Origin of the sequence: Undibacterium umbellatum, from assembly GCF_014284125.1 — a bacterium.
Lineage (GTDB): Bacteria > Pseudomonadota > Gammaproteobacteria > Burkholderiales > Burkholderiaceae_D > Undibacterium > Undibacterium umbellatum.
In genome coordinates this window covers 687346-802688 of sequence record NZ_JACOFX010000001.1, presented here as the reverse complement: position 1 = coordinate 802688, position 115343 = coordinate 687346, and the positions used below count along the sequence as shown (strand labels likewise).

General features: G+C 49.9%; 105 protein-coding genes, 7 tRNA genes and 1 riboswitch (2 of these 113 only partly in view). Of the genes, 70 read left to right on the top strand and 42 right to left on the bottom strand.

Features of this window, described 5'->3' with window-relative positions; translation table 11 throughout:
• On the bottom strand, positions 1 to 494 hold the 5' portion of the coding sequence (locus H8L47_RS03745; protein ID WP_186951853.1) for an NAD(P)-dependent oxidoreductase. Its footprint begins 145 nt before the window's first position; the window shows 494 of its 639 coding nt (coding positions 1-494); the start codon lies at positions 492 to 494; the stop codon falls past the left edge of the window.
• Between the two features lie 157 nt (positions 495 to 651).
• On the opposite strand from H8L47_RS03745, the gene H8L47_RS03740 reads away from it, so the two are divergent.
• Positions 652 to 1557 (top strand): LysR family transcriptional regulator, encoded by a 906-nt coding sequence (locus H8L47_RS03740; RefSeq protein WP_186951852.1) that lies wholly within the window; start codon positions 652 to 654, stop codon positions 1555 to 1557.
• A 19-nt stretch (positions 1558 to 1576) separates the two neighbouring features.
• Here the strand turns inward: H8L47_RS03740 and H8L47_RS03735 are convergent, their stop codons facing one another.
• The 6 genes from H8L47_RS03735 to H8L47_RS03710 all read right to left on the bottom strand — a co-directional run bounded on the left by H8L47_RS03735 (position 1577) and on the right by H8L47_RS03710 (position 7783).
• The gene (locus H8L47_RS03735) at positions 1577 to 2818 is read right to left on the bottom strand and encodes an erythromycin esterase family protein (RefSeq protein WP_186951851.1); all 1242 of its coding nucleotides are present in this window, start codon (positions 2816 to 2818) and stop codon (positions 1577 to 1579) included.
• A 27-nt stretch (positions 2819 to 2845) separates the two neighbouring features.
• Positions 2846 to 3397, bottom strand: coding sequence for a cytochrome b (locus H8L47_RS03730; protein ID WP_230413561.1), 552 nt, complete (start codon positions 3395 to 3397; stop codon positions 2846 to 2848).
• A gap of 93 nt (positions 3398 to 3490) precedes the next feature.
• On the bottom strand, positions 3491 to 4660 hold the full coding sequence (locus H8L47_RS03725) for an ABC transporter permease (protein ID WP_186951850.1): 1170 nt from the start codon (positions 4658 to 4660) through the stop codon (positions 3491 to 3493).
• Positions 4657 to 5814 carry an ABC transporter permease gene (locus H8L47_RS03720; RefSeq protein ID WP_186951849.1) on the bottom strand — a complete coding sequence of 386 codons (1158 nt, stop codon included), beginning with the start codon at positions 5812 to 5814 and terminating at the stop codon, positions 4657 to 4659. Before H8L47_RS03720 ends, H8L47_RS03725 begins: the two co-directional genes overlap by 4 nt.
• Before the next feature lie 23 nt (positions 5815 to 5837).
• Positions 5838 to 6566, bottom strand: coding sequence for an ABC transporter ATP-binding protein (locus H8L47_RS03715; RefSeq protein WP_186951848.1), 729 nt, complete (start codon positions 6564 to 6566; stop codon positions 5838 to 5840).
• Entirely contained in the window at positions 6563 to 7783 is a 1221-nt protein-coding gene (locus H8L47_RS03710) for an efflux RND transporter periplasmic adaptor subunit (protein WP_186951847.1), read from the bottom strand. Before H8L47_RS03710 ends, H8L47_RS03715 begins: the two co-directional genes overlap by 4 nt.
• A 109-nt stretch (positions 7784 to 7892) precedes the next feature.
• Between H8L47_RS03710 and H8L47_RS03705 the strand changes: the two genes are divergently transcribed.
• From H8L47_RS03705 to H8L47_RS03665, 9 genes are all read left to right on the top strand, one after another.
• Entirely contained in the window at positions 7893 to 8861 is a 969-nt protein-coding gene (locus H8L47_RS03705) for a cell envelope integrity protein TolA (RefSeq protein WP_230413560.1), read from the top strand.
• Positions 8862 to 8876: 15 nt separating this feature from the next.
• Positions 8877 to 10154: a Tol-Pal system beta propeller repeat protein TolB gene (tolB, locus tag H8L47_RS03700; protein WP_186951846.1), complete on the top strand. Its 1278-nt coding sequence runs from the start codon at positions 8877 to 8879 to the stop codon at positions 10152 to 10154.
• A gap of 44 nt (positions 10155 to 10198) precedes the next feature.
• Positions 10199 to 10726, top strand: a complete 528-nt coding sequence (pal, locus tag H8L47_RS03695) for a peptidoglycan-associated lipoprotein Pal (protein WP_186951845.1) — start codon at positions 10199 to 10201, stop codon at positions 10724 to 10726.
• Between the two features lie 95 nt (positions 10727 to 10821).
• On the top strand, positions 10822 to 11583 hold the full coding sequence (ybgF, locus tag H8L47_RS03690; RefSeq protein ID WP_186951844.1) for a tol-pal system protein YbgF: 762 nt from the start codon (positions 10822 to 10824) through the stop codon (positions 11581 to 11583).
• 69 nt (positions 11584 to 11652) lie between these two features.
• Positions 11653 to 11728, top strand: a tRNA-Lys gene (locus H8L47_RS03685).
• Between the two features lie 65 nt (positions 11729 to 11793).
• Positions 11794 to 11869, top strand: a tRNA-Lys gene (locus H8L47_RS03680).
• 148 nt (positions 11870 to 12017) lie between these two features.
• Positions 12018 to 13541 carry an amidohydrolase family protein gene (locus H8L47_RS03675; protein WP_186951843.1) on the top strand — a complete coding sequence of 508 codons (1524 nt, stop codon included), beginning with the start codon at positions 12018 to 12020 and terminating at the stop codon, positions 13539 to 13541.
• 160 nt (positions 13542 to 13701) lie between these two features.
• A complete protein-coding gene (locus H8L47_RS03670) occupies positions 13702 to 14583 on the top strand; it encodes a class I SAM-dependent methyltransferase (protein ID WP_186951842.1) in 882 nt (293 codons plus the stop codon).
• Between the two features lie 152 nt (positions 14584 to 14735).
• Positions 14736 to 16193 carry a Ppx/GppA phosphatase family protein gene (locus tag H8L47_RS03665; RefSeq protein WP_186951841.1) on the top strand — a complete coding sequence of 486 codons (1458 nt, stop codon included), beginning with the start codon at positions 14736 to 14738 and terminating at the stop codon, positions 16191 to 16193.
• Between the two features lie 63 nt (positions 16194 to 16256).
• Here the strand turns inward: H8L47_RS03665 and H8L47_RS03660 are convergent, their stop codons facing one another.
• The 14 genes from H8L47_RS03660 to H8L47_RS03595 all read right to left on the bottom strand — a co-directional run bounded on the left by H8L47_RS03660 (position 16257) and on the right by H8L47_RS03595 (position 27112).
• Positions 16257 to 16838, bottom strand: a complete 582-nt coding sequence (locus H8L47_RS03660) for a hypothetical protein (protein WP_186951840.1) — start codon at positions 16836 to 16838, stop codon at positions 16257 to 16259.
• 96 nt (positions 16839 to 16934) lie between these two features.
• On the bottom strand, positions 16935 to 19067 hold the full coding sequence (locus H8L47_RS03655) for a TonB-dependent siderophore receptor (protein WP_186951839.1): 2133 nt from the start codon (positions 19065 to 19067) through the stop codon (positions 16935 to 16937).
• Between the two features lie 57 nt (positions 19068 to 19124).
• Positions 19125 to 19223: riboswitch (TPP riboswitch) on the bottom strand.
• A 49-nt stretch (positions 19224 to 19272) separates the two neighbouring features.
• Positions 19273 to 20169 carry an EamA family transporter RarD gene (rarD, locus tag H8L47_RS03650; RefSeq protein ID WP_186951838.1) on the bottom strand — a complete coding sequence of 299 codons (897 nt, stop codon included), beginning with the start codon at positions 20167 to 20169 and terminating at the stop codon, positions 19273 to 19275.
• Positions 20170 to 20247: 78 nt separating this feature from the next.
• Positions 20248 to 21147: a cobalamin-binding protein gene (locus tag H8L47_RS03645; protein ID WP_186951837.1), complete on the bottom strand. Its 900-nt coding sequence runs from the start codon at positions 21145 to 21147 to the stop codon at positions 20248 to 20250.
• On the bottom strand, positions 21147 to 21986 hold the full coding sequence (gene panC / locus H8L47_RS03640) for a pantoate--beta-alanine ligase (protein ID WP_186951836.1): 840 nt from the start codon (positions 21984 to 21986) through the stop codon (positions 21147 to 21149). Before panC ends, H8L47_RS03645 begins: the two co-directional genes overlap by 1 nt.
• 39 nt (positions 21987 to 22025) lie before the next feature.
• Entirely contained in the window at positions 22026 to 22883 is an 858-nt protein-coding gene (locus H8L47_RS03635) for a segregation and condensation protein A (protein WP_305262729.1), read from the bottom strand.
• A 42-nt stretch (positions 22884 to 22925) separates the two neighbouring features.
• The gene (locus H8L47_RS03630) at positions 22926 to 23135 is read right to left on the bottom strand and encodes a DUF3460 family protein (RefSeq protein ID WP_110253987.1); all 210 of its coding nucleotides are present in this window, start codon (positions 23133 to 23135) and stop codon (positions 22926 to 22928) included.
• Between the two features lie 105 nt (positions 23136 to 23240).
• Positions 23241 to 23822 carry an LOG family protein gene (locus H8L47_RS03625; protein WP_186951835.1) on the bottom strand — a complete coding sequence of 194 codons (582 nt, stop codon included), beginning with the start codon at positions 23820 to 23822 and terminating at the stop codon, positions 23241 to 23243.
• Complete coding sequence (locus H8L47_RS03620; protein ID WP_186951834.1) at positions 23819 to 24490, bottom strand: TetR/AcrR family transcriptional regulator; 672 nt, start codon at positions 24488 to 24490, stop codon at positions 23819 to 23821. The genes H8L47_RS03625 and H8L47_RS03620 overlap by 4 nt, the downstream gene beginning before the upstream one ends.
• Positions 24491 to 24552: 62 nt before the next feature.
• On the bottom strand, positions 24553 to 25071 hold the full coding sequence (locus H8L47_RS03615) for an RDD family protein (protein ID WP_305262735.1): 519 nt from the start codon (positions 25069 to 25071) through the stop codon (positions 24553 to 24555).
• Between the two features lie 4 nt (positions 25072 to 25075).
• Entirely contained in the window at positions 25076 to 25780 is a 705-nt protein-coding gene (locus tag H8L47_RS03610; protein WP_305262737.1) for a DUF3106 domain-containing protein, read from the bottom strand.
• 2 nt (positions 25781 to 25782) lie between these two features.
• Complete coding sequence (locus tag H8L47_RS03605; RefSeq protein WP_186951832.1) at positions 25783 to 26199, bottom strand: DUF3619 family protein; 417 nt, start codon at positions 26197 to 26199, stop codon at positions 25783 to 25785.
• Positions 26196 to 26768 (bottom strand): RNA polymerase sigma factor, encoded by a 573-nt coding sequence (locus H8L47_RS03600; protein ID WP_186951831.1) that lies wholly within the window; start codon positions 26766 to 26768, stop codon positions 26196 to 26198. Before H8L47_RS03600 ends, H8L47_RS03605 begins: the two co-directional genes overlap by 4 nt.
• A 44-nt stretch (positions 26769 to 26812) precedes the next feature.
• On the bottom strand, positions 26813 to 27112 hold the full coding sequence (locus H8L47_RS03595) for a hypothetical protein (protein ID WP_186951830.1): 300 nt from the start codon (positions 27110 to 27112) through the stop codon (positions 26813 to 26815).
• A 207-nt stretch (positions 27113 to 27319) separates the two neighbouring features.
• Between H8L47_RS03595 and H8L47_RS03590 the strand changes: the two genes are divergently transcribed.
• The 27 genes from H8L47_RS03590 (at position 27320) to H8L47_RS03455 (ending at position 54850) form a co-directional block, all read left to right on the top strand.
• Positions 27320 to 29035 carry an acetolactate synthase 3 catalytic subunit gene (locus tag H8L47_RS03590; RefSeq protein WP_186951829.1) on the top strand — a complete coding sequence of 572 codons (1716 nt, stop codon included), beginning with the start codon at positions 27320 to 27322 and terminating at the stop codon, positions 29033 to 29035.
• Positions 29035 to 29526 (top strand): acetolactate synthase small subunit, encoded by a 492-nt coding sequence (gene ilvN / locus H8L47_RS03585; protein WP_110253980.1) that lies wholly within the window; start codon positions 29035 to 29037, stop codon positions 29524 to 29526. The genes H8L47_RS03590 and ilvN overlap by 1 nt, the downstream gene beginning before the upstream one ends.
• Before the next feature lie 57 nt (positions 29527 to 29583).
• The gene (gene ilvC, locus H8L47_RS03580) at positions 29584 to 30600 is read left to right on the top strand and encodes a ketol-acid reductoisomerase (protein WP_110253979.1); all 1017 of its coding nucleotides are present in this window, start codon (positions 29584 to 29586) and stop codon (positions 30598 to 30600) included.
• Between the two features lie 242 nt (positions 30601 to 30842).
• Positions 30843 to 31706, top strand: coding sequence for a CDP-diacylglycerol--serine O-phosphatidyltransferase (gene pssA / locus H8L47_RS03575; RefSeq protein ID WP_186951828.1), 864 nt, complete (start codon positions 30843 to 30845; stop codon positions 31704 to 31706).
• A 396-nt stretch (positions 31707 to 32102) separates the two neighbouring features.
• On the top strand, positions 32103 to 33641 hold the full coding sequence (locus H8L47_RS03570; protein ID WP_186951827.1) for a 2-isopropylmalate synthase: 1539 nt from the start codon (positions 32103 to 32105) through the stop codon (positions 33639 to 33641).
• Between the two features lie 141 nt (positions 33642 to 33782).
• The gene (rpsO, locus tag H8L47_RS03565) at positions 33783 to 34052 is read left to right on the top strand and encodes a 30S ribosomal protein S15 (RefSeq protein WP_110253976.1); all 270 of its coding nucleotides are present in this window, start codon (positions 33783 to 33785) and stop codon (positions 34050 to 34052) included.
• Positions 34053 to 34267: 215 nt separating this feature from the next.
• Entirely contained in the window at positions 34268 to 36406 is a 2139-nt protein-coding gene (gene pnp / locus H8L47_RS03560; RefSeq protein WP_186951826.1) for a polyribonucleotide nucleotidyltransferase, read from the top strand.
• A gap of 125 nt (positions 36407 to 36531) precedes the next feature.
• Positions 36532 to 37512, top strand: coding sequence for an NAD(P)H-quinone oxidoreductase (locus tag H8L47_RS03555; RefSeq protein WP_186951825.1), 981 nt, complete (start codon positions 36532 to 36534; stop codon positions 37510 to 37512).
• 190 nt (positions 37513 to 37702) lie between these two features.
• Positions 37703 to 38446: a triose-phosphate isomerase gene (tpiA, locus tag H8L47_RS03550; RefSeq protein WP_186951824.1), complete on the top strand. Its 744-nt coding sequence runs from the start codon at positions 37703 to 37705 to the stop codon at positions 38444 to 38446.
• Positions 38447 to 38487: 41 nt separating this feature from the next.
• Positions 38488 to 38889, top strand: coding sequence for a preprotein translocase subunit SecG (gene secG, locus H8L47_RS03545; RefSeq protein WP_186951823.1), 402 nt, complete (start codon positions 38488 to 38490; stop codon positions 38887 to 38889).
• 85 nt (positions 38890 to 38974) lie between these two features.
• Positions 38975 to 39059: transfer RNA gene (locus tag H8L47_RS03540), tRNA-Leu, on the top strand.
• A gap of 114 nt (positions 39060 to 39173) precedes the next feature.
• Positions 39174 to 39533, top strand: a complete 360-nt coding sequence (locus H8L47_RS03535) for an NADH-quinone oxidoreductase subunit A (RefSeq protein WP_186951822.1) — start codon at positions 39174 to 39176, stop codon at positions 39531 to 39533.
• Positions 39534 to 39539: 6 nt separating this feature from the next.
• Positions 39540 to 40016 carry a NuoB/complex I 20 kDa subunit family protein gene (locus H8L47_RS03530; protein ID WP_110253970.1) on the top strand — a complete coding sequence of 159 codons (477 nt, stop codon included), beginning with the start codon at positions 39540 to 39542 and terminating at the stop codon, positions 40014 to 40016.
• A gap of 29 nt (positions 40017 to 40045) precedes the next feature.
• Positions 40046 to 40642, top strand: coding sequence for an NADH-quinone oxidoreductase subunit C (locus tag H8L47_RS03525; RefSeq protein WP_186951821.1), 597 nt, complete (start codon positions 40046 to 40048; stop codon positions 40640 to 40642).
• Complete coding sequence (locus H8L47_RS03520) at positions 40642 to 41895, top strand: NADH-quinone oxidoreductase subunit D (protein WP_110253968.1); 1254 nt, start codon at positions 40642 to 40644, stop codon at positions 41893 to 41895. Before H8L47_RS03525 ends, H8L47_RS03520 begins: the two co-directional genes overlap by 1 nt.
• Before the next feature lie 37 nt (positions 41896 to 41932).
• Complete coding sequence (gene nuoE, locus H8L47_RS03515) at positions 41933 to 42418, top strand: NADH-quinone oxidoreductase subunit NuoE (protein ID WP_162041813.1); 486 nt, start codon at positions 41933 to 41935, stop codon at positions 42416 to 42418.
• Positions 42418 to 43713 carry an NADH-quinone oxidoreductase subunit NuoF gene (gene nuoF / locus H8L47_RS03510; RefSeq protein WP_186951820.1) on the top strand — a complete coding sequence of 432 codons (1296 nt, stop codon included), beginning with the start codon at positions 42418 to 42420 and terminating at the stop codon, positions 43711 to 43713. The genes nuoE and nuoF overlap by 1 nt, the downstream gene beginning before the upstream one ends.
• A 32-nt stretch (positions 43714 to 43745) precedes the next feature.
• On the top strand, positions 43746 to 46052 hold the full coding sequence (nuoG, locus tag H8L47_RS03505; RefSeq protein ID WP_186951819.1) for an NADH-quinone oxidoreductase subunit NuoG: 2307 nt from the start codon (positions 43746 to 43748) through the stop codon (positions 46050 to 46052).
• A complete protein-coding gene (nuoH, locus tag H8L47_RS03500; protein ID WP_186951818.1) occupies positions 46052 to 47116 on the top strand; it encodes an NADH-quinone oxidoreductase subunit NuoH in 1065 nt (354 codons plus the stop codon). Before nuoG ends, nuoH begins: the two co-directional genes overlap by 1 nt.
• A gap of 12 nt (positions 47117 to 47128) precedes the next feature.
• Positions 47129 to 47617 (top strand): NADH-quinone oxidoreductase subunit NuoI, encoded by a 489-nt coding sequence (gene nuoI / locus H8L47_RS03495; protein ID WP_186951817.1) that lies wholly within the window; start codon positions 47129 to 47131, stop codon positions 47615 to 47617.
• Positions 47618 to 47633: 16 nt separating this feature from the next.
• The gene (locus H8L47_RS03490; RefSeq protein WP_186952023.1) at positions 47634 to 48284 is read left to right on the top strand and encodes an NADH-quinone oxidoreductase subunit J; all 651 of its coding nucleotides are present in this window, start codon (positions 47634 to 47636) and stop codon (positions 48282 to 48284) included.
• Complete coding sequence (gene nuoK, locus H8L47_RS03485) at positions 48285 to 48599, top strand: NADH-quinone oxidoreductase subunit NuoK (protein ID WP_186951816.1); 315 nt, start codon at positions 48285 to 48287, stop codon at positions 48597 to 48599.
• An 89-nt stretch (positions 48600 to 48688) separates the two neighbouring features.
• Positions 48689 to 50734, top strand: coding sequence for an NADH-quinone oxidoreductase subunit L (gene nuoL, locus H8L47_RS03480; RefSeq protein ID WP_186951815.1), 2046 nt, complete (start codon positions 48689 to 48691; stop codon positions 50732 to 50734).
• 26 nt (positions 50735 to 50760) lie between these two features.
• Positions 50761 to 52254 carry an NADH-quinone oxidoreductase subunit M gene (locus H8L47_RS03475; protein WP_186952022.1) on the top strand — a complete coding sequence of 498 codons (1494 nt, stop codon included), beginning with the start codon at positions 50761 to 50763 and terminating at the stop codon, positions 52252 to 52254.
• 73 nt (positions 52255 to 52327) lie between these two features.
• Positions 52328 to 53812: an NADH-quinone oxidoreductase subunit NuoN gene (gene nuoN, locus H8L47_RS03470; RefSeq protein ID WP_186951814.1), complete on the top strand. Its 1485-nt coding sequence runs from the start codon at positions 52328 to 52330 to the stop codon at positions 53810 to 53812.
• Between the two features lie 11 nt (positions 53813 to 53823).
• On the top strand, positions 53824 to 54291 hold the full coding sequence (locus tag H8L47_RS30425) for a DUF2818 family protein (RefSeq protein ID WP_408057682.1): 468 nt from the start codon (positions 53824 to 53826) through the stop codon (positions 54289 to 54291).
• Positions 54284 to 54850 (top strand): NUDIX domain-containing protein, encoded by a 567-nt coding sequence (locus tag H8L47_RS03455; RefSeq protein ID WP_186951813.1) that lies wholly within the window; start codon positions 54284 to 54286, stop codon positions 54848 to 54850. The genes H8L47_RS30425 and H8L47_RS03455 overlap by 8 nt, the downstream gene beginning before the upstream one ends.
• Before the next feature lie 247 nt (positions 54851 to 55097).
• On the opposite strand, the gene H8L47_RS03450 is transcribed toward H8L47_RS03455, so the two are convergent.
• On the bottom strand, positions 55098 to 56720 hold the full coding sequence (locus H8L47_RS03450; RefSeq protein ID WP_186952020.1) for an electron transfer flavoprotein-ubiquinone oxidoreductase: 1623 nt from the start codon (positions 56718 to 56720) through the stop codon (positions 55098 to 55100).
• Between the two features lie 342 nt (positions 56721 to 57062).
• On the opposite strand from H8L47_RS03450, the gene H8L47_RS03445 reads away from it, so the two are divergent.
• Together H8L47_RS03445 and H8L47_RS03440 are read left to right on the top strand one after the other, a co-directional pair.
• Positions 57063 to 57839, top strand: coding sequence for an SDR family oxidoreductase (locus H8L47_RS03445; RefSeq protein ID WP_162041802.1), 777 nt, complete (start codon positions 57063 to 57065; stop codon positions 57837 to 57839).
• A complete protein-coding gene (locus tag H8L47_RS03440; RefSeq protein ID WP_186951812.1) occupies positions 57836 to 58297 on the top strand; it encodes an acyl-CoA thioesterase in 462 nt (153 codons plus the stop codon). The genes H8L47_RS03445 and H8L47_RS03440 overlap by 4 nt, the downstream gene beginning before the upstream one ends.
• Positions 58298 to 58367: 70 nt before the next feature.
• Here the strand turns inward: H8L47_RS03440 and H8L47_RS03435 are convergent, their stop codons facing one another.
• Positions 58368 to 58928: a LuxR C-terminal-related transcriptional regulator gene (locus H8L47_RS03435; protein WP_186951811.1), complete on the bottom strand. Its 561-nt coding sequence runs from the start codon at positions 58926 to 58928 to the stop codon at positions 58368 to 58370.
• 179 nt (positions 58929 to 59107) lie between these two features.
• Here H8L47_RS03435 and H8L47_RS03430 point away from each other — a divergent pair, with 179 nt between their 5' ends.
• Complete coding sequence (locus tag H8L47_RS03430) at positions 59108 to 59809, top strand: CoA transferase subunit A (protein WP_186951810.1); 702 nt, start codon at positions 59108 to 59110, stop codon at positions 59807 to 59809.
• 18 nt (positions 59810 to 59827) lie between these two features.
• Entirely contained in the window at positions 59828 to 60469 is a 642-nt protein-coding gene (locus H8L47_RS03425; protein ID WP_186951809.1) for a CoA transferase subunit B, read from the top strand.
• A gap of 73 nt (positions 60470 to 60542) precedes the next feature.
• Here H8L47_RS03425 and H8L47_RS03420 read toward each other — a convergent pair whose 3' ends face one another.
• Both H8L47_RS03420 and H8L47_RS03415 read right to left on the bottom strand, forming a co-directional pair.
• Positions 60543 to 61067: a DUF3617 domain-containing protein gene (locus H8L47_RS03420; protein ID WP_186951808.1), complete on the bottom strand. Its 525-nt coding sequence runs from the start codon at positions 61065 to 61067 to the stop codon at positions 60543 to 60545.
• A gap of 125 nt (positions 61068 to 61192) precedes the next feature.
• Positions 61193 to 61987 carry a 3-hydroxybutyrate dehydrogenase gene (locus H8L47_RS03415; protein ID WP_186951807.1) on the bottom strand — a complete coding sequence of 265 codons (795 nt, stop codon included), beginning with the start codon at positions 61985 to 61987 and terminating at the stop codon, positions 61193 to 61195.
• A gap of 205 nt (positions 61988 to 62192) precedes the next feature.
• Between H8L47_RS03415 and H8L47_RS03410 the strand changes: the two genes are divergently transcribed.
• Genes H8L47_RS03410 through H8L47_RS03395 form a run of 4 tightly spaced genes read left to right on the top strand, consistent with a single transcriptional unit; the run spans position 62193 to position 66578 of the window.
• The gene (locus H8L47_RS03410) at positions 62193 to 63062 is read left to right on the top strand and encodes an alpha/beta fold hydrolase (protein ID WP_230413558.1); all 870 of its coding nucleotides are present in this window, start codon (positions 62193 to 62195) and stop codon (positions 63060 to 63062) included.
• Between the two features lie 7 nt (positions 63063 to 63069).
• Positions 63070 to 63420 carry a RidA family protein gene (locus tag H8L47_RS03405; RefSeq protein WP_186951806.1) on the top strand — a complete coding sequence of 117 codons (351 nt, stop codon included), beginning with the start codon at positions 63070 to 63072 and terminating at the stop codon, positions 63418 to 63420.
• Positions 63421 to 63425: 5 nt separating this feature from the next.
• Positions 63426 to 65663: a RelA/SpoT family protein gene (locus H8L47_RS03400; RefSeq protein ID WP_186951805.1), complete on the top strand. Its 2238-nt coding sequence runs from the start codon at positions 63426 to 63428 to the stop codon at positions 65661 to 65663.
• A 48-nt stretch (positions 65664 to 65711) separates the two neighbouring features.
• Positions 65712 to 66578: an ADP-ribosylglycohydrolase family protein gene (locus H8L47_RS03395; protein WP_186951804.1), complete on the top strand. Its 867-nt coding sequence runs from the start codon at positions 65712 to 65714 to the stop codon at positions 66576 to 66578.
• Positions 66579 to 66601: 23 nt separating this feature from the next.
• On the opposite strand, the gene H8L47_RS03390 is transcribed toward H8L47_RS03395, so the two are convergent.
• Positions 66602 to 67528, bottom strand: a complete 927-nt coding sequence (locus H8L47_RS03390) for a cation diffusion facilitator family transporter (protein ID WP_186951803.1) — start codon at positions 67526 to 67528, stop codon at positions 66602 to 66604.
• Positions 67529 to 67733: 205 nt separating this feature from the next.
• Between H8L47_RS03390 and H8L47_RS03385 the strand changes: the two genes are divergently transcribed.
• The 9 genes from H8L47_RS03385 to H8L47_RS03345 all read left to right on the top strand — a co-directional run bounded on the left by H8L47_RS03385 (position 67734) and on the right by H8L47_RS03345 (position 75821).
• Positions 67734 to 67810, top strand: a tRNA-Val gene (locus H8L47_RS03385).
• A gap of 227 nt (positions 67811 to 68037) precedes the next feature.
• On the top strand, positions 68038 to 69945 hold the full coding sequence (thrS, locus tag H8L47_RS03380; protein WP_186951802.1) for a threonine--tRNA ligase: 1908 nt from the start codon (positions 68038 to 68040) through the stop codon (positions 69943 to 69945).
• 19 nt (positions 69946 to 69964) lie between these two features.
• The gene (gene infC / locus H8L47_RS03375; protein ID WP_230413557.1) at positions 69965 to 70537 is read left to right on the top strand and encodes a translation initiation factor IF-3; all 573 of its coding nucleotides are present in this window, start codon (positions 69965 to 69967) and stop codon (positions 70535 to 70537) included.
• Positions 70538 to 70738: 201 nt separating this feature from the next.
• Entirely contained in the window at positions 70739 to 70936 is a 198-nt protein-coding gene (rpmI, locus tag H8L47_RS03370; protein ID WP_110253942.1) for a 50S ribosomal protein L35, read from the top strand.
• A 28-nt stretch (positions 70937 to 70964) separates the two neighbouring features.
• Positions 70965 to 71324: a 50S ribosomal protein L20 gene (rplT, locus tag H8L47_RS03365; RefSeq protein WP_110253941.1), complete on the top strand. Its 360-nt coding sequence runs from the start codon at positions 70965 to 70967 to the stop codon at positions 71322 to 71324.
• 140 nt (positions 71325 to 71464) lie between these two features.
• Positions 71465 to 72481, top strand: coding sequence for a phenylalanine--tRNA ligase subunit alpha (gene pheS, locus H8L47_RS03360; protein WP_186951801.1), 1017 nt, complete (start codon positions 71465 to 71467; stop codon positions 72479 to 72481).
• Between the two features lie 74 nt (positions 72482 to 72555).
• Complete coding sequence (gene pheT, locus H8L47_RS03355; RefSeq protein WP_186951800.1) at positions 72556 to 74982, top strand: phenylalanine--tRNA ligase subunit beta; 2427 nt, start codon at positions 72556 to 72558, stop codon at positions 74980 to 74982.
• A gap of 102 nt (positions 74983 to 75084) precedes the next feature.
• Entirely contained in the window at positions 75085 to 75438 is a 354-nt protein-coding gene (locus H8L47_RS03350; protein WP_456243381.1) for an integration host factor subunit alpha, read from the top strand.
• Between the two features lie 8 nt (positions 75439 to 75446).
• On the top strand, positions 75447 to 75821 hold the full coding sequence (locus H8L47_RS03345; RefSeq protein WP_186951799.1) for a MerR family transcriptional regulator: 375 nt from the start codon (positions 75447 to 75449) through the stop codon (positions 75819 to 75821).
• A gap of 75 nt (positions 75822 to 75896) precedes the next feature.
• Here H8L47_RS03345 and H8L47_RS30190 read toward each other — a convergent pair whose 3' ends face one another.
• On the bottom strand, positions 75897 to 77885 hold the full coding sequence (locus H8L47_RS30190) for a methyl-accepting chemotaxis protein (protein WP_186951798.1): 1989 nt from the start codon (positions 77883 to 77885) through the stop codon (positions 75897 to 75899).
• 199 nt (positions 77886 to 78084) lie between these two features.
• Between H8L47_RS30190 and H8L47_RS03335 the strand changes: the two genes are divergently transcribed.
• From H8L47_RS03335 to H8L47_RS03320, 4 genes are read left to right on the top strand one after another with little or no spacing between them, the layout of a single operon-like run.
• Entirely contained in the window at positions 78085 to 78810 is a 726-nt protein-coding gene (locus H8L47_RS03335) for a TetR/AcrR family transcriptional regulator (protein WP_186951797.1), read from the top strand.
• A 19-nt stretch (positions 78811 to 78829) separates the two neighbouring features.
• Positions 78830 to 80248, top strand: a complete 1419-nt coding sequence (locus tag H8L47_RS03330) for an efflux transporter outer membrane subunit (protein ID WP_186951796.1) — start codon at positions 78830 to 78832, stop codon at positions 80246 to 80248.
• A gap of 29 nt (positions 80249 to 80277) precedes the next feature.
• A complete protein-coding gene (locus tag H8L47_RS03325) occupies positions 80278 to 81495 on the top strand; it encodes an efflux RND transporter periplasmic adaptor subunit (RefSeq protein ID WP_186951795.1) in 1218 nt (405 codons plus the stop codon).
• Between the two features lie 9 nt (positions 81496 to 81504).
• Positions 81505 to 84657 (top strand): efflux RND transporter permease subunit, encoded by a 3153-nt coding sequence (locus H8L47_RS03320; RefSeq protein ID WP_186951794.1) that lies wholly within the window; start codon positions 81505 to 81507, stop codon positions 84655 to 84657.
• 517 nt (positions 84658 to 85174) lie between these two features.
• Here H8L47_RS03320 and H8L47_RS03315 read toward each other — a convergent pair.
• The 4 genes from H8L47_RS03315 to H8L47_RS03300 all read right to left on the bottom strand — a co-directional run bounded on the left by H8L47_RS03315 (position 85175) and on the right by H8L47_RS03300 (position 86958).
• Positions 85175 to 85250, bottom strand: a tRNA-Asn gene (locus H8L47_RS03315).
• A gap of 182 nt (positions 85251 to 85432) precedes the next feature.
• Positions 85433 to 85508 (bottom strand) — tRNA-Asn (locus H8L47_RS03310).
• A 100-nt stretch (positions 85509 to 85608) separates the two neighbouring features.
• A tRNA-Asn gene (locus tag H8L47_RS03305) sits at positions 85609 to 85684 on the bottom strand.
• A gap of 59 nt (positions 85685 to 85743) precedes the next feature.
• Positions 85744 to 86958 (bottom strand): amino acid aminotransferase, encoded by a 1215-nt coding sequence (locus H8L47_RS03300; RefSeq protein WP_186951793.1) that lies wholly within the window; start codon positions 86956 to 86958, stop codon positions 85744 to 85746.
• Between the two features lie 98 nt (positions 86959 to 87056).
• Here H8L47_RS03300 and uvrB point away from each other — a divergent pair, with 98 nt between their 5' ends.
• Positions 87057 to 89147, top strand: coding sequence for an excinuclease ABC subunit UvrB (gene uvrB, locus H8L47_RS03295; protein ID WP_186951792.1), 2091 nt, complete (start codon positions 87057 to 87059; stop codon positions 89145 to 89147).
• A gap of 475 nt (positions 89148 to 89622) precedes the next feature.
• Here the strand turns inward: uvrB and H8L47_RS03290 are convergent, their stop codons facing one another.
• Positions 89623 to 90936, bottom strand: coding sequence for a GGDEF domain-containing protein (locus H8L47_RS03290; protein ID WP_186951791.1), 1314 nt, complete (start codon positions 90934 to 90936; stop codon positions 89623 to 89625).
• 239 nt (positions 90937 to 91175) lie between these two features.
• Between H8L47_RS03290 and H8L47_RS03285 the strand changes: the two genes are divergently transcribed.
• From H8L47_RS03285 to H8L47_RS03270, 4 genes are all read left to right on the top strand, one after another.
• Complete coding sequence (locus tag H8L47_RS03285; RefSeq protein WP_186951790.1) at positions 91176 to 91757, top strand: DJ-1/PfpI family protein; 582 nt, start codon at positions 91176 to 91178, stop codon at positions 91755 to 91757.
• A 72-nt stretch (positions 91758 to 91829) separates the two neighbouring features.
• Entirely contained in the window at positions 91830 to 92174 is a 345-nt protein-coding gene (locus H8L47_RS03280) for a ribbon-helix-helix domain-containing protein (protein WP_186951789.1), read from the top strand.
• Between the two features lie 153 nt (positions 92175 to 92327).
• Positions 92328 to 92912, top strand: coding sequence for a TetR/AcrR family transcriptional regulator (locus tag H8L47_RS03275; protein ID WP_186951788.1), 585 nt, complete (start codon positions 92328 to 92330; stop codon positions 92910 to 92912).
• 63 nt (positions 92913 to 92975) lie between these two features.
• On the top strand, positions 92976 to 93752 hold the full coding sequence (locus H8L47_RS03270; protein ID WP_186951787.1) for an SDR family NAD(P)-dependent oxidoreductase: 777 nt from the start codon (positions 92976 to 92978) through the stop codon (positions 93750 to 93752).
• Between the two features lie 83 nt (positions 93753 to 93835).
• On the opposite strand, the gene cphA is transcribed toward H8L47_RS03270, so the two are convergent.
• Positions 93836 to 96406, bottom strand: coding sequence for a cyanophycin synthetase (cphA, locus tag H8L47_RS03265; protein WP_186951786.1), 2571 nt, complete (start codon positions 96404 to 96406; stop codon positions 93836 to 93838).
• A gap of 179 nt (positions 96407 to 96585) precedes the next feature.
• Positions 96586 to 98763 carry a cyanophycin synthetase gene (locus H8L47_RS03260; RefSeq protein ID WP_186951785.1) on the bottom strand — a complete coding sequence of 726 codons (2178 nt, stop codon included), beginning with the start codon at positions 98761 to 98763 and terminating at the stop codon, positions 96586 to 96588.
• A gap of 395 nt (positions 98764 to 99158) precedes the next feature.
• On the opposite strand from H8L47_RS03260, the gene H8L47_RS03255 reads away from it, so the two are divergent.
• Both H8L47_RS03255 and H8L47_RS03250 read left to right on the top strand, forming a co-directional pair.
• Complete coding sequence (locus tag H8L47_RS03255) at positions 99159 to 101414, top strand: cyanophycin metabolism-associated ABC transporter (protein WP_186951784.1); 2256 nt, start codon at positions 99159 to 99161, stop codon at positions 101412 to 101414.
• A 6-nt stretch (positions 101415 to 101420) separates the two neighbouring features.
• Positions 101421 to 101891 carry a cyanophycin metabolism-associated DUF1854 family protein gene (locus tag H8L47_RS03250; RefSeq protein WP_186951783.1) on the top strand — a complete coding sequence of 157 codons (471 nt, stop codon included), beginning with the start codon at positions 101421 to 101423 and terminating at the stop codon, positions 101889 to 101891.
• 30 nt (positions 101892 to 101921) lie between these two features.
• On the opposite strand, the gene H8L47_RS03245 is transcribed toward H8L47_RS03250, so the two are convergent.
• A complete protein-coding gene (locus H8L47_RS03245; protein WP_186951782.1) occupies positions 101922 to 102431 on the bottom strand; it encodes a GNAT family N-acetyltransferase in 510 nt (169 codons plus the stop codon).
• 351 nt (positions 102432 to 102782) lie between these two features.
• Here H8L47_RS03245 and H8L47_RS30185 point away from each other — a divergent pair, with 351 nt between their 5' ends.
• Positions 102783 to 104663, top strand: a complete 1881-nt coding sequence (locus H8L47_RS30185) for a methyl-accepting chemotaxis protein (protein ID WP_186951781.1) — start codon at positions 102783 to 102785, stop codon at positions 104661 to 104663.
• A 15-nt stretch (positions 104664 to 104678) separates the two neighbouring features.
• Here H8L47_RS30185 and xth read toward each other — a convergent pair whose 3' ends face one another.
• The 3 genes from xth to H8L47_RS03225 form a co-directional block, all read right to left on the bottom strand.
• Positions 104679 to 105443, bottom strand: coding sequence for an exodeoxyribonuclease III (gene xth / locus H8L47_RS03235; RefSeq protein WP_186951780.1), 765 nt, complete (start codon positions 105441 to 105443; stop codon positions 104679 to 104681).
• Positions 105444 to 105654: 211 nt separating this feature from the next.
• A complete protein-coding gene (locus tag H8L47_RS03230) occupies positions 105655 to 106524 on the bottom strand; it encodes an SRPBCC family protein (protein WP_186951779.1) in 870 nt (289 codons plus the stop codon).
• A gap of 307 nt (positions 106525 to 106831) precedes the next feature.
• Complete coding sequence (locus tag H8L47_RS03225; protein ID WP_186951778.1) at positions 106832 to 108340, bottom strand: leucyl aminopeptidase; 1509 nt, start codon at positions 108338 to 108340, stop codon at positions 106832 to 106834.
• A 50-nt stretch (positions 108341 to 108390) separates the two neighbouring features.
• On the opposite strand from H8L47_RS03225, the gene lptF reads away from it, so the two are divergent.
• The 4 genes from lptF to H8L47_RS03205 all read left to right on the top strand — a co-directional run bounded on the left by lptF (position 108391) and on the right by H8L47_RS03205 (position 111872).
• Positions 108391 to 109524 (top strand): LPS export ABC transporter permease LptF, encoded by a 1134-nt coding sequence (lptF, locus tag H8L47_RS03220; protein WP_186951777.1) that lies wholly within the window; start codon positions 108391 to 108393, stop codon positions 109522 to 109524.
• Positions 109521 to 110654 (top strand): LPS export ABC transporter permease LptG, encoded by a 1134-nt coding sequence (gene lptG / locus H8L47_RS03215; protein WP_186951776.1) that lies wholly within the window; start codon positions 109521 to 109523, stop codon positions 110652 to 110654. Before lptF ends, lptG begins: the two co-directional genes overlap by 4 nt.
• Positions 110654 to 111025: a sirohydrochlorin chelatase gene (locus H8L47_RS03210; protein ID WP_186951775.1), complete on the top strand. Its 372-nt coding sequence runs from the start codon at positions 110654 to 110656 to the stop codon at positions 111023 to 111025. Before lptG ends, H8L47_RS03210 begins: the two co-directional genes overlap by 1 nt.
• A 79-nt stretch (positions 111026 to 111104) precedes the next feature.
• Complete coding sequence (locus H8L47_RS03205; protein WP_186951774.1) at positions 111105 to 111872, top strand: substrate-binding periplasmic protein; 768 nt, start codon at positions 111105 to 111107, stop codon at positions 111870 to 111872.
• A gap of 18 nt (positions 111873 to 111890) precedes the next feature.
• Here H8L47_RS03205 and cobA read toward each other — a convergent pair whose 3' ends face one another.
• The 4 genes in view from cobA to H8L47_RS03185 are tightly spaced (at most 12 nt apart) and all read right to left on the bottom strand, a layout consistent with a single transcriptional unit that may run on beyond the window.
• The gene (gene cobA, locus H8L47_RS03200; RefSeq protein WP_186951773.1) at positions 111891 to 112613 is read right to left on the bottom strand and encodes a uroporphyrinogen-III C-methyltransferase; all 723 of its coding nucleotides are present in this window, start codon (positions 112611 to 112613) and stop codon (positions 111891 to 111893) included.
• A gap of 3 nt (positions 112614 to 112616) precedes the next feature.
• On the bottom strand, positions 112617 to 113933 hold the full coding sequence (locus H8L47_RS03195) for a sulfate adenylyltransferase subunit 1 (protein ID WP_186951772.1): 1317 nt from the start codon (positions 113931 to 113933) through the stop codon (positions 112617 to 112619).
• Positions 113933 to 114868 (bottom strand): sulfate adenylyltransferase subunit CysD, encoded by a 936-nt coding sequence (gene cysD, locus H8L47_RS03190; protein WP_186951771.1) that lies wholly within the window; start codon positions 114866 to 114868, stop codon positions 113933 to 113935. The genes H8L47_RS03195 and cysD overlap by 1 nt, the downstream gene beginning before the upstream one ends.
• A gap of 12 nt (positions 114869 to 114880) precedes the next feature.
• Positions 114881 to 115343 carry the 3' portion of a phosphoadenylyl-sulfate reductase gene (locus tag H8L47_RS03185; RefSeq protein WP_186951770.1) on the bottom strand. It continues 251 nt past the right edge of the window, so 463 of the gene's 714 nt are visible here — the last part of the coding sequence; its start codon lies off the right edge, out of view; the stop codon is at positions 114881 to 114883.

Below are 115343 nucleotides of genomic sequence, written 5' to 3'. Positions count from 1 at the left end.
GTGCGCTGACCAGGCGCAATCATGGCTGAGGGGCTGAGCATGGTCCAGTTGAGCGTTGTTTCCTGACGCAGCAGTTGCAATGCAGTGCGCGCACCTTCAGCCGATGCCCGGTACGCTTCAGGGAAGTCAGGCGTATCGAGTACCTGTACGCCAGGTGCAACTTCCAGTGAGCCCGCGCCGCCAACCACCAGCAGGCGCGGTGTTTGCACAAGCTTGGCAGCCTGAATAATTTTGCTGATGCCGCTGACGTAATATTCCAGAGTGTCAGCATTTGCATGACCGCTGAAAGCGCTGATGATGGCATCAAATCCAGTCAATTGCTTACTCAAGGTTTGCAGATCTTGCACATCAGTGGCAATCACTTGCAATTGATTAGTTGCTGCCAATTTCTCAGGGTGGGCAACAAAGGCTGTGACTTTGTGCTGGCGTGACAATGCTTCTGTCAAAATTGCGGATCCTATAAAACCACTGGCACCGATAATGGCGATATTCATTTGCTTCTCCTTGATGAATGTGTTGATGACGCGCAGTCTGACAGTTTTTATTGACTAGATAAATGTGATAATCAATAATTCATTGTTCTAAATTTGTTATCAATTAAAGTTGTGGATGTAAAGCTCATCGGGCAATTGACGCAATATAAGGATGAACATGGCAGCACTGGATCAAATAGATTTGAATAGCCTGACCATTTTTGATGCTGTCGTTGAGGCAGGAAGTTTTACGGCAGCAGCAGACAGGTTGGATGTGGCGAAAGCCAAGATCAGCGTACAAATAAACCGGCTGGAACGCCAATTGGGCGCAGCCTTGTTCACCCGCACCACGCGCCAGATGGCTCTGACCGATGCCGGGAGAAATCTGCATGAACAGTGCCAGCCCTTGCTGGCGGGCTTGCGTGATGCATTGACGCAAGTGGGTAGTGAGCAGGGGGAGTTGACAGGTTTGCTGCGCTTGTCTGCCAGCGTCAGTCATGCGACTTTGTCTATCGCGCCAGCCGTGGCCGAGTTTTCCCGGTTGCATCCGCACTTGCGTATAGACTTGCGGACGGGTGACCGCATATCTGATCTGGTCGCAGATGGCATAGATCTGTCTTTTCGTATGGGCTGGTTGCGCGATTCATCGCAAAGGGCCATCAAGCTCGGTGAATTTCAGCAATTCATCGTGGCCGCGCCAGCTTACCTAAAAAAGCATGGCATACCCAAAGTACCAGAGGATTTAAGCGAGCATCAATGGATTGCGCTGTCCCTGTTGCCTGCGCCATTGACCTGGAAAATTGCAGATGCCTCAGGTAGTGTACAAACCATACACATGAAATCGCGCATGCAGGTTGATTCGCCAAATGCCTTGCTGGCCTTGCTGCAAGCTGGTGCGGGTATTTCTGCCATGGAGGAATTGAGTTCAGCCATGGCGATCAAGGCTGGCAAGTTGCAACGTTTGCTGCCTGACTACGAGTTGCCCAAGGGCGGCATATATGCCGTACTGCCACCAGGGCGGCATATGCCTGGCAAGGTCAGGGCTTTCGTTGATTTTTACAAGACGTTTATCAACACGATATAAGCAGCATTGCTCAACAAGTTCATGGTTTTGTGCTTGTGATCTTGTTCAGGTAAAAAGTTCCATCTACACGTTCATGCCAATGTGCTCCAGCTTCAGGTAATTCAAACAAGCCTTGAGGAATGTAAGAGCTGAGCGCAGCTTGCATACTCACATCCTGTTTCAGATGTGGTGGTAGTTTGCGCCAGTCAGTAAAGTTATAAGGGCCTGGCTGGCGTTCTAGATGATTTTCTATGGTCTTGGCAGGGAAGCTCAGGACTGGGGTATTCTGATCATTGAAAAAATTGTAGTAGCTCCCCTTATTGCCTGTGAAATGGACAACATAGGCCTTGTCCTTAAACCGATCGCTGACCAGGTGACCAAGATTGCCATGGCGCGGTAACCCGCTACGATTCAGGTGCACGAAATGCCCCCAGACGATGATTTTTTGATTAGCATAGCGATGCTGCAGCAGGGAAAGCAAATTCTCGCCCATGACCGCACTGCGGTGTTCATGTCTGTTTCCCCAGTAACGCCTCGCCTGATCCTCGATACTGGCAACAATGCGTTGCCAGAAATACTGCTCACTTGAAGGGAAAGCAGCTTTTAATTGTTGCATGAATTGAAAATATTGTTCCTGGGTCTTGGTATCGGGTGCTGTGCGGTCCATGTTGAACAAGGCCAGGCTGAGTTCGGCAAATTTACTCCAGAAAATATTGTTGCCCAACTTGGTATTGCCTGTCTTGTTAAGTTGATTCTTCAGGTCATTCAACAGGTATTGTCTGGCATAGGTGCCAGTATGCTGACTATCCATGCCCGATAGTATCAGGGGAGCATTTCCCTGTTTTTGAGTTTGGAGATATTCGAATAGCCCTTGCATTGCAGGGCTGTTTGCATACAGGTAAAACACATTGCCTGGTGCTTGTGAGCGTATGGTGTTGGCTGTCTCGGTAGTTCGCCAGATGTGCTCAACATCATATAGACCACTTTCCAGCACCAACACCTGGTAACCATGTTTCTCATGCAGATATCTCACTAGCCTGGCTTTCAATGCAAAGACATTTTCTTCTCCATGGCTTTGCTCATCCAGCAGGATGATGCGGCTATCTTTGATGGCTGCACCAAAAGCAGCAAGGTCGGCGTAGTCATCGCTGGCATTTTTATCTGTGATCGCGCAAGTGTTTTTTGTTAGCCATGTATCCCATTCGGGTGATCTGGTTTGTGCGATTGCTGCGGGCAGGGCAAGAGCGAACAATAGTCCGCTTATCCAGGTTATTTGCATCATAGATAGGCGCTTTTAAAATGGCAGGATTTACTTGTTCAGCATGCGGTTTAGAGTCGCATCCTTGTCGATAAAGTGGTGTTTGCCTGCGCCCGCCACATGCAGGAGGATGGCCGCAATCAGGATATACGCTGTCGCCTGGTGTATGCTGGCACCAGCTCTTGCCCAGAATTCACTATAAGCCAACACTTCTGCGGGGTTGCCAGGCATATGCTGAGCAGGAACCAGTACCAGGCTGAATATGCCAAAGCCGTGGCCGCTGGCTCCAGAAAACAACATGCCACTGACGGGTAAAGCTATTGTGCCAATGATCAATACCCATTTGACGACTTTTGCTGCTAAATGTTCGAGTCGGGAATAATCCGCTACTGGTGCAGGCCAGCCATTTTTAATGCGCCATAGTACACGCAGTAGGGCAGCAGAAAGCACCAGCACGCCCAGGGACTTATGAATGGGGTACAAGTCCCAGGCTTCTGCCCTGGTCATATACACACCTGCTGCACATAGACCCATGATAAGGATGCCGATGATCCAGTGCAGAGAAATAGTCAGCATGCTGAGCTTGTTGGGTTTGTCCATCATTTGTACTCATCCTGATTAAAGAATGATGGACTGCACAAAGCCATGAAAGTTTCAAAAAAATCCCGACTTGGTGTAGCTATTTTTGCGCCTGGATTAACTGGCGCGCAAACAATCAACGATCTTCATTCGGGCTGCCTGCCATGACGGAATGAAGCCACCGACAAAACCCATAAACAAAGAAAACACGATAGTCTGGACCGCGATCTCGGGCGTCAGTTTAAATTGGAAGGCTAACTCACTAAAGGTCTGAAAATTGGTCGTTGAGATATCGACTGCTTGCATCCATGAAGCGGCAAACAAGCCTATACAGCCGCCCACCAGAGAGAGCAAGAGTGACTCAAATAGAAAAGCAATCAATACAGCGCTGCGCCTGAAACCCAGGGCGCGCAACGTACCAATTTCCCCGACGCGCTGGGCGACGGCGGCGAACATGGTGATCATGGCCCCAACAATGGCACCGATGGAAAAGATGATGGAAAGGCTCAAGCCAAGGATGCGGATGAAGGTGGCAAGCGCTTCACTTTGCTCTGCATAGAATTGAATCTCCGGTTTGGCTTCAATTTGCAGGCGTTGGTCAGTGTCAATGGCAGTTTTTGTTTTTTCAAAAGCCGACTTGTCAGCCAGGCGAAACACCATGGTCGAATAGGCATTGCGGCGAAAGGCTGCCATCATTTGCTCAGCATTGCCCCAGATTTCGCTGTCAAAGCCAGTCTTGCCAGAATCGAATACACCGACGACCACCCAGTCTCTTTGGGCAAAGTGCAAAGTTTCGCCAAGATCAGTGCCACGGAAACCGCTTGCGATGGATTTGCCAGTGATGATTTCTGAGGTGCCGGGCCGGAACATGCGGCCCTGCACCAGCTTGACCTGTGGCCGCAATTCCAGTCCCAGCGCAGATGTGCCGCGCACGGTGACATTACTGGGCTTGCCATTGCTGCGTTTGGGCAGATTATTCAATACCACTGGTTCCTTGCTGACCAGCCGCTCACCCTTGCCATTAGTGGCAATGCCTGGCAGGCTTTCGACGATGGCAGCCTGCTCGCGCGAAATACCACTATTAATTTCCGCGCCTGCGCCTTTACGCAAGACCAGTACATTGTCAGGCTGCCCTGTTGCGACCAGCGTGGCGCGTATGCCTTCACTCATCATCAGCACGGTGGCAAAGACAAATACCACCAGCGCCATGCCACCCGCAGTCAGCAGCGTGGTGACGCGCCTGACCCACAGGTTGCGGGCGATATAAGAGAATGGAATCGCTTTCATGCGACATGCCTCAGACCGTTGACGATATCTATCCGGCTCATCTTCCATGCAGGCCAGGCTGCTGCAACGACGCCTACGACCACACTTGCCAGCAATTGCAGCAGCATGGTGAGATCAGACACCATGAATACGGGAAACAGTGTGCCCACGGCCTTGGCAAAGGTATTGGCAATGGGGATAGTCAATAGCAAGCCTAGCCCACCTCCCAGCAGGGCGATCACCAGGCTTTCACCAAACAAGAGTTTGACGACAAAGCTGGGCGAAAATCCCAGTGCTTTAAGTGTCGCGTACTCAGCCAACCGCTCACGTGCCGTCATGGTCATAGTGTTTGCCATCACGGCCATAATGATGACGACAATCACGATGCTGACGGCGTTGACTGCAACCAGGATGGCTTCGCTCATGGAGACAAAACCCAGTTGAAATGCTTTCTCGGTTTCCGTCAGTGTCTCTGCCAGTGAATTTTTAAACTGGGCGTCTATGCGTTCTGAAATAATCGGTGCATTGTTGGGTTCGTTAATGCGTACCACATACACACCGACATAGTCTGCCCCTTTGGCAGCCCGCTTGCGCACTGATTCCGCCAAAAATTGCCAGTGAAACAGCAGTTGTGATTCATCTGTCTTGGCATCAATGCCGTCCCAGATGCCACGCAAGGTAAAGTTCCAGGTGCCGGGGAAGATAGTGCCACGTATCGGTATCTGGTCACCTATTTTCCAGCCATATTGATTGGCCAGCTTGCGTCCAACCACAGCACCCTGCCTGTCAAGCAGGAAAGCTTTTTTCTCTTCGTCTTTCAATACATATTCAGGATAGAGCGCCAGATAGCTGGCGGGCTCCACTGCAAACTGTGGGAAGAAGTTTCTTTCGGTGATATAGATGCCGCCGAACCAGTTCGACCAACTGATGCCTGTTACACCATCCACCGTTTTCAATCTTTCGGCATAATTTAATGGCAGAGGGAAGGTGAGTGATATCGCATTGCGGGTGATGAGACGGGTGCTGGAGGTACCTTCTACGCCTGCGTACCAGGCATCGATAATTGTACGTAGCAAGCCAAAAGCGCAAATTGCCACGACCAGGCCAACCATGGTCAGCAAGGTGCGCAGCTTGTGGCGAAATGCATTTTTCAGTAAAAGGCGAAAGATGAACATAATGGCGGGTGTTCTTTATATCTTCAATGTGCAGTCAAGTGCGCAGCAGCGTCCATGACTTCATCTGGCACCAATACACCTTTTTCCAGATGCACCAGGCGTTTGGCGCGCATTGCAGCTTTCGGGTCATGGGTCACCATGACGATGGTTTTGCCCAACTCGCTATGCAATTCTTCCAGCAAATCCAGCACCTCACCAGCAGTCACTCTGTCGAGATCGCCGGTAGGTTCATCAGCGACTATCAGGGTAGGGTCAGTCACTAGCGCCCTGGCAATGGCAACACGCTGCTGCTGCCCACCAGACAACTCATTCGGATAATGATCCATTCGGTCTGTCAGGCGCACCATGCCCAGTGCCGCTTCGACATGGGCTTTGCGCTGGCTGCGCGACAATCTCGTCAGCAATAGCGGCAACTCTACATTTTCAAACGCTGTCAGCACCGGCATGAGATTGTAGAACTGAAAAATAAAGCCGACATTGGCAGCGCGCCAGTCGGCCAGTTCAGACTCGCTGAGCCTGGCGATATCGATACCGCCAATTTCTATACTGCCACTGGTGGGTTTGTCTATGCCAGCAATCAAATTGAGCAAGGTGCTTTTGCCTGAGCCACTGGGTCCCATCAAGGCAACAAATTCACCAGCATGCACGTCCAGGTCGACACCTTCAAGCACGGGTATATGTTGCCCGCCGCGTTCATAGGATTTGCCCAGTTGTTGTATGCGTATCAGCACTTCTTCATTGTTTGCGGTCATTTTGTCGCCACCACTACTTGCGCACCAGGCTTTATTTTTTCAGAGGGTGACAACACCAGTCTGTCACCTGACTTCAATGCACTGCTGACTTCGACGTTATCACCTATCTTGCGGCCCAGCGTGACAGGTATCAATTCCACAGTATCGTCCTTGAGGCGGTAAACTTGCTTTTTACCCTCATGGTCGACGACGGCCTTGGGGTTGACAGCGAGCAAGGGTTTTTGATCCGCATCTGTGATTGTTTGTGACAGGATAGTCACCTTGGCACTCATTTCAGGCAGGATGCGTGGGTCCAGTTTCTCAAAACGTATCTTGGTCATGACCGTGGCCTTGGCCCTGTCTACGGTAGGCACGATGCCGACGATGCTGCCTTTGAAGCGGCTGTCGGGCAAGGCATCCAGCGTGATTTCAACTGGAGAACCTATTTTGGCCTTGGCCAGATTGCTTTCTGATACATCTGCTTCAACCTCCAGCGTCGTCATGTCTGCCATGGTGACTACCGCACCCTGGCTGCCCGCGGCATTTGAAAAGGGGGTGATGATGTCGCCGACATTGGCATTCTTGACCAATACCACGCCATCAAAAGGCGCGCGGATTTCCGTAAAGTCCTGGCTTACCTGCTGTACTTTAAATTGTGCTTGAGCAACGCCAACGGCTGCCTGCGCCGACCTGATGACGGCTTTTGCCATATTCACGCGATTAGTCGCTGTGTCCAGCGCTTGTGGAGATAAAAATCCTTGCGTGCGCAGGCCCTGGCTGCGTTTCAGTTCGGATTCGGCATTCAGCAGTTCTACATTGGCCTGGGCAACGCTGGCTTCAGCTTGCCGTATGCCAGCCTGGGCCTGGGCTTTGGCGGCCAGGATGTCGCTGGCATCAAGTTTGGCCAGCAAATCCCCTTGTTTTACCTGGCTGCCTTCACGTACATTCAGTTGTATCAGGCGGCCAGTGGCCTTGCTGGCTACTGCGGCACGCCTTTGCGCGACGACATAGCCTGAGGCTGTCAGTTGCGCATATTGCTGGGAAGGGTAGGTTGTGATGACAGAAGTGACTTGCACCTCGATTTTGCCGGGTTTCAGGGCAAAGCCAATTGCTCCGGCAAGGATAACGAAGCCAGTAATCCAGCGGCCCCAGCGTATTTTTTTGCCTGGCGCACTGCTGCCACGTTCAATTTTCAACTGCTTTAATGCGGAAGGAGGGGTAGATGAAGGTGTATTCATGTTGTCTTCTTCAAAAGTGGGCGCAAATTGCCTGTAAATTTTACACGGATTAGCTTTTTGTTATGCGCTAAGATAGGCAATAGGTAGTAACTCTGGGGTAAAAAGCCGAATGCGGTTTATAATTTCAGCTGTTACAACAGCTAATGCGCATTTTTTGTCACTGACGTGGTCATCATTTCCGGAACCAAGTCGGGCAAATAAAGTCTTAAGGACTATGAATCAGGTTTCCAATCAAGCACATCCGGATTTTCATCAACATCAGACAGGACACTGGCGAGCCATCGCACTGGCTGCTGTTGTTCATGCTGTTTTGTTAAGTTTTTTGTGGGTGGGAGTGAGTTGGCAAAATAAGGCTAGTAATGAAACAGTGGCAGAAATTTGGGACTTAACGAACCGTGAAGCTGCCCCGAAACCTGTCCCCGTACCCGAACCTATTGTGGAAGAAAAGCCAAAAGAGCCTGTCCCGGTCAAGGAAGAAGTGCGTCAGGAAGACCCAGAAATAGCTCTGGCGCAGGAAAAAAAGCGTAAATTGCTCGAAAAGAAAAAGGAAGAAGAGCTCCAGCGAGAATTGGCTGAGAAAAAACGCAAGGAAGAACAGCAAGAAAAACTTGCCGAGCAAAAACGCAAGGAAGAAAAGCTGGCCCAGGAAGCCGCAGAGAAAAAGAAATTGGCCGCCAAAGAAAAAGAAAAGACGGACAAGCTGTTTAAAGATGAACTCGCGCGTGTCACCAAACAGGCGGCGAATACAGGTAGTGGTGGCTCAGGGACCAGTGAAAAATCCACCGGGAACACCCGCGGTGATCCAAGTTATATCGCAAAAATTGCCGCCAAGGTCAGGTCCAACACGAATTTCAGCGGAATTGACAGTACTGCGGGTAATCCTACCGTGGAATACAGCATTAACCTATTGCCAGATGGATCACTCCGTGGTGGAATACGCAAAGTTAAATCCTCAGGGATTGCCAGTTTTGACGATGCGGTGGCTGCAGGAATAGAAAAGTCTGCTCCTTTCCCGCGTGACAAGAGTGGTCAAGTCCCGTCCAGCCTGACGCTGGTTTATCGTATGAAGGAAGAATAAAACCCGATGATGTCCATGTTGAAAAAAATTGCAGTGACGGCAGTGATCGCTGCTGTCGCTAATTTATCTGGTCTTGCCCCTGCTTACTCCCAGATCAGGGTCGAAGTATCTGGCGTAGGTTCCAACCAGATACCTATCGCTATTGCTGGATTCACAGATGAGGCCCTTACTCCTCAACAAGTGACCAGCATCATCAAGGATGATTTGACACGCAGTGGCTATTTCAAGATTATTGATGCCAATGTTGTCCTGAACGAAAATGCCGTTGTCAATTTTGGCGACTGGAAAGCCAAGGGTGCAGATGCACTGGTAGTAGGTAGTGTGCAAAGCCTGGCCGATGGCCGCTTCGATGTGCGTTACAAATTGCTTGATACGGTCAAATCCAGCACTTTGTCCGGTTTTTCTGTGACCGCGCCACCAGCCAATGTACGCCTGACGGCTCACCGCATTGCGGATGATATCTATGAAAAACTGACTGGCGTACGTGGCATATTTTCAACTCGTATCGCCTATGTGACCAAGGCTGGTTCTGAATATCGCCTGGAAGTGGCAGACGCCGATGGCGAAGGCACCAAAATCGCCTTGCGTTCTTCTGAGCCCATCATTTCGCCAGCGTGGTCACCAGATGGTACCAAGGTCGCCTATGTGTCCTTTGAAAAGCGCAAGCCCGTAATCCTGGTGCAAAACCTGGTCACAGGTGAAAGAACTGAAATCGCCAATTTCAAGGGTAATAATTCCGCACCAGCATGGTCGCCAGATGGCAGCAAGCTGGCCGTGGCATTGTCGCGCGATGGCCAGACCCAGATTTTTACGGTGAATGCCAATGGCGGCAATCTGCAAAAACTGACTTCCAGTTCTGCTATCGATACTGAACCACAATTTGCTGCTGATGGCCAGTCGATTTATTTCCTCAGCGACCGCGGTGGCAACCCGCAAATCTATAAAATGAGTGCAGGTGGGGGCGAGGCCAAGCGTGTTACTTTTGGCGGCACCTACAATATCACTCCAAGAATATCCCCCGACGGTAAGACTTTGGCTTATATTTCACGTCGCGACGGTAAATTCCAGTTATATGTACTGGATTTAGCCAGCGGCCAGGAATTAAGGCTGTCTGACACTACCAAGGACGAGTCACCGAGCTTTTCACCAAATGGACGTTACATTATGTATGCAACCGAGTCAGGCCGCCGCGGCTCGCTCGCGGTAGTGTCTATTGATGGCAAGGTGAAGCAAAAATTGACGGTCCAGGCCGGAGATATTCGGGAGCCCACCTGGGGTCCCTTCATGAAATAAGCAGTATTTGACTATTTGTTTAGCTATTTTAATCAGGAGAGAAAATGCGTTTTACATCCCAATCCAAAACACTCGCAATGTTGATTTCCAGCGTTGTTTTGATGACAGCCTGTGCTTCCAAAGTGCCTCTGGAAGACAAGAAAATCGAAGATAATTCCACTAACAAGGGTACAACTACACAGACTGACACTAACACAGTCAAGCAAGTGACTGCCGTAGTCGATCCATTGACACAAGGCGCCTTGGCAAAACGTAGCATCTACTTCGACTATGACAGCTACGCCGTCAAAGATGAATTCAAGCCAGTGGTAGAAGCGCATGCCAAATATTTGGTTGCGAACAAAAACCGCAATATCCTGATCCAGGGTAATACCGATGAACGTGGTGGCCGCGAATACAATCTGGCACTGGGTCAAAAGCGTGCTGAAGCAGTACGCAAATCTTTGACACTGTTGGGTGTGTCCGATGCACAAATCGAAGCTGTCTCTTTGGGTAAGGAAAAACCAAAGGCAACAGGTAGTGATGAAGCTTCCTGGGCAGAAAACCGTCGTTCTGATATTCTGTACAAGTAATTTTGTGTTTGAAAGCCTCTGTTGAGGCTTTCTTTGCATTTGGCGCTGTATTTCTTTTCCAGAAGTGCAGCGCGTATCCATTTTTTCAGATTGCCATGAAACTCAATTCTTTACGCACTACCTTTCTCGCTGCGGCACTGTCCTGCGCAATTTTGCCATCTGCGGCATCTGCCGGTATTTTTGATGATGATGAAGCACGTAAAGCCATCCTGGACCTGCGGGCAAAAGTGGATGCCGTGAATGCCAGACTCGATGCCAAGCTTGAAAGCAAGGCAGATAAAAGCACCGCTTTGGAACTGGCGAATGAAAATGAATTGCTGCGTTCAGAAATTGCCAAATTGCGTGGTCAGATAGAGGTCCTATCCAACGACCTGGCGAATACCCAAAAGCGTCAGCAAGATTTTTATGTCGATCTTGATAACCGTGTCCGCAAGGTTGAGCCCAAGCGCATGACAGTGGATGGGCAGGAGGCGACAGTGGATGTCAGCGAGCAACGATCCTACGACGCTGCCATGGCCTTGTTTAAGGCGGGTGACTATAAGGCTGCAACACCAGCTTTTTCCAGTTTTTTGATGAATAATCCACAATCGGCATTTGCCGGTTCTGCGCAATACTGGCTGGGCTTCTCTTATTTTGCGCAACGTGATTTCCGCAATACCATTTTGAATATGCAGCAAGTAGTGAAGAACTACCCCGATCATCCCAAGGCGCCTGATGCCTTGTTGAATATCGCTTCCTGCCATATAGAGTTGAAAGAGAAGGCGGCCGCCAAAAAAGTCCTGGAAAGCGTGCTGGCAAAATACCCTGACACCGAAGCTGCACAGGCAGCAAAGAACCGTCTGGCTGCATTGAAATAGGGCAGCTTACCTCTTAATCTGGCAGCAGCGTTGACAGCGACCCCGAAACCCCCTATAATCTTTGTCTTCGGGTCGTTAGCTCAGCTGGTAGAGCAGCGGACTTTTAATCCGTTGGTCGCAGGTTCGAATCCCGCACGGCCTACCACGAATACCAAAGACTTAGGTCACTTTACTAAGTCTTTAAATTTTTTAGCAGTATGTAGCAGTTTTGGGTCGTTAGCTCAGCTGGTAGAGCAGCGGACTTTTAATCCGTTGGTCGCAGGTTCGAATCCCGCACGGCCTACCAAAATTAGCAGCACAAGAAAAGGGTTGTTCGCTCACGCGTGCAACCCTTTTCTTTTAGCCATTTTTTCGACGCCTCAGCATCTTTTGCGCCGAGTTTGCTGTATCGCGATAGTATTTCTTTATTGACTTCAACGGCACTTCGTGAGCTTATGCCATTCTTTCAAGGGAAAAAGTCTTCTATTCTGGCGAGATTTGTAGTGGCGATGACCGCTTTGGTGTCAGTCGCACTTGTGGTAGGTGTGCTGCTGCCGCTGCAAGAGCTCCCTGTGAAAGCGGCAGAGGCAAGTCCTCTGGTGATTGAAGACCTGACTGTGATTGATACTCGCAATGGCATCGAGATACCACATCAGGCTATTGTTGTTATTGGAAATCGCATTTCATTTGTAGGGCGTACTGAAGATGTGCCGGTTTTTAATGAAGTGCGCAGGATTGCCGGGGCTGGCAAATATGTGATTCCTGGACTGTGGGATGCGCATATTCATTCGCTAAGACTATCGCCACAATTGCATTTTCCATTATTATTGGCCAATGGTGTAACTTCTGTCAGGGATATGGGCGATGCCTGCTCATGGAGTGATAATCTGAAATGCTTGCCAGAAATCCGGAAGTGGAAGGACAGGATCGCAGAAGGCTCGCTTTTATCCCCAAGAATTATAGCAACCGCCAGCTATCACGTTGAAAATCTTGGCCAAAATCGTGACGTTGACACGCATGTCCTGGAAAATGAAAGTCGTGCTCTACTTGTGGCGTTAAAAGCACGTGGTGATGATTTCATCAAACTCCAGCTCGACGATCATGTCAATCCTTTGGTTTTCAGTACCCTTGTAACGCAGGCTCATCTTCAGGGTATGCGTATTGCAGGGCACTTGCCATTTTCAGTTGATTTACTTGATCCGCTACTGGCTAGCGTGCAGAGTGTCGAGCATGACTCAGGCTTGTTGCCCCAGTGTTCGGATTTGTTGGCTGCATTTGATGGCCGCAATCGTTCTAAAGCCAGATTGCTTGCCCGGGCAGATGACAAACGTTGTGATGCCGTATTGGCTTCGATGGCGCGGAACCGCACTGGCTATGTTCCTACTCACATTGCCTCAATCGGGCAAGACTGGCATTTGCTATCCAATACATACAAGAGTGATGAACGTATTAAGTATGTGGCACTGCCACAGCGGTTTATGTGGCGCTTCTTTGCCTATCTGGCTGTGGCTGGCACTGCTGCCGAAGACCGGCCAGCCCTTGAGGCATACTACCGTGCATCGCAGAAAATGACCCAGCGTGCTTTGGCTCATGGTGTTGCCGTGATGGCAGGCAGTGACTCCATGGACCCCTACGTTACTCATGGTTTTGGCCTGCATGATGAATTGCTGGAGTTGGTACAGGCCGGTTTGACACCAGCCCAGGCATTGCGTGCCGCAAGCTGGACACCAGCACTGCATTTTGGCCTTGAGCGAGATTATGGCAGCATAGAGGCGGGCAAATTTGCCGATATGCTGATACTTGACAAAAATCCGCTGCAAGATATTCAACATGCCCGCGCCATCAACCTGCTGATATTTGATGGAAAGTTATATACACGCGAGGATCTGGATGCCATGCTCAGTTTTACTGCCAGTCAGGCATCCAGCTTATCCGTTAACAGCAAGTTTTTATGGGGAATGATCAAGCCCTGGCAGTAAGAGCGTGGCATGTTCGCCCTCGTTCATTCTCAAGATTGCAGCAAGCCACATAGTGCTTGTTGCATGTCGAGCGTGTACTATTTGTATGAGTATTGCCATTGTCAGCTTTGCTGTCGGCACTAAATAAACCGAAGCCTGAACCTCAATAGATTTGAATAACATGAAAAAGAAAGCTGGCAGTGCCAATAAGCAGGCTGTGCACGAGGCGCAGGAAAAACACGAGATACGTCCTGGCCAGTCGCTGGAGTTGCTCAAGGAGCTGCACATCCTGACGCGGGATGGCAAGATGAACCAGGATAGCCGACGCAAGCTCAAGCAGGTTTATCATCTCTACCAATTCATAGAACCGCTATTGCAGAAATTGCAGCAAGACCATGCTGATATCAGCCTGGTGGATCATGGTGCGGGCAAGTCTTATCTGGGCTTTATCCTGTATGACCTGTTCTTCAAATCTGAGCAGGCGCAAAGCAAGGCCAGGATTTATGGCATAGAGACGCGGGATGAGCTGGTGCAGCGTTCAGCCGAGCTGGCGCAACGCCTGGATTTTCCTGGCATGTCTTTTTTGAATTTGTCTGTTGCCGATTCTATTACTTCATCGGCACTGCCGGAGAAAATCGATATCGTCACCGCCCTGCATGCCTGTGATACTGCGACTGATGATGCGATACAGTTCGCTCTCAAGAAAAAAGCGCAGTTCATGGTGCTGGTGCCGTGTTGCCAGGCAGAAGTGGCGGCAGAGCTGCGCAAGTCCAAGGGTGACGCAGTAAAGAATAACCCCTTGTCAGAAATGTGGCGTCACCCCATCCATACGCGCGAATTCGGTAGCCAGATCACCAATGTGCTGCGTTGCCTGCAACTGGAAGCACATGGATATCAGGTCAGGGTCACAGAACTGGTAGGATGGGAACATTCGATGAAAAACGAATTGATCGTGGCAGAATACAAAGGCTTGTCAGCCAAGCGACCGGCAGAGCGCCTGGCCGAGGTATTGAAAACGACTGGACTGGAAGCCATGCAGAGAAGATTTTTTGTACAGTTGTGAGCATTTGTGGCGCACTTGCCACCGTAGCTCATCAAGGTCACTGTTAGGTCATAAAAAATGATTAATATCATTTATGCTTATTCTGTAAAGCATCTGGTTTTTCCAGGCGTTTTTTTGATCGCTTCACTCATCATTAGTAAAGGATAAAAAGCATGCTGGCCGCCGTTGATCTGGGTTCCAACAGTTTTCGCATGCACATTGCGCGGCATGAAGGTGACGTCATCAAAGTCATCAAAAGCGCGCGCGACCCCATACGCCTGGCAGCAGGCCTGGACAAGGATGGCAATCTGACACCAGATGCCATGCAAAAAGCGATTAATTGCCTGACACGTTTTCGCGAAATCCTGAATGCCTACCCGGTAGAAAATCTGCGCGTTGTCGCCACTAATACCATACGCATCGCCAAGAATGCCGCGCAATTATTGCCGCTGGCGGAGGCCGCCATAGGCTGCCCTATCGAAGTAATTTCAGGTGAAGAAGAAGGCCGCCTGATTTATATAGGGGTATCGAATGCGGTTGCCGTACCTGGAGAGCGTCGCCTGGTCCTTGATATCGGCGGTGGTTCGACCGAGGTGATACTCGGCCAGGGCCATCAAATCCTGCGGGTGGAATCCTTCAGTATAGGAACGGTCAAGCATAGCACCAGTTTCTTCCCCGATGGGCGTCTGACTGATGCCGCGTTTGAGGCAGCCATCTTGTCTGCGCGTTCGATGTTTGAAGACGCCGCGCCGCCTTATCAGCCGCAACATTGGCGCAAGGCTTATGGTTCATCAGGCACGATGCGGGCGATTTCTGATGCCATCAGCAAAGGTGGCCTGGGTGACGGCACTTTGACCTTGAAGAGCCTGAATGCACTCAAACAATATTGTGTGCAATGCGGACAGCTGGATCAGCTGGAGCTCAGCGGCATCAAACCTGAGCGCGTCGCCATGGTAGTAGGCGGCCTGGCCATACTCATAGGTCTCATGACCGAGTTCAATATCACAGTCTTGCTGCCGATCGAGGCTGGTTTGCGCATGGGCGTGATGTGGGATTTGTACTTGCGTGCAACAAAGCGCGATCGCCGTGAGGTTGCTGTACAGTCTTTCGCCAATCTGTTCCGTACTGATATGTCTCGCGCAAACCGGGTGGCTGATATGGTGAGGTCGCTGTATCTGCAATTAAGACCCGCTGGTGATACTTATGTGCACTTATTGCAATGGAGTGCCATCCTGCATGAAGTGGGAATGGTGATTTCGCATACCGGTTATCACAAGCATGGCGCTTACATGATAGAAAATGCCGACATGGCGGGCTTTACCACACGTGAGCAAAGAGTGATGAGCAAGCTCATCCTCAGTCAGAAAGGTAATCTGCGCAAGGTGGGTGATGGCTTGGCTGACCAGGATTTTGCCAAGGCAGTGCTGGCCCTGCGCCTGGCGGTGATGCTTATGCATTCACGTGCAGAAATTGATTTTGAAGATGTGCGTTTGAAAATGAAGGGTAGGGTTGAGCTGGAAATGAAACGTGACTGGGTCAGTGTTCATCCTACAGTGGCCTACTGGTTGCAAAAAGAAATTGAAGCCTGGCGTGAGATAGGTGTGGATTTTTTGGTTCGGGCAAATGTGTAATTTTGCTGTGTCTTGCTCAGCTATCCTTGCCCTCGCAATTGTGCAAGGCAAGGATTGATACAATCAAATGCAATCAGTGACCATGATGGACCTGAATACGCGGCCCAGGAATTTTCCAGACTTGTTATAGGCTTCGAAAATTACCGTGCCGCCAAATTTGTTGGCTTTACTGCCCGCTCCGCCCACCATATCGTAATAGTGAACCTTGACCACTTCCTTTAAAGGAAATGAAACGAGCGGTCTTTTTCCTGCATATGTATCCTGCTGCAATTTATGGATATGAATGAGGGCTATTTCTGCTTCATTGAGCTTGCCAAAGGCGGCTGAATACGGATCTGTTTCATAGTCCAGTACAGGTGATATCGGGTACTCTTTTATCTTGATATCCTGATTGGCGGGCTTGCCATCAATTTTCCCTGTGAGTTTACCGTCAGCCAGTTTATCTATCTGTATGTCAAACTGGCGTTTGCCATTCCCAAAATCGCGGAAGTTGGCTCGGCATTTCAATACCTCTTCCGCACCTGCAAGACTGGCAAGCAGGCTGGCTGCGATCACAAAAATATACTTGAAGATGTTCCACATGTCACGACCCATAGGTTTGCTTGAATGCGAGCTAAGAATGACATAGTCTGGATACCATGCCACGCGTTGTCTACAAGGTATTTAATACCAGTACCACGGGCAATAAAAAAAGCGATGCCAAATAAATCTGACATCGCTTTTTGAACAGGGCATGTTGTATCAGAAATCGAATTGTGCCGACACTTTGTATGTGCGTGGCGCACCAGGGAATAGATAACCACCCAGTGATTGCGTTACATCACGCCAGTAAAACTTGTCCAGCGCATTATCGATATTGAAGCGCAGGGTGGTAGCTGTATTACCAATTTGCGTGGTATAGCGCGCACCCAGATTCACGAGATGGTAACCTGGCACAGTAACACTATTGTCCGGGCTGAAAGCCTTGCTGCTGGCATATTGCCAGCTTGCATTCACATTCAAGCCCTTGAATTCTGCTACTGCATAATCAGCATAAATAGTGGATTTGAAGCGTGGCACATTCATGACACGCTTGTCGTCGAGACTGCTGACGCCGGTGTTTTGCTGTTTAGCATCCAGCGCAGTCAGGCTGGCACCCAGATTCAACTGTGATGTCAGTTTGCCCTGTGCAGAGAGTTCCAGGCCTGTGTGCAGTGCTTCGCCATTGCTGACATAGGTATTGCTGCTATTGGTATATTCCAGCGGCTTCTTGATGCGGAAGATGGCTGCAGACAGGCTCAGGTCACGCAGTACGTCAGCTTTAACACCAAATTCAATTTGCGTGGATTTGCCTGGGTTAAGCATTTTGTTTTCATTGCTGGTGCCAAAAGGGGCGATGCCACCATGTTCCAGACCTTGCGCAAAACTGCCGTAGACCGACACTTGCAGCATCGGTTTGAATACCAGCGCTGCCGTTGACAGTAGCTTGTTCTGGTCATAGCCTGGATTGTTGAACTGAGTGCGAGAGATGTTCAAGTGACGCAAGCCCAGGTGCAGTTTCAGCTTGTCTTGGAGGCTGATAATGTCCTGTACAAAAGCAGACCATTCCTTATCAGTACGGCGCAAGAAAACCTGGCCGGTTTTATTCGCCGATGGCGTTACGCTGACGGGGCGGAACAAATTGCTGCTGCCTGCATAGTCATAGATGTAGTCACCAAAATAATCCTTGCGCTGCGAATTGCTGAGTCCAAGTGCCAGTTCATGCTGCATGCCACCCGCATTGAATTTACCATTCAAGAGGGCTTGTGTACCCCATAAAGATTTGGATTCATTCACGCTTTGGTAGTCATACACGTCATAGTCGCCATTCGCGCAATAGCCTGGATACAGGTTGGCTGCGCCACAGCCATAAGGGAAGGCAGTGTAGTCGTCACGTTTGAATTCATGCTTGTTGCCAGCGACACTAACACGCCAGTCAGCATTGATCTGGTATTCAAAACGCAGCCCCAGATTGCTGTTGCGGGTATCTACAGGCCTGGCCCAAGGCTGTGCATTCAGCATCAGGTCAGCAGGGACGCCGCGCGGCAAATCAGTGCCATTGAATAATTGAAAGCCGGGTACGGACAATTGAGATTTATGCTGGTAATCAGCATCGATTTGCACCAGGGCTTGCGGAGTGATGTGCCAGTCAAATGCTGCAGAGACGAACTGGCGCTGACCATCCGCACCTTTGACATAAGAGCGCAGACGTTCACCCGCTGCATTGATGCGGAAACCAAACTGCTTGTCGTTGGAATTATCACTGATGTCCGCTGCGCCATACACGGTACCGCGCTCACTGATTTCAAAAGTGGCTGAACGAACCGCATAGCTGGCAGGGCGTTTGGTCACATAATTGATGATACCGCCCGGCGTGCCGAAGCCAGCCTGGAAACCTGCGATACCCTTGAGGATTTCTATACGTTCCTTGTTTTCCAAAGGAATAGAGGCATCACCAGGAATGGCAAAACCATCCTTGCGGTAGCTGCTGGAGTTATCGAGGGCAAAGCCGCGTATCGAGAATTGCTCGGCATAACCGATGGCGTTATAGGCGTCATTGACACTGGCGTCATATTTCATCGCATCAGTGGTCTGGCGTATGCGCAGGTCCTGCATCTGAGCTGTGTTGAAGGCATTGACTGAGTTTGGCGTATCCAGTAGCGCTGCATCAATGAAACCAGTGACCTTACTGCGTTCTACTTTGGCTTCATTGCTTTTGCTGCTTGTGATTGTCACTTCTGGCAGTGATTTATCATTGCCAGCTGTGCTCTGGGCATGGGCAGATGAGAGCAACAGGAAAGCCTGGGCGATGGAGAGTGCGATGACGGTGGGGCGTAATACAGTAAGGTTGGACATTGTTTGCTCTTAATGCGTTGTGGGTGACAGCGCGGGAGCAAACAAAGAAGCAAGAAGAGCCGGGACTTTGCGCTTCCCTTCGCTGGCATTATCCAGATCAGGTAGAAGGGACTCTCTCACCCGGAAAAATTATTTCCAGGACCCCTAGCGTAGGCGGCAGTTTAACACGAATCCATTTACATGGCCTTTTTGGAGCAATTGGCGCTTAACTGCCTTGCTTTGCTCCAATTTTGACAGTGCGGAAATTGCGCCATAAACCTTCCGCCGAATAGACGACCAGCGCTGCCCAGATGGCGATAAAACCGGCCAGCTTGTTGATGTCGAAGGGCTCGTGATATAGCCAGACACCCAGCAATAACTGCACCAGTGGTGAAATGTATTGCAATAATCCCAGGGTCGTCATCGGTATGCGGCGGGCACCAGCAGCAAACAATAACAAGGGGATGGCGGTAATCGGGCCGCTGATGAGCAACAGCATCTTGATGTCTATACTGCTGGAGGCAAAGCTGTTTTGTCCATGAAAAGTCATCCAGCATAGCCAGCCAAAGGCAAACGGAAAGAGCAGGGCGGTTTCCAGTGACAAGCCTTCCAGTGCACCCAGGGCCGAGGTCTTGCGCAGCAAGCCATAAGTGCCAAAGGTCGTAGCCAGCACCAGGCCTATCCATGGCAGATGACCAGTCTGTATTGTCAACCAGGCGACGCCCACTGCAGCTAATGCTACCGACAGCCATTGACCAGGGCGCAGTTTCTCCCGCAACAAGACTGAGCCTATGAGGATATTGACGAGAGGTGTGATGAAATAACCGAGACTGGCATCAACGATGTGGCCATGATTGACTGCCCAGATATACACAAACCAGTTGGCGGATAAAAGTACGGCGCTAAGTGCAAAGCCGCCTATCAGTTTTGGTTGCCTGAATGCGGTACTGACCCAGGCCCATTGCTTGCGCCAGGTCAGTACGCCGACCAGAAAAAGCAGTGACCACAGCATGCGGTTTAGCAGAATTTCCAGTGCCGGTATGTCGTGCAGGGTCTTGAAATAGATGGGGAACAAGCCCCAGAGAAAATACGCGGAGCCTGCAAACAAAATACCTTGGCGCATGAGAAACAATCAGTAAGACTTGCGGCAGCAAGCAAGGCAAACATTATCGCTTGAAAAGTAATTCTTTGCTGCCAGCGCCTATTTGCTTCTTGCTGTGACCAGATGCTTGCAAAGTGCTTCTGTACCATCGAGTATGCGTGGCCCGGCCCGGTTCAGCCAGTCACCCTTGACTGTGTAGAAATTGTTTTTCTTTACTGCAGTCAGGACAGGGTATTGCTTCCAGTCTGCCATGCTGTCGATATTTTCACCGCTGCTGAATATGACATCAGGGTTGGCAGCCAGCACAGCTTCGTTGGTGATAGTTGAACTCAGTTCCTTGAGTTGACCGAATACATTTCTTCCACCACACAGGCGTATGGAGTCGGACACCATATGTGTGTCATTGATGGTCATCAAGGGCCTGCGTATCATTTGATAATACACGCTGACCGGCGCTACCCCAACTGGTAATTGATAAGTCTTGCGCAGACTGTCGAGACGCTGCCTGAACTTTTGTGCATTGGCTTTACCAGCACTTCCAGTGCCAGCCAGCGTCGCAAGTCTTTCTATCGAAGTTGCCACCGTTTCAAAGTTGTGTGGCTCACTTTCAAAGACGGTGATGTGGTTGCTGCGCAATTTGTTGGCCAGGATTTTCGCATTGCCTGTACCCCAGACGATGACCAGATCAGGTTTGAGGGCAAGCAGGCGCTCCAGATCCAGGGCAAAAATATTGCCTATCGATGGCAGTTTTTTCGCGGCTTCGGGATAGTCGCTATAGTCGGTTACTGCAATGATATTATTTGCTGCACCTGCCTCGAATAGCATCTCGGTAATATGTGGAGCGAGGCTAATGATGCGTTGCGCTGGTTTCTCTAGCGTGACCTGGCGTTGCGCATCATCCAGTACAGTGATGGCGGCGTGCGAAGTATTTGAAACTAGGCTTCCTGCCAGGCAGGCTGCAAGCACAGCACTGCCTGTTAATAGCGGAAAAAAGCGCATCAGATTTCCAGATTGTCGATCAGGCGTGTGCCACCCAGTTTGGCGGCAGCCACTATAACAAGCGGTGATTGCTGGGCGATATCGCCCGCGGATGGTGGTTGCAGGTCGGCGCGCTTACGTATCGAGATGTAATCGGGTTTCCAGTTGCGTGTCGCCAATTTTGCCATGGCCTGACGTTCGAGTTCAAACATATCTAGGTGGCCGCCACGTATTTCTTGCGCGACTTCGTTTAAGACCTTGTACAAGGCGGGTGCCTCAGCGCGTTCTTCTGGCGACAAATACATATTGCGTGAAGACAGTGCCAGGCCATCTTCTGCCCTGAAAGTTTCAGCTGCGATGATTTCAGTCGGCAGGGCAAATTGCTTGCTCATATTGCGTACTATCATGAGCTGCTGATAATCTTTTTTACCGAATACGGCAACGCGTGGCTGCACGCAAGAGAACAGTTTCAGTACAACAGTAGTGACGCCAGTAAAGAAACCGGGACGGAATTCACCTTCGAGTATATTGCCCAGGTCATCTGGTGGGCGCACTCGATACTCTTGCGGTTCTGGGTACAGGTCTTTTTCAGTCGGTGCAAACAAGACATACACGCCTTCTTTTTCCAGTTTCTCTACGTCAGCCTGGAAAGTGCGCGGGTATTTGTCGAAGTCTTCATTCGGGCCAAACTGCAGGCGGTTCACGAAAATCGAAGCGACAACAGGGTCTCCATGTTTTTTTGCCAGCCGCATCAGGGATAAATGCCCTTCATGCAAATTGCCCATGGTTGGGACAAATGCAGTACGCAATTGTCCGCTCAACTGGTCGCGCAATTCTTCTATGGAGGAAATGATTTTCATGTTACGGCTCTTTAGTAAGGATTAGTCTTATTCTTATGATCAGGCAGGCGAATAGGCCAGACGCACATAGATGGGAGCAAAGGCTTCGGCCTGGGTGATTTCTATCAGGGTCTCTTTTGCCAGTTCAAGCAAGGCAACAAAATTCACGACCAGCACTGGCGCACCTCGGCTAATGTCAAACAGGTCTGAAAATTCTACAAACTTGGATGACTGCAGCTTGCGCAAAATACCCGTCATGTGTTCACGTACTGAGAGTTCTTCGCGGCTGATTTTGTGATGGGCAACCAGAGTGGCACGTTTCAATACATCTGCCCAGGCAGATTGCAAATCAGCGATATCCACATGCGGCCAGTGCAATACGGTGTTTTGTTCGACAAACACCTGAGCATGCAAAAAGTCACGACCCAGTTGCGGTACCGCATTGAGGTCATAGGCGGCCAGCTTCATTTGCTCGTATTCGAGCAGACGGCGTACTAGTTCTGCACGTGGGTCATCGGCTTCTTCGCTGTCTTTGCTTTTATTCGATGGCAGCAGCATGCGCGACTTGATTTCGATGAGCATGGCGGCCATCAGCAAATACTCAGCGGCCAGTTCCAGATTGTGTTTGCGTATCTGTTCGACATACTGCAAGTACTGCAGCGTAACTTGCGCCATGGGGATGTCGAGGATATTGAAATTTTGCTTGCGTATCAGGTACAACAGCAAGTCCAGCGGGCCTTCAAATGCTTCCAGGAATACTTCCAGCGCGTCTGGCGGAATATAAAGATCATTTGGCAGCTTAAAGAGCGGCTCGCCATAAAGCTTGGCAAATGCTAAGCCATCGACAACATCAGGTGTGCTGTCGACCGCACCAACCAAAGGTAAATCGGTTGGCGTCAAAGCGTTCGTAGTGCTCACAAGCTTTCCGGCTACGTATATGTAGTATCAATGCGGGCCGAATCAGCCCTTGTTTTGATACACGTAGGCTTGCTGGTTGATGCGCGATTCCTGATTACGTTTTTGCGTATCCAAATCTATCGCTTGCTTGTCCCACAGCAGGGCGCGGCCATCGCGTTGGCTTTGTTCCAGTGCAGGGTTGGCTTTTTTTAAGTCTTTGATGAAGTTGGTTGCTTCGGATTCGTACAGCGAGAATTGCTTGGAGAATTTCATAATTTGAAATAAACACAAAAAGTCGGATGAAGTCGCATTTTACTCTGCTTTTGGGCTAGCTATGGTGTTTTGCCCATGGAGTAAGGCTTCAATTGACTCAGAAACTCAAAGGTCTTTGACTTCCAGCCATTTTTTTACGTGCACTGGACGATAGTCGGCAAATTTTTGTAATAGCTTTGCAGGCTCTGTTTCCATATATAGCAGATCCAGATGGGGAGGCCGCAGAAATCCTTGCTCTACTGTATGCAAGAGAAAATCATGCAGTTTTCGATAAAAATCATTAATATTATATAAACCTACTGGTTTTTCATGGAAACCCAGTTGTGACCAGGTCAGCACTTCAAATAACTCTTCCAATGTACCAATGCCGCCGGGCATGGCGATGAAAGCGTCAGACAATTCTGCCATCATGGCCTTGCGCTCATGCATATTGGCAACGACGTGCAAGGAGGTGAGGGCAGTGTGACCAACTTCCTTGTCCATCAATGCTTTGGGGATAACACCCGTGACTTTGCCGCCCAGACGCATGACTTCATCAGCAATCACCCCCATGAGGCCAACATTGCCGCCGCCGTACACCAGTCCCAGGTCTTGCCTGACGAGTTCGGCAGCTAACTGGCGTGCTGCAATGGCGTAGTCTTCGGTAATGCCGGGAGAGGACCCGCAATAAACGCAAATATTCTTCATGTCGGATTGATCTTGCGCAAATAGTCTTGTGACAGCTTTTCAAAGACATTTTTGGTTTCGCCACGCAGATACGGGCTGATCAGGACGATCACCTGATAACAGCCGCGTGCCAGCGACTCTGACATGGTTTGCAACTCGGTATATTTGCGCGGATTGCGCACATATTCATAAGACAGCCAGTAAGTTGCCACCACCACCATATTGGTGGCCAGGGCATCGATATCTATATCACTGGCTTCAAATTCGCCATCGGCACGCAAGCCTGTGCAAAGTCCGGTTGCAACCTTGATCTTGTGCGTCAGTATTTCTTTGAAGTTGAGTTCAAGCTTGCGATTCCTGGAGAGTAAATCATTCAGGTCGCGATAGAAAAAACGGTAACGCCAGACCAGCTCAAAGGTCAGGTGCAGATAAGTCCAGATATCCTGGATATTGGCTTTGCGCCCTTCTGGGAAGGCCAGTTTCTTGTTAATTTCTGCCTCGAATTGAACGAAGATGGAATTAACAATATCGTCTTTATTGCGGAAATGATAATACAGATTGCCTGGGGAAATATTCATTTCCTCCGCAATCACGGTCGTGGTGATATTCGGTTCACCGAACTCATTGAAAAGGCGTAGGGAAAGTTCTAGTATCCGTTCCCTGGTGCGACGAGGAGCTTTGTGTTGCATGTCATTCTTCTCGATAAATTATTTCATAAGAATAACATTGAAAGCGCAACATCAAAAGAGTATCAGGCTTCGGACTGCGCTTTCAGTTCTTTTTCTGAGGGAATATGCACCAGTCTGGTCTTGGCAAGGCGATCATGCAGGAATTGTCCATACTTGTCGAGGCGGGCTGTCAATGCCCACGCCAGCATGCCCAAGGCGATTGCTGCAGCCATTGCCCATTGTTTGAGGCCAAGCTGGTAAACCAGGGCTGCGGCTGGCAAAAACCACATCCATGCCAGACAGTAGCGAACGATGGCCTTGATGACAGGGAGCCTGCCACCATCCAGGTCGACCACCTTGATGCGCCAGGTTTGCATGGCCAGGGTCTGGCCACTTCGGGTCCAGCAAAATACAAAATAGGTACCGATGACCAGAAATAGCCAGAACTGGCGAGCATGACGTAATACCAGAGCATGCTTACTCTGGGTGATGACGTCGAACAAGAAATCGGAAACGAAAACAATGCCAAACAAGAGCATGGCTTCATAGACCATGCAAATCAGTCGGCGACGTAGTGGTGGAGCAGTCAGATCAGGATTCACAGGATTACTTGCTTGTTCCCTGAGGGGCAGGATTACTTGCTGCCGCCTCATTCATGCTCGAGGCGGGGGCTGGGTTGATGGCGGGAGCAACATTGGTCGCCGGCAGTGACGCTGGCGTAACAACTTTGACACCGGGTTGCGTAGCGCTGGCAGGTTTAGGGCCCACTTTGATGGGAGCCAGAATTTTTGGATTTTTGACAGATTCCAATGGTAAATTGGTTACGCTTTTCTTTTTCTGACTTTCATCAGCCAGGCGTTTCTTTTCTTCTTCGCTTAACTGTTGATATTGTTGCCACTGTGCAGACTTATGCTCAGGCTTGAGTTGTGTTGATTTTGCGTAATTCTCACGGGCAGCCATACGTTGCTCTGGTGTTAACTTAACCCAGTCACGCATACGTTCTTGTAGTCTGGCTTGTTCGTCCGGCTTCATCGTCGCGTAACGATCTGCTATCCCCAACCATTTTTTCTTGGCGAGTTCAGACATCTTGTCCCATTCCGGACTCAATGGTGCCAAAGCCTGTTTCTGTGCAGCACTGAGTTCTTTCCACAGCGGTTTGCTCAGGGTACTGCCACCCAGCAGGCCAGTGCTTGCCTTAACTGTACTTTGTGGATTGGACGCAGGAACAGAAACACCGCCAGCAAAAGCCAGCGGTATCGCAAGTGACAAAATGACGAGGCAGACAGAATTCGGTATTAACGCAAACGTCACTACTACTCCTCCGTTTTGTTCAAATATGCACTGAACCCGGTATCGACATAGGCGGCTGGCGGCAATTCATCCACCAGGACGGCAGTATCAATATCTGCCAGTTCGTTGATGTTTTGCTGTTGCTCGTACTCGTATATACCCAGCAGGCCGATTATTAATACCAACAAGGGTAAGACCAGGCCCAGCTTGCCCAGCCAGGAACCAGGCCCCTGGAAAGAAAAGCCAGAATTGCCAGCCAGCACACCCTTTAGTACTTGCACTGCTGCAGGTGATTCTTGCTTCTTGCGCGCCAAAGCCAGCTTGCGCGCTTGCGCCAACCTGTCTAAGGTGGGCGCAGGCAGGTTTTCCGCTGACTCATTCAGCGCTCTTTTTACCTTGTAAGCAAATTCAAGGTCCTTCGCTTCTTTTGAATAGTTCATAGGTGAATTCCTTTAGCCTTGAGCGTGACAGCCAATGCATGTGTTGCTCTGGAGCAGTGTGTTTTGACGCTGCCCTCTGAGCACCCCATTGCAGCGGCGGTTTCCGCTACATCCATGTCTTCCCAATAACGCATGAGGAAGGCTTCCCGTTGACGCGCGGGAAGTTTTTTTATTTCTTCATCAATAATGTTAAGAACTTGCTCACGTTCTATCTTGTCGGCACTGGATTCTGATGCTTCTGTGCCATCTTCCGCTGCATAACTTTCCAATAAATCAAAGCTATCATCATCTTGGCTATTTGATGGCGTAATGTTGGAAAACAAGCTGACCCAGGTGTTTCTGACCTTTTCCCGGCGGAAAAAATCCAGGATGGTGTTTTGCAATATGCGCTGGAACAGCATGGGCAATTCAGCTGCTGGTTTGTCGCCGTATTTTTCGGCGAGCTTGATCATTGCTTCCTGGACAATGTCCAGAGCTGATTCTTCATTTCTTACCGTGTAGACAGCATGTTTGAAAGCGCGTCGTTCCACACCTTCCAAAAAGCTGGATAATTCTTTGTCTGTGGCCATTGTCGGCAGTTACGTTGTTTATAGCAGGTGCTGCTTCCTGATAGTCATTGCGCATTTGCTTTGACGAGTGGCGCTGAACTTTTAAGGAAGCTGGCTATGCAAAATTGCGCACATGCTAGCAAAAATACGTACTTATGTCCTGAATTTTGTGGTTTCTTGTCATTTGACAACATTTTAACGGTAAATAAGTTTCTTTTCTTATAGAATTTTCCTTGACCAAAATGCTGCGACGCAGTACCTTGTGAGTCCGCTCCAAAATCTCGGGGCATAAAATACTTGCCTGGAACAGCCCACAATGCTGCAGCCGGCAAGTTCGCTTTAAGTAGCTGTTTGTTCTGACCCATGCCACAAGCGTGAGAAGTCTGTCGTTGTAAAGCCTTAATACTGATTGAACGAGTGCACTAAGCCTTGCCTGGCACCATATCCAACGGATGTGTAAAGGGCGATGTGACCGCACATAAAGGGATCTCAGCTTTCCGGTATTTACATGTCGATTTCGCCAGGAAAGAACATCCGATCAATCTCCTATGGACCTTGAAAGGACACAATTTATGAGTTCAGAATTTACAGGCGCAGAGATACTTGTCAAGTGTCTTGCCGAAGAGGGTGTTGAGCACGTATTCGGATATCCGGGTGGTGCCGTACTCTATATCTATGATGCGATCTTCAATCAGGATAAGTTTCAACATATCCTGGTGCGTCACGAGCAGGCTGCAGTACATGCTGCTGATGCTTATTCCCGTTCCTCCAATAAAGTCGGCGTGGCCTTGGTCACTTCCGGGCCTGGTGTTACCAATGCGGTAACCGGGCTGGCAACTGCTTATATGGATTCGATTCCCATGGTGATCATTTCAGGGCAGGTGCCTAGTGCCGTTATTGGCCAGGATGCTTTCCAGGAATGCGATACTGTTGGTATCACCCGTCCATGCGTAAAGCATAATTTTTTGGTGAAAGACGTCAGAGACCTGGCCGAGACCGTCAAGAAAGCATTCTACATTGCAACGACAGGTCGTCCGGGCCCTGTGCTGGTGGATATCCCTAAAGATATCAGCATGCACAAAACTACCTATAGCTACCCTAAAGAAGTCGAAATGCGCTCTTATAAGCCAGTCGACAAAGGGCATGCAGGACAAATTCGCAAGGCTGTGCAATTGCTGTTGCAGGCTGAACGTCCCATGATTTACACCGGTGGTGGCGTGATTCTCGCGCATGCAGCACCGGAACTGAACAAGCTTGTTGATCTGCTCGGCTTCCCTTGCACCAATACCCTGATGGGTCTGGGCGCCTACCGTGCCAGCGATGAAAAATTCGTCGGCATGCCAGGTATGCATGGTACTTACGAAGCCAATATGGCCATGCAGCACTGTGACGTGCTGATCGCCATTGGTGCACGTTTTGATGACCGTGTGATCGGCAACCCGAAACATTTTTCTTCGCATCCACGCAAGATCATTCATATTGATATTGATCCTTCGTCGATTTCCAAGCGCGTCAAGGTTGATATTCCTATCGTGGGTAATGTCAAAGACGTGTTGCAGGAAATGCTGTCGCAACTGAGTACGGTTGAGACACGTCCTGATCCCAAGGCACTGGCTGCCTGGTGGAAACAAGTCAATGAATGGCGTGGCCGCGAATGCCTGAAATACCCGACTTCGAATGAAGTCATCAAGCCACAATCCGTAGTTGAAAAAGTTTGGGAAGTCACCAAGGGTGATGCCTTTGTGACCTCTGACGTAGGTCAACACCAGATGTGGGCTGCGCAATACTATCGTTTCGACAAGCCACGTCGCTGGATCAATTCCGGTGGCCTGGGCACCATGGGCGTAGGTTTGCCATATGCCATGGGTGTGCAAATGGCCAACCCTGATGCGACTGTTGCCTGTATCACTGGCGAAGCCTCGATACAGATGTGCATACAGGAGCTGGCAACCTGCAAGCAATATCATCTGACGCCAAAAATCATCTTGTTGAATAACCGCTTCCTCGGCATGGTCAGGCAGTGGCAGCAAATTGATTATGGTTCACGGTATTCCGAGTCTTATATGGACTCTTTGCCTGACTTTACCAAGTTGGTTGAGGCATATGGTCACGTTGGTATGAAGATAGAAAACCCGGCAGACGTAGACGGCGCAGTGCGTGAAGCCTTTGCCATGAAAGACAGGCTGGTGTTCATGAATTTCATTACTGATCAAACCGAGAATGTCTGGCCTATGGTCAAGGCAGGCAAGGGTTTGACTGAAATGTTGCTGGGTTCGGAGGATCTGTAATGAGACATATTATTTCCATCCTTCTTGAGAATGAAGCCGGTGCCTTGTCCCGCGTGGTTGGTCTGTTTTCTGCCCGCGGCTACAACATTGAAACCCTGACGGTTGCACCAACCGAAGACCCGACACTGTCACGCATGACGATCGTGACTTCTGGTTCTGACGACATCATCGAACAGATCACCAAGCATTTGAATCGCCTGATTGAGGTGGTCAAGGTCGTTGATCTGACCGAGGGCGCGCATATAGAGCGCGAACTGATGCTGATCAAGGTGAGAGCGGTCGGCAAGGAGCGCGAAGAAATGAAGCGCACTGCAGATATTTTCCGTGGCCGCATCATCGATGTCACCGAAAAGACCTACACCATAGAATTGACCGGTAATAAAGGTAAATTGGATGCTTTCATTGATTCCATTGACCGCACGGCAATTCTGGAAACGGTACGTACCGGTGGTTCAGGCATAGGACGCGGCGAACGCATCCTCAAGGTTTAAAAAATAGTTTCAGGCATACGCCATCCCCTACAAAATACTTAATTATTAGGATACAAAATGAAAGTTTTCTACGATAAAGATTGTGATCTCTCCCTGATCAAAGGCAAAAACGTTGCTATCATCGGCTACGGTTCTCAAGGTCACGCACATGCACAGAACTTGAATGATTCCGGCTGTAAAGTAACTGTCGCCCTGCGTAAAGGCGGCGCATCCTGGGATAAGGCAAAAAATGCGGGTCTGAACGTGGCTGAAGTGAATGATGCAGTCAAAGCTGCTGATGTCATCATGATCTTGCTGCCAGATGAAAACATTGCACAGGTGTATGCTGAAAATGTTGCCCCTCACGCTAAACAAGGCGCAGTGCTGGCATTTGCTCACGGCTTCAATGTTCACTACGGCCAAGTCGTGCCACGCGCTGATCTGGACGTGATCATGATCGCTCCTAAGGCACCTGGCCACACGGTGCGTGGTACTTATAGCCAGGGTGGTGGTGTGCCTCACCTGATTGCTGTATATCAAGACAAATCCGGTTCTGCCCGTGACATCGCCTTGTCTTACGCGATGGCCAACGGCGGTGGCCGTGCGGGCATCATCGAAACCAACTTCCGTGAAGAAACAGAAACAGATTTGTTCGGTGAACAAGCTGTTCTGTGCGGTGGTGCAGTTGAACTCATCAAGGCTGGTTTTGAAACCCTGGTTGAAGCTGGCTACGCGCCAGAAATGGCTTATTTCGAATGCCTGCATGAATTGAAGCTGATCGTTGACCTGATCTATGAAGGCGGTATCGCCAACATGAATTACTCGATCTCCAACAATGCAGAATACGGCGAATATGTGACTGGCCCTAAAGTCGTTACAGAAGACACCAAAAACGCCATGCGTCAATGTTTGAAAGATATTCAGACTGGTGAATACGCGAAGAGCTTCATCCTGGAAAACAAGGCTGGCGCACCTACGTTGATCTCCCGTCGTCGCTTGACTTCCGAGCATCAAATCGAAGAAGTGGGCGCGAAATTGCGTGCCATGATGCCATGGATCGCTAAAAACAAACTGGTTGATCAGTCGAAGAACTAATTCTTCAGATCGCCGTGCATCATCCAGCATGCGCTTGCAGGCGCACGCAGCTTGAAGACTAAAAAATCGCCCGCAAGGGCGATTTTTGTTTATGTAGCTGTTGTTCTGCAGCCTGCTTGCTGTCACAAGCATGTCATCCAAGTGTGTGAATTGTTTTCGCAGTCAATAATCAAGGTTATACTGCCCACACTTTTGATTTCTATTGCCTGGCGCTGCCGGGCAAGTTTTTACGAAATAACCGCATGTCCACTCCTAATCGACGCAAGCCCAAGGGTAGTTTCAAGCTTTTCCCCAAGGGGGTGCGCAAAACCCAACAATCTGCCGAAGTCGTTGCCGCTGAGGTTTCTCCAAAGAGACGGCGAGGGATTTACTTATTGCCTAACGCTTTTACGACGGCAGCCCTGTTTTGCGGTTTTTATGCCATTGTGATGGCAATGAATCAGCGTTTTGACCAGTCTGCCCTGGCAATATTTGTGGCCATGGTACTGGATAGCCTGGATGGCCGCGTTGCCCGCATGACCAATACTCAAAGTGAGTTTGGGGCGCAGTACGATAGTTTGTCAGACATGATTTCCTTTGGGGCCGCCCCTGCGCTGGTGGCTTATGAGTGGTCACTAAAAGGCATGGGTAAGCTGGGTTGGCTGGCTGCCTTCGTCTATTGTGCCGGTGCAGCTTTGCGTCTGGCGCGCTTCAATACCAATATTGGGGTAGTCGATAAGCGTTACTTCCAGGGGTTGCCCAGTCCTGCAGCGGCGGCTCTGGTGGCAGGGTTTGTATTGTTGATGGAAGACCTGCATTTTCCAGGTAAAGAGCTGAGCTGGAGTACCTGGAGTATCACCTTGTTCGCTGGTTTGACGATGGTGACCAATGTGCCTTTCTATAGTTTCAAGGACGTGAACCTGCGTAAGTCAGTGCCATTTATTGCACCTTTTCTCATCGTGCTGGCTTATGTTGCGGTGGTTAGTGATCCGCCCAAGGTTTTGTTTGGCTTGTTCGTCCTGTATGGCTTGTCTGGCTATGTAGTCTTGCTGTGGCGTTGGCGCAAGGGCAGGCCAGTCAGCATCGTGCAGACCAGTGTAGATGATCATCATCACGATGAAAAATAAATTGGCATCAAAACTCGCGCTGCCAGATTAAATTCGGTGTTTTTCAAGAAAAGTCGCAGTATGGAAAATGTATTGCGGCTTTTTTGCTTTTCTGCCTGAGAAAAGCAGGATTTTCCTGCTATAAATTCTTGCACTTTTTCGCCTTTGCGCTTATAGTCTTCGGCATGAACTCCGCATCTACATCAATAGCAAAAAACATTACAGCAGGCCTGTCTGGTTTGCTATCGCTATTGCTGGCATCTCTACTAGCGTTCACGCGCTAAATCCCCCTATACCCACAATTCGAGTAGTCTCGCCACCCATGTGCGTCTTGCAAGGGTAGGCCAGAGAATATTCACAGTTTGCAGTTTTACATCTACAACATTTCAGACTTCAATTCATATCAGGAGCAATAACATGGCCGACAAACTCATCATATTCGACACAACCTTGCGCGATGGCGAGCAATCCCCTGGTGCATCGATGACCAAGGATGAAAAAATCCGCATTGCCAAGCAACTGGAAAGAATGAAAGTTGATGTGATTGAGGCCGGTTTTGCGGCAGCGTCGCCTGGTGATTTTGAGTCCATTAAGGCGATTGCTTCCATCATCAAGGATTCGACGGTTTGCTCTTTGTCGCGCGCCAATGACCGTGACATTGCCCGTGCTGCAGAGGCCTTGCAAGCAGCGCAACGCAAGCGTATTCATACTTTCATCGCGACTTCTCCTTTGCATATGGAAAAAAAATTGCGCATGACACCAGACCAGGTGTTGGAGCAAGCGATACAGGCGGTGCGCTATGCCCGCAACTTTACCGATGATGTGGAATTCAGCCCTGAAGATGGCAGCCGTTCAGACATGGATTTCCTCTGTCGCGTGCTGGAGGCAGTCATCAAAGAAGGTGCAACAACGATCAACTTTGCCGACACCGTCGGTTACGCCGTGCCTGAGCTCTATGGCAATATGCTGAAGTCTTTGCGTGAACGTATTCCTAATTCCGACAAAGCAGTCTGGTCTGTGCATTGCCACAATGATCTGGGTATGGCTGTCGCCAACTCCCTGGCGGGCGTCATGATAGGTGGTGCGCGCCAGATTGAGTGCACCATCAATGGCCTGGGTGAGCGTGCTGGTAATACTGCGCTCGAAGAAATCGTCATGGCCGTTCGCACCCGCAAGGATTATTTTGATTTGCAGCTGGGTATAGATATCAGCCAGATCGTGCCAGCATCTAAGCTGGTATCGCAAATCACCGGGTTTGCCGTGCAGCCAAATAAGGCCGTCGTTGGCGCAAATGCCTTTGCCCATGCTTCCGGCATCCATCAGGATGGCATCTTGAAGGCGCGTGATACCTACGAAATCATGCGTGCCGAAGATGTGGGCTGGAGCGCCAACAAACTGGTGTTGGGTAAATTGTCTGGCCGTAATGCCTTTAAACAGCGCCTGGAAGAATTGGGTATCGCACTGGAGTCGGAAACTGAAGTCAATGCCGCCTTTGCCCGCTTCAAGGAACTGGCCGACCGTAAATCTGACATATTCGACGAGGATATCCTTGCCCTGGTCTCTGACGAAGAACATGCACATAATAATGATGCCTTCCATTATGTGTCTTTGTCGCAGCGTTCAGAAACGGGTGAATTGCCTTACGCCAAAGTCGTATTTACCGCAGATGGTAAAGAAGTGACTTGCGAAGGTAATGGCAATGGCCCGGTTGACGCCATCGTAAATGCCATTGATTCCAAGGTGCAGAGCGGGGCAGAGCTGTTGTTGTTCTCGGTGAATGCGATCACCACTGGTACGCAATCGCAAGGCGAGGTGACTATGCGCCTCTCCAAGGCTGGTCGCATCGTGAATGGTGTTGGTGCTGATCCTGATATCGTTGTTGCTTCAGCGAAAGCCTATTTGTCGGCGCTGAATAAATTGCAATCTAAGACCGAGAAACTGAACCCCCAGATTTAAAGCAGATTTGATTCTGGCTAAAAACGGTGTTATAGTCACGCGTCCTGCCATTCCGGCGGGATTGTTATGTCACGATAATGATGGTTTTGTAGCTGTTTTTGTAAGAACGGCGACTATTGTTATCGCATGTTAAGGAAAATCATGTCTATCGAAAAAAATGCAAAAGCCGCTATCGTAGCGGACAATGCCCGTGGTCAAAACGACACAGGCTCTCCTGAAGTGCAAGTTGCTCTGTTGACTGCACGTATCAATGATCTGAATGGTCACTTCAAAGCACACTCTAAAGATCACCACTCACGTCGTGGTTTGATCATGATGGTTAACCGTCGTAAGAGTCTGTTGTCTTACCTGAAAGGTAAAGACTTGAATCGCTATCGCTCACTGATCGAAAAACTCGGCTTGCGTAAGTAATTCTTGCTGAATTTAGCAAAAGATTTGTAGCAAAAAGCCTGCGTCAGTTGACTGTCGCAGGCTTTTTGTCCATCTAGAGTTTTGGTTTTACCCAGTTTTAGCCCGGTTTTTGATGTAAATATTGAAAAACAGGCAAAAAGCAATCCAGGCGGATTGCTCGTGGTGAGGTGAACGACAGCGCCTGAAAATCTGTCGGCAAATAGAAAGGACACATTGTGTTTAATAAAATTACTAAAACCTTCCAATATGGTCAGCACCAGGTAACACTGGAAACCGGCGAAATCGCTCGCCAGGCATCGGGTGCAGTCCTGGTATCCATAGAAGATACCGTTGTACTGGCAACCGTCGTCGCCAAGAAAGATGCAAAGCCAGGTCAGGATTTCTTTCCTCTGACCGTGGATTACATGGAAAAAACTTACGCTGCCGGTCGTATTCCTGGCGGTTTCTTCAAGCGTGAAGGTCGTCCATCAGAAAAAGAAACACTGACTTCCCGTTTGATCGATCGCCCTATCCGCCCTCTGTTCCCAGAAGGTTATCTGAATGAAGTTCAGGTCATCATTCATGTATTGTCCGTCAATCCAGAAATCGACCCTGATATCGCTGCCATGATCGGTGCTTCCGCAGCGATTTCCGTTGCTGGCATCCCATTCAGTGGCCCGGTTGGTGCTGCACGCGTTGGTTATATTGATGGTCAATATGTATTGAACCCAACTGCAACTCAACTGAAGCAATCCAAGCTGGACCTGGTTGTTGCTGGTACTGAGCAAGCCGTGTTGATGGTTGAGTCTGAAGCACAACAATTGTCTGAAGAAGTCATGTTGGGCGCGGTTGTGTTCGGTCACGAGCAAATGAAGGCTGTTATCGATGCGATCCATGAGCTGGTACGTGACGGTGGCAAACCTGAAGTGCAATGGGCGCCTGCTGCAAAAAATGAGCCATTGATTGCTGCTGTCACAGCAGTAGCAGAGCCTTTGTTGCGCGCTGCTTATCAAACCAAAGAAAAACAGGCACGTACTGAACAATTGAAGGCGGCAACTTCTTCAGTTTCGGCAGCACTGGCTGAGCAAGCGACTGCCAGAGGCGAAGCTGCTCCTGATTCATCTGAAGTTGGCAATATCCTGTTTGATCTGGAAGCGAAAATCGTTCGTTCCCAAATCCTCGAAGGCGAGCCACGTATCGATGGTCGTGATACACGCACTGTGCGTCCTATCACTATCCGCACTGGCGTTTTGCCACGTACGCATGGTACAGCCCTGTTCACGCGCGGTGAAACTCAGGCCTTGGTTATCGCCACTCTGGGTACTGCCCGTGACGAGCAAAAAATTGATGCGCTGATGGGTGAATACTCTGACCGCTTCATGTTGCATTACAACATGCCTCCGTTCGCTACTGGCGAAACAGGCCGTGTTGGTACGCCTAAGCGTCGTGAAATCGGTCATGGCCGTTTGGCTAAACGTGCATTGCAAGCCGCTCTGCCTGATCCGGAAGATTTCAGCTACTCAGTCCGTCTGGTATCTGAAATTACAGAATCCAATGGTTCTTCTTCCATGGCTTCCGTCTGCGGCGGCTGCCTGGCTTTGATGGATGCTGGCGTGCCAATGAAGGCGCACGTTGCCGGTATCGCTATGGGCCTGATCAAAGATGGCAACAAGTTTGCTGTTCTGACTGACATCCTGGGTGATGAAGATCACCTCGGCGACATGGACTTTAAAGTAGCCGGTACTGCAGAAGGCATTACAGCCCTGCAAATGGATATCAAAATTCAGGGTATCACTAAAGAAATCATGCAAGTCGCTTTGGCCCAAGCTAAAGAAGGCCGTATCCATATTCTGGGTAAAATGCAAGAAGCCGTACCTGTCGGTAAATCCGAATTGTCTGACTTCGCTCCACGCCTGATCACTGTCAAGATCAATCCTGAAAAAATCCGTGATGTTATCGGTAAGGGTGGCGCAGTGATCCGTGCCTTGACAGAGGAAACTGGCACGCAAATCGATATCAGCGACGAAGGTGTAGTCACTATCGCTTCTGTTGATGCAGCAGCTGGCCAGGAAGCCAAGCGTCGTATCGAAGAGCTGACGGCAGAAGTTGAAGTCGGCAAAATCTACGAAGGTACAGTGCTGAAGTTGCTGGACTTCGGCGCGATTGTGCAAATCATGCCAGGTAAAGATGGTTTGCTGCACATCAGCCAGATCGCCAATGAGCGCGTGAATGCTGTTGCTGACTATCTCAAAGAAGGTCAGCAAGTGCGTGTAAAAGTGCTGGAAACTGATGACCGTGGCCGCTTCAAGTTGTCGATGAAAGCAGCTGCTTCTGAGTCTGAGGCGCAAGCTCAGCCGCAGCAGCAACAGCAGTAATAAATTCTCAGGCCGGAAGGCTTGTATGAGTTGAAAACGCCCGTCTTGCACGGGCGTTTTTTTATTCGCATACAATTATGGCTAGTATTGCTGGACTCATACAAAGGCTGAAGATGAAAACTGACATGCGCGCAATTGAAATTACCCAGTACGGCAAACCTGAAGTCTTGCAAATATGCAGCAGGCCCTTGCCAGTGCCGGGTGCTGGCGAGCTATTGATCAAGGTTGCGGCAGCAGGCGTGAATCGCCCTGATGTCTTGCAGCGTCTTGGTTTTTATCCTGTGCCACCAGGGGCTTCTGATTTGCCTGGGCTGGAAGTGGCGGGTGAGGTGGTTGGTGGTGATGTGCAGGGTAGTGGTTTTGAGCTGGGTGACCAGGTTTGTGCGCTAGTGCAGGGTGGGGGGTATGCGGAGTATTGCCTAGCACCTGTGGGCCAGTGCCTGAAGGCGCCAGCGGGCCTGTCCATGATAGAGGCAGCCTCGCTGCCAGAAACCTATTTTACGGTCTGGAGTAATGTATTCCAGCGTGCGCATTTGTCGCCTGGCGAAAGTTTTCTGGTGCAGGGCGGTACTTCAGGCATAGGTGTGGCAGCAATCCAGATTGCCCGGGCATTAGGACACAGGGTTTTTGCCACGGCTGGATCGGATGAAAAATGCCGGGCGACTGAAAGATTGGGTGCTGAGCGCGGTATCAATTATAAGACTGAAAATTTCGTCGAAGTCGTCAAGGAGTTGACGACAGGTAAGGGCATCGATGTCATCCTGGACATGGTTGCTGGATCTTATGTGCCGAAAGAAATCAATTGCCTGGCAGATGATGGCAGGCTGGCTATTATTGCCCTGCTTGGTGGCAATTCGGCTGAGCTTGATCTGGGGCAGGTCTTGCGCAGGCGTCTGACTGTAACAGGATCGACTTTGCGACCACGTTCTGTTGCTTTCAAGGCAAAAATTGCTGCTGAATTGCAGGCGAGTGTCTGGCCCTTGCTGGCGACGAAGCAAATAGTGCCAGTGATACATCAAACTTTCCCGCTGGAACAGGCTGCGCAAGCCCATGCCATGATGGAAGAGGGTTTGCATATAGGTAAAATCATGTTGACGCTGGATTGAGTTTGCAGTTTCGGCTTCGCGTGTGGTTTTTGCAGATAGCCGGTGTGATGATGTTTTGTGATGTCATATTACTCATATATCTGATGTAATTATGTCTTTGAAGCAAATCTTCATGTAAAACTGGTCTTGCTGGTTTGACCCTGTCTGCTGCGAAGGCTACAATAGACGGTTATTTATATTTTGGCTCACTATGCGACGCACCTTAATAGCCGGTAACTGGAAAATGAATGGTAGTTTTGCTGCCAACCGTTCATTGTTGTCTGAAATCAAGGCGGGTTTACCTGCCAGTTTGCAATGTGATGTGCTGGTGTGTGCTCCTGCGCCGTATTTCGCGCAATGTGCCGAAGTGTTGGGCGGTACAGTTGTTTCGTGGGGTGCGCAAGATGTATCTGTGCATGCGCATGGTGCGTACACAGGTGAAATTTCTGCTTCCATGTTGCAGGATTGCGCATGCAAATATGCAATTGTCGGGCATTCCGAGCGCCGTGCTTACCATGCTGAGACAAATGAGCTGGTGGCGCACAAGGCGCAGCAATTGTTGAAGCATGGTGTCTTGCCTGTCGTTTGCGTCGGCGAAACCCTGGAGCAGCGCGAAAGCGGCCAGACTAATGCAGTTGTGGCGGCGCAATTGAATGCCGTGCTCGATGTGCTGGATAGTCTGGATGGTCTGGTGATTGCCTATGAGCCTGTCTGGGCCATAGGTACGGGTAAAACAGCGACACCTGAAATGGCACAGGAAGTGCATCATTTCCTGCGTCAGCAGGTGGCTGCGCGTGATGCTGGTGCGGCAGAAACAGTACAGATTTTGTATGGTGGTAGTATGAAGCCGGAAAATGCCAAAGAGTTGTTGGCAATGCCCGATATTGATGGTGGTTTGATTGGCGGGGCTGCACTGAAATCGCAAGATTTTCTTGCAATTATCGCAGCTAGTTAATTGATTTATTGTAATACTTAATTTTTACTTGGATGTTTTGAATGCAAACTTTACACACGTTGGTCATTGTTGTTCAGATTCTGTCTTCATTGGCAATTATTGCTCTGGTTTTGTTGCAGCACGGCAAAGGTGCTGACATGGGTGCCTCTTTTGGTTCGGGTGCTTCCGGTAGCCTGTTTGGTGCAACTGGTTCATCCAATTTCATGTCCAGAGCCACAGGGGTAGCTGCTGCAATATTTTTCGCGGCAACACTTGGTTTGGCAATATTTAGTACTACTGGTCGCAAACCTTCTGGTGGCGTGATGGAGGGTGTAACTGTCGTTCAGCCTGCTGCTAACGCTGCTACAAGTGCGCCAGCATCCGGCTCTGCAGCGGCTTCTGCTGCAACTGCAACATCTGCTCCAGCTTCCTCCGCTGGTCAAGCTGGTCAGATTCCAAAATAAATTGATCTTGCTCAGCAAAAAACATTGAATTGCTGCAATTGCGCGTTGAACAATGGGGCTATACATAGTAGAATGCTGGGCTTAGGCCGACGTGGTGAAATTGGTAGACACGCTATCTTGAGGGGGTAGTGGCGAAAGCTGTACGAGTTCGAGTCTCGTCGTCGGCACCAATAAAAATAGAGTCAGTTTTCTTTGCTGGCTCAGTCGAGGAAGCAGTTGTTTCTTGTGCTTGGTTTTAGGAAATAGCTTGCTTCAATCTGGCATTCAATTACAGGTAGCCTAACGTGAACCTCGAAAATTATTTCCCAGTTCTTCTCTTTATTCTGGTTGGTATCGCTGTTGGTGTGGTGCCGCAAGTCTTGGGGCGTGTTCTTGCTCCCTATAAACCAGATTCACAAAAAAATTCTGCTTACGAATGCGGGTTTGAGGCCTTTGAAGATGCGCGCATGAAGTTTGACGTGCGCTACTATTTGGTGGCGATTTTGTTTATTTTGTTCGATCTGGAAACGGCATTCTTTTTCCCTTGGGGTGTTGCAATGCGTGACCTGGGTTGGACAGGTTTCCTGATAATGCTCGGCTTCGTGCTGGAATTTGCTGTTGGATTTTGGTACATCTGGAAAAAAGGCGCTCTTGATTGGGAGTGATGGATTATGTCAATTGAAGGTGTATTGAACGAAGGCTTTGTTACGACAACAGCCGATAAACTGATTAACTGGACGCGTACCGGCTCCATGTGGCCCATGACTTTTGGTCTGGCCTGTTGTGCGGTTGAGATGATGCATGCTGGCGCATCTCGCTATGATCTCGATCGCTTTGGTGTGGTGTTTCGTCCATCTCCGCGTCAGTCTGATGTCATGATTGTTGCCGGCACGCTGTGCAATAAAATGGCGCCTGCTTTGCGTAAGGTATATGACCAGATGGCAGAGCCGCGCTGGGTTATTTCTATGGGTTCTTGCGCCAATGGTGGTGGTTACTACCATTATTCGTATTCTGTGGTTCGTGGCTGTGACCGTATTGTGCCTGTTGATATTTACGTGCCAGGTTGCCCGCCAACTGCAGAAGCACTGATGTACGGCATCATACAGTTGCAAAACAAGATCAAACGTACCAATACCATTGCTCGTTAATCGCGCGATCGCTGGGGCAATAATAAATTATGACTACCAAACTGGAAAACCTTGAGGCAGCAGTAAAGAATGTCTTGGGTGAGCGTATTCTGGACTTGAAGAATGCGCTTGGTGAAATCACCATCGTGGTTTCTGCAACTGCTTATCTGGATGTGATGCGTTCTTTGCGTGATCATGCGGAGACCAGTTTTGAAGAATTGATCGACCTGTGTGGTGTTGATTATTCTACCTACGGAGATGGTTTGTGGGAAGGTGCGCGTTATGCTGCCGTTTCACATTTACTGTCAATTAAGCATAACTGGCGTTTGCGCGTACGTGTGTTTGCGCCGGATGATGAAATGCCAGTTGTACCTTCGCTGATTGATATCTGGAATGCGGCCAACTGGTATGAGCGTGAAGCATTTGACCTGTTCGGTATCCTGTTCGATGGTCACAATGACTTGCGCCGTATTTTGACTGACTATGGTTTTATCGGCCATCCTTTCCGTAAAGACTTTCCAGTTTCCGGCTATGTTGAAATGCGTTATGACGCAGATCAAAAGCGCGTCGTTTACCAGCCTGTCACGATAGAACCACGCGAAAATGTGCCGCGTGTGATTCGTGAAGAAAATTACGGGATGAAATAATGGCTGAGATTAAGAATTACACGCTGAACTTTGGTCCTCAACATCCTGCTGCGCATGGTGTGTTGCGTCTGGTGCTGGAGCTTGACGGTGAAGTGATACAACGTGCCGATCCGCACATTGGTCTCTTGCATCGTGCGACTGAAAAGCTGGCAGAGCAAAAAACTTTCCTGCAATCCGTGCCTTACATGGATAGGCTGGATTATGTATCGATGATGGCCAATGAGCATGCCTATGTCATGGCCATAGAAAAGATGCTAGGTCTGGAAGTGCCATTGCGCGCTCAGTACATCCGCGTCATGTTTGATGAAATCACGCGTCTGCTGAATCACTTGCTATGGATAGGCGCGCATGCGCTGGACGTGGGGGCGATGGCTGTATTCCTGTACGCTTTCCGTGAGCGTGAAGACCTGATGGATTGCTATGAAGCAGTCTCAGGCGCGCGTTTGCATGCGGCTTACTATCGTCCGGGCGGTGTCTATCGTGACTTGCCGGATCAAATGCCGCAATTTACGACATCGGCTTTGAAGAATGAAAAAGCGATGAAGTTGCTGAATGAAAACCGCCAGGGTTCCCTGTTGGATTTCATTGAAGACTTCACCAACCGTTTTCCGAAATATGTCGACGAGTACGAAACACTGTTGACCGACAACCGTATCTGGAAACAGCGTCTGGTTGGTATAGGTGTGGTGTCGCCTGAGCGCGCCATGGCCATGGGCTTTAGTGGTCCCATGTTGCGTGGTTCCGGTATAGAGTGGGATTTGCGCAAGAAGCAGCCATATGAAGTGTATGACTTGCTGGATTTTGATATTCCAGTTGGCGTCAATGGCGATAGTTATGATCGTTATCTGGTGCGCGTGGAAGAAATGCGCCAGTCAAACCGTATCATCAAGCAATGCGTTGAATGGCTGAGAAATAACCAGGGTCCGGTGATTACTGATAACCACAAGGTTGCGCCGCCACATCGCGTGAACATGAAGTCGAATATGGAAGAACTCATCCATCACTTCAAACTGTTCACCGAAGGTTTTCATGTTCCTGCTGGCGAAGCGTATGCCGCAGTTGAGCATCCTAAAGGCGAGTTTGGTATCTATTTGATGTCCGATGGTGCTAACAAGCCTTATCGTCTGAAAATCCGTGCGCCAGGTTTCGCGCATTTGCAGGGTTTGGATGAGATGGCAAAAGGTCACATGATTGCTGATGCGGTAACGATCATCGGTACTCAGGATATTGTGTTTGGTGAGATTGACAGATAAAGCGGCGTCCTGAGGGCGTCGAATCGAGGCATTAGCTATGGTGTTATCAGAGCAGGCATTTAAAAAAATTGATCGTGAACTTGCAAAGTTCCCGGCTGACCAGCGCCAGTCCGCTGTGATGGCCGCATTGGCTATTGCCCAGGATGAAACTGGCTGGGTGTCTCCAGAAGTCATGCAGACCCTGGCTGACTACATCGGCATGCCGGCGGTCGCGGTGCAGGAAGTAGCGACTTTCTACAATATGTACAACACCAAACCGGTGGGCAAGTTCAAGATTTCGGTCTGTACCAATCTGCCTTGCGCCTTGTCTGGTGGTGAACGTGCTGCACATCACCTGAAGCAAAAACTCGGTATTGATTACAGGGAAACCACGGCCGATGGCCAGTTCACCCTGGTTGAGGGAGAGTGCATGGGTGCCTGCGGTGATGCGCCTGTGATGCTGGTCAATAACAAGCGTATGTGCAGCTTCATGTCGAATGAAAAAATTGACGGTCTGGTCAATGAATTGAAAGAGGTTAAATAATGACGAGTCTGCATAATCGCCATATTAAGCCTTTGATATTGGCGGGCCTGGATGGTAAAAACTGGCATCTGCAAGATTACGTAGCACGTGGTGGCTATGAATCTTTGAAGCGTATACTCAATGAAAAAATCCCTCCTGAGCAAGTGATTGCTGAGTTGAAGGCATCTTCATTGCGTGGCCGCGGTGGTGCGGGTTTTCCTACTGGTTTGAAGTGGAGCTTCATGCCGCGTCAATTTCCTGGTCAAAAATATCTGGTCTGCAATACAGATGAGGGCGAGCCTGGTACATTCAAGGACCGTGACATCATTCGTTATAACCCGCACGCTCTGATTGAAGGGATGGCCATAGGTGCTTACGCCATGGGTATCACCGTGGGTTACAACTACATTCACGGCGAAATTTTTGCCGACTATGACCGTTTCGAAGAAGCGCTGGAAGAAGCACGTGCCGCCAATATGCTGGGCGACAAGATTGCCGGTTCTGAATTCAACTTTCAGTTGCATGCTTTCCATGGCTACGGTGCCTATATCTGCGGCGAAGAAACAGCCTTGCTGGAATCGCTGGAAGGCAAGAAAGGGCAGCCACGCTTCAAGCCGCCTTTCCCTGCAAGCTTTGGTTTGTATGGTAAGCCAACCACGATCAATAACACTGAGACTTTTGCAGCTGTGCCTTTTGTGTTTGCCATGGGCGGTGAAAAATACGCTGCGCTGGGCAAGCCAAATAATGGCGGCACCAAGATTTTTTCCATGTCTGGCGACGTCGCAAAGCCAGGTAATTATGAGGTGCCTATGGGCACACCGTTTGCCACCTTACTGGAACTGGCTGGCGGCATGCGTGACGGTAAAAAAATCAAGGCAGTTATTCCTGGTGGCTCATCCATGCCGGTATTGACTGGTGAAGTCATGATGGCGACTGACATGGACTATGACTCCATCGCCAAGGCTGGGTCCATGCTGGGTTCTGGTGCCGTCATCGTCATGGATGAAACACGCTGCATGGTGAAATCACTGTTGCGCCTGTCTTATTTCTATTTTGAAGAATCTTGTGGTCAGTGCACACCTTGCCGTGAAGGAACTGGCTGGTTGTATCGCATGGTACACAGGATAGAACATGGTCATGGCCGTCCGGATGATTTGGATATGCTGAACTCCATCGCTGACAATATTCAGGGCAAAACGATTTGCGCTCTGGGCGATGCAGCTGCGATGCCTGTACGCGCAATGATCAAGAATTTCCGCGAAGAATTTGAATATCACATCGAGCATAAGCATTGCTTGGTGCCCACTTACATGTAAGCCAGCTTCGGTTAGCACACTTAGAGTAGACCATGGTTGAAATCGAAATAGACGGCAAAAAAGTTGAAGTCCAAGAGGGCAGTATGGTGATGGACGCTGCCAATAAACTTGGCACCTACATCCCGCACTTTTGCTATCACAAAAAATTATCTATTGCGGCCAACTGCCGCATGTGTCTGGTCGAGGTTGAAAAAGCACCGAAGCCTTTGCCTGCCTGCGCCACACCTGTGACAGCGGGCATGATCGTCCGTTCTTCCAGCGACAAGGCAGTAAAAGCACAAAAAGCAGTGATGGAATTTTTGCTCATCAATCACCCACTGGATTGTCCTATCTGCGATCAAGGCGGTGAATGCCAGTTGCAGGATCTGGCTGTTGGTTATGGTGGCACTGCATCCCGTTACGAAGAAGAAAAACGCGTGGTATTCCACAAGGACGTAGGTCCACTGGTATCCATGGAAGAAATGAGCCGTTGCATACACTGCACGCGTTGCGTTCGTTTTGGCCAGGAAATTGCTGGCGTCATGGAACTGGGCATGCTCAACCGTGGCGAACATTCTGAAATCACTTCCTTCGTCGGCAAAACGGTTGATTCTGAACTGTCAGGCAATATGATCGATCTGTGTCCAGTAGGCGCACTGACATCCAAGCCTTTCCGTTATTCTGCCCGCACCTGGGAATTGTCACGTCGTAAATCGGTCAGCGCCCATGATGGCCTGGGTTCCAACCTGATTGTTCAGGTCAAGAACAACAAGGTCATGCGCGTAGTGCCTCTGGAAAATGAAGAAATCAATGAATGCTGGATTTCTGATAAAGACCGTTTCTCTTATGAAGCACTGAATAGTACCGAACGCCTGACCAAGCCCATGATCAAGCAGGGCGGTCAATGGCAGGAAACTGACTGGCAAACAGCGCTCGAATACGTTGCGCATGGGTTGCGTAACGTCAAGCATGAGCATGGTGCTGATGCTATCGCCGCTGTTGCTGCACCTAGCTCCACTCTGGAAGAACTGGCGTTGTTGCAACGCGTAGTACGTGGTCTGGGTTCAGACAATATTGATTTCCGTCTGCGCCAGTCTGACTTCACTTTGAATTCTTCTGTCAAGCCTTGGCTGGGCACCAGCATCGCCAGGTTTGGTCAGTTGAAAAATGTTTTCGTGATTGGTTCTTTCCTGCGTAAAGACCATCCTTTGCTGGCAGCGCGTCTGCGTCAATCCGTAAAAATGGGTGCCAAGCTCAGCATCCTGAACGCAACGAATGATGAATTGCTGATCAAACTGGCAAACAATGCAGTCGTCGCACCATCGCTATGGATAGCCTTCCTGGCAGAGGTTGCGGTTGCTATCGCGGCTAAAAAAGAAATCGCCAAACCTGCTGGTTTTGAAGCAGTACAGGTATCTGCCAAAGCAGAAGCAATTGCGGCTAGCCTGTTGGTTGGCAAATCGGGTGTTTTCCTCGGTAACACAGCGTCTTACCATCCAGAAGCATCGCAATTGCACGCCTTGGCACAATGGATAGCTGAAAACACAGGTAGTGATTTCGGTTATTTGACAGAAGCAGCAAACACAGTTGGCGGCTACCTGGCAAATGCCATTCCTGCCAATAATGCCAAGCCAGTATTCACGGAAGCCAAAAAAGCCTACATCGTTTTGCACGCCGAGCCTTTGCTTGACAGCGCACATCCGGTACAAGCCAAAGCAGCATTGGATAATGCTGAAATGGTCGTCGTCATGTCACCATTCAAGCATGGTGCAGAATATGCAGATGTCCTGCTGCCAGTTTCTCCTTACACAGAGACATCTGGTACTTTTGTGAACTGCGAAGGCCGCGCACAAAGCTTCCATGGTGTGGTCAAGCCTCTGGGCGATACCCGTCCGGCATGGAAAGTCTTGCGTGTACTCGGCAATTTGCTGGGCCTGGAAAACTTTGATTTTGAAACAGCAGAAGCGGTGCGTGCAACAGTATTGACGCAAGCTGACCTGACGACGCAATTGAATAACCTGGCCAAACTGGCTCCAGTGGTTTCTACCAATGCTGCTGCAGGCATGGAGCGTATTGCGGATGTTGGCATTTACAGCACAGATGCGATCGTACGCCGTGCAGAGTCCCTGCAACTGACAGCCGATGCCCGCGCACCGCAAGCATGGATCAGCTCCGCTGATGCCAGCAAACTCGGTATCGCCGAAGGTGACATGGTCAGACTGAGCAAGACAGGTTCTACCCTGATCCCTGTTGGAATCGATAAATCCTTGCCTGATAATGTAGTCAGGATTGCTGCAGGCCATAGCCTGACAAGTAATCTGGACGGCATGTTCGGTGCCATCAAACTGGAGCGTGCATAATGAATTTGCTGCTCTCTATCCAAGAATTGGGTCAGCACTACCTTGGCGCCTTGTGGTTGCCATTGTGGACACTGATCAAGATCGTTTGCATTACTTTGCCAGTAATGGGTTGCGTAGCCTACCTGACCTTGTGGGAACGCAAGATGATAGGCTGGATGCACATTCGTCTTGGCCCGAATCGTGTAGGTCCTGCAGGTTTGCTGCAACCTATCGCCGATGCGTTGAAATTGCTGCTTAAAGAAATCATCATACCGGCCAAGGCAAATAAAGTCTTGTTCGTGCTGGCGCCTATCATGACCATCATGCCTGCGCTGGCAGCTTGGTCAGTGATTCCTTTCGGCCCTGAAACTGTATTGGCAAACGTGAATGCCGGATTGCTGCTGATCATGGCGATCACTTCGATGGAAGTCTACGGCATCATCATCGCTGGTTGGGCATCCAATTCCAAGTATGCTTTCCTTGGTGCCATGCGTGCATCTGCACAGATGGTGTCGTATGAAATCGCCATGGGCTTCGTACTGGTCATCGTACTGATGGTATCTGGCAGTCTGAACATGACTGATATCGTCAATGCGCAAACTACAGGCTTTGCTGCCAGCCATGGTTTCAATCTGTTTTCCTGGAACTGGTTGCCTCTGCTGCCTATGTTTGTCGTGTATGTGATTTCTGGTATTGCTGAAACCAATCGTCATCCGTTTGACGTGGTGGAGGGCGAGTCCGAGATCGTTGCCGGTCACATGGTTGAATACTCTGGTATGTCTTTCGCCATGTTCTTCCTGGCTGAATACGCCAACATGATTTTGATCTCAGCCATGGCATCCCTGATGTTCCTCGGTGGCTGGTCTGCACCGTTCAGCTTCCTGGATTTTATTCCTGGCTGGATCTGGCTTGGCATCAAGACTTTTGTTGTGGTTTCCATGTTTATCTGGGCGCGCGCATCCTTCCCACGCTATCGATATGATCAGATCATGCGCTTGGGCTGGAAGGTATTTATCCCGATGACTCTGGTATATCTGGTTATCGTCGCAGCATGGATACAATCTCCATGGAATATTTGGAAGTAAGAGGCTAAAAAAATGGAAGCAATCAAGGATTTTTTTGGCAGCCTGATGCTGCGTGAACTGATCAAGGGCCTGGCCCTGACAGGACGCTATATGTTCGCCCGCAAGATTACGGTGCAATTTCCTGAGGAAAAAACACCGCAGTCACCACGTTTCCGCGGTCTTCACGCCCTGCGTCGCTACCCAAATGGGGAAGAACGCTGCATCGCCTGTAAATTGTGTGAAGCAGTGTGCCCGGCGATGGCGATTACGATCGAATCTGATCAGCGTGCTGACGGTACTCGTCGTACTACCCGTTATGACATTGACCTGACCAAGTGCATCTTCTGCGGTTTCTGCGAAGAGTCTTGCCCGGTTGATTCCATCGTGGAAACCCATGTACTGGAATATCACGGTGAAAAACGCGGCGATCTGTATTTCACCAAAGAGATGTTGCTGGCCGTAGGTGATCGTTACGAGACACAAATTGCAGCAGCACGTGCCGCTGATGCCACATACCGCTAACTGGATCTGGTTCGATATGGAATTTACTACCGTTTTATTTTATGTTTTCTCGGCGATCATGATAATCGCTGCGATCCAGGTCATTTCTGCACGTAATCCTGTGCATGCAGCCTTGTTCCTGGTCCTGACCTTTTTCAATGCCGCTGGTATCTGGATGTTGCTGAAGGCCGAATTCCTGGCCATCGTCCTGGTGCTGGTATATGTCGGCGCAGTCATGGTGCTGTTCCTGTTTGTGGTGATGATGCTGGATATTAATCTCGACAAACTCAGGGAGGGGTTTTGGAGCCATTTTCCACTGGCAGCCGTTGTTGGCGGCGTGATCGTGCTTGAAATGGCGGCAGTGTTGTGGCGCGGTTTCCTGCGTCCAGACAATCATGTTCCAGCTGCAGCTGACAAGATAGGTGATACCAAGTATCTGGGTATAGAGATTTTCACGAATTATCAATTGGCTTTTGAAGTCGCTGCAGCCATTTTGTTGCTGGCTATCATTGCCGCGGTTGCATTGACTTTGCGTCGTCGCAAAGACAGCAAGTATTTTGACCCGGCAGCGGCAGTTAAAGTGAAAGCCAAGGACCGTATCCGCATCGTCAGCATGAAAGCTGAATCTGAGCGCGCTGAGAATAATGCAACTGCTGCGGCAGCAACTGTAAAGCAGGAGGAGGCTTAAATGGCTTTGACTTTGAGTTTAACGCACTACCTGATTTTGGGCGCAATCCTGTTTGCGATTTCCATCGTCGGTATTTTCCTCAATCGTAAAAACATCATCGTCTTGCTGATGGCGATTGAATTGATGTTGCTGGCTGTGAATATCAATTTCATCGCGTTCTCCTATTACCTGGGTGATGCGGCAGGGCAGGTATTTGTATTCTTTATCCTTACCGTTGCTGCTGCTGAGTCAGCAATAGGTCTGGCGATACTGGTGGTCTTGTTCCGTAATCTGGACACTATCAATGTCGAAGATCTGGATGCATTAAAAGGTTAATAAGGTTAATGGTGCGGAATGTCGTGATTCACGACATTCCGGTATACGCTGGCGATTTAGAAAAGTAATAAAGCTAACAAAGGGTCATCATGGCGGGGCAACTTAACCCACAATTATTATTGGCAGTACCACTGGCGCCCCTGGTAGGGTCTGCTATTGCAGGCTTGCTAGGAACGAAGTTTTTCGGCAATGTGGTTGGCCGTAAGGTCTCGCATACAGTGACCATACTTGGTGTACTGATTGCATTGATCATTTCTTGCATGACCTTGTCTGCCTTGATGGGTGGCGCTGAGACTTATAACGCGACCTTATATCAATGGATGAAGGTTGGTAACATGAAGCTGGAAGTCGGCTTCATGGTCGATAACCTGACGGCAATGATGATGTGCGTCGTGACCTTTGTGTCGCTGATGGTGCATATCTACACCATAGGCTATATGGCAGAAGACGAGGGCTATAACCGTTTCTTCTCGTATATCTCCTTGTTCACCTTCGCCATGCTGATGCTGGTCATGAGCAACAACTTCCTGCAATTGTTCTTTGGCTGGGAAGCTGTGGGTCTGGTTTCTTATTTGCTCATCGGTTTCTGGTACACCAAACCGACGGCTATTTACGCCAACATGAAGGCCTTCCTGGTCAACCGTGTCGGTGACTTTGGTTTCATTCTCGGGATCGGCTTGCTGGTAGCGAATACCGGCTCCATGAATTATGTCGAAGTGTTTGCCAAGAAAAATGAATTGGCAACCATGTTGTTGCCGCATACTGACTGGATGTTGATTACAGTTGCCTGTATCTGTCTGTTTATCGGTGCCATGGGTAAATCAGCACAATTCCCTTTGCATGTCTGGCTGCCAGATTCGATGGAAGGCCCAACCCCGATTTCTGCACTGATCCACGCGGCGACCATGGTGACTGCGGGTATCTTCATGGTAGCGCGCATGTCGCCATTGTTTGAGTTGTCTGACACGGCTTTGTCTTTCATCCTGGTCATTGGTGCGATTACTGCGCTGTTCATGGGTTTCATGGGCATTATTCAGAACGATATCAAACGTGTGGTAGCGTACTCCACACTGTCGCAACTGGGTTACATGACAGTGGCACTGGGTGCTTCTGCCTACTCGGTGGCGGTATTCCATCTGATGACACATGCTTTCTTTAAAGCGCTGTTGTTCCTTGGTGCCGGTTCAGTGATTATCGGTATGCACCATGATCAAGACATCCGTAACATGGGCGGCTTGTGGAAGTACATGCGTATCACCTGGCTGACATCCCTGATTGGTTCCCTCGCATTGATAGGGACACCTTTCCTGTCCGGTTTCTATTCCAAGGACAGTATTATCGAAGCAGTGCAGCTCAGCAATTTGCCTGGGGCAGGTTTTGCTCAGTTTGCTGTGCTTGCAGGCGTGTTTGTGACGGCATTCTATTCCTTCCGCATGTATTTCCTGGTCTTCCATGGAAAGGAAAATTTTGGCAAGGCACATGCACATGATGATCACCATGCTGCTGATGACCATCATGACGATCATCACCATGGTCTTGCTCCTGGTCAAAAGCCGCATGAGTCTCCGATGGTAGTTTGGTTGCCTTTGGTTTTGTTGGCGATTCCTTCGCTAGTTATTGGTGCGATTGCTATCAAACCTATGTTGTACGGCAGCTTTTTCGATGGAGTTATTTTTGTCAATGATGCACATCACGCCATGAAAGTGCTCAAGGAAGAGTTCCACGGTGCTGGCGCCATGGGCTTGCACTCATTCACGACTGCGCCATTCTGGCTGGCGGTTGCGGGTGTTGTGACTGCCTATGTGTTCTACATGGTCAAACCAGGTATTCCTGCAGCCATCAAGAAAGCCGTTAGCCCTCTGTACACCTTACTTGAAAATAAATACTACCTGGATCGTTTTAATGAGATCGTATTTGCAGGTGGTGCACGCATGCTCGGCGGTGGTTTGTGGAACATCGGTGACAAAGGTCTCATTGATGGCCTGCTTGTTAACGGCAGCGCGAAATTGGTTGGCTGGGTCTCAAGATTGATACGTCATTTGCAGAGTGGTTATATCTATCACTATGCATTTGTGATGATACTCGGCGTAATGGGTTTCCTGGCTTACACAGTGCTGTTTCCCTTTGCTAAATAAGTGACCACGGCTATAAAAAGATAATTATTATGCAGTCAACTTCTACTCTACTTAGCCTCGCGATCTGGTTGCCGATTGTTTTCGGTATCTTCATACTGGCCTTTGGTCGCGATGATAATCCCGCTTTGGTGCGTGGTGTTGCCCTTGTCGGCTCCATCTGCAGCTTCATTGTGACGCTGCCATTGATTAAACTTTTTGACAATGCAGCTCATGGCATGCAGTTTGTTGAAAAACACGCCTGGATAGAGCGCTTCAATGTGTTTTATTCACTGGGTATCGACGGTATCTCTTTGTGGCTGGTGCCTTTGACTGCCTTTATCACTGTGATCGTGGTAATAGCCGCCTGGGAAGTCATAGAAAAGCAAGTTTCCCAGTACATGGGTGCTTTCCTGATTTTGTCCGGTTTGATGATAGGCGTGTTCTGCGCAACTGATGGCATGTTGTTCTATGTCTTCTTCGAAGCCACGCTGATCCCCATGTACATCATCGTTGGTGTCTGGGGTGGACCGAATCGCGTATATGCTGCATTCAAGTTTTTCCTGTACACATTGATGGGTTCCTTGCTGACGCTGATTGCCATCATTTACCTGTACCTGAAAGCCGGTCATTCTTTTGACATCTTGGCATGGCACAAATTGCCTTTGCCTTTGACTACCCAGATCATGATTTTCTGCGCCTTCCTGATGGCGTTCGCAGTCAAGGTTCCAATGTGGCCGGTGCATACCTGGTTGCCAGATGCTCACGTGGAAGCGCCTACTGGTGGTTCAGTTGTACTGGCCGCTATCATGCTGAAACTGGGTGCCTATGGCTTCCTGCGTTTCTCGCTGCCAATTGCGCCTGACGCCAGCCATTACATGGCGGGCTTCATGATCACGCTGTCGCTGATTGCTGTGATTTATATCGGTCTGGTGGCACTGGTGCAAAAAGACATGAAAAAGCTGGTGGCATATTCTTCGATTGCCCACATGGGCTTCGTGACGCTGGGTTTCTTCATGTTCAACGACATGTCGGTGCAGGGCGCTATCGTACAAATGATTTCTCACGGTTTTATCTCTGGCGCGATGTTCCTGTGTATCGGTGTCTTGTATGACCGCGTACACTCCCGCGAAATTGCTGACTACGGCGGTGTGGTTCATACCATGCCCAAGTTTGCCGCCTTGTTCGTGCTGTTCTCCATGGCTAACTGCGGCTTGCCGGCAACATCCGGTTTCGTTGGTGAGTTCATGGTGATACTGGGTGCAGTACAGTTCAATTTTTGGATAGGCATGCTGGCAGCGACAGCCCTGATATTTGGCGCAGCCTACTCCTTGTGGATGGTTAAGCGTGTAGTGTTCGGTAATATCACGAATGAACATGTGGCCCATCTGAGCGACCTGAATAAACGTGAATTCTTTATGCTGGGTGTGTTGGCGATTGCGGTGCTGGTGATGGGTTTGTATCCGGCTCCATTTACAGATGCAATGCAGGTCTCGGTAGCTGATCTGTTAAAACATGTTGCAGTCCCTAAGCTGACACCTTGACCGGGAATTTGGATACGCAAGCCACGACAGTCTGTTTCGGGCCGTTGTGGCAGCAGATCAATGCTAGTAAAAAATGAATAATATGAACCTGATACCACTTTTTCCTGAAATCTTTTTGCTGCTGGCCATTTGTGCCATCTTGCTTATAGATATGTTTTTGCCAGACAGCAAACGCAATGTGACTTATGCACTCAGCATAATCGCAGTGACGATCTGTGGTGTCTTGACTGTGGCATTCGCTGATACGGTGAAGTCGGAATACGTCAGTAATAATATGTTTGTTTCTGACCCAATGTCAGTGCTGTTGAAATTGTTTTCTTATATCGCCGTCGGCGTTACCCTGATTTATTCGCGTCAATACGTCAGTGACCGCGCCATGACGAATACGCATCTGGGTGGCGAATACTATGTATTGGCTCTGTTTGCCTTGCTCGGCCAGATGGTGATGATTTCCGGTAATAACTTCCTAGTGATTTACCTGGGTCTGGAATTGATGTCCCTTTCTCTGTATGCACTCGTTGCCTTGCGTCGTAACCATACGGCGTCCACTGAAGCAGCAATGAAGTACTTCATTCTCGGTGCGCTGGCTTCTGGTTTCATGTTGTATGGCATCTCCATGTTGTACGGTGCTACTGGTTCGTTGCAATTGAGTGAAGTGGTGAAGGTAACTGCCACTGCGACTGCTAACAAAACCATTCTGGTATTCGGTATTGTTTTCCTGGTTGCTGGTCTGGCCTTTAAACTGGGCGTTGTGCCTTTTCATATGTGGGTACCCGACGTTTATCATGGCGCACCTACAGCAGTGACTTTGCTATTGGGCGGCGCCCCCAAGCTTGCCGCATTTGCTATCACTTTCCGTTTGCTGGTCGAAGGCTTGTTTCCGCTGGCTGTTGATTGGCAGCAAATGCTGGTCGTGCTGGCTGTCTTGTCGATGGCGATAGGTAACCTGACCGCGATTGCACAAACCAATCTCAAGCGTATGCTGGCTTACTCCACTATTTCGCAAATGGGTTTCATGTTGCTGGGCCTCCTGTCTGGTGTGGCAAATGGCGATTCTTCGCTAGCAGTTGATGCTTACAGCTCATCCATGTTCTATAGCATCACTTATGTATTGACGACGCTGGGTACTTTCGGTGTCATTATGCTGCTGGCACGCTCAGGCTTTGAAGCAGAGAACCTCGAAGATTTGAAGGGCTTGAACAAGCGCAGCCCCTGGTTTGCATTTGTCATGTTGTTGTTGATGTTCTCCCTGGCTGGTATCCCGCCAATGATGGGTTTCTACGCCAAGCTGTCAGTCCTGGAAGCAGTTTTGTCCACTGATAAATTGTGGTTGGCCATAGTTGCCGTACTGTTCTCACTGATTGGTACTTTCTATTATCTGCGCGTCGTCAAGCTGATGTACTTTGATGAACCACTGGACCATAGTCCTATCGTCGCCAGCCCTGACATGCGTATGGTCTTGAGCGTGAACGGCTTACTCGTCCTGGTCTTGGGTATCATGCCAGGCTCTTTGATGACGGCCTGCGTGAATGCCATCTCAAATACACTTAAGTACTGATACGGTAAGCTGTGGGAAATTCCGCATCGATCTGGTTGATCATTGTGTTGGCAGTGCTTGCTGCCAACCTGCCTTTTTTGAATGAACGCTGCTTTGCTATTATTGCTTTGCACCGCTTCGCATTTCTTAAATCGATGTTCTCCGGGTCTACGGGAGATGTGCCAACAACTGATTTGCCAGTTGCAGATCCGCGTGCGAACGGATTGGTATTTTCTTCAAGCGATGGCTCGCTTGAAAAGCCGATCCATATTCAAAGCTTGAAGGATACATCCGCTCCAGTTATAAAATCTCTGTGGCTGCGTCTTTTTGAGCTCATCATCCTGTACTTTTGCGTCGGTGCCATCGCTTTTGGTCTGGAATCTGCTGCTGGCAACCGCTTCTCGCAACGCTGGGAATTCTATACCATCAATGCCTGTCTGTTCCTGGTATTGGCTTTCCCAGGCTTTGTTTTTCGCTACCTGAAACATCATCATGGCTGAGCAAGTCACCACTGAACTGGATTTGCAAGAGCGACAACTCAGCAGTGAGCTGGTGTATGAAGGCAGTTTTCTCAAAGTGGATAAAGATGTTGTATCTTTGCCAGATGGGCAGACTGCCACCCGCGAATACATACGCCACCCTGGTGCTGTGGTTATCATTCCCTTGTTTGATGATGGCCGCATCTTGCTGGAAAAGCAGTTCCGATATCCTTTGCATCAAGTCTTCATTGAGTTCCCGGCTGGCAAGATAGACGCCGGTGAAGACCCCTTGCTCTGCGCCCAGCGCGAGTTGCGTGAAGAAACCGGCTATACTGCGAGCGACTGGTCTTTCGTCTGCACTATACACAACGCCATTGCTTATTCAGACGAACATCTGGACATCTACCTGGCCAAGGGTTTGACAGCAGGGCAGGCCGCACTCGACGAGGAAGAATTCCTCGAAGTCTTCACCGCCACACTGCCAGAAATGATGGACTGGATCAAATCCGGTCAGATCACTGATGTGAAGACCGTCATAGGTACATTCTGGCTGGAGAAAATTCTCGCTGGCAAGTGGTGATCGCTGGTTGGTAGATGCCGATTTTGATGCAAAGAAACTATAAATGAATTTAAAACAAAAGCCGCTGATCAGCGGCTTTTTATATTGGAATCTCGTCCAAAACAGGAAATGCATGTTGCATTTCACGAAGTCCTGAGTAAGCGTAGCGAGCAGGGCTAGTTTGAGTTAAGAAGCGCAGTCGTACATACGTACGACGAGCATCGCAGGCTCAAAATCGCACTGCGCAGTAGCTCAATCAGGACTTCGACTACATGTTTGGATAATTTGGTCCTCCGCCACCTTCAGGCGTCACCCAGACGATATTCTGCGTTGGGTCCTTGATATCGCAGGTTTTGCAATGCACGCAGTTTTGCGCATTGATTTGCAAGCGGTCTGCACCTTCTTCGTTCTTCACAAATTCATACACACCCGCCGGGCAGTAGCGTGCCTCAGGCCCGGCAAATTTTGCCAGGTTAATGGATACAGGTACATCGGCATTTTTCAAAGTCAGATGAATAGGCTGGTCTTCAGCGTGATTGGTATTCGAGATAAAAACTGAGGACAAACGATCAAAAGTCAGTTTGCCATCTGGCTTGGGATAAACGATAGGTGTAAATTCCGAAGCAGGTCGAAGACATTCATGATCTGCCTTGTTGTGACGCAGAGTCCAGGGCGCCTTGCCGCGTAATACTACCTGATCCAGCCACACCAGCGGTGATCCATAAGTGCCGCGCTTGAGCAAAGCTTTGACATTGCGTGCAGTATACAACTCTTCATGAAGCCAGGATTGCTCAAAGGAGGTCGAATAAGCGCTCAGTTCATCATGCTGACGGTTGGCAGATACGGCTTCAAAAGCTGCTGTAGCAGCCAGCATGCCGGTCTTGATTGCGGCATGGCTACCCTTGATACGGCTCATGTTCAAGAAGCCAGCATCACATCCTATCAATGCACCACCCGGGAACACCAGTTTAGGCAGTGATTGCAAACCGCCAGCAGTAATTGCTCTTGCGCCATAAGAAACACGTTTGCCGCCTTCAAAGAAAGTGCGAATTGCAGGGTGGGTCTTGAAGCGCTGGAATTCTTCGTAAGGCGACAGATAAGGGTTTTCATAAGCAAGTCCAACCACATAACCAACTGCCACCAGATTATCTTCCAGGTGATACAGGAAAGAGCCGCTGTACTGGTCCATCAAAGGCCAGCCAGTCGTATGCACGACCAGGCCTTGTTTGTGCTGCTTGGGATCGATTTCCCATAATTCCTTGATCCCTATGCCATAGGATTGCGGGTCTTTACCCTTATTTAAGTCATACTTGGCAATGACTTGTTTGCCCAGGTGACCGCGTGCGCCTTCAGCAAACAAGGTGTACTTTGCATGCAACTCCATGCCAAGCTGGAAAGAAGAAGAGGGCTGGCCATGACGGTCTACCCCCATATTGCCGGTCGCTACGCCTTTGACGGAGCCATCATCGTTGTACAAGACTTCTGCTGCAGCAAAGCCAGGGAATACCTCTACGCCCAATGCTTCGGCCTGCTGACCCAGCCAACGAGTAACATTGGCCAGGGAAACGATGTAGTTGCCATGATTTTCGAAGCAGGCCGGCAACATCCAGTTGGGAGTGCGATAGGCGCTGTTCTCAGTCAAAATCAATACACGGTCTTCAGTAACCTCTGTATTTAAAGGTGCACCCATTTCCTTCCAGTTCGGAAAGAGTTCAGTCAGCGCTTTTGGGTCCATGACTGCGCCAGACAAGATATGGGCACCAGGCTCGCCACCTTTTTCCAGTACGCAGACTGAGACTTCCGAGCCTTTTTCTGCGGCCAGTTGCTTCAGCTTGATGGCAGCTGACAGGCCAGCGGGTCCGCCGCCGACGACGACGACGTCATATTCCATTGCGTCGCGTGGGCCGTACTGTTCAAGTATGCTTTGTGTCATGGCTTTTTTCACTTTCTGAAGATTTTCGAACGAGCGTGCTTATTTGCTGTCAGCATGTTATCTGCTACCCATGTATTGCGCAAGCGAGGGTGTGCTCGAATTTTTATTGTTGTGGATGTACAAAATACACAGAATTATCGCAGAGCCAACTTTGGTATGCATCAAGATCATACAAAATAGCCGGAAAATTTCTTTAAAAATCGCCAAGTAATTCAAATCCATACAACACAAGCATAATCAGTATGTCATCATAGAGTCTTATAGATTAGTGAATTTATTCCAAATATTGCGGAGAGTCAGATGGGCATAGAAGTCAATTTCGAAGGCAAGATTGCACTGGTTACTGGTGCTTCCAGTGGTCTTGGCGCACGATTTGCAAAAATTCTGGCGCAGGCAGGCGCACAAGTCGTGCTGGCATCGCGGCGCATAGACAGGCTTAAAGAATTGCGTGCCGAAATCGAATCTGAAGGTGGTGCGGCTCACGTGGTTGCTCTCGATGTTACGGATTATGGCAGCATCAAATCAGCCATTGCCCATGCAGAGACAGAGGCTGGTCCTATCGATATCCTCATCAATAACTCTGGTGTATCAACCACGCAACGCCTGGTCGATGTTACGCCCGACGATTATGCCTATGTCATGGATACCAATCAGCGTGGTGCTTTCTTTGTGGCGCAGGAAGCTGCCAAGCGCATGATCGCCCGCCACAAGGGTGATCCTAAAAAGCAACATCGCATCATCAACATCGCTTCGGTTGCCGGTTTGCGGGTATTGCCGCAAATAGGCATTTACTGCATGAGCAAAGCTGCGGTCGTACACATGACCAAGGCCATGGCGGTAGAGTGGGGCAAGTATGGCATTAACGTGAATGCGATTTGCCCTGGCTATATTTCTACTGAAATCAATTCAGATTATTTTTCTACAGACGCTGGCCAAAAACTGGTCGACATGTTGCCAAGAAAACGTGTTGGCACACCTGAAGATCTCGATGGTTTGCTGCTTTTGCTGGCGGCTGAAGAATCACGTTTCCTCAATGGTGCCATAGTCACTGCAGATGATGGTATGAGCGTGCAATGATAGAGAACAAGGTTACGGAAAAGAAGCTGGTCTATACCGTCACCATTCCTATCCGGTGGGGCGATATGGATGCCATGGGCCATGTCAACAATACCGTCTATTTCCGCTATATGGAGCAGGCGCGTATAGAGTGGCTGAGCATGATGGGTTGCCTGCCGGACGAGGCTGGCAATGGCCCTGTCATCGTCAATGCCTATTGCACTTTCAAAAAACCGTTGAAATATCCGGGGCAGGTGGAAGTTTGCACCTACATCGGTGCAGCAGGCCGCAGCAGTTTTGAAACCATGCAGGAAATGCGTTCAGTCGGTGATGGTTATGCCCTGTATGCAGAAGGTGGTGCCAAGGTAGTCTGGGTATCAGCCGAGACAGGTAAATCTGAGACCTTGCCCGAAGCAATCAAGCAAAAACTGAGTGAAATCAAAGTCTCAAAGCGTAAAAATAAAGCTGTGAAGGTTTGAATTTGAGTTTGAGCTTGCGCCAATGAAGCAAGCCAGGTGCCGACTCAGGCACTTTGAGGAACTTGGCAGTTCAGCGCATGATGCCCAGCAACTTGTGCACCAGTTCGCTGGATGTCGCTGAATTGAATTTGCGCATCAGTTTTGCCCTGTGCATTTCTACCGTTCTTGGGCTAAGGTTAATCTGGCGGGCGATAAGCTTGCTGGTTTTACCTTCTACCAGCAGGGCGGCGATTTCACGTTCACGCGGCGTTAGTTCTGCCGTGACCGGGCGTTTGGAACTCAGGTCTTCAAAAGTCCAGATGCCAGCTGCATGCGGATTGTCCTTGTTAAGGCCTCGACCAGAAACATGGCACCAGAAAAGGTCTTGATTTGCGCGCTTCATGATGCGTTCATCAGAATAATAGCCCTTGGCATTCATGATCGGAGTGATGCGTGCGCCGGTACGTTCAAATTCGTCAGGACTAGGGTAGAGTACCAGAAAAGACTGCCCTAGCAATTCATCTTTTTGATAGCCAAACATATTGGCAAGATCATCATTGCAGGCTTGGATAATGCGGTTTTGCGATACGCACATACCAACAGGTGCGTGTTGAAATATGGATTCAAAATCGATAGGCTGTACGACATTCATTTCCAGGTTCCGCTGACATTGGTGCAATTGATGTAGTAAAGGCGTATTTTTACGGTATTGCGCAGTATAACGCAGCATCATATCCTGTAAGACTAATGATTTGTTTGGCTGTTTGCGGTAAGTTGCAGGCAACCATTTGACAAAAGAAATATCGATTTACAACCTGGAGAGGGGACAATATGGACAAAGTTTATCCTGACGCAGCTAGTGCTCTGGCTGGTATTATTAAAGACGGCCAGACCATCGCCGTGGGCGGTTTCGGACTGTGTGGTATACCTGAGGCGCTGATTGCTGCCCTGCGCGATTCTGGCGTCAAGGAGCTGACAGCCATTTCAAATAATGCCGGTGTCGATGGCTTTGGACTAGGGCAGTTGTTGACGACGCGCCAGATCAAGAAAATGATTTCTTCCTATGTCGGCGAAAACAAGGAGTTCGAGCGCCAATACCTGGCTGGCGAGCTGGAACTGGAATTCACGCCTCAAGGCACCCTGGCAGAAAAATTGCGTGCTGGCGGTGCGGGTATCCCGGCCTTTTTCACCAAAACTGGCGTCGGCACTATTGTTGCAGATGGTAAGGAAATCCGCGAGTTCGATGGTCAGAAATATGTGATGGAACGTTCACTGGTATCTGACGTATCTCTGGTCAAAGCCTGGAAGGCTGACAAGGCCGGTAACCTGGTGTATCGCAAGACCGCGCGCAACTTTAACCCGAATGTAGCGATGGCTGGCAAGATCACCGTAGCCGAGGTCGAGGTGCTGGTAGAAATTGGCGAGCTGGACCCGGATGAAGTCCACACGCCAGGTATTTTCGTACAGCGCATCGTCGTCAATGCCAATCCGGAAAAACGTATAGAACAGCGTACCGTACGCCCATCGAATTAAGATAGCAGGAGACAAGACATGGCATGGAATCGTGATGAAATGGCTGCGCGTGCAGCACAAGAACTGCAAGACGGCTTTTACGTCAATCTGGGTATAGGATTGCCGACGATGGTCGCCAATCACGTGCCGCAAGGCATGGAAGTCTGGTTGCAGTCTGAAAACGGCTTGCTGGGCATAGGCCCTTTCCCGACAGAAGAAGAAGTTGATCCCGACATGATCAACGCTGGCAAGCAAACGGTAACCACCTTGCCTGGCTCGTCCATATTCAGCTCGGCTGACTCTTTCGCCATGATACGCGGCGGCAAGATCAATCTGGCTATTCTGGGGGCGATGCAGGTCAGCGAACATGGCGATCTGGCCAACTGGATGATTCCCGGCAAAATGGTCAAGGGTATGGGCGGTGCCATGGATCTGGTGGCCGGGGTAGGTCGCGTAGTTGTCTTGATGGAGCATGTCGCCAAGGGCGATGCCCATAAAATCCTTAAGGCTTGTAATTTGCCTCTGACGGGCGTGGCTGTCGTGAACCGTATTATTACTGACCTCGGTGTGATTGATGTTACTCCGGCAGGATTGAAGCTGGTGGAGTTGGCGACTGGCGTCAGCAAGGAAGAAATCATTGCCAAGACTGAGGCAACGCTGGACGTCAGTGCTGTTTCCTGATGTGCAATTCGTTTTGGAATCAAAAAGCCGCTGATCAGCGGCTTTTTGATTTGGTATATGGCTTCAGGTAGATCTATTTTTTCGGTGGCATCATCGGTGGCTTCACATCGCCGCAATCGCTTCCCAACCACTTTCCTGTGGTTTCCATATGCTGGGTATACGGCTTGCCGTGAGATACACCCTTGAAATCATAAACTGAAGTCATGCTGTCCTGGCTGATGCTACCTTTGACATTTCCTGTGCCTTTCATCTCTGGCATGTCGCAGATAATGTCGCCGGAATAGGCGTTGCCTGAGCGGCTGAAATTCTTGCTTTGACATTGCTGTTCGCGACCGCTGGCAGGTGGTTTTTCTTGCTCTACCATTTCCTTGGTGTAGCAAATCTTATGTACCATTGCGCCATTTTGCATGTCCGGCATTTTGATACCCATCTGCTTCATTTTTTCCAGTTGCTCAGGAGGGATCTTGGGCATGGCCTTCATGGCATCTGACTTCATCGTCATTTCCCAAAGGCCGGGTTTCATTTTGTCGGCGGCAAGGCAGGTGGCAGTCGTCATGCCCATGACTGAAATGCCGATAAGGCGGACAAGTATATGCATGAAAGTCTCCCGTTTAAATGGTGTCCCAACACTATACATCTGAAGAAAATGCGACGAAAGCAAAAATTGTCAGTGTCGCATTCTCGTTCTTCGGCAGGGCAACTAACGATCAGTTGCGCTATATATTACTGGGCGACCCAGCCACCATCCATATTCCAGGCAACACCGCGTATCTGGCTGGCGGCATCGCTGCAAAAGAATACTGCTAAAGCACCTAATTGTTCAGGTGTGACGAACTCGCCGGATGGTTGTTTTTCAGCTAATAACAACTTTTTGGCCGTATCGTTATCGACGCCATCTCTTTCAGCTCGTGCATCTACCTGTTTTTGCACCAGCGGTGTTAATACCCAGCCGGGACAGATGGCATTACATGTAATGCCTGTTTGTGCTGTTTCCAGTGCCGTGGTTTTGGTAAAGCCGACCAGACCATGTTTGGCCGCCACGTAGGCAGATTTTTGTGCAGAAGCAACCAGGCCATGGACGGATGCCAGATTGATGATGCGCCCCCAGTTCTTTTGCTTCATATATGGCAAGGCCAGGCGGGTGGTGTGGAAGCTGGAGGTGAGGTTGATGGCAATGATGGCATCCCATTTTTCTACCGGGAAGTCTTCAATATTGGCGACATGCTGTATCCCGGCATTGTTGACCAGGATATCAATGCCACCAAAAGTCGTGTTGGCAAAGCTCATCATGGCTTCAATTTCTATTGCCTTGCTCATGTCAGCATTGTGATAGGCCGTTTTTACCGCGAATTCGTTTTCAACGGCATTTTGCAGGATCTGTATCTCTTGCCTGTCGCCAAAACCGTTGAAGACGATATTTGCGCCTTCTGAAGCCAGGCAACGGGCAATACCCAGCCCTATGCCAGAAGTGGAACCTGTAACCAGTGCGGTTTTGCCTTTGAGGGACGATGCTGACATGCTGACTCCTGAAGTGTGGTTTTGTGCAAGGGACGCAAAAAAACTGCTATTCGTACATGGTGTATATAGTATTAATGCCAGTGGCTGCAAGTTTCAATTTGTCTAAAAAACATGCATTCCAACAGTTAACAATGATTTTAAGCTCAACGAACGGTAAAATGTCGTTCATATGCGCTAGTAAAAATACTGTTCACGAGGAAAATCCATGCAGGCCAGACGCAAATCAGTGCAATGTATCTCGCCTACCGGCTTGCACACCATGTCTTACAAAGAGTGGGGTGACCCGCTTAATCCCAAGGTATTAGTCTGTGTCCACGGTGTGACGCGAGTGGCTGAGGACTTTGATTCCCTGGCCGTAGCACTGTGCCAGGAGTACCGCGTGGTATGCCCGGATGTGGTCGGGCGCGGTTATTCAGGCCGTTTGCGCAATCCCATGCATTACCAGATACCGCAATATGTCAGTGATATGGTCAGCTTGCTGGCCAGGCTGGAAGCCGAAACCGTGCACTGGTTTGGTACATCCATGGGGGGATTGATAGGCATGAGTCTTGCGAGTTTGCCTGACAATCCCATCAAAAAACTCGTGTTGAATGATGTGGGGCCAGTGCTTAATCCTGAAGCTTTGGCCAGGATAGGTGAATACATAGGTCAAGACGTGCGCTTTGAAAGCTTTGATGAGGCGCAGGCTTATATAAAGGCCATTTCGATTTCTTTTGGCCCTCACAGTGAGGCTCAGTGGGAAAAGCTGGCGCGCGATGTCTTACGTCAAAATGAGCAAGGGCAGTGGGTGCGACACTATGATCTCGGTCTGGCCCAACCTATCAAGGCCAGCACGCCAGAACTGGCGGCAATTGCCCAAACCATGCTGTGGGCGGCGTATGACGCGATAAGTTGCCCGACTTTGCTGGTGCGTGGGGCAGAATCTGATTTGCTGACTGCAGAATCTGCGCAAGCGATGATGCAGCGTGGTCCGCGTGCCCGGTTGGTAGAGTTCGCTGGCGTGGGCCATGCACCAACTTTCCTTCAGCCTGAGCAGATCGCGGTAGCGGTTGATTTTTTATTGAACCAAAATTAAGAAAAATATGAGTATCCAAAGATTTCACGTAGGCCCGCGTTTGTCCGAAACCGCGATTTTTAATAAGGTCGTTTATCTTGCCGGGCAAATTCCAGACGACGCCACTCAGGATATAGCAGGGCAAACGGCACAAGTGCTGGCTCATATTGACCGCTTGCTGGCAGAAGCGGGTAGCGACAAGTCGCGCATACTCAGTTGCCAGATATTCTTGTCTGACATCAGTCTGATAGGTAGCATGAACCAGGTATGGGATGCCTGGGTCGCCCAGGGTAATTCGCCACCACGTGCCACGGTAGAAGCCAGACTGGCCAATCCTGACTGGCTTATAGAGGTCGTTGTCACTGCAGCGCAGATATAAATCATATGGTATCAATATCGACTACAGCAACAGAAGCCGCTTTGCTGGAAGGCTTGTCCGAGGCCGACGCCGAACGCGTCATGGCTGCCCTGGAATACGTGACGCCGCTGTATGCCAGTAAATGCGTGATCACTGAGCAAAACGCCCTGCAGTTTGTCAATGGCGTGGTGGCTACACTGGCCATGTTGCGTACTGATGTTGATACCCGTATCGCTGCCATCCTGTTTGAATTGCCAGAATTGAACCCGATTGCGGCAGAGCAGATAGAAATCCGCTTCGGCAAGGAAATCGCCGATCTGGTCACCGGCATACGTCGCCTGATGAAATTGCGTGAAGCCGCTTTGACGCAACACGATGTTGGCCGTGGCAAAGACGCTGCTGAAAAAGCCGCCAGCCAGATGGAAACCCTGCGCAAGATGGTGCTGGCCATGGCCACCGACATGCGCGTAGTACTGGTGCGTTTGGCGTCCAGGGTAACTACCTTGCGGTATTTTGCTGAATGCAAGCGCGAAGATGGCGCTGCCCAGCAATACGCCAGTGAAACCATGGACTTGTACGCGCCACTGGCAAACCGCCTCGGTGTCTGGCAACTCAAATGGGAACTGGAAGACCTATCTTTCCGCTTCCTGGAGCCTGTGCAATACAAGCGTATTGCCAAGATGCTGGAAGAAAAGCGCCTGGAGCGCGAGAGCTTTGTTGTCAATGCGATCGAAAGACTGAATAAGGAATTGCAGATAGCCGGCATTAAGGCTGAAGTGTCCGGGCGTCCCAAGCATATCTATAGCATCTGGAAAAAGATGAAGGGCAAGTCGGTCAATTTTGATGAGCTGTATGACGTGCGTGCTTTTCGCGTCATCGTCGATGACATCAAGGATTGCTATACCGTACTTGGCATAGTACACAACGCCTGGGTTCCGATACCCAAGGAATTTGACGACTATATTTCCCGTCCCAAGCCGAATGGCTATAAGTCGCTGCACACGGTCGTGGTGGTGGAGGATGGCAGGCCGCTGGAAGTGCAGATACGTACGCGAGAAATGCACCAGTTTGCCGAATATGGTGTGGCAGCACACTGGCGCTATAAAGAATCAGGTGGTTCGAATTTTTCAGCGCAAGAATATGATGAAAAAATCGCCTGGCTCAGGCAATTGCTGGCCTGGAAAACTGACGTCACTGATGTCGTCGTTGAGCAGGAAGAGCTGCAGCGCGAATGGGTGGAAAAACTTAAGGCGGCCAGTCTGGATGACAGAATCTATGTGCTGACCCCGCAAGCCCGCGTCATAGAACTACCCTGTAATTCCACGCCTGTGGATTTTGCCTATCACCTGCATACCGATGTTGGCCATCGCTGCCGTGGCGCGCGGGTTGATAATGTCATGGTGCCGCTGAACACGCCGCTGCAAAATGGTCAGACGGTAGAAATCATTACCCTGAAGGTTGGCTCTTCTCAGGCTGGCCCATCACGTGACTGGCTCTCGCCTGATTATTCTGCCAGTACACGTACCCGTACCAAGATACGCGCATGGTTCAATGCCATCGATCAGGAGGAAACCCTGTCGAATGGCCGCGCCCTGGTAGAAAAAACCTTGCAACGCGAAGGCAAGACAGCAGTCAATCTTGAAGAGCTGGCCCGCAAACTGGGTTTTGCGGATGTGAATGATCTCTTCCTCTCCGTTGGTAAGGATGAATTCAGTCTCAGGCAAATAGAAACGGTCTTGCGGGAAAATGTACCCGAGGTTGAGCCTGATGAACTCAGTTTCACCAATAAGAGCCGGGCGTCCAGCGTTACTCAAGGTGCCAAGTCGGGCGTGCTGGTGGTAGGTACGGAAGGATTGATGACGCAACTGGCGCGCTGCTGCAAGCCAGCACCTCCAGATGATATCGTTGGCTTTGTCACCCGTGGCAAAGGTGTATCAATACATCGCTTGAGTTGCAAGAATTTCGCCGAGATGCGCAATAAGGCGCCAGAGCGGGTGATACAAACTACCTGGGGTGATCATGGCAAGGACACGGTTTATCCCGTGGATATTTTCGTGCTGGCGCAGGATAGGCAAGGTTTATTGCGTGATATTTCTGAAGTATTTTCCCGCGAAAAGATCAATGTAATAGGCGTCAATACCCAGAGTGCAAAAGCACAGGCGCGTATGTCGTTTACTGTAGAGATAGGTGGCACGACTCAGTTGCAAAAGGCACTGCATGTGTTGCATGAAGTCAGTGGCGTGCTGGAAGTGCGCAGGAATTGAATTTTAAGCATATAAGCCTGCAGATATTGCGGCTGAGGGAGAAATGACTTGCTGTTAGAGATAGCGATAGGCGATGCCTACGGGGCTGGGTTTGAGTTTTGCGGACATGAAAAAATCATGCTCAGCAATACACTTGAAAAATACGTGCCACATGAGCTGGGTATTCAGGCTGGTTGCTATACGGATGATACGCAGATGAGCATTGCGGTTGCTGAAGTCTTGCTATCTGATAGTGATTGCTCGGCGAATGTTTTTGCTGATGCTTATGTCAGATGTTACAAGCGCGACCAGCGACTGGGATATGCCAAGGGATTGCAGGGGTTGCTGAATTTATGTGGGAATGGTGCTGATCTCAGGCAGCGAATTTCACCAGAGAGTCGTCGCAATGGTGCAGCAATGCGCTCGGTTCCATTGGGCTTGATTGGGGATAAGAAACTGTTGGCACTAGCTGCGCGTGAGCAAGCCATTGTGACCCACAATACTGCGGAGGGTATTTTGTCTTCTCATGTCGTCGCATTTATGTCGCATGCACTTTTATATGACAAGGCAAAACTGGCAGAGTTACCTGAGCTTGTATTGAAAATGACGGGCTTTGCATTGCGGAATGATTGGTTTGCTGAAGTCGAGTGCGACGCTTTGCAAACCTTACATGCTGTCAATACAGCCCTGCAGGCCAATCGCGGCATGTCAAAACTATTGCTTGATTGCGTCAATTTTGGTGGTGATGTCGATAGTGTCGCAGCGATCGCTATGGGGCTTGCTTCACTCACGCCAGAATATGTAGTTGATATTCCAGCGTCGCTGATGAGTGGTCTTGAGTCTGGTAAATTTGGCAGTCGTTATTTGCGTCAGCTTGATGTTGCCCTGGCTGAGCGCTACCCTGTGTTGAATGTGCACCTTGAGCGGCAGCCATAATATTTAAGGGCAGCAAGGGAGGATTACTCTTCCTCTTCGCTTACTTCCGGCTGTATCGTAATATGATCAATCTTGTGCTTGACGAGCAGCATGGTCTTGACGTCTTCCAATATGCGTGGCCAAGCGCTGAGGTCTTCGATTTCCAGGTGACCGATCAGGGCAGGGTAGCCTGGTGACATTTCCCATACATGCAAGTCATGTACTGACAAGATGCCATTGATGTTTTCCAGGTCGGTGCCGATCTGCACGTAGTCTATATGGTGTGGCACGCCCTCCATGAGGAAGTGATAAGACTCCTTTAAAACCGACAAAGTGGATTTTAAAATCAGCAGGGAAACAAAAATCGATAGTAGTGGGTCGATTTGCATCCAGCCGGTTTTGTAAATGACTGCGCCGGAAATAATCGCGGCAATGGAGCCCAGTAAATCTCCCATGACGTGAATCAGGGCAGCCTTGGTATTCACGCTCTCTTTATCATGCGACAGTACCCAGGCAACGACGATATTGATGGCCAGGCCTATGCCTGCTACCAGCATGACGGTTCCGCCTTGCACGGTTTCTGGCGCAGAAAATCTTTGTATCGCTTCCTTGCATATCCAGGCAATCACACCCAGCATGGCCAAACCATTTACAAAAGCTGCCAGCGCCTCAGCACGGCCAAAGCCAAAAGAATTTTTTGCTGTAGGCGGGCGTTTTGCGATGATTTGCGCCAGTAGAGCCAGGCCCAGGGCGGCGGCATCAGTTACCATGTGCCCCGCATCGGAAATCAGGGCCAGGGAATTTGAAAGGAAGCCAAATGCAACTTCGACGCCAGCAAAACTCAGGGTCAGGCCCAGTGCCCATGCCAGAATTTTTTGACTGCGGTTTTCAAAATAATGTCTGTGCTGCGCATCGCCACGTCGGTGGTCATGCAAATGCTCGCTGCTCTGATGTTGGGAGGGGGAGGTCATGTGGGGTATGGTGCTGTATTGAATATGGCATTAGTGTAGCCTAAGGCGGGATCATATATATACTTGGCAATTTTTCGGATGCTGTTCTTTTAGCTGGTAGAGCTAAATATGCAGGTTTAATATCCAAGCTTACAAGGTGCATGGAAATATTTTGACCGAGGGGACTAGCAATTTTCCTAAAGGCTCTGCTATACTCTTGTTTCTTAGGCGCGTAGCTCAGCTGGTTAGAGCACTACCTTGACATGGTAGGGGTCGTTGGTTCGAGTCCAATCGTGCCTACCAAAGATTTTAAAATTATTAAAACATTATAGTTAAGAGCGAGAAAGGCATCCCTGGTTATGACACCGCGAACTACCACTAAACTGGTTTGGGAGCGACTCTAGTCGAGGATACTTTTCGTTTGCAACAAACTGAAAAAGCACGGCTAGCCGTGCTTTTTTTTCGTCTGCGTTTTTTAGGCTCATCTTTTATCTCAATTATTTTTGTATTTTTCCGCTTTGGAGAGTGACATGGTTTCAGTAAAACTTCCTGATGGTTCGCAACGACAATTCGATGCGCCGGTAACGGTGGCGCAGGTTGCTGCCAGCATCGGTGCTGGCCTGGCAAAAGCTGCTCTGGCTGGCCGCGTTAATGGCAAGCTGGTAGATACCTCGCATCTGATCGATGCTGATGCAGATCTTGCTATCGTCACGGATAAGGATGCTGACGGCCTGGAAGTGATACGTCACTCTACTGCTCACTTGCTGGCCTATGCCGTCAAGGAGTTATATCCAGACGCGCAAGTTACTATCGGCCCTGTCATCGAAAATGGTTTTTACTATGATTTTTCGTACAAGCGCCCATTTACACCAGATGATCTGGTAGCGATAGAAAAGAAAATGGCTGAACTGGCGAAAAAAGACGAGCCAGTTACTCGCAAGGTTCTGCCGCGCGATGAGGCTGTTGCCTACTTCAAATCCATAGGTGAAGCCTATAAGGCCGAGATCATAGAATCGATTCCTGCTGATCAGGATGTGTCGCTATATACAGAGGGTAATTTCACTGATTTGTGCCGTGGCCCGCATGTGCCTTCGACTGGCAAGCTGAAAGTATTCAAGCTCATGAAGTTGGCTGGTGCCTATTGGCGTGGTGACTCCAAAAACGAGATGCTGCAACGTGTCTACGGTACTGCTTTTGCCAAGAAAGAAGATCAGGAAGCTTATCTGCATATGCTGGAAGAGGCAGAAAAGCGCGATCACCGCAAGCTGGGCAAGGCGCTGGACTTGTTCCACTTCCAGGACGAAGCACCTGGTCTGGTATTCTGGCATGCCAAGGGTTGGACTATCTGGCAGCAAGTAGAGCAATACATGCGCAAGGTCTATCAGGACTGTGGCTATCAAGAAGTTAAAGGTCCGCAAATTCTGGATAAAAGCCTGTGGGGCAAGACTGGTCACTGGGAGAACTATAAAGACAATATGTTTGTCACTGAGTCCGAGAGTCGTGAATATGCCTTGAAGCCGATGAATTGCCCTGGCCATGTACAGATTTTCAACTCTGGCATGAAGAGCTATCGTGATCTGCCTTTGCGTTTTGGTGAATTTGGTCAGTGCCATCGCAATGAGCCGTCTGGCGCGCTGCATGGCATCATGCGCGTGCGTGGCTTTACCCAGGATGATGGTCATATTTTCTGTACTGAAGAGCAAATCCAGGATGAGGTCATGGCTTTCCATCCGCAAGCGATGAAAGTGTATGAGGACTTCGGCTTTGAAAAGATTTTCATTAAACTGGCTTTGCGTCCTGAAAACCGCATCGGCAGTGATGAGATCTGGGATAAGGCAGAGGCTACGCTGCGTACTGCCCTCAGTTCTTGCGGTGTTGAGTGGGAAGAATTGCCGGGTGAGGGTGCTTTCTACGGTCCTAAAATTGAATATCACCTGAAAGACAGCCTCGGTCGCCCATGGCAGGTTGGAACCATGCAAGTCGATTTCTTCATGCCTGGTCGTTTGGGTGCAGAATATGTTGCTGATGACAATAGTCGCAAAGTGCCTATCATGTTGCACCGTGCGATTGTTGGCTCGATGGAGCGTTTTATTGGTATCTTGATAGAAAATCATGCCGCTGCCTTGCCTTTGTGGCTGGCACCAGTGCAGGTTTCTGTCCTGAATATCTCGGAATCGCAGGCGGAGTATTCACAATCTGTTGCAGAAATCCTGAAGAAACAAGGGTTTAGAGTGAAAACTGATTTGCGTAATGAGAAGATTACCTTTAAAATACGCGAGCATTCCATTCAAAAACTGCCATATATCCTCGTGATAGGCGACAAAGAGAGGGATGCCAATACAGTGGCTGTGCGTACGCGTGGCAATCTGGATCTGGGGGTAATGCCTCTGGACGCCTTTATAGCTCGTTTAAAAAACGAAGTGGAAACCAAGGTTTAACAGATTAGCAGCGACCCTGTTGTACACAGGGCTGCATAGCTTTATATTATTATTTTCGAAGGAAACTGCAATAGCTACTGACAAGTCACATCGCATCAACGGTGAAATTACAGCGCCAGAAGTGCGCTTATCCGGCGTTGAGAACGAGCCTCTGGGCATCGTAAAACTGGGTGAAGCCTTCCGTTTAGCGGAAGAGGCCAATGTTGATTTGGTGGAAATAGCGCCGACGGCGCAGCCGCCAGTTTGCCGTTTGATGGATTACGGCAAGTTCAAATACCAGGAGCAAAAGAAAGCTCACGAAGCCAAGCTGAAGCAAAAAGTCATACTGGTCAAGGAAGTCAAATTCCGTCCGGGTACAGATGATGGAGATTACAATATCAAATTGCGTAATCTGACCAAGTTCCTGGATGATGGCGACAAGACCAAGATCACACTGCGTTTCCGTGGTCGTGAAATGGCGCATCAGGAAATCGGCATGCGTATGTTGGAGCGTTTGAAGGCTGATCTGGAACCGTATGGCCAAGTCGAGCAGTTTCCAAAGATGGAAGGTCGTCAGATGATCATGATTCTGGCACCTAAGAAAAAGAAATAATGAGAAATAACAGGAAATAAGTTTTGCTTATTTTCTGTTTGTTTCTTGAGCAGGTTTGTGAGGCACGCATTGCGCGCATTACGAAAGACTCATCCTCAGGATGAGTCACAATAAGTGAGAAGTAGGCATCCAAGAGTAGCGATTGTTGCTGCCACCTACCATCATATAAAAGTGGAGCTGTCTTAAAAGACAGATAGTACTATGCCAAAAATGAAGACGAAAAGCAGCGCCAAGAAGCGCTTCCGCGTCCGTCCAGGTGGAACCGTTAAACGCGGTCAAGCTTTCAAACGTCACATTCTGACCAAGAAAACTACCAAGAACAAACGTCAATTGCGCGGTTCCGTAGGTGTTCATGACACCAACATGGTATCCGTCATGCGCATGATGCCAACAGCTTAACCTCATACTCATTATTTAAGGAGTTATTATGCCTAGAGTAAAACGTGGGGTTACAGCTCGTGCCCGTCATAAGAAAGTTCTCAACCTTGCCAAAGGTTACCGTGGTCGTCGTAGTAAGGTATTTCGTATTGCCAAGCAAGCAGTTATGCGCGCTGGTCAGTATGCATACCGTGATCGCCGCAACAAGAAACGTGTATTCCGCGCTTTATGGATCACACGTATCAATGCAGCGGCTCGCCAGCATGGCCTGACTTACAGCGTGTTTATGAACGGCCTGAAAAAAGCCGCAATTGAACTCGACCGTAAAGTACTGGCTGACATGGCTGTGACTGACAAACCAGCATTCGCTGCGATTGTTAATCAAGTCAAAGCTAACCTGGCTGCCTAATCACATTAGTGATCGCAATCAGTGAGTCGTAGTGACTGGTGAAAGCCAGTTGCAAATATCAAGCGGGGCAGAGGTTGAATCCTATGCCCCGTTTTGTTTTCAGATCATTATTTCAGCTTCACAGTAAGCGGGAACAAGGCATGAACCCTTTAGATCAAATCGTCAGCCAGGCACGTGCTGATTTTCTGGCAGCAAACGATGCTGCAGCATTAGAGAACGCGAAAGCGCTTTACCTTGGTAAGAGTGGTCAGATTACAGAGCAGATGAAAAGTCTGGGTAAATTGCCACCAGAGGAAAAAAAAGTACAGGGCGCAGTGATCAATGCCGCCAAAGTTCAGATAGAAGAAGCACTGACTGAAAGACGCGACGCCCTGGCGAACGCGCAAATGCAGACACGCCTGAATGCAGAAGCGATCGATGTCAGCTTGCCAGGCCGTGGCCGTGGCGTTGGCGGAATCCACCCTGTCATGCGTACCTGGCAGCGTGTTGAAGAAATCTTCCGTTCCATCGGTTTTGATGTGGCAGATGGCCCCGAAATCGAAACGGACTGGACTAACTTTACCGCCCTGAACAGTCCGGAAAACCATCCTGCACGCTCGATGCAGGACACCTTTTATGTCGATGGCAAAGATAGCCAGGGTAAACAATTATTGCTGCGCACCCATACCAGCCCCATGCAAGTGCGTTATGCGCGCATGAATAAACCACCGATCAAGGTCATCGCACCTGGTCGCACTTATCGCGTTGATAGCGATGCCACGCACTCCCCGATGTTCCATCAGGTCGAGGGCTTGTGGATTGCTGAAGACATCAGCTTTGCAGATCTTAAAGGCGTGTACCTGAATTTTGTCAAAGCTTTCTTTGAAACTGACGATTTGCAAGTGCGTTTCCGCCCATCTTATTTTCCATTCACGGAACCATCTGCCGAAATCGATATTGCCTTTGGCAGTGGTCCGCTGAAAGGTCGCTGGCTGGAAGTGTCTGGCTCTGGCCAGGTACATCCTAGCGTGGTGCGCAATATGGGTCTGGACCCGGAAAAATACATAGGCTTCGCCTTTGGTTCCGGTCTTGAGCGCCTGACCATGCTGCGTTATGGCGTCAACGATTTGCGCCTGTTCTACGAAGGCGATTTGCGCTTCCTGAAGCAATTCAATTAATAGAATTACACAGCGCATCCCTGAATTTTTGAGTGGCGCATCGCGCCCTGCATCCAACATTAGACTGCTGAATTATGCAATTTTCTGAAAACTGGCTACGTACCATGGTCGATCCGAAGATGACTTCGGATGAGTTGTCCCATATGCTCACCATGTCGGGATTGGAAGTCGAAGAGGTGGAGCCAGTTGCTCCTCCATTTAATAATGTCGTCGTCGCGGAAATTCGCGAAATCGCCAAGCATCCAGATGCTGACAAACTCAATGTCTGTCAGGTCGATGTAGGCACGGGCAGCTTGCTCAACATCGTCTGCGGCGCACCGAATGTACGCGTAGGCATGAAAGTGCCTTGCGCCATGGTTGGCGCCATCCTGCCACCTGGCGCAGATGGCAAGCCATTTGAAATCAAGATAGGCAAACTGCGCGGCGTTGAGTCCTACGGCATGCTGTGCTCTGCCCGTGAATTGAAATTGTCGGAAGACCACGGTGGCTTGATGGATTTGCCATCTGATGCGCCAGTCGGTCAGAACTTCCGCGATTACTATCAACTCAATGACCTGAAATTCACCATCAAGCTGACACCGAACAAGGCAGACTGCCTGTCCGTACTCGGCGTGGCGCGTGAGGTATCTGCCTTGACAGGCACAGCCATGCACTTGCCGGAAGCAGTCGTGTTGCCGGTGACTTTGCAAGAAACTCTGCCTGTCAAAGTCAGTGCGCCTGACTTATGTGGTCGTTTCGCCGGTCGTGTTATCCGTGGCGTCAATGCCCGTGCCGCGACACCAGAATGGATGAAGCAAAGATTGGAACGCAGTGGTCAGCGTCCTATCTCTGCATTGGTGGATATTTCCAACTATGTCATGCTGGAACTGGGGCGTCCTTCCCACGTGTTTGATCTGGACAAAATCCATGGTGGCCTGGAAGTGCGCTGGGGCAAGGCAGGTGAATCGCTGAAGCTCCTGAACGGCAATACGGTTGAAGTGGATGACTGGGTTGGCGTTATTTCTGATGACAAAGAGATTGAATCCCTGGCCGGTATCATGGGTGGTGATTCCACCTCCGTGACCCTGGACACGCAAAACATTTATCTGGAAGCCGCTTTCTGGTGGCCGCAGGCAATACAGGGCCGTGCCCGTCGTTTCAATTTCTCTACTGATGCAGCGCACCGCTTTGAGCGTGGTGTTGACTTCGCCTCCATCGTTGAACACATAGAGCGCATCAGTGCCCTGATCGTGGAAATTTGCGGTGGTAGTGAACAAGTCAAGCTGGGACCGGTAGATGACCAGATCGTCAATCTGCCACAACGTCCGCCAGTCAAGCTGCGTACAGCGCGCGCCGTGAAAGTCATCGGTGTGGCGCTGGATGATGCCAGGATTGCCGATATTTTCACCCGTCTGGGTTTGCAATTCACCCAGCAGCCAGGTGAATTCCTGGTGACGCCGCCGTCTTATCGTTTCGATATAGAAATCGAAGAAGATTTGATCGAAGAAGTCGCGCGCGTGTATGGCTTTGAGAATATCCCTGCATTGCCGCCTGTTGCTGCAAATGCCATGCTGATTGCTCCGGAAAACCAGCGTTCGCTGTTTGCCGTGCGTCGCCTCGTGGCTGACCAGGATTATCAGGAAGTCGTGAATTACAGCTTCGTCGAAGAAGCCTGGGAAAAAGATTTTGCTGGCAATGATGCGCCAGTTAAATTGCTCAATCCTATCGCCAGCCAGATGAGTGTCATGCGCACCAATCTGATAGGTAGCCTGATCGCCAATACGCGCTATAACCTGAATCGCAAGCTCAACCGCGTACGCATTTTTGAGATCGGTGCAGTGTATCTGCAGGATGCCGGCGTGCAAGATGGTCCGCTGGAAGTGGCTGGTTATAATCAGCCCAAGCGTTTGGCAGCATTGGCATATGGCCCGGTAGCAGAAGAGCAGTGGGGGCAAGATACCCGCAACGTCGACTTCTTTGACATCAAGGCTGACCTGGAAGCCCTGTTTGCGCCTGGTTCCTTGCGCTTCGTCAAGAATGAGCACGTCGCCCTGCATCCAGGCCGCAGCGCCAATATAGAATTTGATGGTAAAGTCATCGGCTTTATTGGTGAATTGCATCCGCGCCTGCAGCAAAAATATGACCTGCCTTTGGCGCCAGTGGTATTTGAAGTTGATGTGACAGCCTTGCAACAAGTGCAAGTGCCCTCATATCAGGAAATATCCAAGTTCCAGGCCGTTACTCGTGACTTGGCTTTAGTTGTCAAACAGACAGTTGTAGTGCAAAATCTGCTGGATGTTTTCAGGCGCGAAACGCAGCAAAACGAAGTCTGTAAAATCGTGCAAGGCTTTGTTTTATTTGATGAATATCGTGGAAAAGGTCTGGAAGCAGATGAGAAAAGTCTTGCTTTCCGCTTTAGCTTGCAAGATACTCAAAGTACCCTGCAAGACGATAAAGTAGAGGCCGCGATGCAAGCCCTGGTACAAGCCGCAAGTCAGCAATTTGCTGCCAAACTGCGTTGATCTTGTCTGTATTTGTTAGTATTAATTGAGAAGAGTTTCTAAATGAATGATGTGATTTCCGCCGAGTTTCAGTCGGTGCTGGATGCTGATTTGAATCGCGCAATGCAGGAAGCCCGGGCGCGGTCACAGGCGGAAAAGGAATTGCCTACCTTGACCAAGGCAGAATTGGCCGAACTCCTGTTTGAACATGTAGGTTTGAATAAGCGCGAAGCCAAGGACATGGTAGAAACTTTTTTTGATGAAATCCGTGATGCACTGGAAAGGGGAGAAGCCGTTAAGTTGTCCGGCTTTGGTAATTTCCAGTTGCGTGACAAACCGCAACGTCCTGGTCGCAATCCTAAAACCGGTGAAGAAATTCCTATTACTGCACGTCGTGTCGTTACTTTCCATGCCAGCCAGAAACTCAAAGGCATGGTCGACGACGTCGGTAATCAACCTCTTGCCCATGCTGCCTGATATTTTCCATGACTGAAATCAAGATTGAGTCTTTTGTACTGCCGCCTATTCCGGCCAAGCGGTATTTTACGATAGGCGAAGTTGGTGAATTGTGTGGCGTCAAACCGCATGTTCTGCGTTATTGGGAGCAGGAATTTACACAACTAAAGCCTGTCAAGCGTCGCGGTAACCGTCGTTATTATCAGCATCATGAAGTTTTGCTGATACGCCGTATCCGCGAATTATTATATGAGCAGGGCTTTACCATCAATGGTGCCAGAAACAAGCTCAACGTCAACGGTGGACATGCCGAAACAGCGGTGCAAGAGTCTGCAGACGAGCCTGTAAATCTGCATCAGATCAGGGATGAATTGCTCTCCATACTGACTCTCCTAAAAGTCTGAAATAAACCGCAAAACCAAAAAAGCCACCAGTGCATATGTCTGGTGGCTTTTTTCTATGGTAAGTTGCTTGTTGCCTTATGCAGCCAGTTTTTTCTTCTCAAGTGCTGCCAGCATAAAGCTGTCATTTGAACTGCTGGCCAGATGCAGGTGCTGCGCATCAGTAACCAATGGTAATGTTTTGAAGACGCTGACTGCTGCACCGAGTGAGGTGGCCTGTTCTTCCAGTTTGGCGGTAGACTCACTCGCCATTTCCACCAGTCGGGTATTATCCTGAGTGATTTCATCAATGTCGGCAATCGCCTGATTGACGTCTGAAATACCCATGCTTTGCTCCTGGCTGGCCTTGGCGATTTGCTTGATGAGTTCTGTGACCACTTCCACATTGTCGGCGATATTGCGCATGGTCTGGCCTGCCGTATTGATCATCTTGCTGCCAGCTTCCACTGCCTGGCCGGATGAGGCAATCAGGCCTTTGATTTCTTTGGCGGCATTGGCGCTGCGCTGTGCCAGGTTGCGTACTTCTGCAGCTACTACCGCAAAGCCACGGCCCTCCTGACCAGCCCTGGCAGCTTCCACCGCTGCGTTGAGGGCCAGGATATTCGTCTGGAAGGCGATACCATCCATGACGCCGATGATTTCAGTTATTTTCTTGGCGCTGGCACTGACGGTTTGCATGGAGAGGATGCTGCTATCCATGACTTCCAGCCCATGTTGCACACGCTCTGCCGAGCTATGCATGAGACTATTGGCTTGCGCCAGATTGCCAGCGTTTTCAGAAATAGTGGCTGCCAGTTCATCAATTGCACTGGCAGTTTGTTGCAGGGATGCTGCCTGGCTTTCCGTGCGGTTGGCCAGGTCCGTGTTTTCATCGTGAATTTCCCTGGCAATGATATCCACGGCTTGCGCGCTCAGACGGATATTGGCAACCAGATTGCTTAATTCCATATTCATTCTGCCTACCGCATTGATCAATTGTGCCAGTTCATCCTTGCCCTTACTACTGACACGGTTTTGTAAATTGCCTGCTGCAGTTTCTGCTACTGCCTGAGCCAATATCTTCAAGTCCGTCGTTAATGCCTGATAAATTGCCATCAAAAAATAGCTGGCTATCAGCAAGAGTAAAATAATGCCCACTGACATTTGCCAGGCTCGCTGGCTGGTTTTATTAATTTCATGCTCAAGATTATTGGCGATGAGCTTGGCGACCGCCGTTTTCGTTGCATGCAGTGTATTCAAATTGTCTGTGCCTGCCTGCAGGAATGCGTTGCCGTTCCTTTGATTGACAGATGCCAGTACTTCATCCTGCGAGCGCGCAAGAAATTTTTTTGCATCCGCTATACTGGTTTGCGCGCCGATGTCTGCCAACGCATATTCCTTGCTATGCACCCCCAGGTTTTGCATGCTTGATGCAAGCTCAGACAAGTTAAGCTTTGCCAGCATATGCAGGGAATTTAGCATCACATCTTCACCTGCTTCGAACAAACCTGTATCAATATACGCTGCACCACGACCTGCGATGATGGATAACTTTTCTTCTATTTGGGGCAGGGTAGTGAGATAGATGTTGACCAACTGGTTGGTTTTTAAATCACTATCCAGCGCTAACTTTGAATTGTTGGCAATTTCTTTAATTTCGAGCTCAATGGCATTCAGCAAGCTACTATGTTCGGTGAAACTTTCAGCAGCTTTAAATGTTGCCTGCTTTGATGCCAGAGTGGGCCATAGTTGATTGCTGCCGTTATTCTGGCCTGCTTGCTTGAACAAATTTTCTATCTTTCCCTGGTTTTCACTGATACTGCTGCCCACTTGTTTATTGCCGAGCAGGTGCATGTGCTGCAGGGCTCGCTGTTTTTGTATCAGCAGACGCAATTCATTTTTAGTCGCAATTATTTTGATGGCAGCCTGCTTTTCCTGGATTTGCAAGACATCTTGCCGCAGATTATGGAACAGCAGTGCCAGCACGACGAGCAGGGGAATCGCAAATGCCAGAGCGACAAAACCAAGCTTGTGAGCAATCTTGAAATTGCGCAAAAGGCGGATGGCGGGGGAGGTAAGTAAGGTCACTTTGAGATATCAAATGAGTTTGTGAAAGCGTTTAGTGCGAAGCCTAAACCGTGAATATGACTATGCCGTGACAGTTGGCAACATCCTTGTGGTGAGCAGGGCTATCCCATTTTGCAATGGTATTTCTATTTGATAACGTCTTTTGTTTTTGCGGTGCTAGTTAAATCAAACGTTTGATTTATGTGCTAGTATTCTCGGCATGAAAACATCCAGCCAAAAAAAAGTTGCCAAGCGACAAATTCAGCCAGAGAGCCAGGTCGCCACGGCCGACGGAAAAATATTGCGTGTTGATGGCCTGGAGGCGCGTATGCGCCTGCTGGATGCCGCCCTGCAATTATTTGCCGAAAGAGGTTATGCAAAAACATCGACCAGGGAGATTGCCAAGGCCGCCAATGTGAATATTTCTGCGATCAGTTATTATTTTGCTGATAAAGCTGGCTTATATCGTGCCGTGTTCAATGATCCGCGCACCAATCCAAATGTTGATCCAGCCATATTCGAACAGGATGGAGCCGATTTGCGTTCTACACTGGCCGCCTTGATCTGTACGTTTACTGACTCTTTGAAGCAGGGGGAGCTCGTGCAAACTTGCATGAAATTGCATTTTCGTGAAATGCTCGAACCTACTGGTTTATGGCTGGAAGAAATCGATACGGCCATCAAGCCTTCTCATCTGGCCATGGTCAAATTCTTGTGCAGGTATCTGGATATCAGCAAGGCAGACGATGATGTACACAGGCTGGCGATTTCCATCTCTGGCCTGGCCATTTCTTTGCTGATCAGTGGTGATGTGATACAGGCGATCCGGCCCGCTTTGATCGCCAAATCCAAGGCAATTGATGCCTATGCTTCGCGGCTGGTGGATTATGCCATCGCCATGTGTGAAGATGAAAAACGCCGCCGGCTCACAATGAATTCTGATTAACCATATCTTCGACAACGACATGACTATACGACATTTCATCCTTATCCCGGCCATTGCAGTGTTGCTTGCTGCATGCGCTACGACAAATCCTACTGCGTCGAGTTCAGCCAGCTTGCCAGCACACTGGCAGGCTATCTTGCCCTCCGAAGAAAAAAACACGGAATTGCGCAATTGGTGGCAAGCGCACGGCGACGCCAGTTTGCTGGAGTTGATTGAGGCCGCACAAAAAGTCAGCCCTTCGCTGTCGCAAGCATGGTCGCGCATGGAAACAGCCAGGGCAGCCAGAGTTGCCAGTGGTGCTGCTTTGCTGCCTTCGGTGGATGCGGTGGCGAATGCAACGCGTGCAAAGAACCAGCCGGGCATGCCAGTCGCTACTACCGCGCAGGCAGGTTTGCAAACTTCCTGGGAACTGGATTTGTTTGGTGCTAACCGTGCCAATAATCAAGCAGCCCAGGCTGAGCTGGAAGGCAGTCAGGCGCTCTGGCATGATGCCAGGATATCGGTGGCGGCAGAAGTGGCGCAGTTATATTTCTCGGTGTTGAGTTGTCAGCAAGTGGCAGACCTGAGCTGGCAAGATGCCAAGTCACGTGCTGAAACTGCCAGGGTGACGGAATTGAGTGTCAAGGCAGGCATGTCAGCTAGTGCCACCTCAGCACTGGCGCGTGCCAGTGCGGCTGAAGGTAATAGCCGGGCCATACAGCAAGCCGCACTATGTGATCTGGATATCAAAGCCCTGGTGGCACTGACTGCCAGGCCCGAGCCTGAATTGAGGCAGCTTTTGGAGGGCGCCCAGGCAGGTTTTAGAAACTTGTTGCCACTGGCTGTGAGCAGTTTACCTGCGCACTTGCTGACACAACGTCCTGACGTATATGCTGCCGAAAAAGATGTGGCCGCTGCCAGCTCACAAGTAGGCGCCGCCGAGGCGCAACGCTACCCGCGCCTGAGTCTCAGCGGTTCTATAGGAACCATGCGCTATAAGAATGGCGGTAGTGATACCCGCATGGATACCTGGTCAGTCGGGCCACTGGCATTGACCCTGCCCATATTCAATGGCGGCCAGACTAGTGCCAATATTGACGCAGCCAAAGCACGTTACCAGACGGCCAGCAGCAATTATCACGGCAAGGTCAGGCAGGCAGTACGCGAGGTTGAAGAGGCGTTGGTGAACTTGAATAGTACCGATGCACGTCGCCTTGATTCTGAAATTTCAGCAAGGGGTTATGAACAAGCCCTGCAGGCGACAGCGGTACGCTACAACAAGGGCATGGCCAGTTTGCTGGAACTGGAAGATGCAAGACGCACAGCCTTTGCTTCCCAGTCTGCCCTGATCACACTGCAACTTGAAAGAAATCGTGCCTGGATCGCCTTGTACAGGGCGCTGGGCGGTGGCTGGGACTTGAGCGCGCAAGCAGCCAGCCAAGCTAAAACAAATTCCTGAATTTAAAAATAATAGAAAGCGTATTCGACATGAAGAAACTTATTTCACGCAAACCACTATCCCTGAGCCTGGCTGGCATGATTGCCCTTGGTGCTGGTGGCTTATGGTTGTCCGCCACTTCCAATGCTGCCGATGAACCTGCCAAGGCCGCCAGTGCCTCTGCCACGGCTGCCAAAGTCAAACCAGCTTTAACCGTCACCACCACCAAGGCCACTAGCGGCAACCTGGTCATCAAACTGACAGCCAATGGTAGCGTCGCTGCCTGGCAAGAGGCTTTGATAGGTTCTGAGGCATCTGGCCTGCGCATACAGGAGTTGCATGCCAATATCGGTGATGTGGTACAGCGTGGGCAGTTGCTGGTCAGTTTTGCCAGCGAAGCTGTGAGGGCCGATCTTGCATTGGCGCAGGCCAGCCTGGCAGAAGCGCAAGCCAATCTTGCAGAAGCTGCGGCGAATGCCGAACGTACCCGTGCCTTGCAAACCAGCGGTGCGCTGAGTGCTCAGCAAGTCGGTCAATACCTGACAGCAGAACAAACTGCCAAGGCTAGGGTGGAGTCTGCCAAGGCAGGCGTTGATGCCCAGCAATTGCGTATGCGTCACACGCGGGTCGTTGCGCCTGACAGTGGCATCATTACTGCACGCGTGGCTACCCTGGGTTCAGTCGTCGGTAACGGAGCAGAACTTTTCCGCATGATACGTCAAGGCCGTCTGGAATGGCGGGCCGAAGTGACAGCCAGTGAGATGGCAAAAATAGTGCCGGGCACAGAGGTCGTTGTGACTGCACCAGGTGGTGCGCAATGGAAGGGTAAGGTCAGGGTAGTGTCACCTACGGTAGATGCGCAAACCAGAATGGGCCTGGTCTATGTTGACCTGGTGCCAGATACAAGTGCTACAACGGCAGCCAAGCCACAACAAGCCACAGCCTCACTGGCATTCAAGCCAGGCATGTATGCCAAAGGCGAATTCGTCATGGGCAGTTCTCAAGCCCTGACCATACCTCAGCAAGCCGTGGTGGTCAGAGATGGTTTCAGTTATGCCTTCCGTTTAAATGCGGATAACCGGGTTACGCAAATCAAATTGCAGACCGGGCGTCGCGTGAGTAATGCGCAAGGCGATTTGGTTGAGGTTGTCTCTGGTTTGAATGCGGACAGCACTATAGTCTCCAGCGGCGCAGGCTTCCTCAATGATGGCGATACGGTAAAAGTGGTGGCTGCAGTCAAGTCAGCCAATGCCGCCGTCAAAAACTAAGGGGCTCATGTGAACTTTTCTTCACTCTCAATTAAAAATCCCATACCAGCGATCATGCTGTTTATCTTGCTGACGCTGGCAGGGATATTGTCGTTCCGTTCCACCATCGTGCAGGATTTTCCTGATATCGAACTGCCTATCGTCACCGTCAGCGCACCTTTGTCTGGTGCCGCACCAGCACAGCTGGAAACGGAAGTCGCCCGCAAGATAGAAGATGCAGTGGCTTCCCTGCAAGGTGTAAAAAACGTCTACACCAAAGTGCTGGATGGTAATGTTGAAGTCACTGTGGAATTCGTCCTGGAAAAAGTAATTTCAGATGCAGTCAATGAAGTGCGCGATGCCGTGGCAACCGTGCGCGCAGATCTGCCCAGCGAAATGCGGGACCCTACTGTGACCAAGGCATCCACTGCTGGTCGCGTCATCATGACGTACACAGTGGAAGCTGCAGAAGATGGCAAGGACAGTAAAGTAGTCGCTGGCGAAAGCAGCAAACCAGATGCGCAAGAGCTTAGCTGGTTTGTTGATAATACCGTAGCAAAGCGCTTGCGTGCTGTCCCTGGTGTCGGTGCAGTCAGGCGCATGGGCGGCGTCAGCCGTGAAGTGCGGGTAGAGCTTGATACCAGCAAGATGGCCGCATTGAATGTTGCTGCTGTAGATGTTTCGCGTCGTTTGAAGCTGGTGCAGCAAGAAGCGCCGGGTGGCCGTGGCGATGTCAGTGGTGCCGAGCAATCGGTACGTACCATTGCTACCGTCAAGACCGCGGCTGAACTGGCCGTGCTGGATATCCCATTGCCAGATGGGCGACATATACGCCTTGATCAGGTGGCGCGCGTGCTTGATACCGTCAGCGAGCCGCGTTCTGTCGCTACGCTGGATGGCAAGCAGGTCGTTGGCTTTGAAGTATTCCGTACCAAGGGTGCCAGTGAAGTTGATGTGGCCAAAGGTTCGCATGCAGCAGTCGATGAATTGCAGGCTGCCCATCCGAACATGAAGTTTCACCAGGCCATAGATAATGCCCAGCCAGTAGAAGAAAATTTCGATGGCTCTATGGACTTGCTGTATGAAGGTGCCTTGCTTGCCATCCTGGTGGTCTGGTGGTTCTTGCGCGACTGGCGTGCGACTTTGGTGGCGGCTGCGGCCTTGCCTTTGTCTGTGATACCTACCTTCCTCGGTCTCAAGTATTTTGGTTATACGCTGAATACTGTGACCTTGCTGTCACTTGCTTTAGTGGTAGGTGTGCTGGTCGATGATGCGATTGTGGAAATTGAAAACATCGCCCGTCATTTACACATGGGTAAAACCCCGATGCAGGCAGCCATGGAAGCGGCGGATGAAATTGGTATGGCTGTTATTGCCACCACCTTTGCCCTGGTGGCCGTGTTCTTGCCGACTGCTTTCATGGGAGGCGTGCCGGGATTGTTCTTCAAACAGTTTGGCTGGACGGCGGTGATTGCGATTCTGGCTTCGCTGGTGGTGGCGCGTTTGCTGACGCCGATGATGGCAGCTTACATCATGAAGGCACCAAAGCGCGGAAAATCAGGTGAGCTTGAAGGCGTGCATGGCCAGAAAGATGGCTGGATCATGACTCATTATATGAAAACCATGCAATGGTGTTTGCGTCATCGTCTGATCACCATGATAGCCGCAACCTTGTTTTTTGTCGGTTCGATTGCTTTAGTCGGTTTGCTGCCAACGGGTTTTGTACCTTCTGCTGACCGTGCGCAGACACAAGTCAATATAGAGCTACCACCAGGCAGTACACTGGCAGAAACCCGCAACGTTGCTGAGCAGGCCAGGGTTGCCATCATGAAGAACAAAGAGATTATCAATGTCTTCAGTTCTATCGGTGGTGGTTCCAGTGGTGATGCCTTTGCCCCTGGTGCTGCGGCAGAAGCCAGGCGTGCAGTGTTGACTGTGACAGCCGTGCACAGAAACAAACGCAAGGATTCGATTGCCGATATTGATGCCAAAATCCGTACTGAGATTGCCGATATTTCTGGTGCCAAGTTCAATGTGGGTCCACCAGATACTGGCGTCAAAATGCAACTGGTCTTGCAAAGTGAAGACCCTTTGGCCCTGGTTGAAGCAGCACAAAAAGTCGAACGTGAATTGCGGACGCTGAAAGGTGTGGGCAATGTCAGTTCCAGTGCTTCGCTGGTACGCCCTGAGATCATCGTGCGGCCAGATATGGCCAGGGCAGCGGATCTTGGAGTGACTGCGGCGGCCATAGGTGAAACAGTACGCGTGGCAACCGCTGGCGATTATGACCAGGCCTTGCCCAAGCTGAATCTGTCGCAACGCCAGGTGCCTATACGCGTTAAATTGCCAGACAGTTTCAGGGCTGATCTGGCTGAGATAGAACGCCTTACCGTGCCTGGCAAGAACGGCCCTGTCATGCTGGGTAGTGTTGCCAGCGTCACCATGGAATCCGGCCCTGCACAGATAGACAGACTCAATCGCAAGCGCAATGTGACCCTGGATGTGGAGTTGGGTAGCCGCCAACTGGGTGAAGTCAATGAAGAAGCGCGCGCCTTGCCCAGTATGAAAAACCTGCCACCGTCAGTCAGCATTGCTGAGCTTGGTGATGCGCAAGAGATGCAAGCCCTGTTCGCCAGCTTTGGTATCGCCATGCTGATCGGTGTATTGTGCATCTATGGTGTGCTGGTACTGTTGTTCAAGGACTTCTTGCAACCGGTGACTATCCTGGCGGCACTGCCTTTGAGCATTGGTGGCGCCTTCGTGGCCTTGCTGGTGACTGGTCGTGCCTTGTCGATGCCATCCATGATAGGCCTGATCATGCTGATGGGTATCGTGACCAAGAACTCCATCTTGCTGGTAGATTATGCCGTCCTGGCAAGAGAAGCAGGCATGAGTCGTTTTGATGCCCTGGTTGACGCCTGCCACAAACGCAGCCGTCCCATCATCATGACCACCATTGCCATGGGTGCAGGTATGATGCCATTGGCGCTGGGTTGGGGTGCTGACCCCAGTTTCCGTTCGCCAATGGCGATTGCGGTGATTGGCGGCTTGATTACTTCAACGCTTCTAAGCTTGCTGGTGGTGCCTGCCGTTTTCACCTACATTGATGATTTTGAGCACTTGCTGGGAAAAATCAGGGGATGGTTCAGAACTAAATCAACAGTTGCTGCACCAGCCAAATAAGCCTGATTTTTCCAAATTTAAAAAGCCAGCTACGAGAGTTTGTAGCTGGCTTTTTTGTCCATTCAGGCACTGAACTGTATATATTGATTTCGCGGGGCAATAACTTTGCCTGCCACTTTGGGTTCAGTTTTGATTCTCAACAGCGACGTGGAGATAAGCATAGCTATTGCTTCGTCAATGCGCTCTATAGTTTCCTGTATATGACACAGAATGAAATTCCGTAGCAATTCAGCAGCTTTGAGAATTGAGTTGGAGTTGAAGAAATCGAGCTGAGCTTGTTTGACGAATTGCCGGAGGGGATTTGCTGCGCAAGGAGGGGGAATACGTGTACGAATTTATTTGACCGGGATAGTACGTCAACCGGAATGTCGTCGATTGAATCTCTAGCTTGATATTTACGCCGCGTACATAAAAAGACTAGCTCCTGAAATTCTGTCTGACCTGTTTGCCGTGTCGTATAGGAGCAGGGCGGAAAAAAAAGAGTTACTGGCCTTGGCAAGTAACTCTTTTCTAAATTTGGCTCCCCGACCTGGACTCGAACCAGGGACCTGCGGATTAACAGTCCGTCGCTCTACCAACTGAGCTATCAGGGAATAGAAGATATGATGATCTTCATTAAACTTTTAAAACTATCTTTTTGGCAGTGATTTTTGTCAAGTTCACTACTCACTTCAATTCTGTACTGCAAACTACGCTATTCACGACATTGCCAATTAAATTTGGCGGAAAAAAAAGAGTTACCAGCTTTAGCAGGTAACTCTGCTCTCTCTAATTTTGGCTCCCCGACCTGGACTCGAACCAGGGACCTGCGGATTAACAGTCCGTCGCTCTACCAACTGAGCTATCAGGGAATAGAAGATATGATGATCTTCGTTAAACTTTTTTATCTACAACTTAAATACTTTGTTCGCAGTGATTTTTTGATAAGTTCACTACTTACTTCGAATTCTGTGGCTCCCCGACCTGGACTCGAACCAGGGACCTGCGGATTAACAGTCCGTCGCTCTACCAACTGAGCTATCAGGGAACAGAGACAAAAATTATATTCTCTCGACCCCTGTTTGTCAATACGCAGGCCTTATCCAATTACAAAACCTGGGTAATTGCCTCAATAACGTTGTTAATATTCTTGTTGTTGAGAGCAGCAACGCAAATCCGGCCAGTATCAACAGCGTAGATGGAATTGTTATCGCGCAGCTTACCAACTTGTTCTTTCGTCAGGCCAGAATACGAGAACATGCCGCGTTGCTGGATCACGAAATCAAAGTCATGGCCCGGGGCTTTTTCTTTGAGCATGCTGACGAAGGCCGTGCGCATTTCACGTATGCGTACGCGCATGCCTGCCAGCTCCTCTTCCCACAACTGGCGCAGTTCTGGCGTTGCCAGTACGGTTGCCACCACCTGGCCGCCATGAGTAGGTGGATTGGAGTAGTTGGTGCGGATCACGCGTTTCAGTTGCGACATGATGCGCGCTGCTTCTTCTGCGCTGGATGCGGCAATGCTCAGTGCACCGACACGTTCGCCATACAGGGAGAAGGATTTGGAGAAAGAGTTGGAGACAAACAGGGCACCGCCAGCTTCAGCAAAGCGACGTACTACTTTGCCATCTGCTTCAATACCATCGCCAAAGCCCTGATAAGCCATGTCGAGGAAAGGGATCAGGTTACGCTGAGCAACCACGGCAATCACTTCTGTCCATTGATCATCGCTCAGGTCAGCACCAGTAGGATTATGGCAGCAGGCGTGCAACAACACGATGGAGCCTTCAGGCATGGCTTTTAATGCATCCAGCATGCCAGCGAAATTGACGCCGCGTGTCGCTGCATCATAGTAAGGGTAAGAGTTGACTTTAAAACCGGCCGATTCAAACAGGGCGCGGTGGTTTTCCCAGCTTGGGTCACTGATCCAGACTTCAGAGTTTGGGGTGAAGCGCTGCAAGAAGTCTGCACCCAGTTTCAGCGCACCTGTGCCACCAATAGCTTGGGCAGTGATTGCACGCTTTTCCTTGACTACGTCACTGTCAGCACCAAATACCAGTTCTTGTACTGCTTTATCATAGGCAGCAAGGCCTTCGATGGGCAGGTAAGTACGCGGGGCAAATTTTTCCATCAAAATAGCTTCTGCTTTTTTGACGCATTCCAGCAATGGCACCTTGCCATTGTCATCATAATATACGCCTACACCCAGATTGACCTTGGCAGGATTCTGGTCAGCATTGAATGCTTCGGTGATGCCCAGGATGGGGTCGCGGGGGGCCATTTCTATGGCAGAAAACAGGGGGGAAGAAGCGTGAGCAGTCATCGTGATAATATTGAAATATTTGTCGTTGCCGACAATAAAGGTTGGAATGAGGCAGATTGCATAGTACAGCCACCTATTTTAGCAAAGGTAATCGCATCATGGCCGTAGCACCAGTTAATTCAACAGCTTTGTCAGAACAGCTGGACGAATCAAAATTTATCAGTTTCCCTGATTCACCTTATCAGTTGTATCAAATGTTCCAGCCAGCGGGTGATCAGCCAGCGGCCATTGCACAATTGGTTGAGGGTATCAGTGACGGTTTGTTTTTTCAGACACTGCTGGGAGTGACGGGGTCGGGTAAGACCTATACGATGGCAAATGTAATCGCCAGAACAGGTAGGCCAGCGATCATTTTTGCACCTAATAAAACCCTGGCAGCACAGTTGTACAGTGAGTTCAGGGAATTCTTTCCACGCAATGCGGTGGAGTATTTTGTCAGTTATTACGATTACTATCAACCAGAAGCGTATGTACCGCAGCGCGACTTGTTCATTGAGAAAGATTCTGCCATCAATGAACATATAGAACAGATGCGTTTGTCCTGTACCAAATCGCTGATGGAAAGACGTGATGTCATCATTGTGGCTACTGTGTCAGCCATCTATGGTATCGGTAACCCTAGCGAATACCACAAGATGATTTTGACCCTGCGTGCCAAGGACAAAGTCAGTCAGCGCGATGTCATCGCCCGCTTGATACAGATGCAGTACAAGCGCAATGAAGTTGATTTCGGACGTGGCACTTTCCGTGTGCGTGGCGATACTATTGATATATTTCCGGCAGAACATGCCGAGATGGCTGTGCGTGTAGAAATGTTCGATGATGAAATCGAAAACCTGCAATTGTTTGATCCCCTGACCGGGCGTATCAAACAAAAGATACCGCGCTTCACGGTTTATCCTAGCTCGCACTATGTCACGCCGCGCGAAACGGTCTTGCGTGCCATCGATACGATCAAAGAAGAATTGCGCGAGCGCCTGGATTTCTTCCGTCGTGAAAACAAACTCATTGAAGAGCAGCGCATAGAACAGCGCACCCGCTTTGATCTGGAAATGATGGCCGAGATTGGTTTCACCAAGGGCATTGAAAATTATTCGCGCCACCTGAGTGGTGCCAAGGCCGGTGAACCGCCACCGACCCTGGTCGATTACCTGCCAGCAGATGCCTTGATGTTCCTTGATGAATCCCATGTGCTGACAGGTCAGTTGAATGGCATGTATAACGGCGACAGGGCGCGCAAGACAAATCTGGTGGATTATGGCTTCCGCCTGCCATCGGCACTGGATAATCGCCCGCTGAAGTTTGCTGAATTTGAAAGCAAGTTGCGCCAGACCGTATTTGTCTCGGCCACGCCAGGTGATTACGAAGATCAGCATTCTGACCAGACTGTCGAGCAGTTGGTCAGACCTACCGGTCTGGTTGACCCGGAAATTGAAGTGCGCCCGGCCCTGACTCAGGTCGATGATCTGATGAACCAGATTATCGAGCGTGTGAAAAAACACGAGCGCGTACTGGTCACCACACTGACCAAGCGTATGTCAGAACAGTTAACAGAATTCCTCGGTGAAAATGGCATCAAGGTACGTTACCTGCATAGCGACATTGATACGGTAGAGCGGGTAGAAATTATCCGCGATCTGCGCCTCGGTACCTTTGATGTGCTGGTTGGTATCAACTTGCTGCGCGAAGGTCTGGATATCCCTGAAGTGTCACTGGTGGCGATCCTTGATGCAGACAAAGAAGGTTTCTTGCGTTCTGAGCGCAGCCTGATACAAACCATAGGCCGTGCGGCGCGTAACCTGCATGGTAAAGCGATTTTATATGCAGATAAAGTGACTGATTCCATGCGTCGCGCAATGGGTGAAACCGAGCGCCGTCGCAACAAGCAGCTAGCCTTCAATCTGGCCAATAATATTACCCCGGTAGGCATACGCAAGCAGATCAAGGACATCATCGACGGGGTCTACAATCCGCAAGAGGCAAGGGAGGAGTTGGCTGTAGCGCAAGAGCAGGCGCGCTATGAAGTCATGAGCGAGAAGCAGATCAGCCGTGAAATCAAGCGTCTGGAAAAACTCATGCTGGATCATGCGAAAAATCTGGAGTTTGAAAAAGCCGCGCAGGTCAGAGATCAGTTAGCGCATGTCAAAGAACAGTTGTTTGGAGCGGGTGGGCATGATTCTGTGCTTTGACGCTGCTTGCCTATGCTGAAGCAGCGTGAATTTCGGCCTGTAAGTCCTTGGAGAAAGCCAGTCGTGCGCATGGACAAGATTGAATTAAGGCGCCAATTGACCAGAGTGTTGATACTTGAGTACAGAAACGCAATGAAGAAACCCTTTCCCCAGTGGGGATGGGAAAAACCGGTATCAATGCATCAGTTGCGCAGGAGACGATTGCGTCTCGCTAGACAATATGTTTTGCTGTATGAACCTGTGAACGCACTTGTTTTTAAAAGAGTACTTCCACGCGGAAAGGAGTGGCCAGGGACGGGAAAATTACTCTCATTATCTGTTTTTTGTGAAAGGTGAATGCATGGGCTTTATATTGTAGGTTGGGCTATGGTTTATCAGATCAACACTCAGCGTTTAAATAAGCTATACGTTTATCGGGCCCCAGTGTTGGGCTGATACGCCGAAGCCCAGCCTACAATAAAATTATTAAACCAGATTATTTTCCACTAACACAAATCTGATTCCGCCCACTTTGCTTGGCCTGATATAACATCGCATCTGCCTGCAAGAACATGGCATTCTCGGTATTCCAGGTCGGGAAGTCGGCGACGCCGCCGCTGAAGCTGAAGTTTTTATTTTCGCCAGGTTTGACTTCAAAGACGATCTTGCCGAAGGCTTCGCGCATGGCGTCGAGTTTTTGCCTGCCTTGTTCAGGTGTGCAATCCCAGAAAACCACGACAAATTCTTCGCCGCCAAAGCGGCTCAGCAAATCCTGCTCGCCCAGTTGTGAGGACAAGACTAAAGACAAACGCTTGATGACGATGTCGCCAAAATAATGGCCCCAGGTGTCGTTGATGGTCTTGAATTTATCGATATCGATGATGCCATAGGCCAGGGATTTGTTTTCACGACTGGCGCGGCGTATCCATTCCTGGGCTTTCTTTTGTAAGCCTACTTTGTTGAGCAGGCCAGTAGCGCGGTCGCGGCTGATCAAGTCTTTACTGGTGCGGATTTTATTGATGCGGTTCAGTAATTGACGTGTCAGCACGTCGGCATCGCTGGGTGTCAGTATTTCATCAAAACCGCTATCGAGCGCACGCCTGGCCATGTTTGAGTCAGGGCGGCTTTGCAGCAAGATGATTTCGCGGCTGGGGTCAAATTCAATATTCTTTTTCAGTACACGCACGAGTGCTTCAGTCTGTAGATACTGTGCTTCATCAATGAGGACGATATCTGGCTGGGCTTCCTTGACGCGCACGTGCAAGGATCGCGCGTCTGGATTGTGCAGCAATTCAATGTGGTTTTCCGCAAGCAATGCTGTGTCCAGGGAGGAAAGTTCGCCGCAGTGAACGATAGTATTCGTTTCACCCCGTTTTTTTCGGGCGAAGATATTGAACAGTTTGTCGACCAGCACTTCGTTGGTGATGGGCTTTTCTGCATAGGCCATGCAGTTACTGTCTACCAATTTTTGCTGTAACAAAAAGCGCTCGCCCTGACGCACAGTTTGCAGATAAATATAGCTTTGATCATCTGGCAGGCGCTGCAACAAATCACTGAGGAACATGGTCTGACGGCGGGTATGTTGCATATCGTCTTGCATGTTGTACAAAACATCCAGGTCAATCACGAACAGGTCGTGCCCGTCAGAAGACTGAACTGCCTTTACAAAACCGCTCATCTGGTCAAAAAACAGGATGTCGAAGTCGTACTTATGCGCACCGATCAATAACTCTTCTTTGTTATCGATGATGAAGAAAGTCTGCGTGAGCAGCAAAACCCGATTTTTGTAAAGCGGCCCTGCTTCTGCCATGTTGTCTCCAGCCTATAAACGATTCTTACTCCGTGTTATCTGATTCCAGAGCATGGTTTGATTTTATACGAGTTCTTGTTACTGTTTGATTAATGAGGCGCAAAATATTAATAAGAATGCGCAAAATATAGTTAATTTCTGCACGGCAATTTCTGGCGAATGTAGTAACCCGTCATTACCTGCGATCATAAAATTTGTTTAACAATGGGTCTCCTTCAAACCAATATTCAGGAGACATCATGGCAGCCAAAAAAATTCTTATGCTGGTTGGTGATTTTGTAGAGGATTATGAGGCCATGGTGCCTTTCCAAAGTCTGCTGGCAGTTGGGCATGCAGTACACGCAGTGTGCCCGGACAAAAAACCTGGCGACTATGTTGCGACGGCCATCCATGACTTTGAGGGCCAGCAGACATATACAGAGAAACCAGGTCATCGCTTTGGCATCACACATGATTTTGCCAGTATCAAGGCGCAAGATTATGATGCCTTGCTGATACCTGGTGGGCGTGCGCCTGAATATTTGCGCTTGAATCCGCAAGTCATTGCTATCGTCCAGCATTTTGCGCAAGCCAATAAACCTATCGCTGCTGTATGCCATGGCGCGCAGATCTTGGCGGCCGCCAAGGTACTGGAAGGCATCAAGTGTTCAGCTTACCCGGCTTGCCAGCCAGAAGTGGAGGCAGCAGGTGGACATTATGCAAATATTGCTGTGACCGAGGCGGTGACTGACAAGAATTTTGTGACTGCACCCGCATGGCCGGCGCACCCAGCCTGGATAGGGCAGTTCTTGCAATTGTTGGGCACAGAAATAAAGTTGTAGTCAAGTTGCAGATTAGGCAAGTGTCGTATAATCGTCAGTAAATCAATTTCTTGACGATATGCGGGAGGAGTAATGTGCGAGATTTTTGTGAAAGCCGATCCGGGTTTGTATGAATCCAGATCGCGCTCACTGCGCCTGCATGGCGTGGTGACCTCCATCAGGCTGGAAAAGATATTCTGGTCGGTACTGGAAGAAATCGCTGTACGTGACGGCATGAATACCAATCAACTCATCACCAAACTCTATGATGAGTTGATTGCCTATCGTGGGCATATCGACAATTTCTCATCCTTCCTGCGGGTTTGCTGTTTGCGTTATACCTCGCTTATGCTGGATGGTGAGATCGCTACTGATAAACATTTGCCGCTTGCTGGTTTGCACAATGCCAAGACTGAGGCCAAGGGCTTTTTGATTTGATTAATAATGCTTGCCGGTTGGCGTGACAGCTATTATGCATGAACACGTCAAAAAGCTGCTTGACACAACAATTAACTGTACTTATGATGCCTACCAACTAGAAGGTAAATTAACTGAGGCTGCAATGAGCGTCTTATTCCAAGCAGGTAACACATGAAGCATTTTTTAGAAATGTCGCCAATGGCTGAGCGTATCCTTGATGCTGCCCAGGGCTTGATACAGCAGCAAGGTTACAACGGTTTTTCCTATGACGATGTGGCCAAGTTGGTCGGCATCAAAAAACCTAGTATTCATCATCATTTCCCCAAGAAAGAGGACCTTGTGGCAGTGCTGGTGCAGCGCTACACGCATAGTTTTCGCGGTGAATTGCTGAACATGGAAGGGCGGCACGCCAGTCCTATGGACAGGCTGGCTGCTTATGCGGCCGTGTTTGAGCAAACCTTTAATCGTGACCGGCGTCTTTGTGTTTGCGGCATGCTGGGGGCAGAGTCTGGCTCACTCCCTGACTCTGCTGCTGATGAAGTTGCAAGCTTCTTCAAGGTCAATCTGGACTGGCTGACCCAGATTATGGGTGACGCCCAGAATGCAGGGTTGATCAAAAAGAATTGTGACGCAGAGTCACTGGCACAAGCCTATTTGAGTGCGCTGGAGGGGGCTATGGTGTTGGGACGCGGTATGCGTACGGTGCAAGGCCCTGCAGATATCGCACGAACTTTTCTTTCCACTGTGTCAGCTTGAAGCTGGCATTTTTTTGCAAATGCAATCTACCAATTAGTAGGTAGATAAATGAAAGGGTACACAATGAGCACTAATTTTGAAGGTAAGAAACTGCTGGTAATAGGCGGCACCAGCGGCATGGGTTTGGAAACTGCACGTATGATCTTGTCCCAAGGTGGGAGAGTAGTGATAGTTGGCAATCGTAAGGACAAGGCCGAAGCGGCGCAGAAGCAATTGTCAGTGTTGGGCGAAGTAACTGTATTGACTGCGAATTTATCCAGGACAGACGAAGTGCAGCAACTTTTGAAAAAAATTGATGAAGCGCACAAGGACATCAATCTCTTGCTGAATGCGGCAGGCATATTTGTACCCAAGGCATTTCTTGAGCATAGCGAAAGTGACTACGATCAATATCAGGCTTTGAACAAGGCCTTATTCTTTATCACCCAAAAGATTGCTGCCAACATGATAGCCAACGGGCGTCCTGGGTCTATCGTCAATATTGGTTCGATGTGGGCAAAGCAGGCGATAGCGGCGACACCTTCATCTGCGTATTCGATGGCAAAAGCAGGCATGCATTCCTTGACTCAGCATCTGGCAATGGAACTTGCCGCCCATCATATTCGTGTGAATGCAGTATCGCCAGCTGTAGTGGAAACCCCGGTATATGAGAGCTTCATCCCCAAGGCGGATATCCCTGCAGCATTGCAGGGTTTTAATGGTTTCCATCCTATAGGTCGCATAGGTACGCCCCAGAATGTGGCAGAAGCGATTACCTTCCTGCTGTCAGATAAAGCTTCCTGGGTAACAGGGGCAGTCTGGGATGTGGACGGTGGTGTGATGGCGGGGCGCAATACCTGAAGAAATCAGGAATAAAAAATGCCGGGTCAGTTTTAAATGAACTGACCCGGCATTTTTTTTGTTTCTTTAGTCTTGCTGTGAGCTTAACCTGCCGCAACACGCTTGGTGATATGCTCCAGGGCTTCTTCTACCTGATCAATCAGGATCAGGCACAGGTCGCCTGCTTCCAGCCTGTCCATGGCCAGATCGATGGCAATGAATTCACCATTGATTTCATCTATGCGTTTGGTCTTACTGGCATTGCTCAAGCCTGCACGTAACAGAGCGACAACTTCGCCATCGGCACGACCACGCTGGCATTGATCCTGGTACAGCACTACGTCATCAAAGGATTCACCAAGGATTTCAGTCTGCTGGCGTATGTCCTGGTCACGTCTGTCACCGGCACCGCTGATGACAACAGAACGGCGTTTGGCTGTCATGGTTTCGACTGCGCGTACCAGTGCCAATATCGCATCCGGGTTGTGGCCGTAATCAGCAATCAGTGTCGCGCCACGGAAGTTGAAGACATTGAAGCGGCCAGGTGCATTGTCTGCTTCATTGGCAAAAGACTTCAGACCTGCGCGTATGCTGTCCCACTCAGTATTGATTGCCCAAGCCGCAGCCACGGATGCCATGACGTTCTCGACCTGGAAACCTATGCTGCCATTGCGGGTAATAGGTATATCAGCCAGTGGTACGCTGTGGCGTGTCTTGCCTTCGGCAGCGATCAAATGGCCATTTTCAACATAGACGACGCGCTTGCCCTGTGCTCTATGCGTAGCCATGACAGGATGCTGGTGATCAGCCGCGAAGAAGATGACGGCAGACGGGCAATTGCTGGCCATGGCCGCAACGATAGGGTCAGCCGCATTCAGTACGGCATAGCCGTTATCAGCAACGTTTTGTACGATGACGCGTTTCAATACGGCGAGATCTTCTACCGTGGTGATGTAATTCAAGCCAAGATGGTCACCAGAACCGATATTGGTGACGACTGCAACCTGGCAACGGTCATAGGCCAGGCCTTCACGCAAGACACCACCGCGTGCTGTTTCAAACACGGCCGCATCAACATCAGGGTGGGACAAGACATTGCGGGCACTGCGCGGGCCGCTGCAATCACCGCTATCGATCTGGCGGCCTGCAACATACACGCCATCCGTATTGGTCATGCCTGTACGCAGGCCGCTGGCTGTCAATAGATGGGCAATCAGGCGTACGGTCGTGGTTTTGCCATTCGTGCCGGTAACCGCAATGATAGGGATGCGGCCATCGTCATTGTCATCAAACATGGAGGCAATAATCGCTTCACCGACCTGGCGGCCTTTGCCGAAAGAAGGGGAGAGATGCATGCGCAAACCTGGCGCAGCATTGACTTCCACGATGCCGCCATTTTGCTGTTCTATCGGTTTCAATACGCTGTCGCAAACCAGATCGACACCGCAAATATCCAGCCCCACCATTTGTGCAGCAGCTACTGCACGGGCGGCGACTTCCGGGTGCACGTCATCTGTCACATCGGTTGCTGCGCCACCAGTAGAGAGATTGGCGTTATTGCGCAATACCACGCGCTGGCCCTTGGGAGGAATGGAGTCAGCCACAAAGCCCTGCTTGGCCAGGCTGGCAAGGGCGATATCATCAAAACGTATCTTGGTCAGAGAAGTGGAATGTCCACTGCCACGGCGCGGGTCTTTATTGACTTGTTCAACCAGTTCACGCACGCTTTGCTTGCCATCGCCAACCACTTGCGGCGGGTCGCGGCGGGCAGCGGCAACCAGTTTGTTGCCGACTACCAGCAGACGGAAATCATTGCCGGGCAAGAAGCGCTCGACCAGAATGTCATCACGGAATTCACTGGCGGCATGGAAGCCTGCATCCAGTTGCTCGCGGGTTGTGACATTGACAGTCACGCCTTTGCCTTGATTGCCATCCTTGGGTTTAACCACAACAGGCAGGCCGATTTCGAGGGCAGCTGCCCATGCATCATCAGGGTCGGATACTGAACGCCCCAATGGCACTGGCACACCAGCAGCGTGTAAAAGCTTCTTGGTCAGTTCTTTATCTTGCGCAATGGCTTCAGCAATGGCACTGGTGCCATCCATTTCTGCTGCCTGTATCTTGCGCTGACGACTACCCCAGCCAAAAGCAACCAGGCTGCCATCTGTCAGGCGACGATAGGGGATGTTGCGGGCAACGGCGGCATTTACAATTGAGCCGGTAGATGGCCCCAGGCGCACATCTTCATCCAGATCACGCAATTGCTCGAGCGCAGCAGGCAGGTCAAAGGCCTGGTCTTTCAATGCTGCATTGATGATTTGCTCAGCCAGTTCTACTGCGAGGCGGCCAACGGCTTCTTCTGAATACTCAACCACGACCTGAAAGATGCCTGCTTCAAGGGTTTGCGTGGTGCGGCTGAAGGTGACCGGGCAACCAGCTTCAGCCTGCAGGCCCAGGGTAAGTAATTCAAAAACGTGGCCCATGGAGATGGCGTCATCATGGCCGGTAGGTTGCAAAATACTGAGCTGCGGGAAAAGGGCGCGCAAACGGTCTTCAAATCCGTTCAGGCCAGCAATTGACATCTCTTCATTTGTGCAGGCAACAATCGCTTCTACGGCCGTATGGTGGCTCCAGAGATTGGGACCGCGCAGGGCACGGATGCGTGATACTTCCATAAAACTTAATCCTGTTGAAAAAGGTGTCAAACGATGGTGTGCTGATTTTACAGCCTGAGCATGCGAGCATCAGAAATCACACCATCAGACAAATAGCAAATTCTAAGAAAAATACCTAAACAATATATCTTGCAATTTTGCGGGTACCAGATCGCGTACCCGTGCAATTGTCAATACTGTCAGTAAGCTGATTTCTTGCTGGAGTCAAAAGTCCTGAGACCGGCACCGATCAATTCTGGTGTAATGTTCAGCGCCCATGCTGCGGCGACTGCTGCGAGTACACTTTCTGCCTGGGCGACCTTTGCAGGCTTCAAAGCGCTCAGGGGCAGCAGGGCAGTTTCAGTCTCACCATCTGCCAGTACGATATTGTCATCTCGCAAAAATACCACGCGTTCACCCAGTGCACGGTGATTGACTATGGCTTCCAGTGCCGGGTCTCTGGCATAAAAAATCACCTTGCCATCACAGAGTTCAGCCAGATCTGCCACGACAGGGTCAGCAGCATTCAATACCGCTACGCCGTCAGGCAAAATCACATCAACCTGGGTACGCAAGACTTTGCGCATCTGGTCTGGGTTGTCTATGTAAAAAGCGCCCAGGTCGGCATAACCATCCAGATCGGTAACAACACCCACAGCACATTTGTCATAAGCCAAACCATCACTAAGCATGGCTTTTGCATTGGTTTCAAAGACGGCTGCCTGTACCGAGCGGTTAATCAGCAGTCTTTGTCCAGCTTCCCAGTTGGCGCAATCGCCATCAGTAACCAGACGCTTGTTAAGGAACAAGCCTTGCGAGCAAGCGACACCAGTTTCCTTGCCACTGATATGGATCAGTGCCCCGATCAGACGTGCGATCAGGCTGCAACCCTTAGTGCCAGCAACGCCGACGATGCTGATGCGACCACTTTCGTCAGCTGCAAACAGATGGTTGATGATGGCTTTTCCAACCGGGCGACCTTCGCCATTGGCTGGCTTGATGTGGGCGAGCAAGCCTGGGCTGGCATTGACTTCAATAATTGCTGCAGCTTGTTCAGCCAGCGGGCGAGAAATGTCTTCTGCTACCAGGTCAACTCCAGCAATGTCCAGGCCTACGATACGTGCAGCCAGTGTCGCAGCATAGACTATATCCGGGTGAATGTTATCAGTGACGTCTAGAGCAACATTACCGTTTGGCTGTATCAAGACTTTTTGCCCTTCCAGGGGAATGGAATTAGCATCCATGCCCTGGCGCTTTAACTCCAGAATAATTTCTGCACCTTCGGCAGGGTTCAAGGAATTCAAAGGACAGTCTTCTGTTGTGCCACGGCGCGGATCAGTATTGATCTGGTCATCAACGAGTTCACTGATATTTGATTTGCCATTGCCAGTCACCCACAGCGACTCGCCTTTGCCGACCGCAACTACCTGATTGCCGACGACCAGAACGCGATGCTCATCGCCAGCGATGAAGCGCTCCACAATAACGCTCTTGCTATCGCCTTTGCGTGCAGCGAGATGGTAGGCCGCAGTGACATCTTCCTGTGTCATCAGGTTCAAGGAAACACCGCGGCCATGATTGCCATCATAAGGTTTCACAACGACAGGCAGGCCGATATCCTGCGCTTCTTCCCAGGCTTCTTCGGCGCTTCGCACCAGTGAGCCTTCAGGCACAGGTACACCGCATGATTGCAGCAATGTTTTGGTCAGGTCTTTATCGCTGGCGATGCTTTCGGCAATGGCGCTGGTTCGGTCAGTTTCCGCCGTCCAGATGCGGCGCTGGGCAGCGCCATGCCCTAATTGCACCAGATTGCCGTCAGTCAGGCGTATGGAGGGAATGCGGCGATCGGTCGCAGCGTCAACAATGCTGGCCGTGCTGGGGCCAAGGCAGCGCGCATCGACCAATTCGCGTAATTCATTCACTTTCACTCGCAGGTCAAAAGCTTGGTCTTCAATTGCCGCCATCAACAAGTCGCGGCCAATTTGCAGGGCGGCGCGTCCTACCTGTTCTTCGCGGGTGCGAAAGGCCATTTTATAAACGCCGACCACATTGGTCGAACGGGTCTGGCCAAAACCTGTGCGCATGCCCGCCAGGTTTTGCAATTCAAGTACGACATGTTCAAGGATATGACCAGACCAGGTGCCTTCACGCAGGCGCTCCAGAAATCCGCCACGTTCACCGACACCACAGCGGTGCTCTATGATGCCGGGCAACCAGGTCGTCAGGCGCTCATACAGGCCAGGGATCTTATTCGATGGAAATTCTTCCAGCTCACCGATATCCAGCACTGCTTCAATGACAGGGCGGTAAGTCCAGATATTCGGGCCACGCAAATGCGTTGCGCTGAGAATGCGGATGTCTTTCTTGTTTGTTGTCATGTATGTAAACTTTTATAAGCCGGTTTTATGCAGACCAGGTCTTGTCATTTTAGAGCGTTTCTTCGTTTTCCCTGAATGCGCAACATCTTGGGCTGGTCTTGCTATGTCAGATTTTCTGGTGCCTTGAAAACTTGCCATAACCACAATATTACTTCGCATAGCATATTGAAAGCGGCTGTGGAGAGCACGCTTGCTGATATACTTGCGCTCCAGCGCAAAAGCAGTTCATCCTCTTGATCAGAGTTATCTGATTATTTTTCTTCCGATAGAATACCGTAAATTGCTGCTTCCGTGACATGGCTTATGCTTGAAACGGAAACCAAGTGATCTCTTTTACTAAAATTTATGTCCTGATTTTGTTCGGGACCAGCTATTGAGCCGGAGTTCGTTTCACGATGACCACAACACAATTCAGTCCCGAGCAGCCAGTTGCATCAATTCCAGTAGCCTGGCAGGCTGACCTCAATAGTCAGATCGCCAAGGGCGAGAACGTTTTGACTACCCTGGAGGTTGACCTCGACAACAAACTTCGCTTCCGCAAGGGCTTGCTGGTGGTGACTGACCAGCGTTTGCTGACCAAGTCGCCCGGCGAAACTGATTGGAAAGAATGGCGTTTTAGGCAGGGTTTGCAATTAAGTCATCACGATCATGCTGGTGTCGGCCATTTGGAACTGGTGGATGAAGAGGGTTTGGAGGCCACCTGGCGCTTTACTTTGGGCCAAAATTTGCATGCCATACGCTTGCTGGACCACTTCAAGGAGCAGTTGCTAAGCCATGTGACTGGCATGCCAGTAATTCGTGCAGAACAAAATATCTGTCCTAGCTGTAAAGCCGTGCTGGAACCGGATCAGGAAGAATGCCCGGTGTGCACCAAGGTCACGTATACACCTCCGTCCACTTGGACACTGTTACGCCTGTGGCGATTTGCCCATCCTTACCGTTTGCAACTGTTCATCGGCTTCACGCTGATGCTGCTGGGTACGGCGGCCCACATGATCCCTCGTTATCTGACCAAGCCGTTGACGGATGAGGTGCTGATCCCCTATCAAAACGGTGCGCATGTTGACCCCAAGCTGGTGGTGTTTTATATCGGTGGTTTGCTTGGTTCTGCGGTAATTGCGTGGCTGCTGAGCTGGGGCAAGACTTATATCCTGGCACTGGTGTCAGAGCGGATTGGTGCAGATTTGCGTACTGCTACCTATGAACATCTGCTGAAATTGTCACTCGAATATTTTGGTGGTAAACGCACTGGCGACCTGATGTCACGCATAGGTAGCGAAAGTGACCGCATTTGTGTTTATCTGTCCCTGCATCTGCTGGACTTTGCTACCGACGTACTGATGTTCATTATGACGGCTGCTTTTCTGTTGCAGATCAATACCAAGCTGGCCTTGGTGACCTTGCTGCCGCTGCCATTTATTGCCTGGATGATCCATCTGGTGCGTGACAAATTGCGTACCGGTTTTGAAAAGATAGACAGGGTATGGGGCGAAGTGACCAATGTGTTGGCAGATACCATTCCAGGCATACGGGTGGTCAAAGCCTTTGCCCAGGAAAAGCGTGAAGCAGGGCGCTTCCGTGAAGCGAATAAGCATAATCTGGCAGTCAACGACAAGCTCAACAAGGTCTGGTCGCTGTTTTCTCCCACCGTATCATTCCTGACTGATCTCGGCATTCTGGTGGTCTGGGGCTTTGGTATCTGGCAGATATCGAAAGGTGATATTACTGTCGGTTCTCTGGTCGCTGCTGTGGCTTTTATCAGCAACTTTTATGGCCGTATTGATTCCATGAGCCGTATCGTGTCCGTGACGCAGAAATCTGCTTCGGCTGCCAAGCGCATTTTCGATATTCTTGATCATGTATCGAGCGTGCCTGATCCACAAAATCCTGTGAAGGTAAAAGAAGTCAAAGGTCAGATAGAATTGCGTGAAGTGGGTTTCCGCTATGGTAACCGTGCGGTTAACCGTGGCATTAACCTGAATATCAAGCCAGGTGAAATGATAGGGCTGGTTGGTCACAGTGGTTCAGGCAAAAGTACGCTTGTGAACCTGATTTGCCGCTTTTATGATGTCTCGGAAGGCGCGATTTTGCTCGATGGCGTTGATATACGCTCATTTGCTGTGTCTGACTACCGCCAAAATATTGGCCTGGTTTTGCAAGAGCCTTTCCTGTTCTTTGGCACCATCGCCGAGAACATCGCCTATGGCAAACCGGAAGCCACACGTGATGAAATTATTGCAGCGGCGCGCGCTGCTCACGCCCATGAATTCATTTTGCGTTTGCCGCAAGGCTATGACTCCATGGTTGGTGAACGTGGACAGGGCTTGTCTGGCGGTGAGCGTCAGCGTATCTCAATCGCGCGAGCTTTGCTCATTGATCCACGTATTTTGATCATGGATGAAGCGACTTCTTCGGTCGATTCGCAAACAGAAAAAGAAATCCAGAAAGCCCTCGATAACCTGGTGCAAGGCCGTACCACGATCGCGATTGCCCATAGACTGTCCACCCTGCACAAGGCTGACCGTCTGGTGGTGTTGGACAGAGGCCAGGTAGTCGAGGTTGGTAGCCATGACGAGTTGATGGCCAAAGAAGGTGCTTACTACAATCTGTATCAGGCGCAAGCCCGCAATGCAGAACTGGTTGAGGAGTAATAGAAGATGACAACAACAAAATTTACCCTGACCCGCAATTCTTTCGGCAAACTGATACTCAGCAATGAGGCTGGCGAAGTGTTTGAAGGTGTCAGCCCGGTGCGGGCATTCCCTATCCAGTCACCATTGGCGGGCATGTCCCTGGTCATGACAGACGGGCGCGAAGTGGCATGGATCGATCAACTCGATGACCTTGCAGTAGATGTGCGTGCACTGGTCATGGAGGAGCTGGAAGGTCGCGAATTCATGCCTGAGATCAGCAGCATCATCAGTGTCACCAGCTTTGCCTTGCCTTGCACCTGGACGGTGGCCACAGATCGTGGTGAGACTGATTTTGTCCTCAAGGGCGACGAAGACATACGTCGCATAGGAAAGACCTCTTTATTGATTACCGATAATCACGGTATACAATTCCTGATACGCGATATGTATGAAATAGACAAGCATAGTCGCAAGATATTGGATCGTTTCTTGTAAGCTTATTTGTTGAACTGCGTTGGTACCAATTTAGAATTCGTAGGCGTATAAATTGGTATCTTTACTTTCACCCGGCAGAATGACGACAGCCTCCATTTTAAACCCCAGGTCTTGCAATAATTTGTTGGAAGCGAGATTCCCCGGCGCGGTAATGGCTGCCAGTTTGGTCATGCCCAAATGTGTATTGGCATAGGCTAATGTTGCCCCGGCTGCTTCTCTGGCATATCCCTGACCTAGGAATTGCGGCAAAAATGCGTAGCCCAGGTCAATATTTTTCAAGCTTTCACGCTTGACGAGCCCGCATAAACCCATGGCTTGGCCATCTTCTTTGTGTTCTACCACATACAGGCTGAAGCCAGTTTTTTCCTGATTTGCCATAGGCCCATTGATAATGTCATTAAGTGCCTCGTCCAAGGTGCGTATGCCCTTGTCACGTATGTTTTCTATAAATGCAGGGTCATTCACAAGTGACAGGTAGAAAGCTGCATCATCCGCGGTCACCGTGCGTAGTAGCAGTCTTTCTGTCTTGATGATGTTCATTCGTGTCTCCAGAGAAATATCCAGTCTAAATTGCTCCCTTTGAAAAGGCTTTAGCTCTTTGCAGGCGAGGGGTGTACTTGGCAGCACAAAAAGATCAGTATCTCGAACTAAACTGATGTTGCCAGCCTACAGACTTGTTAACTTGTTATACAAAGTGGTGAAAAGGATAAATTTTTTTTCTCATTGCTTAGTCTGCGGCGTAATATTGACGTACAGCATGAAGCTTTTCTTGTTTTTGTACATGCCGATAGCTTTTGATATGCGACGTTCTCATTGATATCGGCATGCTCACTATGTAGGTTAGCTAAAGCAAGTACTGTCACTTATCCATGTTCGTATTCAGGGGAAGCTATGAAATCTCTCAAAGCCAGACTCATCGTTGTTATCGGATTATTGGTTGCTATTTGTACCATAGTGTTGACTGTAGGGAGTTATCTGAGGATGAAGTCCCAGATAGAAACTGACCTCAACAATGAAATTCGTGGTGTTGCAGCGGGTTATAACGCCGTTTTGAGTAACTGGATACAGACCAATCTGTCTTTGATGGACAGCCTGGCACAGGGGCTGGGTAATGGTGCAGACTTGCAGTCCAGTCTGACCATGATGCGCGCTGGCGGCAATTTCCTGAGTGTTTATCAGGGCCAGCCAGACAAACAATTTACCAATATTCCTGCTGATCCGCCTCCTGCCGGATTCGACCCTACAGTTCGCCCCTGGTATAAAGCGGCCATGGATGCCAAGAAGCCCATTGTGACTTCACCATACATGGGTGTTGCTCCTCCAGGATTGATGATTACCTTTGCCGCACCTGTCAAAGGTGGTGAGGGCGGTGTGGTTGGTGCTGATGTTTTCCTGACCAAGATAGTTGATCAAATCCTCACCATCAAACTGGCGGGTGGCGGCTATGCTTTCTTGCTGGATAAAAGTGGCCAGGTGCTGGCCCATGCAGATCAGGCTAAGGTCATGAAGATGGCCAAGGAAATTACACCTGATCTTGCACTGGATAATCTGGCTAACCTGTCTAAACAAAAAGATCCGATACTGACAGAAATTGGCGGCAAGCCGCATTTCATGCTCTTGCAGCAAATCACTGGTTCTGACATTTATCTTGCTCTCGTCATCGACAAGAAAAAAGCACTGGAAGCACTGGATCAGTTGTTGATTATTTCTGCTGTTGTCCTGCTGATCTTGCTGGGCGTGATCATGCCTTTGACGACCGTGCTGGTAGGCCGCATGCTGTCTGGTTTGCAGCGCGTGCGTGATGCCATGTCGGATATCGCCGCTGGTGGTGGTGACCTGAGTCGGAAAATTGATGTGGAAGGGGATGATGAAGTCGCGCAGACCGCCTCTGCCTTCAATCGCTTCCTTGAGCAGTTGCGCGTCATGGTCGTTGATGTGCGCAAGGCGACAGATTCCATTACTGTAGGGGCGACAGAAATTGCTACAGGCAATATGGATTTGTCTGGTCGTACCGAGCAACAAGCCTCTTCATTGGAAGAAACAGCGGCCAGCATGGAAGAATTGACCGAAGCCGTGCGCAATAATGCCGACAATGCCCGCGAAGCCAACAAGATGGCCGTCAATGCATCTGATGTCGCGACTCAGGGTGGCGAAGTGGTCGGCAAGGTGGTTACCACCATGCAGGGCATCAGCGACAGCTCACGCAAGATTGTTGACATCATCAGCGTGATTGAAGGCATCGCCTTCCAGACCAATATTCTGGCGCTGAATGCAGCGGTAGAAGCAGCCAGGGCAGGTGAGCAAGGCCGTGGCTTTGCTGTAGTTGCCAGTGAAGTGCGTACCCTGGCGCAACGCAGTGCTGCTGCGGCACAGGAGATCAAGAATCTGATTGAAGACTCGGTCAACAAGGTCAGTGAAGGGTCTGAGCTGGTAGATAAGGCGGGTGCCGCCATGACTCGCATCGTCTCGGCAGTTGATCAAGTTGCAGCGATTATTAATGAAATTACCACCGCCTCGGTAGAGCAAAGCGATGGTATTCAACAAGTCAATGTTGCCTTGGCGCATATGGATGAAGCAACACAGCAAAATGCTGCTTTGGTAGAACAAGCTGCTGCAGCCGCAGGTTCGCTGGAAGAGCAGGCCAATCTGTTGAAAACCGCGATGTCAGCCTTCCGTATGGAGGATTCAGGCTCTGGTCCGCGCATAGCGCCAGCCAAATCAAGCTGGGCTAAGAATAAGGCTTCTGCACCCAGTCTGGGATATGACGATTAAATTTTTTGACTAAACTCAAGCAAGGGTAGCAATCACCGGTGCGTGATCTGATGGTTGCTCCCACTTGCGTGGCACGCGGTCAATAACGCAAGAAGTACATTGCCTGGCCAATTCGGCTGACAGCAAGATATGGTCTATGCGTACACCTTTGTTCAGGCGGAAGCCTAGTGCACGGTAATCCCACCAGCTGAAAGATTTGTCTGCCTGTTCAAACTGACGGAAACTATCACTCAAACCCAGTGCCATCAGGTTTTTCAGTGCGGTTCTTTCTTCTGGCGACACCAGGTTCATGCCCACCCAGGCTGCCGGATCATGCACATCCCGGTCTTCCGGCGCAATGTTGTAGTCCCCCAACACGGCAAGCTTTGAATGGCGCGTCATTTCTTCCCTGACCCAGTTTTCCAACGCTGCAAACCATTTCAGCTTGTACTGGAACTTGTCTGAATCCGGTGCCTGGCCATTTGGTACATAAGCACAAATGACGCGTATGCCCTCAATGGTGGCAGCGATGATGCGTTGCTGCTCATCTTCAAACTGCGGATTATTCTTTTGAACATCCGTCATAGGATGCTTCGACAAAATCGCCACGCCGTTATAAGTTTTCTGGCCAGTAAAAGCGACGTGGTAGCCTGCGGTTTCTATCTCTGCCTGCGGAAACTTGTCGTCAGTGAGTTTGGTTTCCTGTATGCACAACACATCAACAGGATTGGTTTCCAGCCATTGCAAGACTTGCGGGAGTCTGACTTTGAGAGAGTTGACATTCCAGGTGACTAGTTTCATGTTATTTGTATTCGTTATATTGGGTGAGGGTTTCAAGGTGTATTGATGCTTGAAAATTAGAGCAAGGTACTCGCCTGGTTATTCACTTTCATTTGTTACACTTGATGGTCTTGATTTTTGATTGCTGGCATTATACGACGCTCACAAAATTCAGTAGAACAGAAAAAAAGCGGCTGAACGCCTTTCTTAGTAGTGTGGGGGGGGCTAATGCTCAGCTTTTGATTAATGCTGCAATAGCCAGGTTTTCAGCACGGTTTTTGTAAAACGCAAGTATAGTCCGTGCAGTGTCACCTACCAGGAAATTTGCCCAGCCTTCGGCATACCAGTTGAAATTGGTAGATACACGTGTTTTTACTTTGATTTGCAGGCGGGTACCACGTGCTTCTGGCGTCAAGGTGTAAGAAGTATCTTCCAGATTAAAATACTTCCCTCCTATGACGATGTGATCATCCAGCGAGCCAGAAGGAAAAGAGTCGGCATTAAACTTGTATGTCCATGCAATATGGCGATTAAGTTCCCATGCGGTAATTTCTTCTTCAAATTTTATGCCTCGTTGCCAGATGAGTTCACGTTTACCACCTATTTTTCCTTCGAGAGTCGTAGCCTGTATGGGAAAAGGCACGCCGATGCGGTAGGCAAAGCCGGACTTCAATTCTTCAGGCTGTATATTCTGCGGATGGTTGATCAATTGCCAAATTGTTTCAGGGCTGGCATTGATGAGGATGTCTTTTTGTATGAACTGTGTAGTGGCAGCCGGTGTTACTTGCTGCTCGACTGTGCCAAGCAGGAGTGGCAGTAACAAGAGTCCACTGCACCATCTGCCTGCATTGCTGTTAGTTGCAGAGAATATCAGGCCACAGATAGCCCCAAGTATCCCCAATACTACAAACAGGGGAATTGCCATGACTATGCAGATCATACCTTCGCGTAGCAGGGCACCCGCAGCAAAAACAAATAATGCGATGGATAATGCAGACAGTCCGCTTGCCGTTGCAAAACCCCCCAAGTCCTTTTTCTTTGCAATGTAACCCGTCAATATACCTATGCACAAAGGGATGCCGACCAGGAATGACGTAAGCATTAATCCGCTAGTGCCAGTTTGGGGACTGGAAAACAGGGAGGAAAAAATTTTGTATGCACTGACGCCATACAGACCTCCAATTCCCATCACCAGGATATACGCAATTAATTTGATGCACCACCTGACAAAAACAAAGTAATAGTTTTCATCTGCCGAAAATGTTGTTGCTATAGTGGAAGCTTTTTGTGGCTCCTTGGCATCATTATTTGGTGATTGCATGGCGACCTGTTGCTGGCTAATAGCTTACTTAGGATAAAAAAAGCGTGCACCGCAATTGCAGTGCACGCTCTGATCTTGAAACTGCTACTTAGCCTGCGCGATTGATCAGGAAAGTTGTCAGCAAAGGTACAGGACGGCCAGTGGAGCCCTTAGCTGCACCGGACTTCCAGGCTGTACCAGCGATATCCAGATGGGCCCAGGTGTATTTCTTGGTGTAGCGCTCAAGGAAGCAGGCTGCCGTGATACTGCCGCCGGCTGGGCCGCCAATATTTGCCATGTCCGCAAAATTGGACTTCAGTTGCTCGTTATAAGCTTCTTCGATAGGCATGCGCCATGCGGTATCACCGGTTTGCTTGCCTGCTGCCAGCAATTCTGCTGCCAGTTGGTCATGCGCTTCATCATGACGGGTGAACAGGCCTGAGTTATGGTGGCCCAGGGAAGTCACGCAAGCACCTGTCAGTGTCGCTACGTCAACCACGGCTGCTGGTTTGAAACGTTCTGCATATGTCAATGCGTCACACAGGATCAGACGGCCTTCGGCATCCGTATTCAGGATTTCGATAGTCTGGCCAGACATGGAAGTGACGATATCGCCAGGACGGGTGGCACTGCCGGAAGGCATGTTTTCGCAAGTTGGGATGACGGCGATGACGTTCAGCTTCAGTTTCATTTCACCGATGGCGCGCATGGTGCCCAGTACAGAAGCTGCACCACCCATGTCGTATTTCATCTCATCCATACCAGCGCCAGCTTTCAACGAGATACCGCCGGAGTCAAAGGTAATGCCTTTGCCGACCAGAACAACTGGTGCGTCCTTGACTTTGCCACCATTGTGCTTGAGCACGATGAACTTCGGTGGTTCTACCGTGCCATTGGTGACGGACAGGAAACTACCCATTTTGAGGGCTTGTATCTGTTTGCGGTCCAGCACTTCAGCGACCATTTTATAGTCGGTAGCAATTTTCTTGGCGGTATTGGCCAGATGAGTAGGCGTGCAGAAATTAGGTGGCAGATTGCCCAGTTCTTTGGTCAGATCCATGCCATTGGCCAGGGCCACACTTTGTGCTAATGCATTCTTTGCAGCTGTTGCATCAGTAGCGGCAACGGCAATTGCCACTTTCTTGACGCCAGATGTGGATGTTTCTTTCTTGCTCTTCAGACCATCAGCGCGGAAGATGCTTTCGCGGAAAGCCACAACTGTGCTGCGTATGGACCAACCCAGATCGCGGTCTTTGACTTCTGGCAGGGCGATAACGGCATCGTTCGCACCCAAGCCAGCCAATGTACGTGCAGCAGCCTGTACAGCCTGGTTATAGGCTTTTTCGCTGACAGCAGCGGCTTCTTCACCCAAACCCACCAGTAAAACGCGCTCTGCAGCGACATCGGCGAGTTTGCGCAACAGCAGGGAGGTACCCGCTTTGCCGGTAATATCGCCAGATTTCAGGGCTGCAGCGATGTCGCCAGACTTGTCCAGACCTGCTGCAGAGGCAGAAAGTTTCTTGTTTTCATACACGCCAACTACGATACAGCCTGTCTTAATTGCTTTATGGGCAGTCGAGGCACTTTTTGCGTCGATTGTTTTTATGCTAAAGTCCACGTATTACTCCTCTTTGTAAGTCTCGTAAAACAGACATTATAATCCTACTCATGATTTTTCAGCGCGCGCTTCGACGTGAATTAAACAGTGCCGCAGGCGCAGTCTTCACAACTCTGTTCACCATCACGATTTCCGTGATGCTTATTAAAATCCTTGGAAATGCGGCAGGAGGCAAAGTTGCGTCTGCTGATGTGGTCGCTCTGATAGGCTTCACGGCATTGATGAATATGCATATATTGCTGCTGCTGACCGGTTTTATATCGGTCTTGTTGGTAGTGACGCGTAGTTATCAGGATTCTGAAATGGTGGTCTGGTTTGCTTCAGGCCTGAGCCTGACACAATGGATATCCCCTGTATTGCGCTTTGGTGGCCCTCTCATCATACTCACAGGTTTGTTGAGTTTTATCGTCACTCCCTGGGCCAATCAGCAAAACGTGGAATTTCGTGAACGGTTCGAAAAACGTTCGGATATTGCCAAGGTTGCACCGGGTAAGTTCCAGGAGTCTGCCTCATCTGATCGCATTTTCTTTGTGGAAGAAGTGGCTGGTGACCTCAGTAAAGTACAAAATATTTTCATTAATACCTATAAAGACGGTCGTTCCAGCATCGTCGTTGCACGGGAAGGCATGGTCGAAATCGACAAGGCAGGTGACAAGTTTCTGGTCATGAGCAAGGGACGGCGGTATGATGGTTTGCCGACAGCGCCTGATTTCCAGATGATGCAGTTTGAGAAATACGGGGTGCTGGTGTCCAGCCAGAATGCCAGCGTGACTGGTGACAAGTCTGCCAAGTCCATGCCATTGACGGCTTTGGTAGAAAATCTTGATAGCACCAAGTTAGGTGAATTGCTGTGGCGCATTTCCCTGCCGGTCATGTGTGCGGTGTTATTGATGTTGGCGATCCCTTTGGGTTATGTCAATCCACGTGTAGGTCGTTCAGCCAATTTGATCGTCGCCTTGTTGCTGGTCGTGATTTATCTATCTGTGACAAACATCCTGCAGGCTCTGGTAGTACAGGAACGCAGCAGTTTTGCTATGGCATGGTGGCCACATCATTTATTCGTGGCTTTAATGACTCTCAGCATGTTTTTATGGCGTTTGAAAGTAAATAGCCGCTGGCATCCTTTAATATTGTGGTCACGCTGCAAATCGAGTTTCCGCGCTAAGGAAAAGTGTTCAGCATGAAAATTTTACAAAGATATTTTGGCGTTGAAATTCTGCGCGCCGTTCTGTTTGTCATGTTGGCTTTGTTGGCTTTGTTCTCTTTCTTTGACCTGGTCAGTGAATTGCAGTCTTCAGTCAACAAAGGTGGTTATCAGCTCAAACATGCCGTGCTGTATGTGTTTCTGGGCTGGCCTGGGTATATCTATGAGTTCATGCCTATCGCAGTCCTGATAGGGACGATTTATGTGTTGGCGCAATTTGCTTCCAATTCTGAATTTACCATCATGCGCGCCTCCAGCATGTCTACCATGATGGCTGGTATGATCTTGGTGAAGATAGGCATGGTTTTCGTGGTGTTGACATTTTTGTTTGGTGAAGTCATTTCGCCCATCTCCAGCAAGCTGGCAGAAAAAATGAAACTCAGTGCCATAGGAGAATCGCTGGCGCAGGAATTTCGTACTGGCCTGTGGACCAAGGATCTGGTACGTGAAAACGGTTTGACTGGTGATGTCATAGGCTCGCGCTTTTTGAACGTCAAAGAGGTTTTGCCTAATCGTCATTTGAAGAGTGTCAAAATATTTGAATTTGATAAGAACTTTCATTTGTCGCGAGAAATGACCGCGACTGGTGCCGAGTACCTGGGTAACAACACCTGGCGCTTATCCGATGTCATAGAAACCTCTTTTCCCAAAACGCTCACGAGTGAAGATATCGCTGCTGTTAAGAGCCAGAAGCTGGCAAGCCGTGATGTCGTTTCAGAGGTCACGCCAGATATTTTATCCGTGCTGTTTGCAGATCCTGATCGTATGTCAGCAACTGATCTGGCGGCATTTACCAAGCACCTTGCCGACAATAAACAGGATAGTGAACGTTATGAAATTGCCTTCTGGAAAAAGGTTACCTACCCATTTGCTGTGCTTGTCATGATGGCACTGGCCTTGCCATTTGCTTATCTGCATGTACGGAGTGGCGGTGTCAGTTTCAAAATTTTCAGCGGGATCATGATAGGCATGGTGTTTTATCTCACCAACGCCCTTTTTTCACATGTAGGTTTGCTCAACACTTGGCCGGCGCCGGTGACTGCACTGGTGCCCAGCGTCTTGTTTTTGGTGATCGCTGCGTTAGGTTTGCGTTATGTTGAAAGAAATTGATGGCAAATAAATCCGCCTTAATCCTGTTTGCTCATGGTGCCCGCGATCCGCGCTGGGCCACGCCTTTTCAGCGCTTGCAGGCGATGACACAGGCCAGCTTGCCGGATGTTACCGTGGCACTCGCTTTTCTGGAGTTCATGACACCTTCCTTGCCAGAGTTGGCTGCGCAACTGGTTGCTGATGGTTGTGAGAACATTACTCTTGCACCGGTGTTTCTGGGGCAGGGGGGGCATGTCCTGCGGGATTTGCCAGTGCTCGCAGAGGAAATTCGGGCAGCTCATCCAGGTTTGCAATTTAAGACTGTAAGTGCGGTGGGTGAAGATGAGGCTGTTTTGAAGGCCATACGCGACTATTGTTTGAAACTGTTGTAATACTCGAATGAATACGGGCAGAGTGCGAGTATTGAGATTACACTCTACAACAACACGGTTTTGGAATACTGATGAAAGTATGTCTCAACTGAAAAAAATGATCTCATTTGCTTTGCTGGCTCTGCTGGTTGCATTGTCGACAATGCCGGCGTACGCTGGACAGGTACTGGTCGTTGGCACCGAATTTGCCAACGTATTTGAGCGCAACCCAAGCGGTGAATTTACGGGCCTGGGTGCCGACATTGTTCGTATGCTGGCCAGGCAAAATGGCGATGAAGTCAAATTCGAAATCTACCCTTGGGCCAGAGCCCAGTGGATGGTTGAAAATGAGCAGGCACATATACTAATAGGCCCTTACAAGACGCCAGAAAGAGAAGCCAAATACGTCTTTGCCAAACGTGCTTTTTATCGCGATGTTATGGCCTTATACATACGTAAGGGTTCAGATGTGAGTTGGGACGGTAATTATGCAAGTTTGCATGGTCCTCGTCTTGGTGTCATCAACGGCTGGGTATATGGATCACAGTTTGAAAGCCAGCGTTCTACCATCAAGCCTGTTGTAGCCAACACCTTGACCAATGGTTTGAACATGCTGATAGCAAAGCGGGTGGATTTCCTTGCTACCAATATGCGTAATACTGAAGCCATCATCAAGACCATGGGCATCAGCAATGAGATGCAAATGATAGAGCCCTTCATGGATATGCAGGATGGCTATCTGGCCTACTGCAAAAATGCTAGTTGCGAGAATTTGCGCCTTCGCTACGACGAATTGTACGAACAATTAAGGGATGGTGGTGCCTTGCAATTAATGGCACGCAGGCTAGGAGTGAGGTTGCCTCCGTAATTTCTCCAGACCACCGTCTTAGGGTAGCTTGGTAGTGCGTTTCCGCATTGCTTCACCCATCATCACCAACACTGGTCCTGTACTGATAGGCAAGCCTTTGGATAATTCTCTCAAACTCAAAGCCTGACTGCATTCATTGGGGCGACTGCAATTTTCTATGATGATCACAGGTAAGTCGCCTGGAAAGTTGGCTGCCAGCATGCGCTGAGCCGTCAGCGTGGCTTCTCTGCCGCCCATATACTGCACCAGTGTATCGCATTCAGGTATGCGGGTATCAGCGCTTTCGCCTGGGGCTGTACTTGAGGTGAACAGGGCAACGCTGCGCGCCACTCCGCGCTTGGTCAACGGTTGCCGCACACTGGCTGCCGCTGCCAGTGCCGTTGTGATGCCGGGTACGATTTCATAGGCGATGCCTGCCGACTCGAGTGCAGTCAGCTCTTCGTCGGCACGGCCAAATAGCATGGGGTCACCACCTTTGAGCCTAACCACCACCGCATATTGCGCCGCACATTCCAGCATTTGCTGATTGATATGTTCTTGCGCAGCGGAGCGTTGTCCACTGCGTTTGCCAACTGAGATTTGGACTGCTTGCGGACACAGTTCCAGCATTTCTGCCGTGACCAGGGCGTCATATAAGACCACGTCTGCCTGTGCGAGCAGGCGGGCACCACGTACTGTAATCAGGTCGGCGGCACCCGGGCCTGCGCCTATCAGATAAACCTTGCCCGGAGTTTGTTGCATAACTCAGACCAGATGTATCATGCCGGCTGCCACGGTCTGATGTGTTACTTCATCAATGAGAATGAATGCACCAGTAGAGCGCAAATCTTTATAGTCATCAACTGCCAGCGCCTGAGCTACATTCAAGGTGACCGTGGCGATATCATTGAGCTTGAGGACGTCGGCAGGGCGGCGCTCTTGCGTATTGATATCTAGCAGGGTATCAATGCCAGTGACTCTTGCAGCGACTTGTCTGGTGGTATGCTTGAGCCAGTATTTGCGACGGATATCCAGTGCATCTTCTGACAGCCAGCACAAATCAGCTTTCACGGTTTTCAACAGGGTAGCCGGGCGGTCTGCGCCTACCAGCATATCGCCGCGTGAAATATCGACATACTCATCCAGCAAGATCGTCACTGACTGACCGACAACGGCAGTATCCAGCGAAGTATCCAGCGTTAAAATATCTTTGACCGTGGCAGTCTGGCCGCCAGGTTGCACCAGCAGTTTATCGCCCTTGCTGACCTTGCCTGCCTCAATACGGCCCATATAGCCTCGGAAGTCATTCGCTTCATGACCATTGTGGCGAGCTACCAGTTGCACCGGGAAGCGGAAAGGTTCGTCATGGCAGGCGTCGTACACGCTTAATGACTCCAGCAATTCGATCAGCGTCGGGCCTTTGTACCATGCCAGTTTTTCGCTGGCAGTCACCACATTGTCACCCGCCAGGGCAGACAGCGGGATAGGGCGTATATCTTTCAAGCCCAGTTGATCTGCAAATTCCTGATAGGCACCGACGATGCGTTCATACACGGTCTGGTCATAGGCGATCAGATCCATTTTGTTGACGGCGACGATCACATGCTCAATCTGCAGCAGATGGGCAATGGTCGAATGGCGTTTGGTTTGCGTCAGCAAATCGACACTGCCATCGTCATTCAGTTTGACCTTGGAGACGTCAATCAAAATAATCACTGCATCTGCAGTTGACGCGCCAGTCACCATATTGCGCGTGTATTGCTCATGGCCCGGTGTGTCGGCAATGATGAATTTGCGTTTAGGCGTGGCGAAATAGCGATAGGCAACGTCGATAGTGATGCCTTGTTCGCGCTCTGCTTCCAGGCCATCAGTCAGCAGCGACAAGTCTATCGTGTCACCAACGGTGCGCTTGTGTTTGGCGCGCGAGATGGCATCAAGCTGGTCAGCAAAAATACCCTTGCTGTCAAACAGCAGGCGACCGATCAAGGTGCTTTTGCCATCATCGACTGAACCGGCCGTGATGAAGCGCAACAGGCCACGTTCTTTACCGACTGCGGCAGTCAATTGTTCTACGGCGTTCATTAGAAATATCCTTCTTTCTTACGTTTTTCCATCGATGCTTCTGATGTCTGGTCATCCATGCGTGTGGCGCCACGTTCTGTAATTTGGGTAATTGCGGTTTCAGCGATGATGGCTTCGACAGTAGCAGCGTCAGAATACACGGGGCAAGTGCAAGAGATATCACCCACAGTACGGAAGCGCACGATCTGTGTTTCTACCGTTTCACCCTCGCGTGGTGGCGTCAGGTCCGTCAGTGGCACCAGCAAGCCATTGCGCGGGATGACCTGGCGTTCATGAGCAAAATAAATCTGTGGCAGTTCCAATTTTTCGCGGGCGATGTATTGCCAGACGTCGAGCTCGGTCCAATTGGAAATCGGGAAGACGCGCATGTTTTCACCAGCGTGGACGCGTGTGTTATACAAGTCCCATAATTCCGGGCGTTGTGCTTTCGGGTTCCATTGACCAAACTCATCACGGAAAGAGAATATCCTTTCTTTGGCGCGGGCTTTTTCTTCATCGCGACGGGCACCACCTATGCAGGCATCAAACTTATGCTCGGCAATGGTTTCCAGCAAGGTCACGGCTTGTGCTGCATTGCGTGAATCGGTTGCCGGATTGCGCAGGCGTACTGTGCCACGGCGTATCGATTCTTCTACAGAACCGACGATCAGGCGCTCACCCAACTGGGCAACACGCTTATCGCGGAAGGCGATGACTTCAGGGAAGTTATGACCAGTATCGATATGCACCAACGGGAAAGGGAATTTGCCCGGGCGGAAAGCCTTTTCTGCCAGGCGCAGCAAGACGATGGAGTCTTTGCCGCCGGAAAACAGCAGTGCAGGGTTGCTGCATTCAGCCGCGACTTCACGCATGATATGGATGGCTTCGGATTCCAGCCAATCCAGGTGGCGATTGCTCGCAGCATCAATAAAATGGTTTTCCACGACAGTATTCATGATTTTTCTTCTTCAGACAGCTTGTTTAATTCGGATCAGCTTGCCATCAACCACATGCAGGCCGCATTCCTTGGAATCGGGGTTTTCCCACCACCATCGCCCAGCCCTAACATCTTCACCTTGCTGTATCGCACGGGTGCAGGGTTCACAGCCTATCGATGGATATCCTTTGTCGTGCAAAGGATTGTAAGGCACATTGTTGCTTCTGAGATAGTGCCAGACATCATCTTCTGACCAATCTGCCAAAGGATTAAACTTTTGCAGACCATGTGTTGCATCATCTTCCTGTATCGCCAGTTCAGTACGTGTAGCAGACTGTGCGCGACGCTGGCCAGTTACCCAGGCCTTGTTGCCTGCCAGCGCACGTTTCAGCGGCTCTACCTTGCGTATGCGGCAGCATTCCTTGCGCATTTCCACGCTGTCGTAAAACGCATTCTTACCATGCTCGCTGACATAATTTTCTACAGCGGCAGCA

Excerpts from the sequence above, each read along its gene's own strand:
- H8L47_RS03250 (WP_186951783.1), top strand. The coding sequence starts at position 101,421 with ATGACAACAACAAAATTTACCCTGACCCGCAATTCTTTCGGCAAACTG.
- cobA (WP_186951773.1), bottom strand. The coding sequence starts at position 112,613 with ATGCAACAAACTCCGGGCAAGGTTTATCTGATAGGCGCAGGCCCGGGT.
- H8L47_RS03290 (WP_186951791.1), bottom strand. The coding sequence starts at position 90,936 with ATGGCAGAAGCAGGGCCGCTTTACAAAAATCGGGTTTTGCTGCTCACG.
- H8L47_RS03275 (WP_186951788.1), top strand. The coding sequence starts at position 92,328 with ATGAAGCATTTTTTAGAAATGTCGCCAATGGCTGAGCGTATCCTTGAT.
- H8L47_RS03670 (WP_186951842.1), top strand. The coding sequence starts at position 13,702 with ATGAAAAAGAAAGCTGGCAGTGCCAATAAGCAGGCTGTGCACGAGGCG.
- H8L47_RS03710 (WP_186951847.1), bottom strand. The coding sequence starts at position 7,783 with ATGAATACACCTTCATCTACCCCTCCTTCCGCATTAAAGCAGTTGAAA.
- H8L47_RS03325 (WP_186951795.1), top strand. The coding sequence starts at position 80,278 with ATGAAGAAACTTATTTCACGCAAACCACTATCCCTGAGCCTGGCTGGC.
- H8L47_RS03300 (WP_186951793.1), bottom strand. The coding sequence starts at position 86,958 with ATGACTGCTCACGCTTCTTCCCCCCTGTTTTCTGCCATAGAAATGGCC.
- H8L47_RS03620 (WP_186951834.1), bottom strand. The coding sequence starts at position 24,490 with ATGCAACACAAAGCTCCTCGTCGCACCAGGGAACGGATACTAGAACTT.
- H8L47_RS30185 (WP_186951781.1), top strand. The coding sequence starts at position 102,783 with ATGAAATCTCTCAAAGCCAGACTCATCGTTGTTATCGGATTATTGGTT.
- pal (WP_186951845.1), top strand. The coding sequence starts at position 10,199 with ATGCGTTTTACATCCCAATCCAAAACACTCGCAATGTTGATTTCCAGC.
- H8L47_RS03675 (WP_186951843.1), top strand. The coding sequence starts at position 12,018 with ATGCCATTCTTTCAAGGGAAAAAGTCTTCTATTCTGGCGAGATTTGTA.
- H8L47_RS03590 (WP_186951829.1), top strand. The coding sequence starts at position 27,320 with ATGAGTTCAGAATTTACAGGCGCAGAGATACTTGTCAAGTGTCTTGCC.
- H8L47_RS03445 (WP_162041802.1), top strand. The coding sequence starts at position 57,063 with ATGGGCATAGAAGTCAATTTCGAAGGCAAGATTGCACTGGTTACTGGT.
- H8L47_RS03455 (WP_186951813.1), top strand. The coding sequence starts at position 54,284 with ATGGCTGAGCAAGTCACCACTGAACTGGATTTGCAAGAGCGACAACTC.
- H8L47_RS03210 (WP_186951775.1), top strand. The coding sequence starts at position 110,654 with ATGGCAAATAAATCCGCCTTAATCCTGTTTGCTCATGGTGCCCGCGAT.
- H8L47_RS03630 (WP_110253987.1), bottom strand. The coding sequence starts at position 23,135 with ATGAAATTCTCCAAGCAATTCTCGCTGTACGAATCCGAAGCAACCAAC.
- H8L47_RS03230 (WP_186951779.1), bottom strand. The coding sequence starts at position 106,524 with ATGCTTACGTCATTCCTGGTCGGCATCCCTTTGTGCATAGGTATATTG.
- H8L47_RS03730 (WP_230413561.1), bottom strand. The coding sequence starts at position 3,397 with ATGATGGACAAACCCAACAAGCTCAGCATGCTGACTATTTCTCTGCAC.
- H8L47_RS03420 (WP_186951808.1), bottom strand. The coding sequence starts at position 61,067 with ATGCATATACTTGTCCGCCTTATCGGCATTTCAGTCATGGGCATGACG.
- H8L47_RS03655 (WP_186951839.1), bottom strand. The coding sequence starts at position 19,067 with ATGTCCAACCTTACTGTATTACGCCCCACCGTCATCGCACTCTCCATC.
- H8L47_RS03260 (WP_186951785.1), bottom strand. The coding sequence starts at position 98,763 with ATGACAACAAACAAGAAAGACATCCGCATTCTCAGCGCAACGCATTTG.
- H8L47_RS03665 (WP_186951841.1), top strand. The coding sequence starts at position 14,736 with ATGCTGGCCGCCGTTGATCTGGGTTCCAACAGTTTTCGCATGCACATT.
- ilvC (WP_110253979.1), top strand. The coding sequence starts at position 29,584 with ATGAAAGTTTTCTACGATAAAGATTGTGATCTCTCCCTGATCAAAGGC.
- nuoI (WP_186951817.1), top strand. The coding sequence starts at position 47,129 with ATGGAAGCAATCAAGGATTTTTTTGGCAGCCTGATGCTGCGTGAACTG.
- H8L47_RS03490 (WP_186952023.1), top strand. The coding sequence starts at position 47,634 with ATGGAATTTACTACCGTTTTATTTTATGTTTTCTCGGCGATCATGATA.
- H8L47_RS03405 (WP_186951806.1), top strand. The coding sequence starts at position 63,070 with ATGAGTATCCAAAGATTTCACGTAGGCCCGCGTTTGTCCGAAACCGCG.
- pheT (WP_186951800.1), top strand. The coding sequence starts at position 72,556 with ATGCAATTTTCTGAAAACTGGCTACGTACCATGGTCGATCCGAAGATG.
- H8L47_RS03350 (WP_456243381.1), top strand. The coding sequence starts at position 75,085 with ATGCAGGAAGCCCGGGCGCGGTCACAGGCGGAAAAGGAATTGCCTACC.
- H8L47_RS03400 (WP_186951805.1), top strand. The coding sequence starts at position 63,426 with ATGGTATCAATATCGACTACAGCAACAGAAGCCGCTTTGCTGGAAGGC.
- H8L47_RS03425 (WP_186951809.1), top strand. The coding sequence starts at position 59,828 with ATGGCATGGAATCGTGATGAAATGGCTGCGCGTGCAGCACAAGAACTG.
- H8L47_RS03205 (WP_186951774.1), top strand. The coding sequence starts at position 111,105 with ATGTCTCAACTGAAAAAAATGATCTCATTTGCTTTGCTGGCTCTGCTG.
- nuoL (WP_186951815.1), top strand. The coding sequence starts at position 48,689 with ATGGCGGGGCAACTTAACCCACAATTATTATTGGCAGTACCACTGGCG.
- H8L47_RS03430 (WP_186951810.1), top strand. The coding sequence starts at position 59,108 with ATGGACAAAGTTTATCCTGACGCAGCTAGTGCTCTGGCTGGTATTATT.
- rarD (WP_186951838.1), bottom strand. The coding sequence starts at position 20,169 with ATGCGCCAAGGTATTTTGTTTGCAGGCTCCGCGTATTTTCTCTGGGGC.
- H8L47_RS03435 (WP_186951811.1), bottom strand. The coding sequence starts at position 58,928 with ATGAATGTCGTACAGCCTATCGATTTTGAATCCATATTTCAACACGCA.
- H8L47_RS03705 (WP_230413560.1), top strand. The coding sequence starts at position 7,893 with ATGCGGTTTATAATTTCAGCTGTTACAACAGCTAATGCGCATTTTTTG.
- nuoN (WP_186951814.1), top strand. The coding sequence starts at position 52,328 with ATGAATAATATGAACCTGATACCACTTTTTCCTGAAATCTTTTTGCTG.
- pssA (WP_186951828.1), top strand. The coding sequence starts at position 30,843 with ATGTCCACTCCTAATCGACGCAAGCCCAAGGGTAGTTTCAAGCTTTTC.
- H8L47_RS03555 (WP_186951825.1), top strand. The coding sequence starts at position 36,532 with ATGCGCGCAATTGAAATTACCCAGTACGGCAAACCTGAAGTCTTGCAA.
- nuoH (WP_186951818.1), top strand. The coding sequence starts at position 46,052 with ATGAATTTGCTGCTCTCTATCCAAGAATTGGGTCAGCACTACCTTGGC.
- uvrB (WP_186951792.1), top strand. The coding sequence starts at position 87,057 with ATGGCCGTAGCACCAGTTAATTCAACAGCTTTGTCAGAACAGCTGGAC.
- H8L47_RS03450 (WP_186952020.1), bottom strand. The coding sequence starts at position 56,720 with ATGGAATATGACGTCGTCGTCGTCGGCGGCGGACCCGCTGGCCTGTCA.
- pheS (WP_186951801.1), top strand. The coding sequence starts at position 71,465 with ATGAACCCTTTAGATCAAATCGTCAGCCAGGCACGTGCTGATTTTCTG.
- H8L47_RS03625 (WP_186951835.1), bottom strand. The coding sequence starts at position 23,822 with ATGAAGAATATTTGCGTTTATTGCGGGTCCTCTCCCGGCATTACCGAA.
- cysD (WP_186951771.1), bottom strand. The coding sequence starts at position 114,868 with ATGAATACTGTCGTGGAAAACCATTTTATTGATGCTGCGAGCAATCGC.
- xth (WP_186951780.1), bottom strand. The coding sequence starts at position 105,443 with ATGAAACTAGTCACCTGGAATGTCAACTCTCTCAAAGTCAGACTCCCG.
- H8L47_RS03645 (WP_186951837.1), bottom strand. The coding sequence starts at position 21,147 with ATGCGCTTTTTTCCGCTATTAACAGGCAGTGCTGTGCTTGCAGCCTGC.
- nuoE (WP_162041813.1), top strand. The coding sequence starts at position 41,933 with ATGGTGTTATCAGAGCAGGCATTTAAAAAAATTGATCGTGAACTTGCA.
- H8L47_RS03715 (WP_186951848.1), bottom strand. The coding sequence starts at position 6,566 with ATGACCGCAAACAATGAAGAAGTGCTGATACGCATACAACAACTGGGC.
- H8L47_RS03595 (WP_186951830.1), bottom strand. The coding sequence starts at position 27,112 with ATGGGTCAGAACAAACAGCTACTTAAAGCGAACTTGCCGGCTGCAGCA.
- H8L47_RS03335 (WP_186951797.1), top strand. The coding sequence starts at position 78,085 with ATGAAAACATCCAGCCAAAAAAAAGTTGCCAAGCGACAAATTCAGCCA.
- H8L47_RS03740 (WP_186951852.1), top strand. The coding sequence starts at position 652 with ATGGCAGCACTGGATCAAATAGATTTGAATAGCCTGACCATTTTTGAT.
- H8L47_RS03600 (WP_186951831.1), bottom strand. The coding sequence starts at position 26,768 with ATGGCCACAGACAAAGAATTATCCAGCTTTTTGGAAGGTGTGGAACGA.
- nuoF (WP_186951820.1), top strand. The coding sequence starts at position 42,418 with ATGACGAGTCTGCATAATCGCCATATTAAGCCTTTGATATTGGCGGGC.
- H8L47_RS03520 (WP_110253968.1), top strand. The coding sequence starts at position 40,642 with ATGGCTGAGATTAAGAATTACACGCTGAACTTTGGTCCTCAACATCCT.
- nuoG (WP_186951819.1), top strand. The coding sequence starts at position 43,746 with ATGGTTGAAATCGAAATAGACGGCAAAAAAGTTGAAGTCCAAGAGGGC.
- H8L47_RS03525 (WP_186951821.1), top strand. The coding sequence starts at position 40,046 with ATGACTACCAAACTGGAAAACCTTGAGGCAGCAGTAAAGAATGTCTTG.
- H8L47_RS03245 (WP_186951782.1), bottom strand. The coding sequence starts at position 102,431 with ATGAACATCATCAAGACAGAAAGACTGCTACTACGCACGGTGACCGCG.
- H8L47_RS03530 (WP_110253970.1), top strand. The coding sequence starts at position 39,540 with ATGTCAATTGAAGGTGTATTGAACGAAGGCTTTGTTACGACAACAGCC.
- lptG (WP_186951776.1), top strand. The coding sequence starts at position 109,521 with ATGAAAATTTTACAAAGATATTTTGGCGTTGAAATTCTGCGCGCCGTT.
- secG (WP_186951823.1), top strand. The coding sequence starts at position 38,488 with ATGCAAACTTTACACACGTTGGTCATTGTTGTTCAGATTCTGTCTTCA.
- H8L47_RS03285 (WP_186951790.1), top strand. The coding sequence starts at position 91,176 with ATGGCAGCCAAAAAAATTCTTATGCTGGTTGGTGATTTTGTAGAGGAT.
- thrS (WP_186951802.1), top strand. The coding sequence starts at position 68,038 with ATGGTTTCAGTAAAACTTCCTGATGGTTCGCAACGACAATTCGATGCG.
- nuoK (WP_186951816.1), top strand. The coding sequence starts at position 48,285 with ATGGCTTTGACTTTGAGTTTAACGCACTACCTGATTTTGGGCGCAATC.
- H8L47_RS03735 (WP_186951851.1), bottom strand. The coding sequence starts at position 2,818 with ATGATGCAAATAACCTGGATAAGCGGACTATTGTTCGCTCTTGCCCTG.
- H8L47_RS03345 (WP_186951799.1), top strand. The coding sequence starts at position 75,447 with ATGACTGAAATCAAGATTGAGTCTTTTGTACTGCCGCCTATTCCGGCC.
- H8L47_RS03330 (WP_186951796.1), top strand. The coding sequence starts at position 78,830 with ATGACTATACGACATTTCATCCTTATCCCGGCCATTGCAGTGTTGCTT.
- H8L47_RS03195 (WP_186951772.1), bottom strand. The coding sequence starts at position 113,933 with ATGAACGCCGTAGAACAATTGACTGCCGCAGTCGGTAAAGAACGTGGC.
- tpiA (WP_186951824.1), top strand. The coding sequence starts at position 37,703 with ATGCGACGCACCTTAATAGCCGGTAACTGGAAAATGAATGGTAGTTTT.
- lptF (WP_186951777.1), top strand. The coding sequence starts at position 108,391 with ATGATTTTTCAGCGCGCGCTTCGACGTGAATTAAACAGTGCCGCAGGC.
- H8L47_RS03440 (WP_186951812.1), top strand. The coding sequence starts at position 57,836 with ATGATAGAGAACAAGGTTACGGAAAAGAAGCTGGTCTATACCGTCACC.
- ilvN (WP_110253980.1), top strand. The coding sequence starts at position 29,035 with ATGAGACATATTATTTCCATCCTTCTTGAGAATGAAGCCGGTGCCTTG.
- H8L47_RS03605 (WP_186951832.1), bottom strand. The coding sequence starts at position 26,199 with ATGAACTATTCAAAAGAAGCGAAGGACCTTGAATTTGCTTACAAGGTA.
- H8L47_RS03255 (WP_186951784.1), top strand. The coding sequence starts at position 99,159 with ATGACCACAACACAATTCAGTCCCGAGCAGCCAGTTGCATCAATTCCA.
- rplT (WP_110253941.1), top strand. The coding sequence starts at position 70,965 with ATGCCTAGAGTAAAACGTGGGGTTACAGCTCGTGCCCGTCATAAGAAA.
- rpmI (WP_110253942.1), top strand. The coding sequence starts at position 70,739 with ATGCCAAAAATGAAGACGAAAAGCAGCGCCAAGAAGCGCTTCCGCGTC.
- cphA (WP_186951786.1), bottom strand. The coding sequence starts at position 96,406 with ATGGAAGTATCACGCATCCGTGCCCTGCGCGGTCCCAATCTCTGGAGC.
- H8L47_RS03280 (WP_186951789.1), top strand. The coding sequence starts at position 91,830 with ATGTGCGAGATTTTTGTGAAAGCCGATCCGGGTTTGTATGAATCCAGA.
- H8L47_RS03720 (WP_186951849.1), bottom strand. The coding sequence starts at position 5,814 with ATGTTCATCTTTCGCCTTTTACTGAAAAATGCATTTCGCCACAAGCTG.
- panC (WP_186951836.1), bottom strand. The coding sequence starts at position 21,986 with ATGAAAATCATTTCCTCCATAGAAGAATTGCGCGACCAGTTGAGCGGA.
- H8L47_RS03570 (WP_186951827.1), top strand. The coding sequence starts at position 32,103 with ATGGCCGACAAACTCATCATATTCGACACAACCTTGCGCGATGGCGAG.
- ybgF (WP_186951844.1), top strand. The coding sequence starts at position 10,822 with ATGAAACTCAATTCTTTACGCACTACCTTTCTCGCTGCGGCACTGTCC.
- H8L47_RS03270 (WP_186951787.1), top strand. The coding sequence starts at position 92,976 with ATGAGCACTAATTTTGAAGGTAAGAAACTGCTGGTAATAGGCGGCACC.
- H8L47_RS03725 (WP_186951850.1), bottom strand. The coding sequence starts at position 4,660 with ATGAAAGCGATTCCATTCTCTTATATCGCCCGCAACCTGTGGGTCAGG.
- H8L47_RS03390 (WP_186951803.1), bottom strand. The coding sequence starts at position 67,528 with ATGACCTCCCCCTCCCAACATCAGAGCAGCGAGCATTTGCATGACCAC.
- H8L47_RS03410 (WP_230413558.1), top strand. The coding sequence starts at position 62,193 with ATGCAGGCCAGACGCAAATCAGTGCAATGTATCTCGCCTACCGGCTTG.
- rpsO (WP_110253976.1), top strand. The coding sequence starts at position 33,783 with ATGTCTATCGAAAAAAATGCAAAAGCCGCTATCGTAGCGGACAATGCC.
- H8L47_RS03415 (WP_186951807.1), bottom strand. The coding sequence starts at position 61,987 with ATGTCAGCATCGTCCCTCAAAGGCAAAACCGCACTGGTTACAGGTTCC.
- tolB (WP_186951846.1), top strand. The coding sequence starts at position 8,877 with ATGTTGAAAAAAATTGCAGTGACGGCAGTGATCGCTGCTGTCGCTAAT.